At 29.5% G+C, this 115,343-nt stretch carries 109 protein-coding genes, 1 tRNA gene and 1 pseudogene (2 of these 111 running past the window's edge); 37 read left to right on the forward strand and 74 right to left on the reverse strand.

The features are described from left to right. From thiF to ileS, 14 genes are all read right to left on the reverse strand, one after another. Positions 1-172: the start of a thiamine biosynthesis protein ThiF gene (thiF, locus tag CLLT_RS05780; protein ID WP_115613995.1), read on the reverse strand. 629 nt of this gene lie to the left of the window's left edge; 172 of the gene's 801 nt are visible here — the first part of the coding sequence; the start codon lies at positions 170-172; its stop codon lies off the left edge, out of view. Beyond that, the gene (gene thiS, locus CLLT_RS05785) at positions 169-360 is read right to left on the reverse strand and encodes a sulfur carrier protein ThiS (protein WP_012661855.1); all 192 of its coding nucleotides are present in this window, start codon (positions 358-360) and stop codon (positions 169-171) included. Before thiS ends, thiF begins: the two co-directional genes overlap by 4 nt. A 33-nt stretch (positions 361-393) precedes the next feature. Further along, positions 394-1,152 (reverse strand): hypothetical protein, encoded by a 759-nt coding sequence (locus tag CLLT_RS05790; RefSeq protein ID WP_012661856.1) that lies wholly within the window; start codon positions 1,150-1,152, stop codon positions 394-396. A 134-nt stretch (positions 1,153-1,286) separates the two neighbouring features. Then, a complete protein-coding gene (dapE, locus tag CLLT_RS05795; RefSeq protein ID WP_012661857.1) occupies positions 1,287-2,387 on the reverse strand; it encodes a succinyl-diaminopimelate desuccinylase in 1,101 nt (366 codons plus the stop codon). A gap of 3 nt (positions 2,388-2,390) precedes the next feature. Then, positions 2,391-2,984: a LysE family transporter gene (locus CLLT_RS05800; protein WP_012661858.1), complete on the reverse strand. Its 594-nt coding sequence runs from the start codon at positions 2,982-2,984 to the stop codon at positions 2,391-2,393. Next, positions 2,978-3,676, reverse strand: coding sequence for an SIR2 family NAD-dependent protein deacylase (locus CLLT_RS05805; protein WP_074692702.1), 699 nt, complete (start codon positions 3,674-3,676; stop codon positions 2,978-2,980). The genes CLLT_RS05800 and CLLT_RS05805 overlap by 7 nt, the downstream gene beginning before the upstream one ends. 8 nt (positions 3,677-3,684) lie before the next feature. Continuing rightward, the gene (locus CLLT_RS05810; protein ID WP_070256552.1) at positions 3,685-5,880 is read right to left on the reverse strand and encodes an endonuclease MutS2; all 2,196 of its coding nucleotides are present in this window, start codon (positions 5,878-5,880) and stop codon (positions 3,685-3,687) included. After that, a complete protein-coding gene (locus tag CLLT_RS05815; protein WP_070256550.1) occupies positions 5,880-6,227 on the reverse strand; it encodes a hypothetical protein in 348 nt (115 codons plus the stop codon). The genes CLLT_RS05810 and CLLT_RS05815 overlap by 1 nt, the downstream gene beginning before the upstream one ends. Beyond that, positions 6,220-7,512 (reverse strand): UDP-N-acetylmuramate--L-alanine ligase, encoded by a 1,293-nt coding sequence (gene murC, locus CLLT_RS05820; RefSeq protein WP_070256548.1) that lies wholly within the window; start codon positions 7,510-7,512, stop codon positions 6,220-6,222. Before murC ends, CLLT_RS05815 begins: the two co-directional genes overlap by 8 nt. Before the next feature lie 8 nt (positions 7,513-7,520). Beyond that, positions 7,521-8,312 carry a carbon-nitrogen hydrolase family protein gene (locus CLLT_RS05825; RefSeq protein WP_074692701.1) on the reverse strand — a complete coding sequence of 264 codons (792 nt, stop codon included), beginning with the start codon at positions 8,310-8,312 and terminating at the stop codon, positions 7,521-7,523. Beyond that, on the reverse strand, positions 8,305-8,478 hold the full coding sequence (locus CLLT_RS05830; protein WP_041570296.1) for an exodeoxyribonuclease VII small subunit: 174 nt from the start codon (positions 8,476-8,478) through the stop codon (positions 8,305-8,307). The genes CLLT_RS05825 and CLLT_RS05830 overlap by 8 nt, the downstream gene beginning before the upstream one ends. Then, entirely contained in the window at positions 8,478-9,929 is a 1,452-nt protein-coding gene (guaB, locus tag CLLT_RS05835; protein WP_074692699.1) for an IMP dehydrogenase, read from the reverse strand. The genes CLLT_RS05830 and guaB overlap by 1 nt, the downstream gene beginning before the upstream one ends. Before the next feature lie 10 nt (positions 9,930-9,939). Continuing rightward, positions 9,940-11,304, reverse strand: a complete 1,365-nt coding sequence (gene gatA, locus CLLT_RS05840; protein ID WP_074692697.1) for an Asp-tRNA(Asn)/Glu-tRNA(Gln) amidotransferase subunit GatA — start codon at positions 11,302-11,304, stop codon at positions 9,940-9,942. A 99-nt stretch (positions 11,305-11,403) separates the two neighbouring features. After that, positions 11,404-14,169: an isoleucine--tRNA ligase gene (gene ileS / locus CLLT_RS05845; protein ID WP_074692696.1), complete on the reverse strand. Its 2,766-nt coding sequence runs from the start codon at positions 14,167-14,169 to the stop codon at positions 11,404-11,406. Positions 14,170-14,269: 100 nt separating this feature from the next. On the opposite strand from ileS, the gene CLLT_RS05850 reads away from it, so the two are divergent. Continuing rightward, a complete protein-coding gene (locus CLLT_RS05850; protein ID WP_012661867.1) occupies positions 14,270-15,361 on the forward strand; it encodes a CinA family protein in 1,092 nt (363 codons plus the stop codon). 46 nt (positions 15,362-15,407) lie between these two features. On the opposite strand, the gene CLLT_RS05855 is transcribed toward CLLT_RS05850, so the two are convergent. The 8 genes from CLLT_RS05855 to CLLT_RS05890 form a co-directional block, all read right to left on the reverse strand. Beyond that, the gene (locus CLLT_RS05855; protein WP_012661868.1) at positions 15,408-15,905 is read right to left on the reverse strand and encodes a TlpA family protein disulfide reductase; all 498 of its coding nucleotides are present in this window, start codon (positions 15,903-15,905) and stop codon (positions 15,408-15,410) included. Beyond that, a complete protein-coding gene (locus CLLT_RS05860) occupies positions 15,866-16,357 on the reverse strand; it encodes a TlpA family protein disulfide reductase (RefSeq protein WP_012661869.1) in 492 nt (163 codons plus the stop codon). Before CLLT_RS05860 ends, CLLT_RS05855 begins: the two co-directional genes overlap by 40 nt. After that, positions 16,347-17,003 (reverse strand): ABC transporter ATP-binding protein, encoded by a 657-nt coding sequence (locus tag CLLT_RS05865; RefSeq protein ID WP_074692694.1) that lies wholly within the window; start codon positions 17,001-17,003, stop codon positions 16,347-16,349. Before CLLT_RS05865 ends, CLLT_RS05860 begins: the two co-directional genes overlap by 11 nt. After that, on the reverse strand, positions 17,003-18,118 hold the full coding sequence (locus CLLT_RS05870) for an ABC transporter permease (protein ID WP_070256540.1): 1,116 nt from the start codon (positions 18,116-18,118) through the stop codon (positions 17,003-17,005). Before CLLT_RS05870 ends, CLLT_RS05865 begins: the two co-directional genes overlap by 1 nt. Then, on the reverse strand, positions 18,108-19,400 hold the full coding sequence (locus tag CLLT_RS05875; protein WP_074692693.1) for an ABC transporter permease: 1,293 nt from the start codon (positions 19,398-19,400) through the stop codon (positions 18,108-18,110). Before CLLT_RS05875 ends, CLLT_RS05870 begins: the two co-directional genes overlap by 11 nt. Continuing rightward, the gene (locus CLLT_RS05880; protein ID WP_012661873.1) at positions 19,390-20,811 is read right to left on the reverse strand and encodes a Fe-S-containing protein; all 1,422 of its coding nucleotides are present in this window, start codon (positions 20,809-20,811) and stop codon (positions 19,390-19,392) included. The genes CLLT_RS05875 and CLLT_RS05880 overlap by 11 nt, the downstream gene beginning before the upstream one ends. A 76-nt stretch (positions 20,812-20,887) precedes the next feature. After that, the gene (locus tag CLLT_RS05885) at positions 20,888-21,409 is read right to left on the reverse strand and encodes a ferrirhodotorulic acid transporter, periplasmic binding protein (RefSeq protein ID WP_012661874.1); all 522 of its coding nucleotides are present in this window, start codon (positions 21,407-21,409) and stop codon (positions 20,888-20,890) included. After that, on the reverse strand, positions 21,406-23,481 hold the full coding sequence (locus CLLT_RS05890; protein ID WP_115613996.1) for an FTR1 family iron permease: 2,076 nt from the start codon (positions 23,479-23,481) through the stop codon (positions 21,406-21,408). Before CLLT_RS05890 ends, CLLT_RS05885 begins: the two co-directional genes overlap by 4 nt. A gap of 273 nt (positions 23,482-23,754) precedes the next feature. Between CLLT_RS05890 and CLLT_RS05895 the strand changes: the two genes are divergently transcribed. Next, the gene (locus tag CLLT_RS05895; RefSeq protein ID WP_159427736.1) at positions 23,755-23,913 is read left to right on the forward strand and encodes a hypothetical protein; all 159 of its coding nucleotides are present in this window, start codon (positions 23,755-23,757) and stop codon (positions 23,911-23,913) included. A gap of 88 nt (positions 23,914-24,001) precedes the next feature. Beyond that, a pseudogene (locus CLLT_RS05900) lies at positions 24,002-24,172 on the forward strand (cation:dicarboxylate symporter family transporter); the annotation flags it as partial. On the opposite strand, the gene CLLT_RS05905 reads toward CLLT_RS05900, so the two are convergent. Together CLLT_RS05905 and CLLT_RS05910 are read right to left on the reverse strand one after the other, a co-directional pair. Beyond that, positions 24,169-25,026, reverse strand: coding sequence for a D-amino acid aminotransferase (locus CLLT_RS05905; RefSeq protein WP_070256531.1), 858 nt, complete (start codon positions 25,024-25,026; stop codon positions 24,169-24,171). The pseudogene CLLT_RS05900 and the gene CLLT_RS05905 sit on opposite strands and share 4 nt — an antisense overlap. Before the next feature lie 11 nt (positions 25,027-25,037). Continuing rightward, positions 25,038-26,015 (reverse strand): glycosyl transferase family 90, encoded by a 978-nt coding sequence (locus CLLT_RS05910; protein ID WP_070256526.1) that lies wholly within the window; start codon positions 26,013-26,015, stop codon positions 25,038-25,040. A gap of 129 nt (positions 26,016-26,144) precedes the next feature. Here CLLT_RS05910 and CLLT_RS05915 point away from each other — a divergent pair, with 129 nt between their 5' ends. Then, positions 26,145-26,636, forward strand: a complete 492-nt coding sequence (locus tag CLLT_RS05915) for a hypothetical protein (protein WP_070256522.1) — start codon at positions 26,145-26,147, stop codon at positions 26,634-26,636. On the opposite strand, the gene CLLT_RS05920 is transcribed toward CLLT_RS05915, so the two are convergent. Both CLLT_RS05920 and rsmH read right to left on the reverse strand, forming a co-directional pair. Beyond that, positions 26,633-27,547, reverse strand: a complete 915-nt coding sequence (locus tag CLLT_RS05920) for a hypothetical protein (protein WP_070256520.1) — start codon at positions 27,545-27,547, stop codon at positions 26,633-26,635. The genes CLLT_RS05915 and CLLT_RS05920 overlap by 4 nt on opposite strands. Positions 27,548-27,550: 3 nt before the next feature. Beyond that, complete coding sequence (gene rsmH / locus CLLT_RS05925) at positions 27,551-28,468, reverse strand: 16S rRNA (cytosine(1402)-N(4))-methyltransferase RsmH (RefSeq protein ID WP_070256518.1); 918 nt, start codon at positions 28,466-28,468, stop codon at positions 27,551-27,553. Between the two features lie 61 nt (positions 28,469-28,529). On the opposite strand from rsmH, the gene CLLT_RS05930 reads away from it, so the two are divergent. The 5 genes from CLLT_RS05930 (at position 28,530) to CLLT_RS05950 (ending at position 34,557) form a co-directional block, all read left to right on the forward strand. Next, positions 28,530-29,108: a class II aldolase and adducin N-terminal domain-containing protein gene (locus CLLT_RS05930; RefSeq protein ID WP_012661881.1), complete on the forward strand. Its 579-nt coding sequence runs from the start codon at positions 28,530-28,532 to the stop codon at positions 29,106-29,108. A 79-nt stretch (positions 29,109-29,187) separates the two neighbouring features. Next, the gene (locus CLLT_RS05935; protein WP_070256516.1) at positions 29,188-30,666 is read left to right on the forward strand and encodes a peptidylprolyl isomerase; all 1,479 of its coding nucleotides are present in this window, start codon (positions 29,188-29,190) and stop codon (positions 30,664-30,666) included. Continuing rightward, on the forward strand, positions 30,663-32,042 hold the full coding sequence (gene ftsA, locus CLLT_RS05940) for a cell division protein FtsA (RefSeq protein ID WP_012661883.1): 1,380 nt from the start codon (positions 30,663-30,665) through the stop codon (positions 32,040-32,042). The genes CLLT_RS05935 and ftsA overlap by 4 nt, the downstream gene beginning before the upstream one ends. An 11-nt stretch (positions 32,043-32,053) precedes the next feature. Then, positions 32,054-33,160, forward strand: a complete 1,107-nt coding sequence (ftsZ, locus tag CLLT_RS05945; RefSeq protein WP_070256510.1) for a cell division protein FtsZ — start codon at positions 32,054-32,056, stop codon at positions 33,158-33,160. Positions 33,161-33,180: 20 nt separating this feature from the next. Then, complete coding sequence (locus tag CLLT_RS05950; RefSeq protein ID WP_012661885.1) at positions 33,181-34,557, forward strand: nicotinate phosphoribosyltransferase; 1,377 nt, start codon at positions 33,181-33,183, stop codon at positions 34,555-34,557. Here CLLT_RS05950 and ispG read toward each other — a convergent pair. From ispG to CLLT_RS05975, 5 genes are read right to left on the reverse strand one after another with little or no spacing between them, the layout of a single operon-like run. Beyond that, positions 34,541-35,611 (reverse strand): flavodoxin-dependent (E)-4-hydroxy-3-methylbut-2-enyl-diphosphate synthase, encoded by a 1,071-nt coding sequence (ispG, locus tag CLLT_RS05955; RefSeq protein ID WP_012661886.1) that lies wholly within the window; start codon positions 35,609-35,611, stop codon positions 34,541-34,543. The two genes, CLLT_RS05950 and ispG, sit on opposite strands and share 17 nt — an antisense overlap. 56 nt (positions 35,612-35,667) lie before the next feature. Continuing rightward, positions 35,668-37,512, reverse strand: coding sequence for a primosomal protein N' (locus CLLT_RS05960; protein ID WP_074692691.1), 1,845 nt, complete (start codon positions 37,510-37,512; stop codon positions 35,668-35,670). Then, positions 37,509-37,979, reverse strand: coding sequence for a type II secretion system protein (locus CLLT_RS05965; protein ID WP_070256507.1), 471 nt, complete (start codon positions 37,977-37,979; stop codon positions 37,509-37,511). Before CLLT_RS05965 ends, CLLT_RS05960 begins: the two co-directional genes overlap by 4 nt. Beyond that, positions 37,980-38,219, reverse strand: coding sequence for a hypothetical protein (locus tag CLLT_RS05970; RefSeq protein ID WP_012661889.1), 240 nt, complete (start codon positions 38,217-38,219; stop codon positions 37,980-37,982). Then, positions 38,206-38,439 carry a hypothetical protein gene (locus CLLT_RS05975; RefSeq protein ID WP_012661890.1) on the reverse strand — a complete coding sequence of 78 codons (234 nt, stop codon included), beginning with the start codon at positions 38,437-38,439 and terminating at the stop codon, positions 38,206-38,208. Before CLLT_RS05975 ends, CLLT_RS05970 begins: the two co-directional genes overlap by 14 nt. Before the next feature lie 154 nt (positions 38,440-38,593). Between CLLT_RS05975 and uvrB the strand changes: the two genes are divergently transcribed. Further along, entirely contained in the window at positions 38,594-40,567 is a 1,974-nt protein-coding gene (uvrB, locus tag CLLT_RS05980) for an excinuclease ABC subunit UvrB (protein ID WP_074692688.1), read from the forward strand. A gap of 17 nt (positions 40,568-40,584) precedes the next feature. Here the strand turns inward: uvrB and efp are convergent, their stop codons facing one another. Genes efp through pheS form a run of 8 tightly spaced genes read right to left on the reverse strand, consistent with a single transcriptional unit; the run spans position 40,585 to position 50,429 of the window. Continuing rightward, complete coding sequence (gene efp / locus CLLT_RS05985) at positions 40,585-41,154, reverse strand: elongation factor P (RefSeq protein WP_039618934.1); 570 nt, start codon at positions 41,152-41,154, stop codon at positions 40,585-40,587. Between the two features lie 60 nt (positions 41,155-41,214). Next, positions 41,215-42,795 carry a phosphoglycerate dehydrogenase gene (serA, locus tag CLLT_RS05990; RefSeq protein WP_070256503.1) on the reverse strand — a complete coding sequence of 527 codons (1,581 nt, stop codon included), beginning with the start codon at positions 42,793-42,795 and terminating at the stop codon, positions 41,215-41,217. Continuing rightward, the gene (locus CLLT_RS05995) at positions 42,792-43,271 is read right to left on the reverse strand and encodes a hypothetical protein (protein WP_012661894.1); all 480 of its coding nucleotides are present in this window, start codon (positions 43,269-43,271) and stop codon (positions 42,792-42,794) included. The genes serA and CLLT_RS05995 overlap by 4 nt, the downstream gene beginning before the upstream one ends. A gap of 6 nt (positions 43,272-43,277) precedes the next feature. Continuing rightward, positions 43,278-44,945: a 30S ribosomal protein S1 gene (locus CLLT_RS06000; protein WP_070256501.1), complete on the reverse strand. Its 1,668-nt coding sequence runs from the start codon at positions 44,943-44,945 to the stop codon at positions 43,278-43,280. A 55-nt stretch (positions 44,946-45,000) separates the two neighbouring features. Then, positions 45,001-45,837, reverse strand: a complete 837-nt coding sequence (locus CLLT_RS06005; RefSeq protein WP_012661896.1) for a 4-hydroxy-3-methylbut-2-enyl diphosphate reductase — start codon at positions 45,835-45,837, stop codon at positions 45,001-45,003. Then, positions 45,827-47,113: a 3-phosphoshikimate 1-carboxyvinyltransferase gene (gene aroA, locus CLLT_RS06010; RefSeq protein ID WP_012661897.1), complete on the reverse strand. Its 1,287-nt coding sequence runs from the start codon at positions 47,111-47,113 to the stop codon at positions 45,827-45,829. Before aroA ends, CLLT_RS06005 begins: the two co-directional genes overlap by 11 nt. Then, a complete protein-coding gene (gene pheT / locus CLLT_RS06015) occupies positions 47,110-49,440 on the reverse strand; it encodes a phenylalanine--tRNA ligase subunit beta (RefSeq protein WP_070256499.1) in 2,331 nt (776 codons plus the stop codon). The genes aroA and pheT overlap by 4 nt, the downstream gene beginning before the upstream one ends. Continuing rightward, positions 49,437-50,429, reverse strand: coding sequence for a phenylalanine--tRNA ligase subunit alpha (gene pheS / locus CLLT_RS06020; RefSeq protein WP_012661899.1), 993 nt, complete (start codon positions 50,427-50,429; stop codon positions 49,437-49,439). The genes pheT and pheS overlap by 4 nt, the downstream gene beginning before the upstream one ends. Positions 50,430-50,513: 84 nt before the next feature. Between pheS and CLLT_RS06025 the strand changes: the two genes are divergently transcribed. After that, complete coding sequence (locus CLLT_RS06025) at positions 50,514-50,879, forward strand: histidine triad nucleotide-binding protein (RefSeq protein ID WP_012661900.1); 366 nt, start codon at positions 50,514-50,516, stop codon at positions 50,877-50,879. Positions 50,880-50,896: 17 nt separating this feature from the next. Here the strand turns inward: CLLT_RS06025 and pckA are convergent, their stop codons facing one another. Genes pckA through CLLT_RS06050 form a run of 5 tightly spaced genes read right to left on the reverse strand, consistent with a single transcriptional unit; the run spans position 50,897 to position 58,368 of the window. Then, positions 50,897-52,471 carry a phosphoenolpyruvate carboxykinase (ATP) gene (gene pckA, locus CLLT_RS06030; RefSeq protein ID WP_074692686.1) on the reverse strand — a complete coding sequence of 525 codons (1,575 nt, stop codon included), beginning with the start codon at positions 52,469-52,471 and terminating at the stop codon, positions 50,897-50,899. 10 nt (positions 52,472-52,481) lie between these two features. Continuing rightward, a complete protein-coding gene (locus tag CLLT_RS06035) occupies positions 52,482-54,266 on the reverse strand; it encodes a biotin/lipoyl-containing protein (RefSeq protein WP_070256494.1) in 1,785 nt (594 codons plus the stop codon). Positions 54,267-54,324: 58 nt separating this feature from the next. After that, entirely contained in the window at positions 54,325-55,659 is a 1,335-nt protein-coding gene (locus CLLT_RS06040) for a sodium-dependent transporter (protein ID WP_070256492.1), read from the reverse strand. Between the two features lie 9 nt (positions 55,660-55,668). Beyond that, entirely contained in the window at positions 55,669-57,006 is a 1,338-nt protein-coding gene (locus CLLT_RS06045) for a sodium-dependent transporter (protein ID WP_070256490.1), read from the reverse strand. Between the two features lie 9 nt (positions 57,007-57,015). Next, a complete protein-coding gene (locus CLLT_RS06050) occupies positions 57,016-58,368 on the reverse strand; it encodes a sodium-dependent transporter (RefSeq protein WP_012661905.1) in 1,353 nt (450 codons plus the stop codon). Between the two features lie 195 nt (positions 58,369-58,563). On the opposite strand from CLLT_RS06050, the gene CLLT_RS06055 reads away from it, so the two are divergent. From CLLT_RS06055 to cetZ, 4 genes are all read left to right on the forward strand, one after another. Further along, positions 58,564-58,887 (forward strand): F0F1 ATP synthase subunit C, encoded by a 324-nt coding sequence (locus CLLT_RS06055; protein ID WP_012661906.1) that lies wholly within the window; start codon positions 58,564-58,566, stop codon positions 58,885-58,887. A gap of 30 nt (positions 58,888-58,917) precedes the next feature. Continuing rightward, a tRNA-Leu gene (locus CLLT_RS06060) sits at positions 58,918-59,003 on the forward strand. Positions 59,004-59,023: 20 nt separating this feature from the next. After that, positions 59,024-59,458 carry a hypothetical protein gene (locus CLLT_RS06065; protein WP_070256488.1) on the forward strand — a complete coding sequence of 145 codons (435 nt, stop codon included), beginning with the start codon at positions 59,024-59,026 and terminating at the stop codon, positions 59,456-59,458. A gap of 65 nt (positions 59,459-59,523) precedes the next feature. Next, positions 59,524-60,819 carry an energy taxis response protein CetZ gene (gene cetZ, locus CLLT_RS06070; protein ID WP_070256486.1) on the forward strand — a complete coding sequence of 432 codons (1,296 nt, stop codon included), beginning with the start codon at positions 59,524-59,526 and terminating at the stop codon, positions 60,817-60,819. An 18-nt stretch (positions 60,820-60,837) separates the two neighbouring features. Here the strand turns inward: cetZ and CLLT_RS06075 are convergent, their stop codons facing one another. The 8 genes from CLLT_RS06075 to CLLT_RS06110 all read right to left on the reverse strand — a co-directional run bounded on the left by CLLT_RS06075 (position 60,838) and on the right by CLLT_RS06110 (position 70,087). Continuing rightward, on the reverse strand, positions 60,838-61,995 hold the full coding sequence (locus CLLT_RS06075) for a metal-dependent hydrolase (protein ID WP_070256484.1): 1,158 nt from the start codon (positions 61,993-61,995) through the stop codon (positions 60,838-60,840). After that, on the reverse strand, positions 61,992-62,894 hold the full coding sequence (locus CLLT_RS06080; protein WP_074692684.1) for an NAD(P)H-dependent glycerol-3-phosphate dehydrogenase: 903 nt from the start codon (positions 62,892-62,894) through the stop codon (positions 61,992-61,994). Before CLLT_RS06080 ends, CLLT_RS06075 begins: the two co-directional genes overlap by 4 nt. A 2-nt stretch (positions 62,895-62,896) precedes the next feature. Next, positions 62,897-64,315: an Asp-tRNA(Asn)/Glu-tRNA(Gln) amidotransferase subunit GatB gene (gene gatB, locus CLLT_RS06085; protein ID WP_074692683.1), complete on the reverse strand. Its 1,419-nt coding sequence runs from the start codon at positions 64,313-64,315 to the stop codon at positions 62,897-62,899. A 124-nt stretch (positions 64,316-64,439) separates the two neighbouring features. After that, on the reverse strand, positions 64,440-65,120 hold the full coding sequence (locus CLLT_RS06090; RefSeq protein WP_012661912.1) for a F0F1 ATP synthase subunit A: 681 nt from the start codon (positions 65,118-65,120) through the stop codon (positions 64,440-64,442). Between the two features lie 295 nt (positions 65,121-65,415). Continuing rightward, positions 65,416-66,756, reverse strand: coding sequence for a DNA repair protein RadA (gene radA / locus CLLT_RS06095; RefSeq protein ID WP_074692681.1), 1,341 nt, complete (start codon positions 66,754-66,756; stop codon positions 65,416-65,418). A gap of 30 nt (positions 66,757-66,786) precedes the next feature. Continuing rightward, positions 66,787-68,679, reverse strand: a complete 1,893-nt coding sequence (locus CLLT_RS06100) for a motility associated factor glycosyltransferase family protein (RefSeq protein WP_074692680.1) — start codon at positions 68,677-68,679, stop codon at positions 66,787-66,789. Beyond that, on the reverse strand, positions 68,676-69,542 hold the full coding sequence (gene ftsY / locus CLLT_RS06105) for a signal recognition particle-docking protein FtsY (RefSeq protein WP_074692678.1): 867 nt from the start codon (positions 69,540-69,542) through the stop codon (positions 68,676-68,678). The genes CLLT_RS06100 and ftsY overlap by 4 nt, the downstream gene beginning before the upstream one ends. Then, the gene (locus CLLT_RS06110; RefSeq protein ID WP_074692677.1) at positions 69,542-70,087 is read right to left on the reverse strand and encodes a TlpA family protein disulfide reductase; all 546 of its coding nucleotides are present in this window, start codon (positions 70,085-70,087) and stop codon (positions 69,542-69,544) included. Before CLLT_RS06110 ends, ftsY begins: the two co-directional genes overlap by 1 nt. Before the next feature lie 67 nt (positions 70,088-70,154). Here CLLT_RS06110 and CLLT_RS06115 point away from each other — a divergent pair, with 67 nt between their 5' ends. The 4 genes from CLLT_RS06115 to CLLT_RS06130 are packed head-to-tail and all read left to right on the forward strand — an operon-like array spanning position 70,155 to position 74,086. After that, the gene (locus tag CLLT_RS06115) at positions 70,155-70,784 is read left to right on the forward strand and encodes a 5-formyltetrahydrofolate cyclo-ligase (protein WP_074692675.1); all 630 of its coding nucleotides are present in this window, start codon (positions 70,155-70,157) and stop codon (positions 70,782-70,784) included. After that, on the forward strand, positions 70,708-72,261 hold the full coding sequence (gene rny, locus CLLT_RS06120) for a ribonuclease Y (RefSeq protein ID WP_070256465.1): 1,554 nt from the start codon (positions 70,708-70,710) through the stop codon (positions 72,259-72,261). Before CLLT_RS06115 ends, rny begins: the two co-directional genes overlap by 77 nt. An 8-nt stretch (positions 72,262-72,269) precedes the next feature. After that, positions 72,270-72,833: a DedA family protein gene (locus CLLT_RS06125; RefSeq protein WP_074692674.1), complete on the forward strand. Its 564-nt coding sequence runs from the start codon at positions 72,270-72,272 to the stop codon at positions 72,831-72,833. After that, positions 72,830-74,086, forward strand: a complete 1,257-nt coding sequence (locus CLLT_RS06130) for a ComEC/Rec2 family competence protein (RefSeq protein WP_074692672.1) — start codon at positions 72,830-72,832, stop codon at positions 74,084-74,086. The genes CLLT_RS06125 and CLLT_RS06130 overlap by 4 nt, the downstream gene beginning before the upstream one ends. On the opposite strand, the gene CLLT_RS06135 is transcribed toward CLLT_RS06130, so the two are convergent. The 3 genes from CLLT_RS06135 to CLLT_RS06145 are packed head-to-tail and all read right to left on the reverse strand — an operon-like array spanning position 74,033 to position 76,937. Beyond that, positions 74,033-74,845: a YihY/virulence factor BrkB family protein gene (locus tag CLLT_RS06135; protein WP_074692671.1), complete on the reverse strand. Its 813-nt coding sequence runs from the start codon at positions 74,843-74,845 to the stop codon at positions 74,033-74,035. The genes CLLT_RS06130 and CLLT_RS06135 overlap by 54 nt on opposite strands. Beyond that, complete coding sequence (locus CLLT_RS06140) at positions 74,845-76,227, reverse strand: FAD-linked oxidase C-terminal domain-containing protein (protein ID WP_074692668.1); 1,383 nt, start codon at positions 76,225-76,227, stop codon at positions 74,845-74,847. Before CLLT_RS06140 ends, CLLT_RS06135 begins: the two co-directional genes overlap by 1 nt. Continuing rightward, positions 76,227-76,937 carry a plasminogen-binding N-terminal domain-containing protein gene (locus CLLT_RS06145; RefSeq protein ID WP_081352037.1) on the reverse strand — a complete coding sequence of 237 codons (711 nt, stop codon included), beginning with the start codon at positions 76,935-76,937 and terminating at the stop codon, positions 76,227-76,229. Before CLLT_RS06145 ends, CLLT_RS06140 begins: the two co-directional genes overlap by 1 nt. A gap of 127 nt (positions 76,938-77,064) precedes the next feature. On the opposite strand from CLLT_RS06145, the gene CLLT_RS06150 reads away from it, so the two are divergent. The 3 genes from CLLT_RS06150 to tpx are packed head-to-tail and all read left to right on the forward strand — an operon-like array spanning position 77,065 to position 80,097. Then, positions 77,065-78,222 (forward strand): peptidoglycan DD-metalloendopeptidase family protein, encoded by a 1,158-nt coding sequence (locus CLLT_RS06150; RefSeq protein WP_070256459.1) that lies wholly within the window; start codon positions 77,065-77,067, stop codon positions 78,220-78,222. Position 78,223: 1 nt separating this feature from the next. Further along, positions 78,224-79,567, forward strand: coding sequence for a magnesium transporter (gene mgtE / locus CLLT_RS06155; protein WP_070256456.1), 1,344 nt, complete (start codon positions 78,224-78,226; stop codon positions 79,565-79,567). An 11-nt stretch (positions 79,568-79,578) separates the two neighbouring features. Then, entirely contained in the window at positions 79,579-80,097 is a 519-nt protein-coding gene (gene tpx, locus CLLT_RS06160; RefSeq protein ID WP_074692664.1) for a thiol peroxidase, read from the forward strand. Here the strand turns inward: tpx and CLLT_RS06165 are convergent. The 7 genes from CLLT_RS06165 to waaF all read right to left on the reverse strand — a co-directional run bounded on the left by CLLT_RS06165 (position 80,094) and on the right by waaF (position 86,472). Then, complete coding sequence (locus CLLT_RS06165) at positions 80,094-81,479, reverse strand: replicative DNA helicase (protein ID WP_074692663.1); 1,386 nt, start codon at positions 81,477-81,479, stop codon at positions 80,094-80,096. The two genes, tpx and CLLT_RS06165, sit on opposite strands and share 4 nt — an antisense overlap. A 12-nt stretch (positions 81,480-81,491) precedes the next feature. Then, on the reverse strand, positions 81,492-82,394 hold the full coding sequence (gene cysK, locus CLLT_RS06170; RefSeq protein WP_074692661.1) for a cysteine synthase A: 903 nt from the start codon (positions 82,392-82,394) through the stop codon (positions 81,492-81,494). Positions 82,395-82,489: 95 nt separating this feature from the next. Continuing rightward, positions 82,490-82,792, reverse strand: coding sequence for an HU family DNA-binding protein (locus tag CLLT_RS06175; protein ID WP_012661929.1), 303 nt, complete (start codon positions 82,790-82,792; stop codon positions 82,490-82,492). 91 nt (positions 82,793-82,883) lie between these two features. Continuing rightward, positions 82,884-83,828, reverse strand: coding sequence for a hypothetical protein (locus CLLT_RS06180; RefSeq protein WP_081352035.1), 945 nt, complete (start codon positions 83,826-83,828; stop codon positions 82,884-82,886). Between the two features lie 62 nt (positions 83,829-83,890). Further along, entirely contained in the window at positions 83,891-84,040 is a 150-nt protein-coding gene (locus CLLT_RS06185) for a hypothetical protein (protein WP_159427735.1), read from the reverse strand. A gap of 8 nt (positions 84,041-84,048) precedes the next feature. Further along, a complete protein-coding gene (locus CLLT_RS06190) occupies positions 84,049-85,551 on the reverse strand; it encodes an MBOAT family O-acyltransferase (protein ID WP_074692660.1) in 1,503 nt (500 codons plus the stop codon). Then, positions 85,552-86,472 carry a lipopolysaccharide heptosyltransferase II gene (gene waaF / locus CLLT_RS06195; RefSeq protein WP_074692658.1) on the reverse strand — a complete coding sequence of 307 codons (921 nt, stop codon included), beginning with the start codon at positions 86,470-86,472 and terminating at the stop codon, positions 85,552-85,554. A gap of 52 nt (positions 86,473-86,524) precedes the next feature. On the opposite strand from waaF, the gene CLLT_RS06200 reads away from it, so the two are divergent. After that, positions 86,525-87,331 carry a glycosyltransferase family 2 protein gene (locus tag CLLT_RS06200; RefSeq protein ID WP_115613998.1) on the forward strand — a complete coding sequence of 269 codons (807 nt, stop codon included), beginning with the start codon at positions 86,525-86,527 and terminating at the stop codon, positions 87,329-87,331. On the opposite strand, the gene CLLT_RS06205 is transcribed toward CLLT_RS06200, so the two are convergent. The 8 genes from CLLT_RS06205 to CLLT_RS06240 are packed head-to-tail and all read right to left on the reverse strand — an operon-like array spanning position 87,328 to position 94,773. After that, positions 87,328-88,044, reverse strand: coding sequence for an acylneuraminate cytidylyltransferase family protein (locus CLLT_RS06205; RefSeq protein ID WP_074693089.1), 717 nt, complete (start codon positions 88,042-88,044; stop codon positions 87,328-87,330). The genes CLLT_RS06200 and CLLT_RS06205 overlap by 4 nt on opposite strands. After that, on the reverse strand, positions 88,031-89,062 hold the full coding sequence (locus CLLT_RS06210) for a nucleotidyltransferase family protein (protein WP_074693088.1): 1,032 nt from the start codon (positions 89,060-89,062) through the stop codon (positions 88,031-88,033). The genes CLLT_RS06205 and CLLT_RS06210 overlap by 14 nt, the downstream gene beginning before the upstream one ends. Then, positions 89,059-90,219: a UDP-N-acetylglucosamine 2-epimerase gene (gene neuC / locus CLLT_RS06215; protein WP_115613999.1), complete on the reverse strand. Its 1,161-nt coding sequence runs from the start codon at positions 90,217-90,219 to the stop codon at positions 89,059-89,061. Before neuC ends, CLLT_RS06210 begins: the two co-directional genes overlap by 4 nt. Further along, positions 90,209-91,219 carry an N-acetylneuraminate synthase gene (neuB, locus tag CLLT_RS06220; protein WP_074693085.1) on the reverse strand — a complete coding sequence of 337 codons (1,011 nt, stop codon included), beginning with the start codon at positions 91,217-91,219 and terminating at the stop codon, positions 90,209-90,211. Before neuB ends, neuC begins: the two co-directional genes overlap by 11 nt. Further along, positions 91,206-92,327 carry an N-acetyl sugar amidotransferase gene (locus tag CLLT_RS06225; protein ID WP_074693091.1) on the reverse strand — a complete coding sequence of 374 codons (1,122 nt, stop codon included), beginning with the start codon at positions 92,325-92,327 and terminating at the stop codon, positions 91,206-91,208. The genes neuB and CLLT_RS06225 overlap by 14 nt, the downstream gene beginning before the upstream one ends. 2 nt (positions 92,328-92,329) lie before the next feature. Next, positions 92,330-92,893 carry a NeuD/PglB/VioB family sugar acetyltransferase gene (locus CLLT_RS06230; RefSeq protein WP_074693083.1) on the reverse strand — a complete coding sequence of 188 codons (564 nt, stop codon included), beginning with the start codon at positions 92,891-92,893 and terminating at the stop codon, positions 92,330-92,332. A 7-nt stretch (positions 92,894-92,900) separates the two neighbouring features. Next, positions 92,901-93,911, reverse strand: a complete 1,011-nt coding sequence (locus CLLT_RS06235) for an NAD-dependent 4,6-dehydratase LegB (protein WP_074693082.1) — start codon at positions 93,909-93,911, stop codon at positions 92,901-92,903. 10 nt (positions 93,912-93,921) lie between these two features. Next, entirely contained in the window at positions 93,922-94,773 is an 852-nt protein-coding gene (locus tag CLLT_RS06240; RefSeq protein WP_172461672.1) for an alpha-2,3-sialyltransferase, read from the reverse strand. A gap of 73 nt (positions 94,774-94,846) precedes the next feature. Here CLLT_RS06240 and CLLT_RS06245 point away from each other — a divergent pair, with 73 nt between their 5' ends. Genes CLLT_RS06245 through CLLT_RS06255 form a run of 3 tightly spaced genes read left to right on the forward strand, consistent with a single transcriptional unit; the run spans position 94,847 to position 97,890 of the window. After that, on the forward strand, positions 94,847-95,743 hold the full coding sequence (locus tag CLLT_RS06245; RefSeq protein ID WP_074693079.1) for a polysaccharide pyruvyl transferase family protein: 897 nt from the start codon (positions 94,847-94,849) through the stop codon (positions 95,741-95,743). A 1-nt stretch (position 95,744) separates the two neighbouring features. Continuing rightward, positions 95,745-96,704 (forward strand): glycosyltransferase family 2 protein, encoded by a 960-nt coding sequence (locus CLLT_RS07975; protein ID WP_074692804.1) that lies wholly within the window; start codon positions 95,745-95,747, stop codon positions 96,702-96,704. Beyond that, positions 96,685-97,890, forward strand: a complete 1,206-nt coding sequence (locus tag CLLT_RS06255; RefSeq protein WP_074692805.1) for a glycosyltransferase family 8 protein — start codon at positions 96,685-96,687, stop codon at positions 97,888-97,890. Before CLLT_RS07975 ends, CLLT_RS06255 begins: the two co-directional genes overlap by 20 nt. Here the strand turns inward: CLLT_RS06255 and CLLT_RS06260 are convergent. The 4 genes from CLLT_RS06260 to waaC are packed head-to-tail and all read right to left on the reverse strand — an operon-like array spanning position 97,879 to position 102,375. Beyond that, a complete protein-coding gene (locus tag CLLT_RS06260; RefSeq protein WP_074692807.1) occupies positions 97,879-98,934 on the reverse strand; it encodes a glycosyltransferase family 4 protein in 1,056 nt (351 codons plus the stop codon). The genes CLLT_RS06255 and CLLT_RS06260 overlap by 12 nt on opposite strands. Further along, complete coding sequence (locus CLLT_RS06265) at positions 98,931-100,478, reverse strand: glycosyltransferase family 2 protein (RefSeq protein WP_074692808.1); 1,548 nt, start codon at positions 100,476-100,478, stop codon at positions 98,931-98,933. Before CLLT_RS06265 ends, CLLT_RS06260 begins: the two co-directional genes overlap by 4 nt. An 8-nt stretch (positions 100,479-100,486) precedes the next feature. Continuing rightward, positions 100,487-101,359 carry a lipid A biosynthesis lauroyl acyltransferase gene (locus CLLT_RS06270; protein WP_074692810.1) on the reverse strand — a complete coding sequence of 291 codons (873 nt, stop codon included), beginning with the start codon at positions 101,357-101,359 and terminating at the stop codon, positions 100,487-100,489. Next, positions 101,356-102,375 (reverse strand): lipopolysaccharide heptosyltransferase I, encoded by a 1,020-nt coding sequence (gene waaC, locus CLLT_RS06275; RefSeq protein ID WP_074692812.1) that lies wholly within the window; start codon positions 102,373-102,375, stop codon positions 101,356-101,358. Before waaC ends, CLLT_RS06270 begins: the two co-directional genes overlap by 4 nt. Before the next feature lie 66 nt (positions 102,376-102,441). Here waaC and CLLT_RS06280 point away from each other — a divergent pair, with 66 nt between their 5' ends. The 11 genes in view from CLLT_RS06280 to pglF are tightly spaced (at most 58 nt apart) and all read left to right on the forward strand, a layout consistent with a single transcriptional unit that may run on beyond the window. Beyond that, positions 102,442-103,221: a 3'-5' exonuclease gene (locus tag CLLT_RS06280; RefSeq protein ID WP_074692813.1), complete on the forward strand. Its 780-nt coding sequence runs from the start codon at positions 102,442-102,444 to the stop codon at positions 103,219-103,221. A 58-nt stretch (positions 103,222-103,279) separates the two neighbouring features. Then, entirely contained in the window at positions 103,280-104,266 is a 987-nt protein-coding gene (gene galE / locus CLLT_RS06285; RefSeq protein ID WP_039626879.1) for a UDP-glucose 4-epimerase GalE, read from the forward strand. After that, positions 104,260-105,954 (forward strand): BC-type lipopolysaccharide transporter PglK, encoded by a 1,695-nt coding sequence (gene pglK / locus CLLT_RS06290; protein ID WP_074692904.1) that lies wholly within the window; start codon positions 104,260-104,262, stop codon positions 105,952-105,954. The genes galE and pglK overlap by 7 nt, the downstream gene beginning before the upstream one ends. Continuing rightward, positions 105,951-107,015, forward strand: a complete 1,065-nt coding sequence (gene pglH / locus CLLT_RS06295) for a GalNAc-alpha-(1->4)-GalNAc-alpha-(1->3)-diNAcBac-PP-undecaprenol alpha-1,4-N-acetyl-D-galactosaminyltransferase (RefSeq protein WP_074692815.1) — start codon at positions 105,951-105,953, stop codon at positions 107,013-107,015. The genes pglK and pglH overlap by 4 nt, the downstream gene beginning before the upstream one ends. A gap of 1 nt (position 107,016) precedes the next feature. Further along, a complete protein-coding gene (pglJ, locus tag CLLT_RS06300) occupies positions 107,017-108,117 on the forward strand; it encodes an N-acetylgalactosamine-N,N'-diacetylbacillosaminyl-diphospho-undecaprenol 4-alpha-N-acetylgalactosaminyltransferase (RefSeq protein WP_074692822.1) in 1,101 nt (366 codons plus the stop codon). A gap of 1 nt (position 108,118) precedes the next feature. After that, positions 108,119-110,257 (forward strand): undecaprenyl-diphosphooligosaccharide--protein glycotransferase, encoded by a 2,139-nt coding sequence (gene pglB, locus CLLT_RS06305; RefSeq protein ID WP_074692824.1) that lies wholly within the window; start codon positions 108,119-108,121, stop codon positions 110,255-110,257. Next, positions 110,254-111,381, forward strand: a complete 1,128-nt coding sequence (pglA, locus tag CLLT_RS06310) for a N,N'-diacetylbacillosaminyl-diphospho-undecaprenol alpha-1,3-N-acetylgalactosaminyltransferase (protein ID WP_012661957.1) — start codon at positions 110,254-110,256, stop codon at positions 111,379-111,381. The genes pglB and pglA overlap by 4 nt, the downstream gene beginning before the upstream one ends. Beyond that, positions 111,374-111,976: an undecaprenyl phosphate N,N'-diacetylbacillosamine 1-phosphate transferase gene (gene pglC / locus CLLT_RS06315; RefSeq protein WP_012661958.1), complete on the forward strand. Its 603-nt coding sequence runs from the start codon at positions 111,374-111,376 to the stop codon at positions 111,974-111,976. Before pglA ends, pglC begins: the two co-directional genes overlap by 8 nt. Further along, positions 111,963-112,556: a UDP-N-acetylbacillosamine N-acetyltransferase gene (gene pglD / locus CLLT_RS06320; RefSeq protein WP_041570298.1), complete on the forward strand. Its 594-nt coding sequence runs from the start codon at positions 111,963-111,965 to the stop codon at positions 112,554-112,556. The genes pglC and pglD overlap by 14 nt, the downstream gene beginning before the upstream one ends. Next, the gene (pglE, locus tag CLLT_RS06325) at positions 112,556-113,716 is read left to right on the forward strand and encodes a UDP-N-acetylbacillosamine transaminase (protein ID WP_074692826.1); all 1,161 of its coding nucleotides are present in this window, start codon (positions 112,556-112,558) and stop codon (positions 113,714-113,716) included. The genes pglD and pglE overlap by 1 nt, the downstream gene beginning before the upstream one ends. Position 113,717: 1 nt before the next feature. Further along, positions 113,718-115,343 carry the 5' portion of a UDP-N-acetylglucosamine 4,6-dehydratase (configuration-retaining) gene (gene pglF / locus CLLT_RS06330; RefSeq protein WP_074692827.1) on the forward strand. It continues 138 nt past the right edge of the window, so 1,626 of the gene's 1,764 nt are visible here — the first part of the coding sequence; its start codon is at positions 113,718-113,720; its stop codon lies off the right edge, out of view.

Below are 115,343 nucleotides of genomic sequence, written 5' to 3' on the forward strand. Positions count from 1 at the left end.
TTTTTTCTATACAAAAAAGCTCATCATTTTCTTTTAGTTCCAAATTATCTTTTGTTGCAAAACCATTGACTATCCATACATCATTTTCATTTTTACTCACACTTTGAAAAAAATCCAAAGTATTTTTAAAATGCGTATCTATCACACTTCCATTAAATTTAATTTTCATCAACCACCACCTACAAAAGTAACAATCTCTACTTTATCATTTTCTTTTAAGATTAAATCTTCAAATTGATCCCTTGGGATAATTTCTCCGTTTAATTCTAGGGCAATAAATTTTATTTTTAATTGTTTTTCTCGAACATAGTCCATGAATTTAAGCTCTTTTAACTCAAGCTTTTGTCCATTGATAATCATTTAAAAACCTTTATTTATTTTACTTAAAAATACTTACTCGCTTGCACTATTATAATTAAATCTTAAAACAATAGCTTCTTTTATCTCTCCAATATCAATAGCATTTTCTAAATTATAACCAAGTCTCAAAAGTAAAATTTCCAAATCTTTTTTAAATTTTATTTTTGTAGGTTTATTATGGTAGGTTTCGTTTCTAGCTTTTCTTATTTGACTTAGTTTTGTCTTAAGATGTTCTTTAGTGCCAAAACTTGGTAAGACTTGATTTTTATATATTTTTTTATCTTTAAATATATAAGCAAATTCACTCCAATGTTCTATCAATATTTCTTCTAAATCAATCAGACAAAAATCATCAAAAATTTGCCAAGTACTATTATATTCATCTATTTTTTGACATCTCTTTTTAACTTTTTTTAAAAGATTTTTTAAAGCGGGATTAGAAACTTCTTCACTAGACTTAAACCAATCATCATCTAATTTATTATACAAATTTGCTATTTTTACTGCTAAAGTACTTCTTAGAGCATTTTCATAACATTGTAAAAGTAAAAAATTTGCTTGATGGTTTTTGCATCTTTTAGAATAAATTTTCATAATTAGCTCAAACAAATCTTCGCATTTTTGATTTTTTTCTAAAATCTTTTGTGCTTCTTTGCAAGCTCCCCACAAATATCCAAAATGCAAAACACTGATCCCTTTTATCATTCTAAATTTAAAATCACATTTTAATTTAAAACTGATAAATAGCTTTTCTATTTTTTCATAGCTACTTACATCAAGCTCAAAAGACATTTTATTTCCTATTAATTCCATTTTAAAAAATTAATGATATAATTTTAGAAGTTTAGAGGGCTAACTTGCCGGTAGCTGCAAGGTACTCTTAAATGAGAGGCTACTCTAAATTCCTATTACATCTATGTTTTATCCTAGTTAAAATTCTCTAATAAATCTTTAAAAACTAAATACAATTTTTCAAGCTCTTCTATACTCACTCTTTCATCAATGGCATGAATTCTATCATTACACACGCCAAATTCTACTACCTTCACACCAAACTCAGCAAAATATCTCGCATCGCTAGTGCCACCTTTGGTATTAAGCTCTGGCACTACTTGGGTGATTTTTTGTACGCTCTCGTTTAACTTTTGTACGATTTTAGAATCACTTTGTGTTAAAAAAGGCTTTGAGCTTTGATTTATGCTTAATTCATAATCAAGCCCTTCACAAGTCTTTTCTACATAAGCTTTTACATCTTCTAAACTAGTTTGTGGAGAATTTCTCACATTAAACATCAATTTTAAATCATTTGGGGTTACATTGCACACTTCCATACCACCGCGTATATCAGTAATAACAATTTTAGATGGTGCAAAAGCCTCATCACCTGGATCAAGATCAAATCCTGCTAAAAATTTCAAAGCCGAAGCAAAATTATGCACAGGATTAATGCATTTTTGCGGGTATGCCACATGACCTTGCTTACCTTTTATAAGTAATTTTGCATTGATAGAGCCACGACGCCCTACTTTAATGCTATCTCCAAATTTTTTATCACAAGTTGGCTCAGCAACCACAGCAAAATCAGGCAATATATCTTTTTCTTTCATAAATTTAAGCACTTCTAATGTGCCAAATTTAGCCTCACCTTCTTCATCACTTGTTAAAATCAGTGAAATTCTTCCTTTAAAATTTTCTACTTCTTTAACCGCACACATAAAAGCAGCCACACCACTTTTCATATCTTGTGCGCCTCTTGCGTAGATAAACCCATCTTTATCTAAAGGCTCAAAAGGATCATTGCTCCAACCCTCTCCCGCAGGCACCACATCCACATGCCCACCAAAAGCCAAATGTTCCCCATCATCACTAAATTTTTTAGTAAGCAAAAGATTTTTCACACCTTCTTTTTCTATAAAAAACGCCTCAAACTCGCTAAGTTCCACTGCGATATAATTTAATGCCCCATCATCATCTGGTGTTATTGATTTAAACTTACATAATTCTTTAAAAATTTCAACTACTTGCATGTTTTATCCTATAAAAGCTTTATACAGCATAGAAAGAGCAAAATACTCTAAAATAAATGCTGAAAAAAGGTTGATGTAAAATATATGTTTATCTTTCACAAGGGCTTTAAATTTAGACACAAAAAACGATAAAGTAAAAATCCAAAACACAATAAAACCCACCAAACCAAAAAGTAAAGCAAAAGAGTTTTTACTCTGCATGCTAAGCCCTGCTACACTCACCCAAAATCCTATAACATAAGGATTTGTAACATTTAAGAAAAATCCTTTACTAAAACCTTTTAAAGGATGAGTTTTATTTACCTTGTTAAGATCGACTTTTCTTGTTTTTCTTAGCATTAAAAACACCATAAAACTCAAAAAGAAAAAGCCAAAAACTGCTAGTATTTTATAAAAAAATTCATTATTTGCAAAACTTAAAAGCCCAAGATTAATCAAAATCAAAAAAAGTATATCAGCGCTTAATGCCCCAAGTCCTATAAAAAAAGCATTTTTAAAAGAAGATAAAGCAGTGTTTAAGATCAAAATATTCACAGGACCAAAAGGTACAGCAACCCCCATACCTAAAATAATACCTTGTAAAATTACTTCTAACATTTTTCTTCCAAAAATTTTTCTATATCAATTTTTATTTTATCAATAGCACTTATTACATCTTCTATATAAACTTTAGTAAAATTACTTTCTAAATATTTATCCTCATCAAAATTGTTTAATATACTTTCTTTACATACTCTTGCATATTCTCCCACAGGCAAAACCTGCCCGCTTGTTCCTATGCATACAAACAAATCACAATTTTGTAATTTCTCATATAAAATTTTATAATTTGGCGCCATTTCTTCAAACATAACGATATTATGTCTTACATTTTTACTTTGACATTTTGGACAAATTTTATCATCACTACTATCATAAGCTATATTAAAAATATTTTCACACTCTAAACATCTAAGTTCAGGTAAAAAGCCATGCAAATGCACCACATCTTCACATCCTGCGCGCTCTAATAAATCATCTACATTTTGAGTTAAAATGCTAATTTGTTTTGGAAATTTTTGTTTTAATAAAGCGATGATTTTATGTGCGTGATTTGGTTTAACACTAGCTAATTCTTTTCTTCTTTTATTATAAAATTCTAAAACTTTTTTAGGATTTTTTCTAAAACCAGTTGCAGAGCAAACTTCCATCACATCATGTTCTTCCCAAAGCCCACCACTAGCTCTAAAAGTTTTTATACCACTTGGCGCACTAAGCCCTGCTCCACTTAAAATCATCACTTGCTTCATTTTTTTCCTTAAAGTTTTACAATCTTAGCTCCAAATCCACCTTGATTATAAGGAGCATCATTAAAGCTTTTTACACTTTTGTGAGCTTTTAAAAATTCTTTCACCGCAAAAGCAAGCTTTCCTGTGCCTATACCATGATAAACTTTAACCTCATCAAAACCAGCTATTAGAGCATCTGATATAAATTTATCAAGTCTATCAAGTGCTTCATCACTTCTTAAACCATGCAAATCCAAAGTCATACTTAAAGTATTTGGCCTTGTAATGCTTATGCTTGATTTTGTTTTTTGGGTATGTGTGTGATTGGTTTTTTTAAGCAATTTTAATGGCACACGCAAGCTAAGTCCATCGCTTTGAATCATCGCATCATTTTTTGAAATAGCAGTGATTTTGCCTTTGATTTTTTCATATTTTACAAAATCCCCCACTCTAAGCTCATCATTTTGCTTCATACTTGGTAAAACAATGCTTTTTTTAAGCTCATTGGCTTTATTTAAACTTCTTTGTTTTTCTTTAATATCTTTTAAATTTATAGTTTTTTTAGCCTCTTCTATGGCTTTGTGATATTTAAATTCCAAATTAGAAATGATTGTTTTAAATTCTTGTTCATTTTTTTCTTTTTGATCTTTAAGTGAAAGTAAAATTTCATCTACCTTTGCTTCTTTTTTTTCAAGCTCTTCATTTTTTTTGCGTAAAGAAAGCTCAAGATTGATATTTTTACTTACCATTTCTTCTAAATTTTCTTTATCTTCTCCATAAATTTTTTTGGCATTTTGCACTAAATTTGCACTTATGCCATATCTTAAAGCCGTTTCAAAAGCATAAGATTTACCTATGGTTCCTTTTAAAAATTCATATTTTGGACAAGATAATTCTTCATCATACAAAGCAGCGATGAGTTCTACTTGTGAATTTTTAGCCAAAAGCATAGCAAGTCGTTTGTGGTGAGTTGTGATGATGATTTTATTATCTTGTTCTAAAAGTTTTATGATTAATTCATTATATAAACACGCAGCTTCTTCAAAATCTGTCCCAAGCTCTATCTCATCTATACCCAACAATAAATGTTTTTTACCTAAAAGTTTAGAAAAATGCAACATTCTTCCTGCAAAAGTAGAAATATCATTTTTTACATTTTGCGGATCTTCTAAAATCACATCAAATTCTTTAAAATGCCCGATTTGACTTTTTTGTGCGTTAATTTTCATAGGAAGTAAGTATTTGGCAAGTAAAGCAGCGCTTAAAATTCCTTTTAAAAGCATAGATTTTCCACCTGCATTAACCCCTGTGATGATCAAAACTTTTTTGTTAAATTCTATATTTACACTTTTTGCATTTTTTAATGCAGGATGAGCAAAATCATATAAATTTAAATTATTAGAATTATCTGTTAAAATAAACTCATAATCATGCTTTTTAGCCATCAAAACCCTAGTACTATAATGATCAAACAAATCAAAAGCATTGTTTATAAATTTTAAAAACATCAAATTTTTACTAAAAATCAAACTAATTTTTTTAGCATATTCATAAAAAATTTCTTCTTTGGCATCTTTAATCTCATCAATTTGACTTTGAATTTTTTCCACACTCAAAGGCACCACATAAAATCCACCGCCACTGCTTCTACCTATGATTTTTGCTTTTAAAGCATGGTTAAAACCACCTCTTAAAAGCAAAGCTTCCATGCCATTTATAAGATGAATTTGCGTATCTATTAAATATGGACTAAGATTTTTTGTATAAGTTAGTTTTTTAAACTCAGCTATTAAACTTTCTTTTTTCATTTTTAATGCTAAGTTTAAATTCACAAGTCTTTCATCTATGCTTTCTTTTATCTCGCCCTTTTCATCAAAATATTCAAAAAGTTCTAAAATAGCTTGTGGAATTTCTATTTTCAAAAGCCATTCTTTTAAGCTTTCTTCAAATTTTAAGCTCTTTAAATACTTAAAATACATACAAATTTTAATAAATTCAAAACTTTGCTCTAAGTGTAAAATCCCTTGTTTGTTAAGGTGCATTAAGCTAGAGTTTAAATCTTTTATCACAGGAGGTGGGTTAAATTCTATCAAAGAAAGTTCATTAAGTCTTTTAAAATGAAGTTTGCTATCACCTTGTAAAAATATCTCTTTATCTCTAGCAAACAATTCTTTAAATTCTGTCACATAAACATCAAGATCTAATTTTTTTAAAAAATTTTGCATTATTTTGCCATTTTACATTCTTTAATATCAAAAACAAAAGCTTTAAAATTTTTATTTTTGCCATTTGAAATAAAACTTTGAGTTCCATATTCAAAGTTAAAAAATTCTTTACTCACATTAATATCTTTGCAAATTAAAATTTGCCCTTGTAAAAATGCATTAAGCATATCATTTTTCAAAGCATTATCTTTCATGCTGCTTAATTCAAATTTAACAATAAAAACTATAGCTAAAATTACAACTAAAATAAAAAGATAATTGCTAGCTTTTCCTATTATCTTACGCAAAAATGCGAAAAAAAGTATCAATGCAAAAAAAGCTAAAATGTATAAAAAAAATTTAAACATATATTCCTCGAAGTTTTGCGCTAATATCCCCTGCACCAAAACCAATCACCAAACCATCATTTATCAAAATATCATCAAGATAAATAGCATTTTGCTCTCGCTTAATATCTTGTATAAATTTAGCTTTTGGAAAATATTTTTGCATGTTTATATCTATCTTTGCTTCCCCTGCTGCATATACAGGTAAAATATATAAATCATCAACGCAAGAAAATACCTTAGCAAAATACTCTATATTTGCACTCAAGCGCGTATAACGATGTGGCTCAAAAATCGCTGTGATTTTTTTATATCCAGCTAATTTTGCATACTCACTAGCTGCTTTTAATGTGGTTTTAATTTCTGTTGGATGATGACCATAATCATCAATTAAAGCCATATTTTCATTAGCAAATAAAATATCAAATCTTTTTTTAATACCTTGATAGTTTTGTAAATTTGCTCTAATTTGTTCTATATTTAAAAATTCACTAGCAGCCAAAATAGCCAAAGATGCATCAAGTGCTACATGCTCTCCCATACCACAAACACTAAATTTTCCATAATTTTTTAATTCAAAATTTATCTTTGGTTTGAAATTTTCTACACTCATGCAAATATTTTTTATATCTTTATCAGGATAAAGCTTTTTGGCATTATTTAAATTTAAACTTGCCAAAAATTCATCTTGAGTATTGATTACTTGAATTTTAGATAAATTTAAAAAATCCTCATAAGCTTTGTGTAATTTTGCAAGATCGTTTCCATAATGATCTAAATGCTCAGCTTCAACATTAGTAACTATAGCTAAATAAGGATTTGAATTTAAAAAAGAACTATCACTCTCATCAGCTTCAAAGATAAGATTTTCACTTTCTTTATAAAGCATATTAGTTCCACTTTCTTTTAAAACCGCACCAATGATAACAGAAGCTTCTATCAAACTTGCTAAAATGCTTGAAGTGGTGCTTTTTCCATGAGCTCCTGCAACTGCAAAAACTCTTTTATCTTTTAAAATCATAGGCAAGGCTTCTTTTCTTGAAAGAGTAGAAATGTTTTGTTCTTTTGCGCTTAATAATTCTTCGTTATCTTCTTTAATAGCTGCTGAATACACCACTAAATCCACATTTTTAACATTATCTTTATGATGTGGAATTTTTATGTTGATTCCTTCTTTTTCTAATTCTTTTGTGATTTTGCTTTCTTTTATATCAGAACCGCTAATTTCATAGCCTTGTTCTTTTAAAAATCTAGCCAAAGCTGAAATTCCTATACCACCTATACCTATAAAATGAATTTTTTTCAAATTTTTCCTTAGTTAATTTCTTTATCTTTAATTATCTTTTCAAAGCCCCATAAATTTCTAGCTTCATTTGCTTTAGATACCTCTACTACAAGCATTTCTTCTTGATCGCCAAGTTGTTCTTGCACTTCTCCAAAAGCGTCTATAAAAAAGCTATCTCCATAAAATTTCCACTCATTTTCTTGTTTTAAATTTCCTATGCGATTTACTCTTAAAATATTAGTAGAATTTAAAAAAGCTCTTGTTTTTAGTAATTCTAACCATCTTTGATTACTATCAAAAGTGCTAGCTGTAGGAATGATGACTAAATCTATCTTTTTTTTCATGATCATTTGCCAAAAGATATCAAAATGCGCTTCAAAACCAAAAAGCAAAGCACATTTTAAGCCCTCATGCGTAAAAGTAAAAAGTTTAAGCTTATCAGTTTTTTTATTGTTAAAAAATTTTTCTTCATTCCAATGTGCATAAGGCATTAGAATTTGTTGCTCGTAATTTTTAATGCCTTGAGGATTTACCTTAATGCATATTTTTTTAAAACCATCATTTTCAGCACTTATTAAAGGCGCTATAATGGTTAAATCATATTTTTTAGAAAGCTTGATCAAACTTTCTTTTTTACTCTCACTTTGTTCTTTTATCATGCTTTTTGGCATGGTTTTTAATTCACTAAAAAAACTATTTAAAACATACTCACCCAAAACCACCAAATTCGCACCACTTTCCTTAGCTGCTTTTAGATAATAATCAAGCCTTGATTCACTTAAAGCTAAAGTGGGAAATTGCAAAGCTACAATGCTACTCATCAATTTGCTCTATTTCTAATTTAGCTTTTTCTAAAAGCTCTCTTGCTGCTTGGATATTCTTTAAACCATCTTTATAAATTTCCACGCAAGTTTGAAGTTTTAAATCTTTATCGTTTAATTTTTCCAAAGATTCCTCAGCTTGTTTTACATAATCTTCAAATTCCATTAATTACTCACTTTATAATTTGGAGCTTCAGCAGTTATAGTAACATCATGTACATGACTTTCTTTTAAACCAGCTGCGGTAATTTCTACAAATTCAGCCCTTTCTTGAAAATCTTTTATACTAGGAGCACCCACATAACCCATAGAAGATCTAAGTCCGCCTAGTAATTGATGTACTACATTTTTTATACTTCCTACATAAGGCACCCTACCTTCAATGCCCTCAGGCACTAATTTATCTTGGGCAGTGCCTTCTTGAAAATATCTATCAGAACTTCCTTTTTGCATAGCACCCAAGCTTCCCATGCCACGATAAGATTTATATTGTCTTCCTTGATAGGTAAAAAGTTCCCCTGGGCTTTCATCAGTTCCTGCTAGAAGCGATCCTATCATCACACTGCTTGCACCTGCTGCGATAGCTTTTGCAATATCGCCTGAATATTTTATACCACCATCAGCGATAACTGGCACGCCGTATTTACTTGCTTCTATAGCACATTCATCTATGGCTGAAATTTGAGGCACACCTACACCTGAAACAATGCGTGTAGTGCAAATACTACCTGGCCCTATGCCTATTTTAATAGCATCAGCTCCTGCTTCACATAAATCTTTTACAGCCTTAGCACTTGCAACATTTCCTACTATAACATCAACACTAAATTCAGCCTTAATAGCTTTTAATGTATCAATAATCCCTTTAGAATGCCCATGCGCACTATCCATCACTATAACATCTACTTCAGCATCTACCAAAGCTCTTACACGATCAAGCTGTCCTACACCAACTGCTGCAGCCACTCTTAATCTTCCATAAGAATCTTTATTTGAATTTGGATATTCTTTGCGTTTTTTAAGATCTTTTATGGTGATTAAACCCTCTAAATGATTATTTTCATCAACAATTGGAAGCTTTTCGACTTTATTAGTAGAAAAAATTCTTTCAGCATCATCTAAAGTAGAGCCTTTTTTAGCTGTAATTAAAGGCATTTTTGTCATTACATTTTCAACTAAATTATCAAAATTTGTTTCAAATCTTAAATCACGATTGGTTAAAATTCCTATTAGAGTTTTATTCTCATCTACTACAGGAACGCCTGAAATTCTATATTCTGCCATGAGTTCTAATGCTTCTTTTACACTTGCTTTAGCCCCTATATAAATAGGATCAATGATCACCCCACTTTCACTTTTTTTAACTCTTTTTATCTCTCTAACTTGTGAGGCTATATCCATATTTTTATGGATAACTCCTATACCACCAAGCCTTGCCATCATGATAGCAGCTCTGTGTTCAGTTACTGTATCCATAGCAGCTGAAATTAAAGGCATGTTTAAAGTAATATTTTTAGTAAGTTTTGTTTTTATATCTACTTCTTTAGGTAAAACCTCAGAATATTGAGGAACTAGCAAAACATCCTCAAAAGTCAAAGCGCGTTTGATGATTTTCATAATTTTTCCTTTATTTGTTTTTGATAATTTCTTCCAAGCTCAAAGCACCATCTAATAAAGTTTGCTCATCATAAGCTTTACATATAAGCTGAGCAGAAATATTAAGCCCATTTTCGTTTTTTCCTACTGGCACGCTAATACCGCCAAGTCCTGCTAAATTCACTGAAATAGTAAATACATCTTCTAAATACATTTGAATAGGAGTTTTAACATCATTAAGCCCAAAAGCAACACTTGGAGCAACTGGCATAAAAATCAAATCACAATCATTTAAAATCTCTTCATATTTTTGTTTAATAAATCTTCTAGCCTTTTGTGCTTTAATGTAATATGCATCATAATAGCCACTACTTAAAACAAAGGTTCCTAATAAAATTCTTCTTTTTACTTCTTCTCCAAAACCTTCACTTCTGCTATTTATATACATTTGGCTAAGATTGTCACATTTTTCGCTTCTTCTACCATATCTTACACCATCATAACGGCTTAAATTTGCGCTTGCTTCAGCTGCTGCTATGATATAATAAGCTGCAACATCAAATGTAGAATCCATCAAATCTTTATAAACAATCTCATACCCATTTGCTTTTAACATATCTATGGTTTTTAATAAAGCTTGTTTTACATCATCATTAGTCTGATCTATATAATTTTTAATTACAGCTATTTTTAGCTTTTTATTTGCATTTAGTTTTGGCGCAGTTGGCTCAAAAGCTATGTTTGCACTTGTGCTATCTTTTTCATCATATCCAGCTATAACATCATATAAAATAGCCGCGTCTTTAACATTTTGCGTTAAAACCCCTATTTGATCAAGGCTTGAAGAATATGCAGCCAAACCATATCTACTAACTCTTCCATAACTTGGCTTAAACCCAACACATCCACAAAAAGCAGCAGGTTGTCTAACTGAACCACCAGTATCAGAACCCAAACTTGCAATCGCCAAACCACTAGCAACAGCTGCTGCACTTCCCCCGCTACTTCCACCTGGAACTTTTGTGTTATCATGTGGATTTAAGGTTTTACCATAAAATGAAGTCGCACTAGTGCTTCCCATGGCAAATTCATCCATATTACATCTTCCAAAAGGAGAAAGGTTGTTTTTGCGTAAATTGGTTATAACGCTTGCATCATATGGAGCTACATAACCTTGCAAAATCTTAGAAGCACAAGTTAATTCCCAATCTTTTACACTAATATTATCTTTTATAGCAACAGGCACTCCATCGCCACTTTCACTTAGATCTTTATCTAAAAATTGCTCAACATAAGCACCAAGATGTTTTTGCTCTTTTGCTTTTTGATTTAATTCTTTTTTTAAATTTATTATCTCTTCTTTTGAAAATTTCAAAGCTTCTTCTAAAGTTACCATTATTTATCCTTTAATTTTCTAACCACATAAAGTAAAGTCAAACCTACAACCAAAAAACATGCTAAGGTTATTATTATCACACTAGTAGGTAATTCTTGCTCAAACATTTTTTGCTTTTTCAACCCCATTACATCTTGGACACAAACATCCATCTTCTTTTGCTAAAAATTTCCAACATCTTGGACATTTGTTTAAAGAAGATTTTACGATTTTAAAGCCAATATTATCTATCTTAAATTCAGCCAAAGCTTTTTGCTCATCTATGCTTTCTACAACACTTACCATAAACCAATCAGCTATTTCTTCTAAATCTTCACTTAAAAGCTCATTTGCACTAGTTTGTAAAGATAGCTCTAAGGTAGATTTTATAATTTTATCTTTTTTTAATCCATCAATAATTTCAAAAAATTTCTCTCTTGATTTGATAAACAATTCATCTTCGATTTTATACTCATACTCAAAGCCTTGTTTATTTAGCAAGTCAAACACATCTTTGGCATTTTCTTTTATAGCTACATTTGCATGCTCTAAGGCTTCATCTATAGTATAAGTCAAACTTGGAGCCAAAAGTGCAAAAAGCTTTCTAGCAATTAACACCATTGCACTTTGTGCGCTTACTCTTTTGCTATCATCTTTTGCATTACAATACAATCTATCCTTACAAATATCAAGATAAATTCCACTTAAATCAGCACTTAAAAAATTTAAAAGCACGCTAAAGCCTTTTGAAAATTCGTATTTTTCAAAAGCATTTTCACAAATTTCAAAAGCCATTTTAGCACGCATTAAGATCCACTTGTCTAAAAGTGTGAAATTTTTAGTTTCTACAAATTCTATATCATTGGTATTTGCAAGTAAAAATCTTATGGTATTTCTTATCTTTCTATACTGCTCGCTTACTTGTTTTAAGATATTATCTGAAATTTTTAAATCCGTTGAATAATCACTAAGCATTATCCAAAGTCTTAAAATTTCTACCCCATAATTTTTAGCAACATTTTGAGGCAAGATCACATTGCCTTTTGATTTACTCATTTTTTGACCCTTTTCATCAACGGTAAATCCATGAGTAAGTATGTTTTTATATGGGGTTTTGTGATTGATTGCTGTAGAAATTAAAAGCGAGCTTTGAAACCATCCGCGGTGCTGATCACTTCCTTCAAGATACATAGAAGCTTGATACTCCCCTGCGTCATATCTTTTTGAATTTAGCACCGCTTCCCAAGTGCTTCCACTATCAAACCAAACATCTAAGATATCATAAACTTTTTCTAAATTATTTGGGTCATATTTGCTATTTGGCGGCAATAAATCTTTTATTTCTAAATCCCACCAAGCATCAGCTCCATTTGCTTCAAAAATTTCCACCAAATGATCTAAAACATCATCATCAAAAACCACCTCTTGTGATTTTTTATCTCTAAAAAATGCTATAGGCACACCCCAATCTCTTTGTCTTGATATACACCAATCAGGGCGATTTTCTATCATAGAACTAAGTCTTTTTACCCCACTTTCTGGGTAAAATTTCACGCTATTTAGTTGCTCTAACGCTAGCTCTCTTAAAGATTTTCCATCTAATTTTTTCTCATCCATTAAGATAAACCATTGCTTTGTAGCTCTATAAATAACAGGTTTATGAGTTCTCCAACAAAATGGATAAGAATGTGTAAATTTAGAACTTTCAAGCAAATTTTTTCCAAGTAATTCTAAAATTCGCTCATTTGCTTTAAAAATATGAAGTCCTATAAATTCATTTAGCAAATGCTCAGGCAAAAGTCCTTTAGCTCTTAGCGTTTCATCATAACACCCACCATCATCCACAGGCATAATCACTTCGATATTATATTTCAAACACACATAATAATCATCTTCCCCATGCCCAGGTGCAGTATGCACAAGCCCTGTTCCACCATCCATTAATACATGCTCGCCTAAAATAAGAGTGGATTTTCTTTGATTTAGCGGATTAATAGCACTTAAATTTTCAAACTCAGAGCCTAAAAGCTCTTTTTGAATTTCACCTTGAGTGAAATTTTTATTGATCATATTTTCAAGTAAAGCCTTAGCAAAGATATAACCTTCTTTAGTGATGATATATTTTTCATTTGGATTTAAAGATATAGCTTGATTTGCCGGTAAAGTCCAAGGCGTAGTAGTCCAAATAACAGCTTTTGCATTTTCAACGCCAAGTTTTTTACAAGATGCCTCATCTAAATTAAAAGCTACATATATAGAATAATCTTCTTTTTCTTCATACTCTACTTCAGCTTCTGCTAATGCACTTTTAGCAGCCCAGCTCCAAAAAACAGGTTTACTTCTTTCAAGCAAAAGTCCTTTTTTAGCGATTTTACATAAAGCTTTGTAAATATCTGCTTCAAAAGCATTTTTCATAGTCAAGTATGGCTCATCCCAATCAGCAATCACACCTAAGGATTTAAATTCATCTCTTTGGATATTTACAAATTCTCTTGCATGCTCTCTACAAAGCTCGCGAATTTGCTTTTTGCTTAAATTTTGTTTTTTATCTTTTAATTTTACTTCAACTTGCTGTTCTATTGGCAAACCATGACAATCCCAACCTGGAGTAAAACGCACTTTTTTACCTTGAAAATAATGCATTTTTATGATGATATCTTTTAAAATTTTATTTAAAGCATGGCCAATATGCAAATGCCCATTAGCATAAGGAGGGCCATCATGCAGAGTAAAACTCTCACTTACTCCTTGTCTTTTTTGTTTCATTTTCTCATAAGCATAGTTATTTTCAAACCATTTATCAAAACGCTTAGGCTCAAGCTCTGCTAAATTTGCACGCATTGCAAAAGTCGTATTTGGAAGCAATAGCGTATCTTTATAATCCATATAATCCACCTTGAAAAATTTAAAAATAGTAAATTCTACTTAAAATACTTTTAATTTGCACTTATTTTTTTGTTATAATCGCAATAAAAAAAGGAAAATCATGAAACATCTTATCATCATTATAGGTAGTGAAATCATCATTAATGAAAATTATATGCATTATATACAAGAAGAATACAAAAAGCAGTTTTTAGAACTTCATGAGATCAAATTTATAAACAAACCTGATAAAGAACTTCCTTTTTTACTTGAAAAACTTTCTAAAGAATATGATTATATAACCATTTTTAGCATTAGCGAATACTATGCGACCATAGCTAAAATCATAGCAACCTTAAATGATGATGTTTTAATCTTAGAAAATGATACTCTAGTACCTTCAAAAGCTTTGCGTGATAAAAATTCCTTTTTAAGCTCTTTTGAGCAATGCCATATTAATTTATTAAACATAAACATAGAACAAAAATTACCTTCGATTTTGCAAAACCCTGAACTTGATTATGCTTATTTTTGTCTTTTAGATATCGATGAAATGAGTGCAAATATCCTACTTAGTACACTTACTGCGTCTTTTGAAATTCAAACTAGCTCAAGTGCATTATTAGATAATCTCATTTGCATTAGAGCAAGCGCTAGTCAGTATGGAAAGCTGGAAGGCTTTTTAAAGGGAGTTTTTAAACTTTTTACAGGCAAAGTATTTTTAGGAAATGATCCTATTAAATTTATAGCCAAAAAACTTTTAGAAAAAAACTTAAAAATTTCCTTTGCAGAAAGCTGTACAGCTGGACTTTGCGCCTCAAAATTTGCTGAAAATTCAGGAATTTCTAGTGTATTTGAGGGTTCTTTGATTACTTATTCTAATCGTTTGAAAAATTCATGGCTTGGGGTGAGCAATGATACTTTAGAGAGTGTTGGAGAATATTCTGATCGTTGTATATATTTTATGCTAAAGGGTGTGTTTAAAACCACAAATTGTGATTTTGCCTTAGCACTTAGCGGGGTAGCTGGAGAAGAAAATGATAAAAACACCAAAGCAGGCACCATCTATATAGGAGCTATGTATAAAGATGGAACCTTTTTACAAGAATGTATTCACATACAAGGCAATAGAAATTACACAAGAGAGCAAGCTAGTTTGGCAGCATATTGTTTAATGCTTAAATTAAAACCTGAAATTTTCTTTGGTGTTTAAATGAACCTTGTGCGCTAAAATTCGTACATTTTTAAAAATTTAAACATTATTGCAAAAATTTAATTTTATTTTCTAAAATACCTTTTGGGATAAGTCCGATAAATTTTTCATTTATTTTACCTTTTTCATCATAAAAAACTATCACAGGCACACCATAAATTCCACCCACAGCTTTAGACAAAAATGAACTTGCCTTAGCTTCATATAAAAGTGGCAAATCTAGCTTTTTTTCCAAAAGAATTTTTTGGGCTTCCTCTTTTGATTTAGCTCCATTTAACACCGCTAAAATAGAAAAATTTCTTTCTTTGTAAAGTTCATTTAACATCGGAATTTGCGCATTACATGCACCACAATCTTGTGTGAAAAAAAATAAAGCATAAGCTTGATTTGCATTTTGTGTTTTTAAGGTTTTTTCAAAACCATCATATTTGAAAATATAGTTTTGATTTGAATTTAGTGTTTGAAATTCGTTATTTGAGCATGCACTAAAGAAAAAAATGCTTATTAAAGCCAAGAAGCAATAGAAGCTTTTAGTTGCGACCATGGCTTTTCTCCTATGATTTTATCTTGTACAACTCCTTCTTTAATGACAAAAGTAGTTGGCACCGCAAAAACGCTAAATCTTTGCCATGAGATGTCTAAATCATCTTGTAAAAATGTGATATTTTTGTAATCATATTTTGTAGCAAATTCTTCAAAATCCCTACCCTTGTCTATAGAATCAAGCGCTAAAATAGTGATTTTTTTAGGATATTCATTAGCTAGTTTTTCTAAAAGTGGTAAGTCTTTTAAACAAGATGCACAGCCTTGCTCCACAAAGGTTAAAACGATAAGATTATCAAAATCAGCTAGCTTGATTTTCTCACCTTGTAAATTTTTAGCTGCGATTTCTGGTGCTTTTAGGCCTATTTTGCCACCATTTTTATTGTTGTTTTCAAAACATGCACTTAAAAAAACTAAACATAAACAAGCTAAAATTATATTTTTAATTTTCACTTTTCATCACTCCATGGCTTAAAATGATAGTTCTATCAGCAAAGGTAGCTAGATCTGGATTATGAGTGATTAAAACTATGGTTTTGCCATCTTGTTTTAATTTACAAAAAAGCTCTAAAATGTTTTTTTCATTTGCCTCATCTAAATTTCCAGTTGGCTCATCTGCTAATAAAATTTCAGGATCATTCACTAAAGCTCTTGCTATACATAGCCTTTGTTGCTCCCCGCCACTTAATTGGCTTGGTAAATGCGTAAGTCTGTGTGAAAGTCCTACTTTTTCTAGTGCCATTATAGCGTCTTTTTGTTCTGTGCTTGAGTGATAAAACTGAGCTAGCATAACATTTTCTAGAGCATTTAAATAAGGTATTAAATGAAATTGCTGAAAAATCAAACCTATTTTTTCTCTTCTAATCACGCTTTTTTCTTCTTCGCTTAAATTTCCAACTTCTTTATCATCTAAAAAATACTCCCCACTACTTTGAGTATCCATCAAAGAAAGTATATTTAAAAGTGTTGATTTACCTGAACCCGATGGACCCATGATGGCTAGCCATTCACCTTGCTTTACTTCTAGGTTGATATTTTGCAAAGCTTTAACTTCATTAAAATTACGATTTAAATTTGAAATTTTTATAATATTTTTCATCACTCACCCTTTAAATTTTCACAAACATTGATTTTTAAGGCTTTTTTTAGCGGTAAAATACTTGCAAAAAAAGCAAATACTAAAGAGATAAGCACCGCAAAAAACACTGAAAGCAATCTAAAATCTATACTTGCATTAAAAATCAAATACCCAAAAATATTTGCCAAAAAATATCCACAAAAAGCACCAAGCAAACTCGCACTTAAGCTTAAAATAAATACTTCAGCTCCAAAAAGTTTGATGACTTCTCTATGCTTAGCTCCTAGTGCAAGATGCAGGGCTATTTCTTTTTTTCTTGAAAAAATTACCGCACTAAGAGTGGTATTTACACTCAAAGAACTAATGAGTAAAATCGTTAAGCTAATCAAAGCCATTAAAGCTTTGATTTTTTCTAAAATCACACCCTCGCTAATGGATACTGATGCTATAACTTTGGCTTCTATATTAGCCTTGCTAAGCTCTTTTGCTTTTTGATCCAAGCTTTCATAATCGCCCAGTAAAATAGCTTGAGCGTAATTTATCACTTCTTTGGCTGCTAATTCTTGAGCTTTTTTTAAAGAGATAATTAAAACCCCATCTTGCTCATCGTTGCTTCTTAAAATAGCTTTGATTTTTACTTTGACTATTTTAGATATACTTGGGTTATAAATTTGTAATTCTTGTCCTATTTTAAGCTCTAATTGTTTAGCTAAATCAACCCCCACAAAAGCACTATCTTCACTAAAATCACTCAAAGAAAAGCTTCCTTTTAAAACCTCCATAAAAGGCTTGGTAAGCTTTAAATTTGCAAAATCAACCCCAACAACTACCGCACTTGAACTTTCAAGATTATAAAAACCATATAAAAATGGGGTTAAGGCTTTTGCTTTCAAGTTTTCTTTGGCTTGATTAAATTCATCCATACCTAAAAACTCACCATCTTTTGGCGTGATGATAAAATTAGCCCCATAAGCTTTTAATTCTTTAGATAATTTTGTATCAATATCAAAATAAATATTAAAAAATGAGGCACTAACCATAGCACCTATAAACACAGCTATAAAAATAATACAAACTCTTTTATAAGAAAAAATAAGAGATTTAAAAACCTCTTGCATAAAAAAATTATTTGCCATATAAAACCTCTGAAGTAGAAAGTTTAGAAATTCCTTTGATAGAAAACAAACATCCTAGAAATACTATAAGCACTGCAAAAAATAAACAAATTGGTAAAATAATCCAAGATATAGCAATAGCATGATCAAATATACTTAGAGCAATAGCTTCTGAAACTCCCACGCCAAAAACAAAACCAAAAACAGCCCCAATTAAAGCTACCACAACCCCTTCTAGCGCAAAAATCATATAAATTTGCAAAGTGCTAGCACCCAAGGCTTTTAAAAGCCCTATTTCGCTTTTTCTTCTAAAAATATCTGCACTCATTAAAGATGATATGGCTATGGAAGCTACGATTAAACATATAATGCTAACTACTGCCATTAAAGATTGAATTTTAGATACTATCAAACTTTCTGCATCAGAAATCGCACTCACTACTTTTGTGCTAGCACCTTTAAAATCTTCTGCGATTTGATATGCAATAGAACTTACATAAGCAGTGCAATACCACTGATCATACTCAAGCTGATCAAGGCTATCTACATCGCGTCTTGCTTTTTGCGCTAAATCATTTTCAGGTATAGTCAAAGCTGAAACTTCTGCTTTAGCAAATAAACCTTCTTTTTTAGAAAGCTTTTGTGCTAAAAGTAAAGAAGTAATGATTTTATTTGAAAAGGCTTGAGTTAGATCTATAATGCCAATGATTTTTACTTTAAAAATTTGATCATTTTGCGTCAGGGAGATTTCATCATTAATTTTTAAATCATACTTTTGTGCCAAATCCTTTCCTAGCATTATTTCATCTAAGCTATCATCTTTTGGGTAATTTCCTTTGATTTGACTATATTTATATAATTCTTTAATACCTGCATAAAAATCATCATCATCTTGAACTTTTATAGCCTTATCAAAATAAGTTCCCACTAAAGAGATATTTTCATAATTTGCATTTGGGGTTTGAATTTTTACTTGGATATCTAAAAATGGTGCAAAGGCATTGATATTATTTCTCCAAAAAATTTCTTTTATAGTATGGAGTTTGTTTTCTTCTAAAAAATTTTGATTTTTTAAAGGCTCGTAGATTTTACTACCCACTTCTACACTTAAACTTGCACCTTTAGGTAAAACTAAAATGTTTGATCCATAACTTCTTAATTCTTTTGTGATTTCATTACCTATACCCAAAGTAAGATTTAACATAGTAGCCATAAGTAAAGTAGCTAAAAAAATCGTTAGCAAAGCTAGGGATTTTTGAATTTTATTTTGAAAAATGGAATTTTTTACAATCTTAACTTGCATAGTCATTTCCTAATAAATTATGAATTCTATATTTTGAAGTCTTATTCATATCGATGTATTTTAAAGGATCATTTTTAAACTCTTCATAATTTTTTTCATTCGCAAAAAAATATGTTCTACCTTTATAAACATAAGATCTTGGTGCTTTCAAATTAATTAATTCAGTATGATCAATAGGGTCATAAACTTTCTTTTCTACTACTTGAGTGAAAAAATTTACCCCATCTAAAATTTCTGAAAAAGGTATAATAACTTTACCATTTTCAAATTTATACTTCATAGGGATAGGATTACACCCACCTGCTTTACCTACACTTGGTAAGAAAATTCTAACATTACATGAGATGCAAATTAATTCTCCACCTTTTTTAACATACCCCATATCCCCACATATACTACAAGCATCAAAAACTGCTACTGGAGAGTCTTTATCTTCTCTTTTATTAATTAAGAAAAATCTCACCACTTTACCCTCATCGCTAATATAAGCAAAGCGATGTAAGTTGTTATCTCTTAAAATCGCTACATCAAAGACAAATTCATCATTTTCATTTGGCTCTACATAGGTTGGTTCATCTATGGTTACCGGTCTTGAAGCATGCAAGTCATAAAAAAGAAAAATACAAAGACTTAAAATCATAGCACTAAAAATACTTGCACTAAAACTAGTTATAGTTGAATTTTTTGCTTGATTTTTTCTAAATTCTATATCAAAATCTTTTTTCTTGGTGTTTTCTCCTACTCTTTGTTTTAGAGCTAAAACGACACAAAGTCCTAACAACACAAACCATACATAAGTATAAAATTTAGCATAATATACACTTTTTGCCACATAGCTTAAATACAAGCTTTCTGTTTCTACCACGCCTTCTCTCATAAGGTGTAATAAAATTTGTGCTAAAGCTTCATTTAGATAAAAAATCACGATAACAAATAAAAATAAATTTAAAAACTTAAATTTAAATTCTCTTAGCCACCTCATAAAAAGATAAACCCCAAAACACATAATAAAAGCAAGCAAAATAAGCCCAAAAGAACTAATCGCTAAAGAATCTAAAAAATTAGTGCTTAATATAGGAAAATCAATAGAAATATGTAAATATTTTATACCAAAAGCAAAAGATAATAAAAAAAGCAATATTGCTTGAATTTTTTCTTTTAAAAAATTATTTTTTATAAAAGAAAAAATGATAACTCCCAAAAACAATAAAACAAATAAAATATCATTAGAAAAATATAACAAATCATAACTTAGTGTTTTAGCACTAATAAAAAAAGCAAAATAAGAAAAAACAAAACCCACAAAAGCAAGTTTAAACACTAAAGAATTTTTTAGATTATAAAAAAATAAAGCACTCAAAAGCGCATAAGAAAAAAATGCTCCAAAAAAATGTACAAAATAAATCGACATAGGCTCTTCTTTGATAGAATTTATTTATAAAATCGATAATTTCATAAATAAACCCTAGCAAAAGCTAGGGTAAAAATCACTTCGGTTTTCCTGTGTATTTGAAATTATATTTAACTGAAAATGGCTCAAACCACTTACCAACACCTGTTTCTTTATCAACATGACGTCCAAAACCTTGTTTTTCTGGACTTTCTATTAAAAATACTAACTCATAATTTCCTATGCCTGTATCCATTTTTAAATTCGCACCATAGTGAGGGCCATCATCTGCTACCATAGGCATAAGGGTTCCTGTTTTTACTTTACCATTATCAAGATTAGTTAGCTTATAAGCTATAGTTAAATAAGGAATCCAAAAGCCTTCTGGAAAGCCATTTTTATTACCCTTTAATGCATGAATATCTGCCTCAAGGTGAATATCTGCTAAACTTGCCGCAAGATCAATCCCTCTTGGCTCCATTTCGATTGGCTGTAAATAAACCGCTGCTATTTCCATACCATTTAATTCATAAGGATCGCCAATTGGCACCTCTGCTGCAAAAACTGAACTAGCTAAAATACTAGCTGCTGCGCCTAAACTTAATAAAGTTTTTTTCATATTTTTTCCCTTTTATTTGAAATTTGCTTTGTTATAAAAATACCCATAATGAGTAAGATTAAAACCATAAACTGAGGTATGATGCTCTCATAATAAGGATAAATTCCAAGCCATAAAATTCCTTCAAAATCAAAAGGAAGTAGGCTTGGTGTAATAAGCTTAGCCTCTATGAGCTCACCAATGCCTTTGCCTGTAAAGACAAAGACCATGTAAAAAATAATGTATGAAGTTATATAGAAAAATTGTTTTACTGGTATTTTCAAAGCACCAGCTTTTAATAAATAATAAAGTATGATAAGTATAATTAATCCGCTAGCTAATCCTATAAATATAAAACTATAATCTGTGCTTGTTTTTGCATCAAACAATAAAGCTTGATAAAAAAGAATAGTTTCAGCACCTTCTCTATATACAGCTAAAAATACACTAAACCATAAGGTTTTTGCTGAATTATTTGATATAGCTTCAACCGCTTGAGTTTTTATGTGATTTGCCCATTTTTTATTTTGCGCATTTGATAAAAGCCAAAAACCCACATAAAATAATAATGCAACAGCCACAAGCATAGTAATGCCTTCTAGCAACTCTCTGCTTTGCCCTGCTTGTTCTTTAAAAATCCATGAAATAAAAAATGCTGTTACAAAACTTAAAAACACACCACTCCAAAGTGCTGAATATACTATATTTAAACGCTTTTTATTGCCACTTTGAACTAGATATGAAACTATAGCCACAATGATAATTAAAGCTTCCAAACCTTCTCTTAAAATAATACCCAAAGCCCATATAAATAAAGACATAGGTGAGGATTCTTGAATTTTATCTAAAGAGCTTTCCACTAAGGCACTAAGCTCATCAAAATTTTGTTTTAATTCTTCTTTGGAAGCACTTGCTTTAATAAGCGCAACGCCTTTTGAAAAATAACTTTCTATTTTCAATTTTAAAGCACTATCAATAGCACCAATTTTACTTTCCATACCACTTGCTTCAAAAATATCCAAATACACATTTTGTAAAGCATCTATACTATTTAAACTAAATCCCTCGTAATTTTGCAAAATATTATTAAGAGCAATTTTCATATCATCATATACTTTAGTATAGTTTTTAGTACTCATAGCACTCTCATCAAAGCCTTTAACTTGAAGTAAAGCTAATTCTTCTTTAGGTAAAGCTAAAAACGCTTCATATAATAAATCTGATATGTTTGAAATTTCATCTCTAATAGTTTTTTCATCTAAAGTATTGGCATTGATTTTTCTTATAATAGTTCTAAGTTTAGTTTGAATTTTTTTATCCACTCCTGCCTTAGTATATCTTGCCACTAAAACTTCTACTTTTGAGTTTCTATAGTCTTCAAACAATGATGATTGAATCAAATCTTTAGCTTTTTGATAATCTTTATTTACAAAAGCTAACGCAGCTTGATCAAGCTTTGAAACCATCGAATCCATTAAAAATTGCAATCTTGCATCCAAAGCCGAAGCTTCTTGTAAAGCTAGCAATGCCTCATCTTTTTGAGTGCTTTGTTCTTGAGCAATCAAACTTTGAGCTGAATTTTGTGAAGTTTGCTCTTTAACATTCTCTCCAAGCAAAGCCGCAAACATCGCTTCAGCTTGTGCTTGGCGCTCTTTTTCTGCTTTTAAAGATGAGTTTTCAGCTGCCTTTTTATCATAATTTACATCACTAGCTTCGGCTTTAAGCTGAAAGCCTTTTTCTAAAACAGGAATGATTTCATCTAAATCAAAATACAAACTACTAATCAAAGCTTCTATTTTAGAAAAATCCTCTTTATCTTTATACAACTTTCTTAAATTAACAAATTTACGCTCCATAACAATGGCTTTTCTACCAACATTACGCCCAATAGAGCCTTCCATGGTTTCAAAATGCTGAAAATATGCATCTTCTGCTTTTTTCTTTGCTTCTAAATTTTTATTTTCTTTATATAAAATCATACTTTCATTTAAAATTTGTTTGATTGCTTGGGCTTCTTTTTGATAATCAATCTCTCTAGCATAAACAATAGTACAAAATAAAAAAATTATCAACAAGCTTATTTTTTTAAACACTATTTTACTCCGAAATGATATTCATTTTTAAAATCATAGTCGCAAGTATAGTACTAGCTTTCTTAAATTTAGATAAACATTATCATTATTTATTTCATAATAATTTAGATAAAAATACTACAAAATACTACTTTTATCTACAATATAAGCTAAAAAATTATTATTTTTAAGAGTATTGTTTATTTTTATTTATTTTAATCATAAAAATAAGTTTTCTTTGCTAATATTTAGTGGTTTTAAAAATTCAAGGAGCTTTTGTGTTAGTAATTGGCCTTGAAAAACCAAGCAAACTCAAAAAATGTTAAAATTTTAGGTTTTTGGGTGATTATAGGAATAATAGCTGATATTAGCCTTGGTTTATTAGATAAAGAACTTGCACTAGCTAATAAAATCGGAGTGGATTATTTTATACAAACTTTAAAAATTCTCTAAAAACTATTATATTTTTAACTATTGTTTTAGTAATTATTAGCCTTAAGAGTCTAAAGCAAACTGAAAGTATAGACACTAAAGCTTTATTATACTTTTGGGCGTGGATAATTTTATATCCTAAATTCATGCGGTAGGAAATTTATGCGGTAATAGCGTAGCAGCTTTAATCGTAGCTATTTGGGATAAACAAATAGACTGGGAAAAGTTTCGCTACGCTCTTGATAATCCTAAAGAATTTACTAATGCGGGTTTTGATTAAAAAACCTCTTTTTGTATTTTTTCTACATATTTTTCTCTTAGTTTTTGGGTATAAAAGCCTACTTTACCATCATTAATCACCTTGCTATCTGCTTTTATAACACCTAAAATCAAAAAAGTAGCCGCAGAAATAAATACCTCATCAGCCTCATATACTTCTTTCATACTAAAAGCTCTTTGATCTACTTTAAGATCAAGTTCTTTGGCAAATTTCAAGATATTTTTACGGCGAATTCCTGGTAAGATTTCATTAGAAAATGGCTTAGTAATTAAAGTTTTATCTTTTATAATAAAAGCTGAACTACTAGAAGCTTCCGTTACTAAAGCATTTTCTACCATAAAAGCTTCAAAAACCTTAGCCTTTATAGCTTCTTCTTTTGCAAGACATTGAGCCAATAAAGAAATTGATTTTATATCCCTTCTTTTCCATCTTAAATCAGCTGTTGAAATAACACTTACCCCATTTTTAGCATACTCATGCTCAATCACCTTGCATTCAAAAGCAAAAGCCATAATAGTAGGTTTTAATCCCTTCAAAAGAGCAAAATTTCTACTAGCAACCCCTCTAGTAACTTGCATATAAAGCCCACCTTCTTTAAGAGAGTTTTTAATGATTAATTGCTCTAAAATATTTTCAAATTCTTCTTTTGTATAAGGAATTTGTAGATCAATTTGGGCTAAACTACGCTCAAAACGCTCCCAAAATTCTTCTTTATCAGCTATTTTTGCATTTACCACAGGAACTACTTCATAAATTCCATCTCCAAAGATAAAACCTCTATCAAAAATACTCACTTTAGCTTCGCTAGCTTTTACAAACTCATCATTTAAAAATACTACTTCCATCTCTTGCATAAACTCTCCTTTTAATTAAATAAATCAACAATATCTTTTGGCAAATCAAGCTGATTAGAATAATAAAAATACTTAGCTAAAACTAAAATTCCTATATAAAATTCTATCTTTTCATCTAAAAATTGCTCTATATAAGCATGGGCATTTTGAATGATTTCTTTTGCTCTATGTGGATTAGCTAAATAATAATCAAGCAAAGCTTCTACATTTTCATAATCATCATTAATTAAGGCAAAATGCTCATTTGGAACTAACTTTCCCTCCATAAACCAAGTTTCATAGCGCATTTTTGGGGCTAAAACTAAAGAATTTGTTTTCATTGCCCACTTTAAGTTGCTTGCTACATCATTACCTTCTAATGAAAGTAAAAATTTAAACTGCATTTGATAGGCTCTGCTGATTTTAAAATTTAAATTTTTAATCCATTTTTCGGCTTGAATTTTTCTACCACCAACATGAGCAATATCACAACGAGGATTATCAAAATATTTTTCAAAAAATTTAATACGATGAGGCTGATAAATCGCACCTCTAAAAAAAAGCAAGTCTTTTTTATCTTCAAATTGATTTTTATCCTGTATAAAATCAAAATGTCTGTTTTTATCTAATTTTAAAATGATATTATTAAAACCATTTTCAACCGGTCTTGATTTAGCTATACTTGGATATTTAAGATTATAACTAATATCTCCAAAGCCTTTAATCCATAAAAAATCATCATTAAAATATTTACTAATTGCATAAGCATCATAAGCATAGGAAGTTTTTTTAAAGGGAAATTTTCCTATTTTTTCATAATTTTCAAATTTTTTTATATCAAAAAAATCATTTTGCAGATTATAATAATTTAAGCGAGTAATAATATTATCTATATTTTTTAGTTTTAAAATTGCTTTTAAAATATTTTGTAATTGATTTTGATAAATTTTTCTAGGTATAAAACTTTTAGCTATGCCTTTTACATTCATCATAAATCTAGAATCTGCCATTTTTCTTCCATTTTGATATTAAAATAATATAAATTTTAACACAAGAATTCATTTACAAGACTTAAAATTTAGTTTAATTAAAAACAAAAATGTTAAAATCACAAAAATCACATACTAATTGGGTAAAAAATGAAAATACAAGAATTTATTTTAAACTTTATTTTTAAAGTTTCAAATCAACCTGTTAATTTAAAAGATTTACTAGAAGCAAATGCCTTGCTTAATGAAGGTATGATGGTAGATCCTGCAAAATTAAATTTTAAATTTAAGGTGTTTAATTCCTATCTTATTTATGCATTTTTTTGCATAACTATTTTAGTTCCTATGCTTATCATTAGCCATTATTTTCTAACAATTATTGATTTTCATATTAGTATTTTAAGTGCTGTTTTTGTAACCGCTTGTGTTTTTATTGGCTATGATATTTTTAAAATTTACACTAGAAAAATAATAAGCAAAAGATTATTAAAAAAAGCTTGGGCTTTGCATTTTCCATATTTTGCTTATGAAAAATACTCAAAAATAGCAGAAAATATTTACAACCAAGCCATTAAAGAAGAAATTCCAAAAAATCAACTTGAGCAATATGTTTTGGAAAAAATCATTCAAACACAAGATTAATCTAAAAAGTCTAAAACTTGATTTTGAAAATATAGCGCCTCAAGCTGTCTTTGAAGTTCTTTATTTTCTTCATCTAAAACAAGTTCTTGCGATCTTAAGTCTGCTATATCTCTACTTACATAATAAATTTGATTTCTAATATAAATTTGTGGGAAAAATATCAATAAAGCAAATGCTATCATCAAACCTGCATATATTAAATTTTTAGGACTTAAATTTTTATTTTCCTCACTTACTATGCTATCTAAAAGTTCATATTTATCTTCTTGATTATACTCTTGGTTTTCTTCAAGCCTTACTTTTTCTTCTAAAATTTTTTGTTCTTGCTTAGCTAATTTTTCTTTTTCTTTTAATTCTTCTTGAGCTTTTTTTAATTTTTCTTGTTCGATTTTTTTTTGCTCTTTGAGTTCTTGTTTGAGTTTAGCTTTTTCTTTTCTTTTTTCTTTTAAATCTTGAAATTTTGAAGTGACAAAAACATTGCTTTGAGTAAGAATTTTAGATATTCGAATAGAATCTTTATTTTCTTGTTTTTTTTCTATTTTTTTTATTTCTTGTGTTGATTTACTATTTTTAAGCATTTTAGAATTTGCAATATTTTTTTTATCGAATTTTTCTTTTTGCTTTTTGAAAAAATTAAGTTGTAATTTAAAAGGCTTTTTTTCTTCTAATTTAACATTTATCAAATCTTCTTTTAAATAAATAGCAGATTGCTTTTTGGGCTTTTCTTCGTATTCTTCATCAAAATCTGTAAATTTAGGTCTTTTTTTACGCTGTATTCTATTTTTTAGTATACGATCGCTTTCATTAAAAATTTGCTCTTCATAAGGCCTACCTTCTTTAATAGCCCTAGAATATTTCAACATTTTTTCACGTATATTTTGCTTTTCTTTTAAAAAATCATCTTCAACCATTATTTACCTAAAATAAAAAATTCTCATTTTTGCACAACTTGATCTGCTATTATAGCTTATTTCTTCTTTGGAGGCACTTATGGCTTTTTTACTTAAAATTTTACCAAGACTATGTCCTTTGCCACATTCGCATTTTATGGCTCTTTCATCGCAAATACAATCTTTTTCCCATCTTTTAAAAGTATTTTTTACTATCCTATCTTCCAAAGAATGAAAACTAATAATAGCTAATTTACAATCTTTTAATTTTGCTTTTTCTATGTTTTCAAGCAAGTATTTTAATTCGCCAAGTTCATTATTTACTTCTATACGCAAAGCTTGAAATACGAGCAAGGCTAAAGATACATTGCGCCCTTTTAACTTAGCATTTCCTATAATTTGACTTAATTCTTTTGCACTTGTAATCTCTTTTTGACTTCTTGCATTGATGATTTTTTGAGTAAGCATTGAAGCAACCGGCGCTAAATCTCCGTAGTCTTTAAAAATTTGCTCCAAAGCTTCCTTGCTGTAAGAATTTACCACTTCTTTAGCATTTAAAAGGTTATTTTGATCCATTCTCATATCTAAAAAATCAGAATTTAGTGAAAAACCTCTATCATTTTTATCAAGCTGCAAAGAAGATACACCAATATCAGCTAAAATTCCTCTTAAGTTTTGCGTTGGAATTTGAGTTAAAATATCTTTAAAGCCTATATGATTAAAACTTATCCTATCTTGAAATTTTTTTAAAAATTCTTTAGAAAAATTTAAAGCTTCTAAATCTTTATCGCAAGCAATTAATCTTAGTTTCTCATGAGCTTGCAATAATGCCTTAGAATGCCCTCCATAACCCAAAGTGCAATCTAAAAAATCTCCACTATCAAAATCATCAAAAGCATCTAAAACTTCTTGCAGTAAAACAGGAATATGTGGACTTTGCAAAATAAACCTTTAAAATATTTTTTAGTATAATATCTTAGCAAAGTTTAAAACAAGGTTTTTAATGAATAAAGAAAATATCATTTCTCAAATCAAAATACTTTCTACTTCAATGTTTAAAAAAAATTTTTTTGGAATTTGTCATGGATCAGTTTCAGCAAAACTATCTCAAAGTTCTTTTATTATAAACAAAAACGACACTTTTTTAAATCAACTAGATGAAAAAAGTTTAAGTATTTTAAAATTTGCAAAAGATTATAGCTGGGATGAAGCAAGCAGCGATAGTGAAATCCATAAAAGTATATATGAAAATATACCTGAAGCTAAATTTATATGTTTTGCCTGCCCAACTTATACCTTATCTATGAGTTTAAACCATGATTTTATAACACCTCAAGATTATTTTGGTGAAATTTTTCTAGAAGAAATTCGAGTTTACAATCCTAAAAATTATGAAGATTGGGAGGATAGATCACAAACTGAAATTTATCGTTATATGTTAGAACAAAAACAAAATTTTGTTGTTGTAAAGGGTTATGGTATATTTGCCTATGGTAGAACAAGTTATGAATTAGGTAAGATTGTAGATTTAATTGAAAATTCTTGTAAAATTATCCATTTAGCGGAGACAAATTTATCATAATAATTTAAAATTAATCTTTTATTAATCACAAATTATTTATAATTTATAGTTTAATTTATTTAATCAGATTGGGGTAAAAATGCTCACTTGGATGCAGCATCATAAAAAATACTTAGTTGTAACTATTTGGATTAGCGTTATTGCTTTTGTTGGAGCAGGTTTTGTTGGTTGGGGGAGTTATGATTTTAACACCGATAGGTCAAATTCTGTTGCAAAAGTAGGCGATGAAAAAATAAGTTATGATGAGTTTAATCTTAAATATTCTCAATTATTTGGCTATTATTCTCAGCTAAACAATGGCAATTACACACAAGAACAAGCACAAAAAGATGGCTTAGATACCCAAGCTATTAATGAACTTATACAAGAAAAACTACTACTTTCTTATGCTAAAACTTTAGGTTTAAATGTGAGTGAGGAAGAAATTGCTTATGATTTAGCACATCAAAAAATCTTTCATAATGCTTCAGGTGTTTTTGATAAAAATTTATACTATAATCTGCTTGCAAGAAACAACTATACACCAAAAACTTATGAAAAAATTATTCACGATGAGTTATTGCTTAAAAAAATCAATGCTATTTTAAATTTACAAATCAAACCAAATGAGCTTGATATGTTTGGTGCAAGTTTTTTAATGCAAGATAGTTTAAAAGTTCAAGCTATAAAACTTGATAATAAAAACATAACAATGGATGAAAAAGAGTTAAAACAAACTTGGGAGAAAAATAAAGAGCTTTACAAGACGCAAAAAAGTTATGAACTTGCAACTTATTTTTTAAACCCTGATATAATCAAAATTGACGATAAAGAAATCCAAGCTTACTATGAAGAAAATAAAAATGACTATAAAGATTTTACGGGGAAAATTCTAAGTCTAGAGCAAAGCAAAGATAAAGTTATAAAGGATTTAAAACTTTCTAAACTTAAACTTAAAGCCAATGAAAGCTATGTGGCGTTGAGAAAAAACGAGCTTAATTTTGATAAAAATATCACAATCAGCGATGCTGATATTTACTATCCTTTAGAAAATATACAAAAAGCTAAAGAAAATGATTTTATTAAGCCTTTTAAATTTGAAAACGGCTATATGATTGCAAAAGTTATAAAAATAAATCCTATACAAACTATGACTTTTGAGCAAGCTAAAAACGAAGTAAGTAAACTTTACATTAAAGAAAAAACTAAAGCCTTATTAGAAGAAAAAGCAAAAATCGCCCTAGATAATTTCCAAGGTATAGACATAGGTACTTATAGCCGTGACTCAAGCAAAAATGCAAAAGTGGGTGAAATGATGAGTGATACTGAATTTAGCGAGTTTTTGATGCATGTATTTGACTCAAATAAAGCTAAATCTTATGTATTATTTGATGATAAAGCAATAGTTTATGAGATCACAAAACAAACTTTAGAAAATAAAAACAAAGAAGAAATTTACAAATTTATCATAGAGCAAAGTGCTAAACAAACCAAACAAGCTTTACTTAAGGAAGAATTATTAAAAAAACTTATAGAATTATATCCAATTCAACGCTATTATAAAGGAAATACAAATTGAATATTTTAGGAATTGATTTAGGCTCAATACAAACTTGCGCCATATTAGCGCAAAAAAGCGAAGAAGGACTAAAAGTCATTGGTTTTGGAAAATCAAAATCAAATGGTATAAAAAAAGGAGCAATTACTAATATAGAACTTGCTTCAAAATCCATAGAAGAAGCAGTAGCTGATGCACAAATGATGTCAGGCGTGCATTATGATAAAGTAATTGTATCTATTTCAGGTGCTTATGCAAAAAGCGTAGATAGTATAGGTGTGGTTAATATACCAAATCACGAAATAGGCATTAAAGAAATTCACAGAGCAGTAAGTACAGCAAAACATACTGCAAATATACCTAGTGGATATGAAATCATTCATGTATTACCTTATAATTTTAAAGTAAATGATCTTGAGCATGTAGAAGACCCTTTGGGAATGAGTGGAAATCGTCTTGAAGTTTCTACGCATATTGTAATTTCACAAGAAGTGCATATTAAAAATCTAAAAAAAGCCGTGGAACTAGCTGATCTTAGAGTAGATAACATCGTTCTTTCAGGCTATGCTTCTTCTATTGCTTGCTTTGATGATAGCGAAAAAGAATTAGGTGCCATTTTAATCGATATGGGTGGAGCAGTTTGCGATATGGTCATTCATGCGGGCAATTCTATACGCTATAATGAATGCTTACAAATTGGATCAGTAAATATCACCAATGATTTATCCATAGCTTTACATACTCCACCAAAAGAAGCAGAAAAATTAAAACTAAATTACGCATCTTTAGCGCAAAATGAAAACTCAATTATACAAATTCCATACATGGGTGATGAAAAAAGAAAAAATGAAGTTTCGGTAGAAGTTATATCTAATGTAATTTATGCAAGAATTGAAGAAACTATTATTATTTTAGCTAAAATGCTAAGCGATAATGCTTGTGCAAATCAAGCAGGAGCAGGTATAGTATTAACAGGTGGAATGACAAAATTTGCAGGACTTGACAAGCTTGCTTCAGCTTATTTTGATAATAAAGCTGTTAGAATAGCGACTGCAAAAAAAGATACTATGGATGGTTTTAAAGAAATTTTTGAAGATGCAGAAAATAGCTGCGCTATAGGTCTTTGTTTATATGGTGGTGGACATTTTACTCCTTATGAATTAGATTCTAATGAGAAACTAAGATACAAAGGAGAGCCTGAATTTATCAATAAACAGATCAAACAAAATCTTACCATAGATGAACATGAAGAAGAAAATAAAGATTTTGAAGAAATTTTTCAAGATCAAAAAGAATTTGAAGACGAAAAAGCAGAATTAACAAAAATAGAAACAAAGAAAGATAAAAAGACGAATTTAATGCATAAATTTTGGAATAAACTAATAAACCAGTTCTAATAGGAGACACAATGAGCGAATATCTAGTGGAAGAAATGCAACACACAAAAGGTGCAAAAATAAAAGTCATAGGCTGCGGTGGTGGTGGTGGTAATATGATAGATCATATGGTAAATATGGGTTTACATGATCTTGATCTTATTTCAGCTAATACTGATGCACAAGCCATAGCTAAATCTTTAGCAAAAACTAGAATTCAACTAGGTGAGAAAAAAACCAAAGGCTTGGGTGCTGGAATGCAACCAGAAATTGGAGCAGAAAGCGCAAGAGAAAGTTTTGAAGAAGTAAAAGCGGCTTTAAGTCAGAGTGATATAGTATTTATTTCAGCAGGGCTTGGTGGTGGAACGGGTACAGGTGCAGCTCCTGTTGTAGCACAAGCTGCAAAAGAAGTAGGTGCACTAACCGTTTCAGTGGTGACTATGCCTTTTGCTTTTGAAGGAAAACAAAGAAAAAAATTAGCAGAAGCTGGTTTAGCTGAATTAAAAAAAGAAAGTGATTCTATCATTGTAATCCAAAACGAAAAGCTTCTTAGTATACTTCCAAAAAAAGCAGGTATAAAAGAAGCATTTAAACTAGTTGATGATATTTTAGCTAGAGCTGTTAGAGGTATGGTGTCTATCCTTTTAGAAGATGGTGATATTAATGTTGACTTTGCTGATGTTAGAACTGTTATGAGTCACAGAGGTTTAGCTTTAATGGGTGTGGGTCATGGAGAAGGTGAAAATGCCATTATGGATGCATTATCAAATGCTATAGAATCTCCATTATTAGACGGTATGACTATGAAAGGCGTTAAAGGCGTAATCATCCACTATAAAATTGGACCTGAATGCTCATTGATAGAAATTTCACAAGCTACTCAAAGCATTAGCGATATAGCAGATGAAAACGCAAAAGTAATCTTTGGTGCAACTACTGATGAGAGTATGGGTGATCGTGTTGAGGTTACTATCATTGCTACAGGTTTTGAAGATAAAGCCGAAATAGAAAGTGCCAAAGAACAAGAAGAAAGTAAAAAAAATAGTTATATGAATTTACGTAAAGCTAGCGGTGGATTTGATGAAGAAGTGATTTCTCAGCTTGATGTTCCTGCTTTCTTGCGTCGCCAAATGGATTAATTTTTAGTAAAAATCCTTATATGAATTCTTCATTATTATGTGATTTTTACGAACTAAGTATGGCTTATGCTTATTTTAAACAAAATATGCATAAGCAGATTGTTTATTTTGAAGTTTTTTTTAGAAAAGCTCCTGATAATGCTTCTTATGCTGTTTTTTGTGGATTAGAACAAATCATAAATCATATTAATCATTTTTCTTTCTCTAAAGATGACATAGATTTTTTGAAAAATACTCAAAAATTTGATGATGATTTTTTAAACTACCTTTCAACTTTAAATTTTAGTGGAGATATACTAAGCGTTAAAGAAGGTGAATGTGCTTTTGCCAACACACCACTAATGATTATCAAAGCACCTATAGTAGAGGCTTTATTATTAGAAACTTTCATACTTTTAACTCTAAATCATCAATGCTTGATTGCTACTAAAGCTAGTAGAATTACTCAAATTGCAAAAGAAAAATTACTCTTAGAATTTGGCTCTCGCAGAGCTCATGGAGAAAGTGCAGCTTTAAATGGTGCTAGAGCTGCTTTTATAGGTGGTTTTCATGCAAGTGCTTGTACTTTAGCTGGGAAAAATTTTAATATTCCTATTAGTGGAACCATGTCTCATGCTTGGGTGCAAATGTTTGATGATGAGCTAAGTGCTTTTAGAGCATATTGTCAAATTTACAAAGATAATATAAGTCTTTTAATTGACACTTATGATTATAAAAAAGGTATTGAAAATGCTATTTTAGTTTTTAATGAATTAGACTCTGAAAACACTATGAAAAATTATTCCATTCGTATTGACTCAGGAGATTTACTTAAAATCTCTAAATATATTAGAAAAAAACTAGATCTTGCTGGCTTAAGAAAATGCAAAATCATAGCTAGCAATGCCTTAGATGAGTTCATCATAGAAAAATTGCTAAAAAATAAAGCTCCAATCGATGCTTTTGGTATTGGAGAAAAGCTTATTACTTCGGCAAGTTCACCTATTTTTGGAGCTGTTTATAAGCTTGTTGCATTAGAAAAAAATAATCAAATCATCCCTAAAATAAAAATCAGCGCAAGCACAAGCAAAACAACCTTACCGCATTTTAAAAAACTTATAAGGTATTATAAAAACAATAAAGCAAGTTTTGATATTTTATATACACATGATGAGGGTATCAAAACTTATCAAGGCTATACATATAAAAACTTACATGAGCTTATTTTTAAAGATGGGAAATTAATCTATAGACTTCCTAATTTGAAAAATATTCAAGAATATCATAAAAAAAGTGTTGATAGCTTGGATCTTAAACTAAAAAAACTTCAAAATCCAAGTATTTATAAAGTAAAAATTTCTAAAAAATTACAAAATATGCAAAAAACTTACTTAGAAAAAATTAATCTTTTTCTCTAAGTTTTACCTCATCTTCTACTTCAAGTAAAAATCTATCCACAAGCTCATCTTCTTTTAATTTTGCTACCACTTCACCATGTCTTATAACTAAACCTTGATTTTTTCCAAAAGCAATCGCCACATCAGCACCCTTAGCCTCACCCAAGGCATTTACAACACAACCCATAACACTTATATTTAGCGGCTCTTTTATATGCTTAGTTTTTTCTTCTACTATTTTAATCGCTTTAATCAAATCACTTTGAATTCTTCCACAAGTTGGACATGAGATGATATTTACTCCACTTTTTTGCACTCCACTATCTTGCAAAATAGCCCTTGCTACACGAATTTCTTCTTCAAGTTCCCCTGTCATAGACACTCTCATTGTATCGCCTATACCTTTTAAAAGCAAATTTCCTAAGGCAATCGAGCTTTTAACCGTGCTATGAAATTTAGTCCCTGCCTCAGTAACCCCTAAATGAAACGGATAATCACAAAGTGGTCTTAGAGCCTCATAAGCTTTTATGGTATTTTGCACATCTGAAGTTTTCATAGAAATTTTAATATCAAAAAAATCTAAATCTTCGAGTAATTTTATATTATACAAAGCACTCCCAAGCATAGCTTCTATATTATAGCCATATTTATCGCTAAATTGCTTTTCTATAGAGCCATGATTTACCCCTATTCTAATAGGAATTTTTCTTTGTTTACAAGCTTGCACCACTTCTTTGATATTTTCTTTTGAGCCTATATTTCCTGGATTAATTCTTACCCCATCGATAAATTCAGCACAAAAAACTGCTAGCTTATGATTAAAATGTATATCCACTATTAAAGGTAAGGGGCTTTTTGCTTTAATTTCTTTTAAAGCTCTTGCATCTGCCATATCCAAACAGGCTAAACGCACTATATTTGCACCAGCAAAATAAAGTCTGTTAAGCTGTTCTAAACAACCTTCAACATCCCTTGTTTTAGTAAAAAGCATGGATTGCACAGAAATAGGAGCATCTCCGCCTATTAAAACATCACCTACTTTTATTTGTCTTGTTTTGTATCTTTGATATTCCATTTTTTCTCACTTTTTTACGCATATTGTATACTTTTTTGTCTTTGTAGAAATTAAAATCAACTAAAATCAACCGGATCTATATCGCAAGTAATATTTTTAAAATTTAAGGCAAAATGCTCAAATTTTACAAGTTCTTGATGAGTATTAGCACGCAATAATACATAAAAACGCCATTTCTTATTTAACATTTCAATACCACAAGCACCATGGCCTACTAATTGCACTTGTTTTAATTCTTGTGCTTTACTTGCTATAAATTCACACAAATTTAAAGCTTTGTTTTTATCCTCATCTTCAATAATTAGCCTTAAAAGTCTTTTAAATGGAGGGTAAAGTTCATTTCTAGCATTTAATTCATCTTTTAAAAAGCTATCATAATCTTGTATATATTTTTCAAAAAAAGATCTATTCTTAGTTTGTAAAAGCACCCTACCCTCGCCCTTTCGACCTGCACGACCTGCTACTTGCATAGCAAGAGCCAAAGTCTCTTCCAAAGCTTTAAAATTAGGTCTAAATAAATACTCATCAAGACCCAAAATCACACTCAAATCCACATTATGATAATCATGTCCTTTAGCAAGCATAGAAGTACCCACTAAGATATCAATTTTTTCTTGATTAAAATCTTTTAAAATCATATCAAGCTTTTTTACACTGCTAACCTCATCGCTATCGAATCTTTTTATGATAGGATTAAACTCGGCTAATTCTTTTTCTAAAAGTTCACAAAGCTCTGCTGTACCCATTTTTTTAGCTTCGAGCATAGCTCTATTACATGTTGGACAAGTTTGATCAATTTCTTTAGTGAAATTACAATAATGGCATTTTAATGCATTTTTGTTTTTGTGTAAACTCAAAGCAATAGAACAAAAAGGGCATTTAATAGTATTAGCACATTCTTTGCATAAAATTTGTCTAAAATTTGCCCTTGTAGGTAAAAACACCACGACTTGCTTTTTATTTCTTAAGCTAATTTTTAATTCTAAAAGCAATTTTGATGAAACACTAAGCTCACTCTCATCGTACAAAAACTGCTTTTTACTTTCAAAGAAAGTTCCTTTAAGCCTAAAACAAGGATGCTTATAAAAACTCACAACACTTGGAGTAGCCGAGCCTAAAAGAACTTTTATATGCATTTTTTTTGCTACAAATAAAGCCAAATCTCTTGCATTGATTTTTGGATTATTAGAAGCTTTATAAGAATTATCATGCTCTTCATCAATAATAATCAAACCTAAATTCTTAAAAGGTAAAAACAAAGCCGACCTAGCTCCCACCACTAAAAGAGCTTTTGAATTTATCAAATCTTGCAAATATTCTTGCTTTTTTTTCTTAGTAATTTTAGAATGCCACAAAAAAAAATACTCACCAAAATACACTTTTAATCTTTTTTGCATTTGCGGAGTTAGAGCGATTTCTGGCATTAAAAGCAAAACCTGCTTTCCTTGCTCTAGATATTCTTTTATCAAGCTAATATAAATTTCAGTTTTACCACTTCCTGTATCACCAAATAGCAAACTAGTTTGTTTGGTTTTTATAAATTCCAAAGCCTCTTGTTGATTTTTACTTAAGCTAGGTACTTTTTCTATATGAATCTTTTCATTTTTATACTCTTTAATGCTTTCAAACATACCCAAAACAAAAGCTATTTTACTAGCATAATAATAAGCAATAAACCTAGCAAGTTCATATTGGTATTGCGTTAGTTTAAAACCTGTTTTTTTCTTTATAGATTGAGTTTTAAAATCAGGTTTTAAACATTTTTGTAAAATTATAGCTTTGAGATTTTTTTTCCTTGCAAGATCAACTACCACCTCATCTAAAATTTCAAATTCTTCCTCACTTTCATAAGTTAAGATATCTAAATAATATCCTTTAATAGCAAGTTGATAAAAATTCAAAACCCATAATCCTTACAATTTAAACTCACACATTCTAAAAAAACTTTTTCACTATTATAAGAAAAATCTATGTAATTTTTAGTATTTATGAAAAATCTATATTGAGTATTTGCTATTTTCATCCACGATTTTTTAGATGAAATGATTGGTTTTTCTAAAGCACTATAGGTACATTGTTCTGTATTTTTATGATTTTGAGAATGAGGACATACAAATAATTTTTGATTTTCACTATTTATTAAAGCCTCATCTAAAATAGTCGGAAAATCTTTACTTTCTTTAAATAAAAACTGATTTCTAAGTAAAGACAAAGAAGCATTGATAAGTTCCACCTCACTTTTTACTTGAATGAGTTTAGCATCGTTTTTTCCAAAAGAAAAATACGGATAAGCAATTACGCTAAGAATAGCAATAATCATCATACAAAAAACAAGCTCTATCAAAGTAAAAGCTTTTTTTATTTGCATTTATTTTATTTCTTCATCGATAGTATTGATAAGTTTATTGAGTTCTTTTTTTAAGATATAGTTTTCGTAGCTAAGTTTTACAAAAGCATTAATGAAATTTGCAAGCTCTATCTTGCCTGTACCTCCAGAAATTAAAGCAATTTCATCTTCAAGATGATTTGCAAATTCATTGCTGCATGTTACAACAAAATCTTTTGCATAGACATTAATTGTAACTTTTCTTTGGTTATTGTTTGCCAAGAACTGCCTCTATTTTTTTGATCACATCTTCGCTTTCAATATTTTTATTTTTAAGTTCTTCTTCTAAACGTGCGATTTGATTATTTTTAGCTTCATTTTGTGCTTTTACACTCACTAATTCATTTCTTAAATTTTCATTTATTTCACATACTTCATTATATTTAGCCAAAAGCTCATTTACTTTATCTGTCATTGTGTTGATTATTCTTTCATCATACATATTTTCTTGCCTTTATTGATTTTATATTTAGAATATTTTAAACACATAATTGTAACAAAAAAAAATTTAATTTTGCATAGCTTTTTATTTTAAAATTTAAATTTTTACAAAAAATTTTGTGTAAAATTAACAAAAATACAAGTTAGGAAAATTTATGTTTGAACTTACTAGTGATTTTAAGCCAAGTCCTGATCAAAAACAAGCCATTGATGGTATAGTAAAAAGCATTCAAGCAGGCAATAAATACCAAACCTTGCTAGGTGTTACAGGCAGTGGAAAAACTTTCACTATGGCAAATATCATTAAAAACTTAAACATACCCACTCTTATCATGAGTCACAATAAAAGCTTATGTGCACAACTTTATAGTGAATTTAAAGGCTTTTTTGCAAATAATCATGTAGAGTATTTTATAAGCTATTATGATTATTATCAACCAGAAGCTTATATACCAAGAACGGATGTTTTTATAGAAAAAGATAGTTCTACTAATGAAGATTTAGAAAGATTAAGACTAAGCGCAAGTGCTTCGCTTTTAAGTTATGATGATGTTATTTGTATAGCTAGTGTTTCAGCAAATTATGGTTTAGGAAATCCAAGTGAGTATGTGGGTATGGTTTTAATTTTAGAACTAAATATGCAAATTTCACAAAAAGAACTTTTAAAAAAACTTGTAGATATGGGCTATAAACGCAATGATAATTTCTTTGACAGAGCTGATTTTAGAGTCAATGGAGATATAGTAGATATATATCCAGCTTATTATGAGGATGAAGCTATTAGGCTTGAGTTTTTTGGCGATGAACTTGAGGCGATGTATCATTATAATGTTTTAGAAAATAAAAAAGGCAAAGATTTAAACAAATTTATACTTTATCCAACTAGCCAATTTAGCGTTGGTGAAACAAGATTAAAAAAAGCTATTGAGGGGATTAAAACTGAACTTAATGAGCGTTTGGCTTATTTTGAAAATGAAAATAAACTCGTAGAAGCGCAAAGGTTAAAACAAAGAGTAGAATTTGACCTTGAAATGCTTCAAAGCACTGGCATGTGCAAAGGAGTAGAAAACTACGCACTGCATTTAACAGGACTTAAAAGCGGTGATACACCTTATACTCTTTTTGATTATTTTGCCATTAAAAACCAAGACTTTTTAGTTATCATTGATGAATCCCATGTATCTTTACCGCAATTTCGTGGGATGTTTGCAGGGGATAGAAGCAGAAAGCAAACTTTAGTTGATTATGGTTTTCGCTTGCCAAGTGCCTTAGATAATAGACCTTTGATGTTTGATGAATTTATTAATAAAAATTGTAAATTTTTATTTGTTTCAGCCACGCCTGCACCTTTAGAACTAGAATTAAGCAAAGAAAATATTTTTTATCAAATCATGCGTCCAACAGGGCTTTTAGATCCTAAAATAGAAATCAAAGATAGTGAAAATCAAGTAGAAATTTTATACGATGAAGCTAAAAAAGTTATAGAGCGCAATGAAAGAGTTTTGATAACCGTTTTAACTAAAAAAATGGCTGAAGAGCTTAGTAAATACTACTTAGAACTTGGCTTAAAAGTAAAATACATGCACTCAGAAATTGATGCAATAGAGCGTAATGAAATCATCCGTGGTTTAAGAAGTGGTGCTTTTGATATTTTAATCGGGATTAATCTTTTAAGAGAAGGACTTGACTTGCCTGAAGTTTCACTTGTTGCCATAATGGATGCAGATAAAGAAGGCTTTTTAAGAAGCACCACCGCACTCATTCAAACCATGGGGCGTGCTGCTAGGAATGTCAATGGAAAAGTATTGCTTTTTGCCAAAAAAGTCACAAAATCCATGCAAGAAGCTATCGATACTACTAATGAAAGAAGAACTTTGCAAGAAGCTTATAATAAAAAACACAACATCACACCAACCTCAGTAAAAAGAAATATAGAAGAAAGTTTAAAACATGAACTTGAGCAAGGAGAAATTTATCGCAAAGGCAAAGAACTTGAAAAAATGCCCGCAAAAGAACGCGCCAAAATAGTAAAAGAATTAAGAAAACAAATGCTAGAAGCTGCTAAAAATCTTGAATTTGAAAAAGCAGCAATGCTTAGAGATGAGATTAATAAATTAAGAACTTTATAATCCCTTAAAATAAGGGATTATTTATTTGCTCTTTCTATGTATTCCCCGCGTACAGTATCAACGCGAATCACTTCCCCTTCTAACACATGAAAAGGAATTTGTACTACTGCACCTGTTTCTAAAGTAGCTGGTTTTTTATTTGAGCCTTGAGTGTCACCTTTGAAATTTGGTGCTGTTTCGATAATTTTAAGCTCCATTACTTGAGGCACTTCCACACCAATTGCTTTTCCATTGTGAAATAAAACATCTACCATGGTTCCATCAAGCATCCATTTTTTAGCTTCACCCACATCTTCATCGCTAATTGCAACTTGCTCATAAGTTTGAGTATCCATAAATTGACAATTTTCACCATCATCGTATAGATATTGCATTTGTTTTTCTTCTAAATTTGGAGATTCACATTTATCCCCTGCATGGAAAGTTTTTTCTAAAACCTTACCATCGATAAAAGATTTAATTTTAATACGAACAAAAGCAGGACCTTTTCCTGGTTTTACGTGTTGATATTCTACGATTTTAAATGGAATTCCATCTATTTCTATTTTTAAACCTTTTTTTAAATCTCCCATTCCATAAGAAGCCATATATTTTCCTTAATTTTAAAATTAAAAAATAATTGTAACAATTAAGGCTTATAAAAAGCCTTAAATTTCTGCATATTCTGCAAAAATACAAGCATCAACTGCTCTTAATTCCTCAAGTAAAGCTTTTGAAATTTTTGCATCAAGCAAAATCACAGCTAAAGCTTTTCCAAAGCCATTTCTACCAAGTCTAAAATCAGCTATATTGACATTATTTTTAGCTAAAATTCCGCTAACATTAGCAATAACTCCTGGTATATCATTATTATTTAAAATTATCATTTTCCCTTTTGGTTTAAAATCTACATCAAAACCATTTAACTCTACTATCCTTTGTTCATTTTCACCAAAAATAGTCCCTGAGATAGAAAGGTTAGAATTATCTGTAATTACCTTTATGGTAATTTTATTACTATAACCACTACTTGGTAAAATACAAGAAGAAAGTTCCACACCCTTATCTTTAGCTACAAAATGTGCGTTAATATAATTAATATTTTCACCTAAAATTCCTCTTAAAACACTCACTGTCGCAAAAGTTAGCAAAGACTCATTATATTCACTAATTTGTCCTTCACTTTCAAGTTTAATAGCCTTAATAGGAGTTTTATCAAGCTGAGCAGCCAAAAAGCCCATTTTTGAAATAAGCTCAATATAAGGCGCTACAAAACTTGGTAAATCTTCAGTTTTAATTGGTAAATTTAAAGCATTAGGATAAGAAATTCCTCTTGCAGCATTTAAAGCTTGCTCACATGCTTGGATAGCTATATTTTCTTGACTTTCTAAGGTATTTGCACCAAGATGAGAAGTAACAGAAACATTTTCAAATTCTAAAAATGGATGATTAGTTGCAGGTTCTTTATTAAACACATCTATACCAAGCCAAGCTATTTTGCCACTTTTTAAACCTTCACACAATGCATCTTCATTATAAAGACCACCTCTGGCACAATTTATCAATCTTACACCATCTTTCATTTTAGAAATTTCTTCAAAAGAAATCATATCTGTTGTTTCTTTTGTTTTTGGTGTATGTATGGTAATAAAATCACTTTGAGTTAAAATTACATCTAAAGAATTCACACACTCAATACCCAAATCAGTCATTTTAGAAGCTACCACATAAGGATCATAAGCTATAACTTTCATACCAAAAGCTTTTGCGCGTACAGCTACTCTTGAACCTATATTACCAAAACCTATAACCCCTAAAGTTTTGTTCATAAGTTCAACACCATACCACTTTTCTCTTTCCCATCTTCTTTGTATTTTTAAAAAATTATGTGCATTGACAAAAGATCTTGCAGAGCACAATAAGTGATTCATAGTAAGTTCAACTGCTGCTATGGTATTAGCCGTTGGCACATTCATAACTATAATGCCTTTTTTAGAGCATTCATCTATATCAACATTATCAACCCCAACACCTGCTCTAACTAAAGCTTTTAAATTAGAACATGCATTGATAAATTTCAAATCCACATCTGTTGAACTTCTGGTAATAGCCACATCTACATCACTTAATTTTGTTAAAAGTTCATCTTTAGGTAAATGCGCTGCTTCAATAAGTTCTACATCATCAGCTTTTCTTAAAAGCTCCACACCTTTATCTAATATTGCATCACATACAATAATTTTTTTCATAACCAAACCTCCTTTAATTTTGCATTTATGTTGTAAATTTTTAATTTGTCGATCAGTGCGTTTAAAACTTTTTCATTATTTGTATCTAAATAAATTGCCACTTCATCTTTGCTTTGTGTTAAAGTGTATTTGATAAAAAAAGAATGCAAGGTTTGCTTCAAACAAAACATAGAATAAACATCGTTTTTATTTACATCGAGCATATAAAATTTTTGCTTTGGTTTTACTACAGAATCATCCATATTAAAACTCATATAAAATTCATTTACTGCTGGAGAAAAATCATTAATTTTAAGATTTGAGAGTTTATCTTGCCAAGTTTGTGGTAATTCTTTTTTTATATCATCAAAAGAATATTTAACATTTTGTGAGATAGGTAAATTTCCAACACTTACATATCTCACCATAAAAACAAAAGCAACAATCAAAACTAGGCTTAACAAGCCTAAAATACCATAAAGGGTATATTTTTTCATTTGTGATTATGAAAGTTGATCTTTAATAATATCACCTAAAGTTACTTTATCATTATCATTGATTTCGTTTAACGCTTCTCTTTCTTTCATTTTTGCAAGACTTTTTACGCTTAAACGAATTCTATTTTTCTTTTCATCAATGAAAACAATTAAAGCTTCTATTGCATCGCCTACTTTTAAACTTGAAAAATCGATATTACCTAAATCTTCTTTGTGAATTAGCGCATCAACACCCTCTTCAAGCTCTACAAAAACTCCAAAATCCTTAATATCTCTAATTTTTCCTGAGATAATATCATTTACTTGATGTTTTTGTGCATAAACTTGTACAGGACTTTTTTGCAATTCTTTAGTGCTTAAAGAAATTTTTTGATTTTCTTTATCAAGTTTGATGATTTTAACTTCTATAACATCGCCAACTTTATACATATCTTTGCATTTATCGTTTCTATTCCATGAAGCATCTTCATTATGCAACAAACCTTCTAAGTTTGCAATTTTTACAAAGGCACCAAAATTAGTCACAGAAGTAACACTACCTTTTACCACATCACCTACTTTATGTGATTTTAAAAACTCATCAAAAGGTTTTGCTAATAAATTTTTTAAAGAAACTCTAAGTCTTCTTTCTTTAGCATTAATCTCAATCACTTCCACATCAAGCTCTTGACCTTCGCTAATATAATCTTTTGGATTTTTAGCATTTTTATCCCAAGAAATTTCGCTTATATGTAAAAATCCTTCTATATCATTTCCTAAATCCACAAAAGCACCATATGGCTCTATATTTGAAACTGTAACCTTAATAGTGTCACCAACCTCTAAACCATCTTTAATCTCATCCCAAGGATCAGGCATAGCAAGCTTTATAGACAAGGAAAGATGTTTTTTATCTTTATCATATTTAATCACTTTTACAGGAACCTTATCACCCTCATTATACAGTGAACTAGGATTTACTGGCCCTTTATAAGAAATTTCACTATAATGAACCAAACCATCAACACCGCCTACATCAACAAACATGCCATAAGTTGTGATTTTTTTAACAATACCTTCTATGATTTCTTCTTGATTTAACACATTTGAGATAATTTCTTTGCGTTTTTTTCTTTCTTCATCTACTATTTTTTTTCTTGAAACTACTATACTTTGAGCTTCTTTATCAATTTTGATGATTTTAACTTTGAAAGTTTTATTGATGATGTTGTTTGAATCTTTAAAGCTACTTTGTGATTTTGGCAAGAAAAATTCTACTCCATTTTCATCCACAGCTACAAAACCGCCTCTATTTTTACCAATGATTTTTACATCAAACATACTTTCATCATCTTTATAATTATCAATAAATTCTTTAACTTTTTGCTTTCTTAAAGCTTTTTTATGAGAAAGTAAAGATCTGCCACCGCGAGAACCCACTATAGCAACTTCTAATGTATCGCCTTCTTTGAAGATAAATTCGCCTTTATCATTTTGAATTTCTTCTATTGCTAAAATACCTTCTGATTTTTGCCCTACATTTACAAACACCTCATCGCCTTTAATCGCGACAATTATCCCTTGTGTAGTTGCCTCCTCATCAGACTTGAAAGATTCCTCAAGCATTTGCTCAAAATCTTCTTCTATGATAATATCCTCTAGTCTGTTTTGAACTTTTTTGTTCACCTCGCTCATCGTGGTCCTTTGTTTTAAATTTTAATTCTTGATTATAGTATTGTTTTCTTTAAACTTAGTTAATTTTGGTATATTCTTTGATTTTTTCTAAAACCAAATCAATCACCCAATCAGGTGTAGAGGCACCCGCACTAACACCACATTTTTCTTTACCGCTAAACCATTCTTTTTGAATTTCTTTTTCATTTTCGATTAAGTAGCTATCCTCGCAGTAATTTTTTGCTATTAAAAAAAGCTGCTTAGTATTAGCTGAATTTTTTCCGCCAACTATCACCATTACATCACTTTTTTTGGCAAGCTCATTGATAGCTTCTTGATTTTTAAAAGTCGCATCACATATGGTATTAAAAACGCGAACTTCCTTAACCTTAAGCATTAAAAAATTTACAATTTCCATAAATTTTTCTATCTTTTTTGTAGTTTGTGATACCACTGCAATCTTAGAAGGCAATTTAATATCAAATAATTCTTTTTCATCAAGAACCACATAAGCTTTAGTGCTTACATAACTTCTAACCCCTTTTACTTCAGGATGATTTTCATCTCCAAAAATCACAACCTCATAGCCTTCTTTGCTCATTTGCTCACAAATTTTTTGAGGTTTAGTCACAAAAGGACAAGTTGCATCAAAAATTTCTATATCTTTTTGTTTTAATTTTTCTAAATCTTGTTTGGTTATACCATGGGTTCTAATGATAGCTTTTTGTTCTGTGCTAAGCTCGCTAATATCATTTAATGTTTTAACATTATAATTTTTCCAAAGTCTTGTGATTTCTTCATTATTATGAATTAAAGGGCCTATGGTAGCTGCATCTTTAATTTGCTCAGCCTTTTTAATAGCTCTTTTTACTCCAAAACAAAAACCATAACTTTTTGCTAGTTCAATCTCCAATTTTAGCTCCTATTTGCTTTAAAATCTCAACAAAATTTGGAAAAGAAGTTTTTATACATTCACTATCATCAACCTCCATTCCACATCTTAAACCTAAAATCAAAAAACTCATCGCGATTCTATGATCTCCAAAGCTTTTTATTTTCGCACTTTTAGCTTCACCACCTTCTACCTCAAAACCATCTTCAAATTCTTTTATTTTTATGCCACATTTTTGCAAATTTAATACAATTGATTTAATTCTATCACTTTCTTTTACACGCAATTCTTTAGCATTTTTTATAATGCTTTTTCCTTGTGCGCAAGCAAAAGCTATAGCTAAAGCTGGAATTTCATCTATTAGCCATGCGATATTTTCGCTCACATTTACTGCCTTTAAAGGCGCACTTTCAACACAAATTTCTCCAATACTTTCAAAATCTTCATTAGTAATATTATAAGAAATTTTTGCACCCATTTTTTCTAAAATTTTAAAAGCTTCAATGCGCGTTTTATTTAATAAAACATTTTTTAAAACAACTTTTGAATTTGGTAAAATACAAGCAGCTAAGGCAAAATAAAAGGCCGATGATGGATCATTTGGTACACATACTTGGAATGCTTTTAATTTTTCTTTTAAAGGATTTATTTTAATAAAAGTTTTATCCTCATTTAAATATTCAATGCAAGCTCCCATTTTATTAAGTATGATCTCGCTATGATCTCTTGAAAGCTCAATTTCTTTAAAATAACTTTCTTTTTTGGCAAATAAAGCTGCTAAGATTAAAGCTGATTTTACCTGAGCTGAAGCAATATTACTTTTATAATTAAAACCATCCAACTTAGCTCCTTGTATACAAATAGGTGCTAAATTTGCATTAGCTCTTCCATAAATCTTAGCTCCTAAACTCATCAAAGGCTCACTCACCCTCTTCATCGGTCTAGCATTTAAATAACAATCTCCACTGAGTACAAAAAATTCATCTTCAATAGCACTTAAAAGACCTATTAAAAGCCTCATAGCTGTACCTGAATTTCCACAATCTAAAACACAATTTGGAGATTTTATATGTTTTGGAGCTTTAATGTAAACTAATCCATCAATCTCTTCAACCTCAGCTCCCAAAGCTTGAATGATTGCTAAGGTATGCAAGGTATCTTGTGCTTTTAGGTAATTTTTAATCTTACAAGTTCCTTGGGTAAGCAAAGAAAAGATAGCAAAGCGATGGGATATAGACTTATCAGAAGCTATATCTTCAAGCTCTGCTGTAAAAGAACCAATAGGACTGATTTTCATCGAAGTTTTAAACCATACTCATCATCTAAAACCTTGATGATTTTATCAATATATTCAAGAATAATATTATCTTCTAAGGTTTTTTCAAAATCTCTAAATACTAAATTAATAGTCAAGCTATAAAAATCACCTAAATTCTCATCTGTATATAAATCTACCACTCTAAAGCTTTCCAATCTTTCAATATCTAATTTAGTAATAGTGTGTTTGATTTTTTCATATTCAAAACCCTTAGGTATAACTATACTTAAATCCCTGCTCATAGATGGAAATTTAGAATAAGCTTTAGCGGTTTTAAAGTCTTGTTTTAAGCCTTCTAAATCAAGCTCACAAATATAAGTTTTAGCCAAATCTCTTTTATTTTCTATACCTAAATGCATCCTACCTATAAACCCTATACGCTTACCGTTTTTATATACATTTGCTTGCTCATATGGGCTTAAAAATGCATATTCTGATTTTTGCAAACTAAACTCACCTATAATGCTTTTTAATTCTGCTAAAAAAGTGTAAAAATCTACCAAAACAGGCTTGGCCTTATTTGTGATTTTAGCTTCTTCTTTGTAACCACTAAAGATCATCGCAAATTTAGCATGCTCGTTTGAAAACTCATCAAAAACACTGCCACATTCAAAAAGTTTGATTTTCTTTTTTGAATTTCTTAGATTAAAGCTTGCTGCATTTAAAAGATGATTTATCAAAGTGCTTCTTAAAGTATTAAGCTCATTGGTGATAGGATTAATAAGCTTATTTTTAATGCATTTAAATCCTAATTGACTTAATTGTTCTTCATTATCTAAAACATAATGCACACTTTCAAAATACCCATTGCTACTTGCTTTTAATCTTAAATTTTTAAGCTCTTGATAATCAAAATACACTTTATTTAAGCGATTTTTTTCTTTAAATTCTAAAGCTTTTGATGGGATATTATCAATACCAATAATTCTTACTATCTCTTCACTAATATCAGCTATATTTGCTATATCACTGCGATGAAGTGGGATTTTGATATTAAATTGTTCATCATTTACTACACTTATTTCAAAGCCTAGTTTTTTAAGAATTTTTACTAAATTATTTTTATCTATAGGCATACCAATGATTTTATCAATCTCTGCGCCAAAAATACCAATAATATTTGCTTCATTTTCCTTAAAAACTTGTTGGCTTCCTGAAAAAACACTCATCGCGCTAATTTTTAAGCATTCATTAAATAAATACTCCATTCCCAAAGAAAGTTTAGGCTCGCTACCTCTTAAAGAGCGATATATAGTGTCATTTTTCTTTTTATAAAAGGCTATTGCATTTGCTATAGTTTGAGGATGAGTATAACTTGCTTCTATAATGATAATTTTACTCTCATCATTGATTTTAAATTTATCTTCTTGCTCTATACCTGCTAAAGCAATCAACTCATCTTTATAATAAACTCCATATTCTCCATGTTCTTGAGTTTTAATTTCTAAAACAATCTTTTCATCGATTTGACAATCTTGACAAAGTTTATGAAAATCATAAGCACAAAAAATTACTCCACTTGCATGAGTTGCATATGTTAAAAGATTTTCTATGTTATTATTTTTATATGCTTCAATCAAGGCAAGGCGAATTTGTATTGTAATATTTAGTTTAAACTCTTCTTTGATTTCTAATGCCCTATATGCAAAAAAACCTTCAACATCGCTTTGATTTTTAACACTGAGTATTCTTCCTATACCTACACTATTTTCACTTTCTTTTAAAGGATTTAATTCTTTTAAATTTAAATCAAGTGCTGCGCTTAAATCTCTAGCAACACCATATAAACTCAAGCAATCACCGCGATTTGGAGTAAGTTCTATTTCAATTAATTCATCATTAAAAAGTTCATAATCATTTAAAGCTTTTCCTAGAACTAATTCCCCCATACTCTCATCTAAAACCATAATACCTTCATTACTTTTTCCAAAACCAAGCTCGCTAGATGAGCAAATCATACCCATAGATTCAACCCCTCTAAGTTTGGCAGGTTTAATTTCAAGTCCATTTGGAAGCACTGCACCCACTAAAGATACGGCTACAAATTGATCTTTATCAACATTTTTAGCACCGCACACAATTTGTAAAATTTCGCTACCTATATCAACTTTGCAAATATTTAATTTATCTGAATTTTCATGTTTAACTTTTTCTAAAACCTTACCTATTACAACTTTTTGGGGAGCTTTAACACTTTTAAAACTATCAACTTCTAATCCTATGGAATTTAAAGTATTTACTATAGCTTGCGTTGATATTTCACTTAAATCAATCCATTCGTTTAACCAATTTCTACTAATAATCATCTAAATTGCTCCAATAATCTTAAATCACCTTCAAACATAGAACGCAAATCAGGAATTTTATGTAAAAGCATAGCAAAACGCTCCACACCCAAACCAAAAGCATAACCACTCACATTTTTATAACCAACAAATTTATAAACATTAGGATCAACTACCCCACATCCTAAAACCTCAAGCCATCCTGTGTGCTTACAAACTCTACACCCACAACCTTTACAAAAAACACAAGAAATATCTACTTCAGCTGATGGTTCTGTAAAAGGAAAAAAGCTTGGTCTAAAACGCACCTTTACATCGCCAAACATATATTTTAAAAAATTCTCAAGCATATCTTTTAAATTTGCAAAATTTATCTTATCACCCTCTTCTACCACAAGTCCTTCAACTTGATGAAACATAGGTGTATGGGTAATATCAAAATCTCTTCTAAAAACTGCACCTGGCGCTATCATCCTAATAGGTGGTTTTTGAGATAGCATGGTTCTAATTTGCACTGGAGAAGTTTGAGATCTAAGCAAGGTTTTATCTTCAAAATAAAAAGTATCTTGCATATCTCTTGCAGGATGATTTTGTGGTAAATTTAATGCTTCAAAATTATGAAAATCATCCTCAATCAAAGGTCCTTTTTCTATGCTGAAATTTAAAGCTGTGAAATATTCTATGATTTTATCCATAGTTTGCATGATTGGATGCAGCGCTCCTGCGTTTGAAGTTTCATCAAAAAAGCTAAAATCTTGTACATCTTGTTTCATTTTTTCATTTAAAGCTTTTTCTTCTAATTCTTTTAATTTTACTTGATAAGCTTCATTAAATTCATCTCTTGTTTTATTTAAACCATTGGCAAATTCTTTTTTTTCTTCACCTTGCAAATCTTTTAACTTTGCAAATTCCAAAGTCAAAATACCTTTTTTTCCTAAGACGCTTACTTTTATATTTTCAAGTTCTGCTAAAGTACTTGCAGAGCTAATTTGAGATATCAAATCTTGCAATTTTTTCTCCAACTAAATTTTTTTTAAACATTCTAATGTAAAATTATTTAAAATTAGCAAAAATAATAAAAAAAGGACTATTAAATGAGAGAAAAAACCGTATTTGAACTAATCATAGAAGGAAAAATCCCTGCTAATAAAGTTTTAGAAAGTGAAAAATTTTTAGCCTTTCATGATATTAATCCTAAAGCACCTATTCATATTTTAATCATTCCAAAAGAGCATTTTGAAAACTTTCAAGAATTAAGACCTGAATTAATGAGCGAAATGACACAATTCATCCAAGAATTAGCCACTCTTTTAGGACTTGATAAAAGTGGGTATAGACTAATTACAAATTGTGGGAAAAATAGCGGACAAGAAGTTTTTCATTTGCATTTTCATATGTTAGGTGGATTTGAGCTTCCAAAAAATAAAGAAACCCAAGTCAATCCCGAATCACTATTCTAAAAAGAGCTTAACTCTTTTTAGATAGCAGGACCAGCTAATTTAAATTCTGCTCCTTCTTTTACATCTTCATAGCGTTTGAAATTTTCTATAAACATTTTCGCAAGCTTTAATTTGGTTTCTTCATAAGCTTTTTTATCCTCCCAAGTATTAATAGGATTTAATAACTTACTTTCTACACCCGCTAATTCTTTTGGCACAGCAAGATTAAATAAATCATAGTTTTCAAACTCACAATTTTGTATACTACCATCTAAAATTGCATTAATGCAAGCTCTAGTAGCTTTAATACTCATTCTTTTACCTACACCATAAGCTCCACCACTCCAACCGGTATTTACCAGATAAACATTCACATTATGCTTACTGATTTTTTCACCTAAAAGTTTTGCATAAACAGTTGGGTGTAATGGTAAAAATACTTCTCCAAAACAAGCTGAAAAAGTCGCAACAGGCTCAGTAATACCTCTTTCAGTTCCTGCTACTTTAGCAGTATAACCACTTAGAAAATAATACATTGCTTGCTCTTTGCTAAGTTTACTAACCGGAGGTAAAACACCAAAAGCATCAGCTGAGAGAAAAATAATATTGCTAGGATGACCCGCACTAAGACTTGGCTCGTGATTTAAAATATGTTCTATCGGATAAGAAACTCTAGTATTTTCAGTTTTAGAACCATCATTAAAATCAACATTTAAATCATCTTTTAAAACTACATTTTCTAAAAGTGCATTTTGCTTTATAGCTCCATAAATTTCTGGCTCACTTTGAGGATCAAGGTTAATGCATTTTGCATAACAACCTCCTTCAAAATTAAACACACCCTCATCATCCCAACCATGCTCATCATCACCTATTAATCTTCTTTTTGGATCAGTTGAAAGAGTGGTTTTACCTGTACCGCTAAGTCCAAAGAAAAGCGCTACATCGCCTTTTTCTCCAACATTAGCACTACAATGCATAGGAAGTTTATTTTCTAGTGGTAACCAGTAATTCATCATAGAAAAAATTCCTTTTTTCATCTCTCCACCATACCAAGTCCCACCAATTACTGCAATATTTTTTTCTATGTTAAAAATGACAAATACTTCTGAATTTAAACCATCTTTTTCATAGTCTTCATTCACACATTTGCAAGCATTATACACCACAAAATCAGGTTTAAACCCACTAAGCTCTTCTTCTTTTGGACGAATAAACATATTTTTTACAAAATGCGCTTGCCATACAATTTGCGTTACAAAACGCACAGCTTTGCGACTTTTTAACGAAGCACCACAATATGCATCTTGGATATAAATATCACTATTACTAAGCTGTTTTTTAGCTTTTACTAAAAGTTTTTCGAATAATTCCTCGCTAATAGCTTGGTTAATCTTACCCCAAGCAATATATTTTTGCGAAGGATCTTGCTTTACAAAGTATTTATCCTTAGGACTTCTTCCAGTAAAAATTCCAGTATCCACACTAAAGGTACCATTTTTAGTACATACACCTTCATTATTATTTTTTTCATGTTTTAAAAGCTCATCATAACTAAGATTATGAAAAACTTGCCCGATATTTTCTAAACCTAAATTTTCTAAACCTATCATTTTTACCTCCTTATTTATAAGTCATTAAAACCTGGCCTTCATTGACGCTATCGCCAGCATTTACTAAAAGTTCTGCAATTTCTCCATCTTTACTTGCGTTAACTTCAATCTCCATTTTCATAGCTTCAAGTACAGCTACAACTTGACCTGCTTTAACGCTATCATTTTCTTTTACTAAAATTTTAAATACATTTGCATTCATACTTGCAATGATTGCTTTATCATCATTTATTTGAGGTTTTCTTGCCTCTACATTATCATTATTTGTTTTTACAATACTTTTAATATTAACATCTTTATCAAAGCCTGCATTTACTTCCACATGATATTTATTACCATTTACACTTACTGTGAATTTATTTTCTTGGCTTAAATTATTTGTTTTTACATCTTCATTTTTTCTTATACTAACCTTAGCTTCGCCTTTTAAGAAAGCTATGCCTTTTTCTTTACAAGCTGCAACGATAAAAATATTTTCTTCGCTTGTGTTTAAATTTTCTTTTTCCAATAAGCTTTTAATATAAGCTATACTTTTGCTCTCATCTGCATCAGCGATATCTGTGGCTAATTTTGTAGTTGGTTCTAATTTTAATTGCTCACTTGCAAGCTTTATCACTTGAGGATCTGGGGCAACAGGGGTTTTTCCAAAATATCCTAAAACCATTTTTCCATAACCTTCGGCGATTTTTTTCCAAGACCCAAACATAACATTGTTAAAAGCTTGTTGAAAATAAAATTGCGATACAGGAGTAACAGAAGTACCATACCCTCCCTTTTCTACTACTTCTTGCATAGCTTTTATAACTTGAGGAAATTTATCTAAAATATTATTATCTCTCATCATTTGAGTATTTGCAGTTAAAGCTCCCCCAGGCATAGGTGAAAAAGGTATTAAAGGATTTACAGCCATGGCTTCAGGTGGTAAAAAATAATCTTTCAAGCAATCTTTTAACACATCTTCATATTTTAAAATTTTTTCTTCATCCAAACCAAGATCAAAATTACTTCCTTTTAGAGCGTGAAGCATTGTTAAAATATCAGGCTGAGAAGTACCACCACTAACAGGAGCTGCAGCTAAATCTATACCATCAACACCAGCTTCTAAAGCAGCTAAATAACAAGCCACACTAACACCAGCTGTTTCGTGAGTGTGTAATCTTATATGTGTATTTTCAGGCAAGTTTTTTCTAGCCATTTTAATAACTTCATAAATTTTATTTGGGTTAGAAGTTCCACTTGCATCTTTAAAACAAATACTATCAAAAGGAATTTGAGCTTGCAAAATTTCTTTTAAAATTCTCTCATAAAAAGGCACATCATGAGCGCCTTTGCATTTTGGAGGCAAATCCATCAAAGTAATGGTTATTTCGTGTTTTAAACCATGCTTAATTATACATTCTCCACTAAATTTTAAATTATTTACATCATTTAGTGCATCAAAATTTCTTATAGTGGTTGTGCCATGTTTTGCAAACATTTTTGCATGTAAATCAATAATTTCTTTACTGCCTGTATCAAGTGCTACGGTATTAACCCCTCTTGCAAGGGTTTGTAAATTTGCTTCTTTTCCGACGATGGCTCTAAATTTATCCATCATTTCAAAGGCATTTTCATTTAAATAAAAAAATAAGCTTTGAAACCTAGCTCCACCACCAAATTCAAAATGTCCAATATCTGCTTCTTTGGCTGCTTCTAGGGCAGGAAAAAAGTCATTCATTAAAACTCTAGCGCCATAAACAGATTGAAAACCATCTCTAAATGTGGTATCCATCACATCAATTAATTTTTTAGCCATAATTTTTCCTTATTTTTGCATCTTTGCAATTATAACCTTACTTTCTTAAAAAATAAATTTATAAAATTTGGTTTAACATAATGATAATAATCGCAATAGGCGCAACAAATCTGAGTAAAAAATACCATATTTCAAAAATACTTTTACTCATAAATTTAGAAAACAAATTATAGATTTTCATTTTATCTACAAAAAATCCTACAAAAATAGCACTAGCAATAGCTCCAAGCGGGAGCATAAAATTAGAAGTTAATTTATCCAAAATATCAAAAAAGCTTAAACCAAAAAAGCTAAAACTAGCCCCATAACTGGCACTAAAAGATAAAATACAACTCATCCCTAAAAGAAAAACCACAAACCCTATAAAAACCAAAGCTTTTTTTCTTGAAATTTTATATTCGTTCACAAGATAAAAAGTAAAAGGTTCTATCATAGAAACCGCCGAAGTAATTCCTGCGAAAAATAAAGCCAAGAAAAAATAAAAGGCTAAAAAATGCCCAAAGACAGCACCTAAATTAGAAAATAAAGTTGTTAAAGATATAAATACAAGTCCAGCTCCTTCTGCTGGGTTGGCGTTAAATTTAAATATAAAAGTAAATACAATAAGCCCCATCATTAAGCCTATGCTGATATTTAAAAGCACAATTATGGCTGAACTTGTAATTAAATTTGTGTCATCTTTTAATGAAGCTGCATAAGTAGTAATACAACCTATACCTAAACATAAGGTAAAAAAAGCAAGGCCTAAGGCTGTTAAAACCGAGTTTAGATTAAGTTTAGTAAAATCAGGATAAAACAAATAAACAAAAGCTTCTTTAAAACCATCTTGAAAAAAACAATACACTAACATTAATACAAGCATGATAAACAAACTTGGCATAATCCAAACATTGAGTTTTTCTATACCACTTTTAACCCCTCTTGAAACAACAAACAAGGTAAGAAAAAAAGCAATTAAAAAATACAAACTACTTTCTAAAATACTATTTTGGATTAAATTTCCAAACAAAGCTCCTGCCTCTTGAGTATTGCTAGGTAGATAGTAAATCGAAGTTATCATGTATTTTAAAACCCAACCCATAATAACAAGATAAAAAGATAATACAAAAATTCCACCAAGCATAAAAAATCCAGCAAATTTCCATTTTTGAGCATACTTGGTTGCTAAACTTTTATAAGCATTTACAGGATCACTTTGACTTAATCTTCCCATGGCAATTTCAGCCAAAAATACACAAAATCCCACGCTAATAGTCAAAAGCAAATACAAAAGCACAAAAGCAAAACCACCATTTTGCCCTACTAAGGTTGGAAATTTCCAAGCATTTCCAAGCCCTATAGCACCGCCTGCAACGGCTAATACAAAGCCTATTTTAGAAAATTTATCATTCATTTTAATGCCTTAGAAAAAAAGCTGTCTAGCCATGATTAAAATAACTGCTAATGGAGAAATATATCTTAAAAAGATATACCAAATTTCAAAATACACCCCGCGCATAAAGGGACGAAATAAAATTTGCAAAGCTTCTTTTTTAAGTACAAAACCCACAAAAAATGCTGTAATTAAAGCAGAAATTGGCATTAATAAATTTTGTATAAAAAAATCTAAAATATCAAAAAAACTTTTTCCAAAGAAATTTAAATTTGGCGCGCTTACATGATAAAAAGAAAGTATAGATAAACTTCCAAGAAAATAAACAATCACACCTACAAAAACCAAAGCTTTTTTTCTTGAAATTTGATAACGATTTATAAGATAAAAAGTAAAAGGCTCTATCATGGAAATAGCTGAAGTAATCCCTGCAAAAAATAAAGCTATAAAAAAAGCTATAGCTAGGATATTTCCTAAAAGATCTAATTTTGCAAAAAGTGTTGTTAATGATATAAATATAAGCCCTGGACCTTGTTGGGTAGGATCAGCTCCAAATTCAAATATAAAAGTAAACACAATAAGTCCCATCATTAAGCCAATGATAGTGTTAATGATGATAATATTTAAAGCACTACTTATAAAATTTGTTTTATCAGGCAAGCTTGCTGCATAGGTTAAAATCACACACACGCCCAAAGACATACTAAAAAACGCAAGACCTAGCGCATCTAATATAGAATTAACACTTAATTTTGAAAAATCAGGTACAAACAAAAACTCACTTGCCTTAGAAAAACCATCCATGCTAAAAGAATATCCAAGCATTAAAATAAGCAATATAAATAAACTTGGCATCATCCAAACATTAAGTTTTTCTATACCACTTTTAACTCCTTTTGAAACTACATAAAAAATAACTATAAATACAAAAGTAAAACATACAAATTGAGATAAAACATCATTAGAGAGTAAATTTCCAAAAATAGCACCTGCTTCATTTGTATCTTTAGGTAGTTCAAAAAATCCAAAATAAGCATATTTTGCTATCCAACCTATAACAACACTATAAAAAGACACTAAAATAATAGCACCAAGCATAAAAAACCCCGCTAGTGACCATGCCTTTTTATTTTTTGGTGCTAAAGCATGATAAGCATTTACAGGATCTTTTTCGCTTAATTTTCCTATACTAAGCTCTGCTAAAAATATCACAAAAGCCACACCCAAGGTTAAAAGTAAATACACCACTACAAAAGCTGATCCCCCATTATTACCCACTAAAGTTGGAAATTTCCAAGCATTTCCAAGCCCAACAGCCGAACCTGCTACTGCTAATACAAAACCTATCTTAGAAAATTTTTCATTCATCTTTTAACCTTAAAAAAATAATTGTTTTACCATGATTAAAATCACCGCTAAAGGTGAGATATATCTTACAAAAAAATACCAACACTCAAAGTATTTACCCCTCATATAAGGATAAAATAAAGTTTGCAAAGCTTCTTTTTTAAGCACAAAACCTACAAAAATTGCACCAAATAACCCACCCAAAGGCATCATTAAATTTGAAGCAATAAAATCTAATATATCAAAAAAACTTTTTCCAAAAAATTCCAAAGAATCCTTACTCCATTCAATTCCTGATAAAATACACAAACTTCCCAAAAAATACACAATAAAAGCTATAAAAATCAAAGCTTTTTTTCTTGTAAAATTAAAAGAATTGATTAAATAAAATGTCAAAGGTTCTATCATGGAAACTGCTGAAGTAATTCCTGCAAAAAATAAAGCTATAAAAAAAGCTATGGCTAGGATATTTCCCAAAGGTAAAAAACCAATTGGATCAATATTTGAAAATAAATTCATTAAAGAAACAAAGATTAAACCGGGTCCTTGCTGACTAGGATCAGCTCCAAATTCAAATATAAAAGTAAACACAATAAGCCCCATCATAATGCCTATGATAATATTAATAATAATAATATTAATAGTGCTTGTAATAAAATTTGTTTTATCAGGTAAACTTGCAGAATAAGTAATAATCGAACCCACTCCAATAGACAAAGAAAAACAAGCTAGTCCTAAAGCACTTAAAAATGCCCCAACTCCAAGCTTTGAAAAATCAGGTGAAAATAAAAACTCACTAGCCTTAGAAAAACCATCCATACTAAAAGAATATCCAAGCATTAAAATAAGCAATATAAATAAGCTTGGCATCATCCAAACATTGAGTTTTTCTATACCACTTTTAACTCCTTTTGAAACTACATAAAAAATAACTATAAATACAAAAGTAAAACATACAAATTGAGATAAAGCATCATTAGAGAGTAAATTTGAAAAAGTAGCGCCACTTTCTTCTATGCTCTTTGGCAATGAAAAAAAGCCCAAATACGCATATTTGACAATCCAACCTATAATCACACTATAAAAAGAAACAATTAAAATTGCACCTATTAAAGAAAAACCGACTATAGACCAAGCTCTTTTGTGTTTAGGTGCTAAAGTATAATAAGCATTTACAGGATCTTTTTCACTTAATTTTCCTATACTAAGCTCAGCTAAAAAAATTACAAATCCAACTCCTAAAGTTAGCAATAAATACAACAAAACAAAAGCTGATCCTCCATTTTGTCCTACTAAAGTTGGAAATTTCCAAGCATTTCCAAGCCCAACAGCTGAACCTGCCACTGCTAATACAAAACCTATTTTAGAAAATTTATCATTCATAAAAATAACCTTAAATTTTATAAACACATGAAAAATATTTAATGTAGCTAAAAAAAACTTTAATTTATTTTAAAATACGCTTATTAATTTAAATTTCAATAATTTTAAAGCTATATTAATATACAATTTCGCTTTCATAAATCACGAGTAGGGATACGCAAGCCGAAAGGATTTAAATTTTTACAAGGAAAAACTATGAAAAAAATCGTATTTTTAATGCTAGCTTTAAGTGGTTTTGCATTCGCAGCAGAAGGCTCTATGAATCAATGGTTAGCGTCATTTTCAATTTTAGCAGCAGGTTTAGGACTTGGTGTCGCAGCTTTAGGTGGTGCTATTGGTATGGGTAATACTGCAGCAGCAACTATCGCAGGAACAGCAAGAAATCCAGGACTTGGTGGTAAATTAATGACTACTATGTTTATTGCTTTAGCGATGATTGAAGCTCAAGTTATTTATGCGCTTGTTATTGCTCTTATCGCTCTTTATGCTAATCCATTCCAAGCATTAGTAGCAGCTTAAAAATTTTCAAAGCCCTCTTGTGGGGCTTATGCGGTTATGGTGGAATTGGTAGACACGCCATCTTGAGGGGGTGGTACGCTCAGCGTGTGCGAGTTCAAATCTCGCTAACCGCACCATATTTAAGGAATCTTCACAAATGACCTTTTATCTTTTAATTAGTGCAATAGCTTTTTTAATTCTTTTTTTTGCTATTAAAAAATATACATTAAATTTAGATGAGCAAACCTTACTTGAACCCATTAAAAGTGATATCTATCCTGAGTTTTGCGATCTTATTAATGAAGAAATAAGAAATATCAAAAACAATCTTTTACAAAATACCTTTACGCTTCAAAATGAAAATAATAAAGATGAATTTTTGGAAAATTTAAGCGATATGAGTAGAAAGCTTAACCATATTCAAACTATGAATTTAAGTAAAAAAAGCAACGCTTTATGGGAAAAAGCTCTTTTTGGGTTTTTAAAAGAGCTCGAAAAACTTAATGAGCAATACTTAAAGAATAGTGACGAGATTAATGATTCAATCAGAACTTCTTTACAAGAAAAATTTTCTAATTTAACAAAAAACTAACATAAACAAATTATTTATTTCAAAAAATACTTTATAATTTTAAGCTATTTTTACAAAGGAAATTTATGTTTGTCAATAAGAAAAAAATCAATGAGCAAATTACTCAATTAGAACAATCTAACCAAGCTTTTCAAGATATACTTAATGCTATAAGTAAAACTATGGCGATGATAGAATTTCAAACAGATGGAACCATCATTAGTGCTAATGAAAATTTTCTAAAAACTATGAATTACTCTCTAGATGAAATTAAAGGAAAACACCATAGTATGTTTTGCTTGCCTGAAGTAGTAAAGTCTCAACGCTATGGTGATTTTTGGAAAGATTTAAAAAGCGGTAAATCAAGAAATGGTCTTTTTAGACGCATCGCAAAGGGTGGAAAAGACATTTATCTTGAAGCTAATTATCTTCCTATTTTAGATCAAAATAACAAAGCATATAAGGTTATTAAATTTGCCAATGACATTACTCAAAGACACTATGAGATGCTTGATTTAAAAAATACCATAGATGCAGCTAATCGTTCTATGGCAATTATTGAATTTAATCCTTATGGAGAAATTCTAAATGCCAATGAAAACTTCACTCAAACAATGGGTTATTCACTAGGTGAAATCAAAGGAAAACACCATAGTATGTTCTGCGAGGAAAAATTTAGAAATTCCAAAGAATATACAATTTTTTGGGAAGAGCTAAGAAGTGGTAAATTTCAATCAGGAAAATTCATACGCCTTGGTAAAAACAACAAACTAATCCATTTAGAAGCAAGTTATAATCCTATCAAAAATGATGATGGAGAAATTTACAAAGTTATCAAATTTGCAACAGATATTACCGAGCAAGTTGTAAGAGATGAGGAGAAATTGAAGCTCATTAGTGAATTAGCTGAGCAAAATGATAATTTAACTCAAGAAGGTGATAGCGTTATAGAAAATACGGTTCAAAATATTCAAAGCATTGCTGATATGATGAATAATAGTAGCAATCTCGTATCATCATTAAATGAGCAATCAGAAGAAATTAAAAATATCATTCAAACTATTAGCGATATAGCTGATCAAACCAATCTTTTAGCTTTAAATGCAGCTATTGAGGCAGCGCGCGCAGGTGAACATGGTAGAGGTTTTGCCGTGGTTGCTGATGAAGTTAGAAATCTTGCCGAAAGAACTGGACACTCAGTAAATGAAATCACTACTACTATTAATTCTATTAGAAATGTAACAGCTGAAGTGGTGCAAAGTATAAAAGATGGCTTGAGTGGTGTAAATCAAAGCGTGGATTTAGCCAAAGAAGCTAGAGAGTGTATGGAAAAAATTAGAAATAGCTCAGCTCAAGTAGCGCAAGCTATGCAGGATAAATAAAAGTTTTTAGCTTAAAAGCTAAAAACTTTTTCCTGCTATAAAGCTTTTTTCTACCTTACCCTGCAAGATATCATTTGCATATAAACCTTCTCCTTCAAAAGAAAGATTTTCTTCAAACACAACTAAATCAGCATCAAAACCAAGTTCTATTTTACCTTTGTTTAATCCTAAAAATTGTGCTTGATTATAACTTGTAAAATCACATAATTCTCTCCAAGTTAAAATACCTTCTTTTACTAAATATGTAAAGCATAAACTCATATACATAGCTATAGCATTAATTCCAAAATCTGCTTCATCAAAAGCCAAATCTTTTTTAGTGCTAGGAGTATGCAAAGAACTTAAAAAAGTAATTTTTCTATCTTGAAGTAATTTTTTAAGACTTATTAATTCATTTTTTGCTCTTAATGGAGGTAAAATTTTTGCTTGAGTATTAAAATTTTCACAAGCGCTTTCATCTTTGATTAAATGATGGATTGAAATTTCACTATATTGATCATGTAACAATTCAAACGATCTTGCAATTGCTAAAGAGTTAAAACAAGCTTTGTTTTTATAAAACTCCACTAATTCTTTCATTTTTGCTACTTCACTAATTTCAGCTATATTGCTAATTCCTATAAGTCCTAATTCAAAGCTTGTTTGTCCATCATTCATCACCCCATGATCATCAAAATTCTCATCAAAACACTTTAAAAACACAGGAGTTGATTTCATATTGGCATATTGCATGCACTGTCTTAAATAATTTGCGCCTAAAGTGCTTGAAAGCTCTAAGCCTTTTGCACCCATATCAATTAAGGTAGCAATATTTTTTAATTTTTCTGTTTTATCTAATACATTAATAGTGGGTAAAATATTAACATCTAAAGATTTTAGTTTATCAAAATAAAGCGCATAACCTTGAGTGTTAGCTTCTAAACTATCTTTTAAAACAATAGTCCCTACTCCGCCTTTTAAGCATGCTTTTTCTAGATTATATAATTTATCTATACTAAATTCATTATCAAGCAAACTAACATTTAAATCAATAAACGAAGGAAGTAAAGTTTTACCTTTTATATCAACAATATACTCATCATCATTTAAATCATTAGCAATTTGAGTGATTTTTCCATCTTCTATTTTAAGATCAAGTACTTGTTCACCATAAATTTTTGCATTTTTGATAATCATGATATTTCCTCCTTTGATGACATCAAATCTTTCAAAGATTCCCAAGCATTTTTACCCTCTAACATTAAAACTACCTCATTGACAATCGGAGTATAAATTTGAAATTGTTTTGATAAGGCATGTATAGCATAAGCAGTTTGCACTCCTTCGGCTACCTCTCCAAGTTCTATTAAAATATCTTTTATATTTTTACCACTAGCCAAGCTCGAACCTACCCTATAATTTCTTGATAGATTACTAGAAGCTGTTAAAAATAAATCTCCAGCCCCACTAAGCCCTAAAAATGTTTCTTCTTTAGCATTAAAAAATTGTCCAAAGCGGTGCATTTCCACTAAACCTCTTGAGACTAAAGAAGCTCTTGCATTATTGCCTAAATTTAAGCCATCGCAAACTCCGCTTGCAATCGCTAAAACATTCTTATATGCACCACAAATTTCAGCACCTTTAACATCAGAACTTGTATAGGTTTTAATATAGTTTGGAAAAAAACTTGCAAATTGATTACAAAGTGCTTGATTTTTACCACTAATAACCAAAGCGCAAGGTTTTTTTTCTAGCACTTCGCTTGCAAAAGAAGGTCCACTTAAAAAACAAAGTCTATCGCTGCTTATAAACTCGCTAAAAACCTCATCCATAAATTTTAAACTTTTACAGTCAATACCCTTAGAAGCTACAAGAATTTTTTGATTTAAATCTTTAAAATTATTTGCAAGCCACTCATGTATTCCTTGAGCATATAAAGCAAAAACTAAATATTCATACCCTAAAGCTTCTTTGGTGCTAACAAAATAAGAAAGATCTTTTTCATGAAAAGAAGTTATCACACATTCATTTTTAACACTCAATGCATCATATAAAGCACTTCCCCATTTTCCCGCACCAATAATTGCTATTTTCATATTTAACCAAGTTTTGCTTTTAAAATTTCATTAACTTTTGTTGGGTTAAATGCCCCTTTGCCCTCTTTCATCGTCTGTCCTACAAAAAATCCAAATAATTTATCTTTTCCGTTTTTGTATTCATTCACTTTATCTTGATTGTTCGCTAAAATTTCATCAATAATCTTTTCAATAGCACCATCATCACTGACCTGTTTTAAACCAAGTTTTTCAATAGCATCATCGATTTGAACTTGGGTATTTTCAAACACATAAGCTAAAATATCCTTAGCTGCTTTAGCACTAATAACACCTTCTTCTATGCGTTTGATTAAAATAGCTAGTTTTTCTTGTTTTATAGGTGAGTTTTCTATAGTTAACTCACCTTTTAAAAGTCCCATTAACTCAGTTGTAAGCCAAGTAACACAAAGTTTTGGGTTTAATTTTTGATCAATTAAATACTCAAAATATCTACAAAGCTCTAATGAAGAAACAATCACTTCACTATCACTTTCTTTAATACCTAACTCACTAACAAATCTAGCTTTTTTCTCATCAGGAAGTTCAGGTATATCTTGACTTAGCATTTCATCATCTAACATTACAGGTAAAAGATCAGGATCAGGAAAATATCTATATTCGGCAGAATCTTCCTTGCCTCTCATACTTCTAGTAACCAAATTAACCGTATCAAATAATCTTGTTTCTTGCACAACTTCTTGATCGTATTTTCCATCTTCCCAAGCTTCACTTTGGCGTTTTACTTCATACTCAATCGCCTTTTGGATAAAACGGAATGAATTTAAGTTTTTAATCTCTACTCTGGTATAAAGCTTATCATCACCCTTTGGGCGAATACTTACATTAGCATCGCATCTAAAACTACCTTCTTGCATATTTGCATCTGAAATATCTAAAAATCTTATAATAGAATGAAGCTTTTTTAAATAAGCCACTGCTTCATCAGAACTTCTAAGTTCAGGCTCGCTAACGATTTCAAGCAAAGGTGTGCCTGCTCTATTTAAATCTACTTTTGAAAAATTACTCTCGTGTATATTTTTCCCTGCATCTTCTTCTAAGTGAGCTCTAGTAATACCTATACGTTTATTTTCTCCATTTATATTAATAAACAATTCTCCATTTTCTACTATGGGAATATCAAATTGCGAAATTTGATAAGCTTTTGGCAAATCAGGATAAAAATAATTTTTTCTATTAAAAATACTTTTTTTATTTATAGTTGCATTAACTGCTTTTCCAAATGCTATAGCTTTTTTCACTGCTTCTTGGTTTAATACAGGCAAAGCACCTGGCAAAGCTAAACATGTTGGACATACATTAGTATTTGATTTTTCTCCAAAAGAAGTTGCACATGAGCAAAAGATTTTTGTTTTTGTATTTAATTGTGCATGAACTTCAAGTCCTATAACAACTTCAAACATTAAAATTTTCCTTAGAATTTTTTGTTTATTCTAGCGTTTTTTATTTCAAAAAGAGTTTAAAAAAGAAAAAAAGAGAAATATTAAAAAAGAAAAAAAGCAAAAAATATTTTTTGCTTTTTAAAAATTAATGTTGTTCATCAACTACAGTTGCACCTGCTAAATAAACATAAGTTAAAATCATAAAAATAAATGATTGTAAAAATGCCATAAAAGTTAAAAGTATATAAGCAGGTAGTGGTGCAACCCAAGGCACAAGAGCTAAAATAACTGCTAAGAATAAATCATCTCCCTTGATATTGCCAAATAAACGGAAAGATAAAGAAATAACTCTTGAAAAATGAGAAACCACTTCTATAGGAAACATTAAAGGTGCTAGAATTTTCACAGGTCCCATAAAATGCGCAAAATATTTAAAAAATCCTTGAGTTTTAATGCCTTCAAAATGATAGTATACAAATACTATAATTGCTAAAGTTGCACTAAAATTTAAACTAGCACTTGGAGCTTCAAAACCTGGGATGATTCCTATGATATTACTAAAAAACACTATAAAACCTATAGTTGCTACTAAAGGCAAATATTTTCTTGCTGCTTCTTCGCTTCCCATGGTATCTTTACCCATGCTTAAAATGCCTTCCATATAAGCTTCAGCTAAATTCTGACTACCTCTTGGAACAATTTGCATGGATCTTGTAGCAAGTTTTGCTAAAATTAAAGAAATTACAACCACTATACCCAAATGAAAAAAGTAAGCAAAAGTGTGACTAGAATCTATAAAAGAACTAAATAAAAATAAATCCTTCATTAAAAATCCTTAGCAGAATAATTATTTCAAAACTAATATTATAAAAAAAATTTGCTTATATTTTAATGAAAATTCATTTTATTCACACAAAAATATCCACCCAAAATAGTAGGTTTAACTTAAGTTTTTAAATAAATTTTTATACATAAACAAAAGATCACAATTTACAATAATATTTTATACTTAGATATCTTTTTGATTATTTTAAATGTATTTCATCCCATAAACTTTTTATTCTATAGAAACAAAATCTAAATTTTTGTTGAATTTTTTAAAAATCAAAATATTTCATATTTTACATCCATTCTAAAACCTCACGTAATTCTTTAGCTATAAAACATTTTAAACCTGGTTCTTCCATAGGCTTAACTGGTACTATGGCGTTTTTAAATTTTTGCATTTTTGCTTCTTTTAAACGCGCATCAAGTGAAAATACTTCTTTGATTTCACCATTTAAGCTAAGCTCTCCTATAAAAACACTATCTTTACTTAAAGGACGGTTTTTAAAACTAGAAATAATCGCTGCAACTACCGCTAGATCAGCTGCAGTTTCGCTGATTTTTACCCCACCACTTACATTAATAAAAACATCATAATGTCCTAAAGGAATTTCAAGCTTTCTCTCAAGCAAAGCTATAAGCATATCCAAACGATTTTTTTCATAGCCTGTTGCACTACGTTTTGGGTAAGCACTTTCACAAACTAAGGCCTGAATTTCCAACACCAAAGCTCTACTGCCCTCCATTACCACACTTAAAGCACTACCACTTACTGCCTTACCACGAGTAAAAAATCGATTAGCTATATCTTTAGCGCTAATTAAACCCTTTGAGGTCATTTCAAAAATACCAACTTCAGCAATATTCCCAAAACGATTTTTAAAACCTCTTAAAATTCTTATTTCTTTATTAGCATCACCTTCAAAATAAAGCACCACATCTACCATGTGTTCTAAAATTCTAGGTCCTGCTATCGCCCCATCTTTGGTAATATGCCCTATGATAAAAGTACTAATATTATTTGCCTTAGAATAACGCATTAATTCAAAAGTAATCTCTCTCACCTGAGTAATGCTACCCGCAGCTGAAGTGATTTTGTTAGAATATAAAGTTTGTATAGAATCAATAATCAAAATTTCATAGTCTTTTTTAGAAAGCTCACTCAAAATATCATCCAAACAAAGCTCTGTGAGCAAAAATAAATTTTCACAATTTGCATTCAAGCGATCTGCACGTAATTTAATTTGCGACTTACTCTCTTCACCACTTACATAAAGTACTTTTTTACCACCTTTAGCTAGATTTGAAGCAATTTTTAACAAAAGCGTAGATTTTCCAACTCCTGGGGAACCTCCTATCAATACCAAAGAGCCCACAACAAGCCCACCGCCTAAAACTAAATCAAGCTCATTATCATCAGTACTTATACGCGTAAAATTTTCTACCACAACATCGCTAATACACACAGCAGAACTTGGAGTGTTTGAAAGCGAGTTTAGCTCTTTTAAAACTTTAATTTGCTCTTGTTTTAATTCAACAAAACTATCCCATGATCCACACTCAGGACATTTTCCAAGCCATTTATTTTGTTGATTTCCACAAGCTTGGCATTCAAATAAAATTTGTTTTTTAGCCATTTAATCACCTAATTTTTAAAAAATTATATATTAATTAGCTTTTAAATTTCTTTTTACAAGCTCTTCTTTTAAAGGATTTATATTGCTTTTAATCTCTTCTTTTAATAATTTAATATTTGCTATTAAAACTTCAAATAAAAACGTATGATCTTTAATCCATATTATATTTTTACCAAGCCATTCTTCTTCATTTTTAGGATTTAATACATAAATTCTTGCTAAATTAAATTCAAATTGCTGCAAAAAAGGTCTAATAAATTCGTATAAAAAACTTTTACAATACTCATCAAGCTTTGTTTTATAAATATCTAAATCATTTATACTTTTAATTATTAATTCTTTTTTATCTTTAAATGCTGTTAAATTTTGAATTTTACTTTCTGCTTGAATCAAATTTTCAAAATAGCACTCAAATTCTTTAATAAATCGATTGCAAAACTCTAAGTTATCATTAATTATCTTATAACTTTGCAATAGTAAATCATCTTGAGCATTCTTATCTAATGCCGATGGTTTTTCAAAAGGCTTTGTTAAATTTTCATCTAAAAACTCTTCGCAGCATTCTTTAAATGGTTTTTCTATAGTTCCTTCTATCCTAGCACCACCTTCTGTAGCATTATAAAATTTAAAACCTTTTTTCTTAGCTATATAATTTTGTATAGTGAGTCTAAATGTATTCCACATAAATCTAGTTTTAATTTGTTTTTTTCCACCATAAGATACAACATAAAGTTCAGTATTTTCTTTAACAAATTTTTCACCATAAAAATAATCTTTAGCATGCGAACTACCATCTTCGCCATATGCTAAATCTTGACCTATCAAAATGATATTTTCATGATTAAAATCACACGCTAATTGCAAAGCATTGTAAGCAACAGTTCCACCTGATGGAGATTTTCCAAAATCAAACAAATTCAATTTATCAAAAAATATAGTAGGATATGGGATTAACAAAAATTTTCTATCAGTGTTTTCTAAATATTCAATTGCCAAAGGATGGACTAAAGTCAATAAAACAAATACTATATTATCATCTATATTTTTATAGTTTTGTTGTATTAGATTTGAAGCCAACTTGGTTCTTTCACTTGCTAATACAAAATCAGGTTTAATGTCGTTTTTTGCTAAAATAGAATAAGCACTATCAACGCAAAATATACTAAATTTATCTTGATATTGTTTAAGTAAAGGGAGTTGTTTACTTAAAGATGGGCCCGCAGCAACAACAATAGCCGATTTTACTTTTTTATTTTGTTTTAACCATAAATTTTTTAAAGGTGGATTTTGTATCATTTTAGGCAAATTATAAATAAATTGTGTTAAACCTTGTAAAGCATCTTTTATATCATTACCCTGATAAAAAATTACATTTCTTATAATATTGATAATTTTTTCATTTAAATTCAATATATTTTCATGGTATATTTCATAATATTCATTATGTAAATGCAAATCATAAAGTCTTAAAAAATTAAAAAATGGGGGAGTTTGAAAAAAATTCATTAAATCTAACTCAGAAATATCACTATTTAAAATTATAAGTCTTTGTTCTTTTAATTCTTGAGAAAAATCTATAAAATTAAAGGCTAAATATAAAATTTCAAGTTCATCTTCAAAAACAACTATATGCTTTAAGTGATGATTTTGCAATAAACTTTTATATAAAATTCCATTGCCAAAACCATAAAAATACAAAATAGGATATAAAAGATATTTATCATTATAAAAAGAAATTTTTTCTTGCAAATGCAAATTTGGATTTTGATAAATTGGGGTATTGGTTTGTATATTTAAAAAATTTAACTCTATATACCCCCCCCCATTTTCTATTTTTTGAAATTGATTTATTTTTATATCTTTTAATTTATTATATAAATAAGGATTATTGAATGCGGCTAAATTTTTTGATAAAAAACTCATTTAAAAATAGGCTCCAATATAGCGTCCAAATAATCTTTAACGCTAAACTCACACAAATCTTGCATTTTCTCCCCTACTCCTACATACAAAATAGGAAGCTCAAGCTCTCTTGCTATGCTAAATAAAGCCCCACCTTTTGCGGTTCCATCAAGCTTTGTAATTACCACACCATCTAGCTTTACAAGTTCATTAAAAGCCTTAGCTTGTAAAATTCCAGCCACCCCTTGGGTTCCATCAAGAACAAGAATTTTTCTATGAGGAGCTCCTTGCATGGCTTTGTTGCTTATACGGACAATTTTTTCAAGTTCATTAGCAAGATTTTTTTGATTTTGCAAGCGTCCTGCTGTATCTAAAATAACTCTGTCATAGTTTTTTGCCAAAGCTTTAGAAATAACATCATATGCAACTGCTGAAGGATCATGCCCTTGCGAAGTAGCTATGATATCCATGTCTAACTTTTGCGCCCATAATTTCAGCTGTTCGATTGCCCCTGCTCTAAAGGTATCGCAAGCTCCCAATATAACTTTTTCGCCATTTTCCTTATGCAAATGTGCCATTTTGGCAATACTTGTAGTTTTACCTACACCATTTACGCCTAAAACTAAATCCACAAAAGGCTTAGCATTAGCAAGTTCTGGCTTATCATAGATAAAATAAGTCCCCATAACGCGTTCTAAGTCAGCTTTTTTAACCTCATCACTTGGAGGAAGGTAATAAATAATTTCTTCAACTATCTCATATGCCACATCAGCTTCTAAAAGCATTTCTTCTAACAAGTCTTTAGTAACAAGCTTATTAGAGGCCTTAACTAAATGAATACTTTCTAAGGTTTTTTTTAAACCATTTTTTAAAAATCCCAACATTACATTATCGCTTTTTGTATATCTATATCTAACATTTCTTCAGGAATTAACCCTAAATACTCTTTAATCTTCTCGCCTTTTGCATTAAACAAAACCATTGTTGGCACAGCACTAACACTTAGTATCTTAGAAAAAGCAAAATTGCTCTCTCCTATAGCTACTGGAAATTTCATTTTTTCATCTTCTATAAAAGTTAATATTTCTTGCTCCTTATTCTCTTCCAAAAAAAGCGCTATTACTTCAAACCTATCTTGATATTTTTTATTTAGATTGTTTAAATGTGGAATTTGAGCCTTACAAGGTGCACACCAAGTCGTAAAAAAAACAAACAACTTAGCTTTAGCTGTATCATCAAAACTAAATTCTTGTTCATGATATTTCACATACATTTTTCTACCATCTAAAAATTTCAAAGTAAAATCAATATTTTCACTTTGAGTTAAACTTGCATTGTCTGTATTTTCAGTACTAGAATTTTCTTTATCACTAGAGCACGAAGTAAAAAATATCATAATAAAAATTACTAAAAAAATTTTAAATTTCAAGTCTTATCCTTATGATTTTTTAAGCTTAAAAGTATAACATAAAAAGTTAAAAACTTTAAGGAAAGCCTTGATAAAAAACAATTTTAGAATAAAACAAAAATCCAAAATGCATTTAAAATTAAAATATCAATACAAAAGGGATTTTTTGGTTTTTCAAGAAATAAAGAAAATTTTAAATTTATACAAAAATTGTAAAAATATCCTTATATATATCCCTTTAAAATATGAAATCAATCTTTATAAATTCAGGCATTTTCTAACAAAAAAATATCAAATTTTCGTTCCATTTATGCAAGATAAAAGTTTAAAGGTAGTAAAATTAAGATTAGCTCTTGAAAAAAAGAGCTTTGGGGTATATGAGCCAAAAGATTCTTTTTTGCAAACTCGCATTGATGTTGCGATTATCCCTGTAATAGGCGTAGATGCAAAGTTAGGAAGAATCGGTCATGGTCAGGGTTTTTACGATAGGTTTTTTGAAAGCATTTCTTATAAAAAACCTTTGGTTATTTTTACGCAGATGATAGATGCAAAATCTGATCAATTTTTTAGCCAAGATCATGATATAAAAGGAAATTTTTATATAAACCCTTATAAAAAATATTTTAGGAAAGTTAAAAACAATGATAGAAATATTAGTCGCATTAATAGCCGTTTTTATAGGCGGAGGGATTGGGTATGTAGTCGCCAAAAAGATTAATGATGCAAATTTCAATATCTTTTTAGAGCAAGCAAAAGCAAAAGCAAAAGCCATTGAATACGAAGCTGAACTAACACTTAAAGATGCTAAAAATTCAGTTGCTGAAGCTGAATTTACAGCAAAGAAAAAATTTGATGACAAAATTCAAAAACTGCAAAAAGAGCATTCTATTAAGCTAGAAGAGCTTAATAAAAAAGAACAAAACCTTCATTATCAAGAAAAACTTCATGAGGAAAACAAAAACAAATTAGCAAAAGAGCAACAAACTATAAAAGCCTTACATGAGGAAAATGAAAATTTAAAACAAAATTATGAAACAAAGCTTAGTGAGGTGTTAAAAATTCTTGAACATTCAGCTGGTCTTACACAAGAAGAAGCAAAAAATATAGTTTTACAAAAAGTAGAAGAAAACTCAAGAGCTGAGATTGCTCATATTGTTAGAAAATACGAAGAAGAAGCTAGAAATGAAGCCAAAAGAAAGGCTAATTTTATCTTAGCGCAAGCTACTTCAAGATTTGCAGGGGAATTTGCTGCTGAGAGATTAATCAATGTAGTAAATATCAAAAATGATGAACTAAAAGGTCGTATTATAGGCAAAGAGGGAAGAAATGTTAAAACCTTAGAAATGGTTTTGGGTGTTGATATTATCATCGATGATACACCTGGAGCAATTATAGTGAGTTGTTTTAATCTTTATAGGCGTGCCATTGCTACAAAGGTAATAGAACTTTTGGTTGAAGATGGAAGAATCCAACCTGCAAAAATAGAAGAAATTCATGAAAAAGTTTGTAAAGAATTTGAAGATAATATCTTAGAAGAAGGTCAAACTATAGTAATGGATTTAGGACTTAATAATATCCATCCTGAAATTGTAAAATTAATAGGAAAATTAAGATATAGAGCAAGTTATGGCCAGAATGCATTAGCGCATTCTTTAGAAGTGGCACATTTAGCTGGAATCATAGCAGCTGAGTGCGGCGGGGATGAAAAATTAGCAAGAAGAGCTGGAATTTTACACGATATAGGCAAGGCTTTAACGCATGAATTTGAAGGATCGCATGTAGATTTAGGAGCCGAACTTTGCAAAAGATATAAAGAACATCCTGTTGTGATTAATGCTATTTATGCTCATCATGGGCATGAAGAAGCATTTAGCATAGAATCAGCCGCAGTTTGTACAGCAGATACGCTAAGTGCAGCCAGACCTGGTGCAAGACGCGAAGTTTTAGAAGCCTTCTTAAAAAGAGTGAGTGAACTTGAAGATATAGCAAAAAGCAAAGAAGGGGTTAAAAAAGCATATGCAATTAATGCTGGTAGAGAAATTAGAGTTATTGTTAATGCAAAATTAGTTAATGATGATGAATCAGTGCTTTTGGCTAAAGAAATAGCTGAGGAAATTCAAGAAAAAGTTCAATACCCTGGCGAAATAAAAGTCAATGTCATCAGAGAGCTTAGAGCTATTGATTTTGCAAGATAAGGTTTTTCATGCAAGAAATGATAGATAATCTAAGTACTTATGGGTATTTGATTTTATTTTTTTATTCTTTTGGTGGTGGTATGGTTGCTATACTTGCTGCAGGAGTGCTTTGTGCAAGTTCTACTAAACTTGATTTACATTTATGTATATTTTTAGCCTTTTTGGCTAATACTATAGGTTCAACCTTGTTGTTTATCTTGGGAAAATACTATAAAAAAGACATAATGCCTTATTTTAAAAATCATAGAAGAAAAATCGCTCTTGCTATGATGAAAATCAAAAAATATGGTGATTTGCTTTTAGTGGTGCAAAAATTTATTTATGGAGTAAAAACTATAGTACCTATAGCAGCAGGTCTTTGTAAATTTAGCTTTGTAAGATTTTTTATCATCAATACCTTAGCTAGTTTGATTTGGGCTGTTGTTTTAGGTTATGCTGGTTTTATTTTTGGAAATACCCTAAAAGAAGCTTTTGAAGTATTTACCAATTATCCTTACATAGCTCCTGTTTTTATAATCACTTTAATTTTTATTATATGGTTATATTTATCACGCTTTTCTAAGAAAAAATGAATTTAAAATTCTCTATAAAAGAAACCTATAGAGAATTTTTTATTTTATTTTTATGTTTTTTAGCAATTTTTACTTTAAATATCATTTATGAATATAAAAAATATCAAAATTTTAAACTTACTAAGCATTTATTACTTAAAGATAACATCGTTTTATCTTCTTATGAAAAAACTAATAAAAAAGGTAAAAAATATCAAGTTTTAAAACTCAAAAATTCTGATTTTATTTTTTACACCACTAGCTTTAAAGATCTAAATTTAAGTAAAAATGATGTGATAAATCTTAGAATTATCACTAAAAATATTAACTTTAAAGATTATCTTAGTAAAAGCTTTTATGCGCCAAGTTATGATTTTAACAAAACCAAAACACAAAAAGAAAATACCTTAATAAAATATTTTTTAAATCAACATCATAATGAAAAAGTCAAAGAATTTTATGGGGCTTTATTTTTTGCAAAAAATGTATCAAGTGAACTTAGAAATGATGTAAATTTTTACAATATTGCACATTTAATTGCTATTAGCGGATATCATTTAGGCTTGTTGTTTAGCTTTTGCTTTTTGATTTTTGCTCCTTTATACGCTTTTTTTCATAAACGATATTTTCCTTATAGAAGTTTAAAATTTGATATTAGTATTTTTGCTTTCTTGCTTTTAATTTTTTATATATTTTTAATAGATTTTAGCCCTTCTTATACAAGAGCTTTATTAATGAGTCTTTTTGCTTTTTATTTATTTAGTAAAAATATTAAAATACTCAGTTTTAAATTTTTATTTTTAAGTATAGCATTTTGCATTAGCATTTTTCCAAAACTTCTTTTTAGTGTTGGGTTTTTATTTTCTATTTTGGGAGTTTTTTATATTTATTTATATCTTCATCATTTTAAAGATCAATTTTCAAATTTTACTCATGTTTTTTTGCTAAATATCTGGACTTTTTTAGCAATGATCATCCCTGTCTTATACTTTTTTCCTCTACTTAGCTTTCAGCAATTTTTAGCTATACCTTTAAGCTTAGCCTTTGTGATATTTTATCCTTTGGTTTTAATCTTGCATATTTTTTCTTATGGAAATTTATTAGATTTATATTTAATGCATTTTTTTGAGTTTAAAATGCATGCAATTAATCTATCAATACCTTTTGTGTTTTATTGTATTTATTTAATTTTATCCTTAATCGCTATATTTAATAAATACTTAGCTCTTTTTGTAGTTTCTCTTGGGCTTATTCCCTTTATTTTCTTGATTTAAAAGCAAATAAGCCTTTAATCCCAAAAGATAAATAATCCAAGAAATATAAATCCACAAAAAGAAAAATAATATTACAGAAAAAGAACCATATACATTTAAATAAGTTTTATTATATACAGCATAATACACAAAAATCATCTTAGAAATATACCAAATTACAGAAGCACCAAAAGAACTAATAAGTAAGGCTTTTAAATCACCTTTTTTGCTTACTGAACTTGAATAAGATACAAAAAACAATGCCCATATAATCACATAAGGTAAAATTTCAAAAAAATTTAAAGCAATATTAAAATCATCTAAGGTTTTTTGTATAAAACCTGAAATATAAAAACTCACACCAAGTCCAAGTGGAGTTAAAGTTGCTAGCGTCCAATAAGAACTTATACTATGCCAAAGATTTTTAGAATCTTCTTCTAAAAGCTTATTAATCACATAATCATAACCTGAAAAAAAAGCCAAAGAAGTCAAGGCCATAGCTAAAAGTCCTATAAGTCCTAAATTTACGCTGTTTTTTAAAAAGGTATTGATGTATTGTATGATTAATTCTTGTTGAGTTGGGATTAAAAAAGTAAAAATTAAATTTTTAATTCTTTCTTGATACATTTCAAAACTTGGAATTTGAGTAAAAACCCAAAAACACAAAAACAAAAGTGGTATTAAAGATAAGATAGTATAAAAACTCAAAGCCGCAGCATAATTTAAAATTTCTTTATCTCTTAAAGCTAAAAGAATTTTAAATAAGTTTTTAAAACTCATCAAAGTCCCATTTTGAAAGGATTGAGTATATTATTTGGATCAAATGCTTTTTTGATATTTCTCATTAAGTCCATTTCAGCTTCGCTAAAAGCAAGTTTCATAAAAGGAGCTTTTGAAATGCCTATGCCATGCTCTCCGCTTAAAGTCCCACCTAAAGAGACTGTAAGCTTAAACACCTCTTCCACAGCCTCGTAACCCTTTTTAACTAATTCAGGATTGTTTTTATCACTGACCATTACATTAGTATGCACATTCCCATCACCAGTATGACCAAAACAAGGGATTTTAAAACCATATTTCTTAGAAATTTCAGCTATGCCTTTTAAAAGCTCAGGCAGTTTTGAACGCGGTACTGTAATATCTTCATTAAGTTTTAAATTTCCATACATTGCTATACTTTGAGAACAATTTCTTCTAGCAAACCAAATATCAGCTGCTTCTTGTTCATCTTTTGCTATTTTAAACTCTCTTACACCAGATTCATAAAAACTCTCTTGCAAGATTTTTAAATCTGCTTCAATAGCTTCTTCTACATTACCATCTACATCAGCGATTAAAATCGCACCCGCGTCTATAGGTAAGCCTTTTTGGAATTTTTGCTCTAATGCTTGTATGCTTAATTGATCTAAAAATTCCATAGATACAGGGGTTACACCTTTAGCTAAAGTTTTATAAACTGCATTCATCGCCTCATCAATGCTGTTAAAAATCCCCATAGCTGTCTTTTTAAACTTTGGTAAAGCAACTAGTTTTAAAGTAATCTCACTAAGTACAGCCAAAGATCCCTCGCTTGCTATTAAAATTCCAGCTAGGTTATAACCCGCTACATCTTTTATGGTTTTTTTACCCGCTCTAATGATTTCTCCATTAGGCAAAACAGCTCTTAGAGCCATTACATAATCTTTAGTAATGCCATATTTTGCAGCCCTCATGCCCCCTGCATTTTCACTTACATTTCCCCCCAAAGAAGAATACTCCATACTAGCAGGATCAGGCGGATAAAATAAGCCATATTCTTTTACTTTTTCTTGTAAAGCCACATTTATCACACCAGGCTGCACTACTGCGACTAAATTTTCAAGATCAATTTCTAAAATTTTATTCATATGTTTTTCAAAGCTTAGCACCACTCCGCCATTAATAGCTAAGCTTCCACCAGTAAATCCACTACCTGAGCCCCTAGGAATGACGATGATTTTATTTTCATTGCAGTATTTTAGAATTTGACTAATATCATTTTCATCTCTTGGAAAAAGCACTCCATCAGGCAAATAATGCTTTTTAGTAGCATCATAACTATATGCTCTTTTGTGAATGGGATCAAAATGCGCATTTTCAACCCCTAAAAGATCTTGAAAAAATTTTTGATGAATTTCTTGCATTATTTTTCTCTAGTTAAGCTAATTAATTTTTCATAATATACATAATAATTTCCAATAGCCTCATCATTTAAGCTAAAAATATCACTTTTATAACCTGTAATTCTTGAATAAAATGGAACCTGTAAACTTTGAGCTTGCGGTATGTTAAATTCTTTTATCTTGCCAAAGTCTTGACAATCAACTATCTCAGCTTTATTTTCTAAAGCTACTACTAAAAGCCCAACGGCATTTTTTGAACAAAAAGATCTAAAATCTGATCTTCTTGGGGTTTGGCGGTATTCTTGTATCATATGTGCGCCAAATAAATCAGGATGTAAAAAATAAAGTCCATTTAATTTTTGTGCTATAAAATCATACACATTTTTATCAGGAGCTATAATCAAAGCTCTATCGTATAAATAATTTAAAACTATTTTATCCCCTACTTGTGGTAATACATTTGGTAAAGGCATGGCATCTTGAGCTAGCATATCAAAAACTTTAAATTGTAATTTAACTAAACCATCTTCACGCCCTATCACACTAGCTCTTGCAATGATAGATTTTTGTGTATCAATTTCATGTACAACTATACCACTTGAGTGCAATAAAATCCTAGGATCATCTTTTATATAACCATAAATATCATCTACTTTTTCAAGTTTTGTTTGTATTAAATCAAAATTTTTAGCTTGCAAAAATGCTAAAAAACAACAAAGTATTAAGATAATTCTTGACAATTTATACTCCTTAAAAAAGTGTAAAAAATAAATTATATTGTTTTTTCCTTACAAAATTGTAAGAAAAATTAAGTAAAATACAAATTTATGTTTAAATTTTAGAAGGCTTTGGGTTATCATGAAAAAAATTTTCATATCTTTACTTATATCCATAAAACTTTTTGCTATTTCAAGCGTTGAAGAACTTTCTTGGGAAAATGGCAAAACTTTACTTGATTTTTTGCAAGATCATTCTATACCACTTAATTTATATTACAATCTTGATGGAGAAGATAAAGAACTAAGCGCAGAAATTGCAAGTGGCATTAAATACCAAATGCTAAAAGATGAGCAAGGAGAACTTGAGCAAGTTTTAATCCCAATTAGCGATGATTTACAAATTCATATTTACAAAAATATAGAAAATAAATTCGTATTGAGTTTTACCCCTATTTCTTATACTAAAGAAAAAAGAACTATCCGTGTAGCTATTAACAACTCAGCTTATCAAGATGTTTATGATGAAAGTGGCAGTGTAACCTTAGCAAGAGCCATGGTAAGAGCTTTTAAAAATAGTGTTAATTTTAAAAATGTCAGAAAAGGCGATAGTGTAGTATTAATTTATGAGCAAAAAAGAAGACTAGGAAGACTTTTTGGCGATATTAGTATCCAAGCAGCTTTAGCTAATATTAGAGGTAAAGAATATTCTGTATTTTTATATAAAGATTCTTATTATAATGCCCAAGGAAAAGAACTTGAAAATTTCTTTTTAACCAAACCTGTTAAATACACAAGAATTTCAGATCGCTTTACTAGAGCAAGATATCATCCTATATTAAAACGATATAGAGCGCATTTGGGTATTGACTATGCTGCTCCAACGGGCACTCCGGTTAAAAGTGCAGGAGATGGAACAATTAGCTTTGTTGGAACAAAAGGTGGTTATGGTAAGGTTGTGCAAGTAAAACATGTATCAGGCTATATGACTTTATATGCTCATCTTAGTCGTTTTGCTAAAATCAAACGCGGACAAAAAGTTAAACAAGGCCAAGTGATTGCTTATGTAGGCTCTACTGGTATGAGTACTGGACCGCATTTGCATTTTGGACTTTATCTAAATAACAAAGCAATTAATCCTGAAACCATAGTGAAAATTCCAAAATCAAGCCTAAGCGGTAAAAATAAAGAGGAATTTTTAAAAATGGCAAAAGAGTATGAAAATCGCTTGCAAAGCATTGATGAAAACTATAAAAATCCACCAAAAGAACAAAATATAGAAAATTCTATGGAGCTTTGAGATGATGAATGATTTTTTAGAAGCACAAGAACTTTTAAAAAATATTTCCAAAGATCAAAGCACCTATGAAACCAATGAAGCCCTAAAGACTATCAAAAGATACAATGAAGAGCTTTATTTGCAAACTCTTAAATCTTTTGATACTTACACACTTGCAAATATAGCTACTATAACACCCGAACATATCTTAGAAGATATTTTAGAACACTTAAGCATTATAAAGATTGCAAAAGCAGTAGAAGAGCTTGAAAGTGATGATGCAACAGACTTAATTAAGCGTTTTGAAGAACTAAATCCGCAAAAAACTTTAGCTATTTTAAACCGCTTAAGTTCCGAAGATAAGGAAGAAATTTTACGCCTTAAAAATTATGATGAAAATACTGCTGGTGCTTATATGCAAACAGAAATTTTCACAGCTTCTATTGATGAGAGTATAGAAAAGGCTATAAAAAGATATAGAATTTTAAAACACTCAGGGCAAGTAGATCAAATTTTTCAAGTTTATATCATAGATAACCAAGGAAAGCTTTGTAATGCTATCAATCTAAGCGATCTTTTACTTTGGGATTTTAAACTAAGTTTTGCAGATATTATTAAAAATAATAGCGAAAAATATAAAAGCTATAGCATAAAAGATCATGAAGATATACAAAAGGCTATTGATATAGTAGAAGATTATGATTTAAGTGTTTTGGCTGTTATAAATGATGATGGAGTGCTTTTGGGTAGAATTACTTATGATGATATCCATGATTTAATCCAAGAAAATGCAACAGAACAAATTTATAACTTAGCTGGAGTTGATGCAGATGTTGAAGAAGAAAGTGCTTTTAAAGCAGCTAAAGCTAGAGCTTTTTGGCTTATGATTAATCTTACCACCTCATTAATATCAGCTAATATCATTAGTCTTTTTTCAGGTGAAATAGAAAAACTTGTAGCTTTAGCGATTTTAATGCCTATAGTAGCTTCTATGGGAGGAAATACTGGCTCACAAGCTTTAGCAGTAACAGTTAGAAAACTCTCACTCAATGAAGTAGAATTTAAAGATGCAAAAAAAGTTATATTAAGAGAGAGTGGTATATCTTTACTAAATGGCTTTATTTTTGCAATTATTATGAGTATAATAGCTTTCATATGGTTTAAAACAGCTCTTTTAGGACTTGTTATAGCCTTATCAATGCTAATTAATCTAGCCTTAGCTGGCTTTGTAGGTTCTTTTGTGCCATTAACATTAAAAAAATTTAAAATCGATCCTGCGGTAGGATCAAGCGTAGTGATCACTGCAATTACTGATGGTTTGGGATTTTTTAGCTTTTTACTTTTAGCAAAAATGATTTTATTATAAAAAGGAAAACTATGTCAAGCATTACATACAAAGATCAAAATATAGAACTTGCAGGAGTTGAACTAGAAGTTGGCGATAATGCTCCAAGGGTGGTTCTAAGAACCAAAAACCTTGCCCCAGTAGAAATAGCACCACCTGGGAAAACTCAAATTTTATTAACCATGCCCAGCTTAGATACGCCAGTATGCTCAAAACAAGCCAAAGAAACTAATAAAAGACTAGCTTCTATGAAAAATATTGAAGTTATTATTATTAGCATGGATTTACCTTTTGCTATGGATCGTTTTTGTGCCACTGAAGGGGTTGATAACATTATAACTGCAAGTGATTTTGCATTTAAAGATTTTGGCATAAACTATGGGGTATTAATAAATAATAGTATATTTGCAGGGTTATTAGCAAGAGCAGCTTTTGTAGTTAAAGATGGAAAAATAGTGTATAAACAACTCGTGGAAGAATTAATGGGAAAAATTGATTTTAGGGATTTAGAACTTTTTATGCATAGAAATTATGGTTATCCTTTGAATTAACCTTCAAAGTTTGTAACCACAAAATCTTCTTTTGGAGCTTCAATAAAGCACGATTTTTCTTTCAAAAAAAGCAAATCCACATGCCCTACAGGACCATTTCTATTTTTACCTATAATAAGCTCAGCCTTTTCTTGCACAGGATTTGGCATAAATTTTCTCTCATAGGTTTTACCTTCATTTTTGGCTTTATTTTCTCTTTCTTTTTCTTCTTGCTCTCTATAAACCTCATCTCTATATACAAACAAAATCGTATCTGCATCTTGTTCTATAGCGCCACTTTCTCTTAAATCACTAAGCATAGGACGCTTATTTGCCCTGCTTTCTAATGAACGATTAAGTTGGGAAAGTGCTACAACTGGCATATTTAATTCTCTTGCTAAAAGTTTTAAGCCTCTTGAAATTTCGCTTACTTGCAAATGCCTATCATTAAAAGCTGAATTACTCATCATAAGCCCTATATAATCAACCACACAAAGCTCAATGCTTTCATCTTGAGCTTTAATTTTTCTTAAAATTGAGCGAATATCAGCTATGCTAGCATAACCACTATCATAAATATAAAGATTTTTTTGCGCATATTCATTACAGGCATCACCCACCCTACTCCACTCATCATCATTTAAATCAGCAATTAGAATTTTTTGCAAAGCAATGGAAGTTTTTGCACTGATTAATCTTTGCATGATTTGCGTAGCAGGCATTTCTAGCGAAAACATCACAACGCCTTTATTTTGTCTTAGTGTTTTTTCTATAAAATTTAAACAAATTGTAGTTTTTCCCATACCAGGGCGTGCAGCGATGATTACAAGATCGCCAGGTTTAAAACCCTTTGTCATTTTATTAAGCTCACTAAAGCCTGTATCAAGTCCCAAAATATCTTTATTTTCAGCCTCTTTTTGCTTTTTAAACTCATCCATAAGCTCAGACATCACCATAGTCATATCTTTAATACTATTAGAATTTACTCGGTTAGTAAGATTAAAAATTTCTTTACCTATTTCGTCTGAAATTTGAGAAATACTTTTATCTTCATTTACCCTTGTAGGTATAGTATAAGCAAAATTTAAAAGCTGGCGTCTAATGGACTTTTCTCTTAGCTCATAAGCGTATTTGCTCACATCTGCTATAGAAGTAGTGGCTAAAACTTCTGCTAAAATTTGCTCATCTATTTTTTTGTGTTTTCTTATAAAACTTGCACTTATAGGCTCGCCAGCATTTACGCAAGCTAAAATAGCTTTATAAATATCTTGATGAGCTTTGAGCGAAAAATCATTAATCTCAATATCAGAAGATATACTAAAAAAAGAATCTTCGCTGTAAATACAAGAACTAAGTATAGCTCTTTCTAAATCTAAATCAAAATGTTCATTATTTTGACTCATACATACTCCAAATTATAAATTTGCAAATAAATCAGTTGATAAATATCGCTCAGCTGTATCATTTAACATAGTTAAAACTTTTTTATCAGGGTTTTCTAAAGCAATTTTTCTAGCCATATAAACATTTGCACCACTTGAAATTCCTGCCATTATGCCATTTTTACCAAGTTCTAAAGTTGTATTTATAGCATCTTCATTGCTTACACAAACTATCTCATCTATGATTTTTTGATTTAAAATTTTTGGGATAAAATTTGCGCCTATACCTTGAATTTTATGGCTTGCAGCAGTATTTTGACTTAAAAGTGGCGAAGCTGCAGGCTCTAAAGCTATGATTTTAATATTAGGATTGTGTTCTTTTAAAATTTCTCCTACCCCGCTAATAGTCCCACCTGTGCCAAAACCTGCTAAAAAAATATCAAGATCAGGCAAAGCTTTTAAAATTTCTAAGGCAGTATTTTTTCTATGTGCGTTTTTGTTGTTGATATTTTCAAACTGACTTACCATAAATGAATTTGGAATTTCACTCAAAAGCTCATTGGCTCTATCAAGCGCTCCTTGCATGCCTTTGCTTGCTTGAGTAAGCTCTAACTTTGCACCAAAAAAACTCATCATTTTTCTACGCTCTATGCTCATAGACTCAGGCATTGCGATAATAAGCTTTAATTTTAAGCTTGCACAAATCATTGCTAAAGCTATGCCAGTATTTCCACTTGTGGCTTCTATAATGGTTGTTTCTTGATTGATTTTACCTTCACCTAAAGCTTGTTTTATCATCTCTACAGCTGCCCTATCTTTTATAGAATGACTTGGATTTAAATATTCACATTTTGCATAAAGATTTGGAGCAAATTCTGTTAAAGAAATAATCGGGGTATTACCTATACAATCTAAAATATTATTATAAACTGACATTGTTTTCCTTGTAATTTTTTAAAACAATATCAAAAGAAAATTAATACTTAATCTATGAAGAAAAACGCAAAAGTTAGAAACTTTTGCGCAAAAAATTATTTTTTAGCTTTTTTAGCAGTTTTAGCAGCAGCAACTGCATCTTTAAGGTTTTTACCTACTTTAAATTTAGCAACTTTAGTAGCAGGTACTTTGATAGTAGCGCCAGTACTTGGTACTCTAGCTTCTCTAGCAGCTCTTTCAGCTACAGAAAATGTACCAAAACCGATAAAGCTAATGCTATCACCTTTAGCTAATACATCAGTGATAGTAGCAATTACTGCATCAGTAGCTGCACCTGCGTCTTTTTTAGTTAGCCCAGCAGTTTGAGCAACTTGAGAAATAAAATCTGCTTTAGTCATAAAAAGCTCCTTGATTAAAAATGATTGTTAAGTTTAACACATTTATCAAGCTTTTGCAAGAGGTTTTCATGCAAAAAAGCTTTTCTTAGCACTATTTATCTAAAATACCGCTTGCTTTTATTTGTTCAATTAAAGGATTTAAATCATAATTTTTGATTTTTTCTTCCATGATTTTAAAATACTCATCCATATTTTCAGGCGTTAAAATATTTGTTTGGTTTTTAATAGCATCAAGTTGCATTGAATTCATATCTATATCATAATGAACTGGATCATTATAATTAGACAAATTATCCGCATAATCCAGATTATCAAATCCATAAATTTTTACATTTGGGTATTTATGCGTCGTTGCTATAAACCATTTTATTGTATTTATATAATTATACAAATACAATTTAGAATTCTGTTTAAAGTAATTAGAATATCCTCTCATCTTATAAAAGGCTCTAGAATATGTTGGAATTATAAAATTAAATTCCACATTTGGATATACTCTAACAACATCAACCAAATTATCATGGAAATATCTAAAATTATAAGATAAAGTCACATGATCTTTTTTATAAAACACTGTTTTATCAAAATCACTCTTTATTATACCAACCAAAGCCTCTCGTATATGACGATGTTGTATTCCATTAAACCACTTATGTAACCCGCCAAACAATTCTCTTTGATCATTTTTATAGCCCCACTTAACAAAATTTTCCATGTCTGATGATTTTCCTATACACTTACTTTTCAATGAGAATGTAAGCGCGCAAAGTATAAATCTAGTATTAATATAAATTTTAAAATCATTTAAATTTGAATTATCATATAAAAAATTAAAGTCATTAGTCATTCTACTTTGCATTTTTAGATTAATATTATATCCATCAAGAGAGTAAATAATACGTTTAATTTGTTTATTTTTTAATATATAATCTAAAATAATTTTTCTTTGATTAAAAGTACTTCCACCTATTGATAAATTAATAAATTGCCCTCCAAGTTTAGAAGATGCTTCAGAGGAAGATGTATTTTGCAGCATGGAACTACCTAAAATCAGAGAGTCAAATAAATTGTAATCTACAATACCCTTAGCACTAATAGTTAAATTATCATGATATGTTTTTTTCTAAACCAAGGTTCATGATAAAGTTGCAATGGATCATATACATAAAGTAAAACTCCTAAAAACAATATAAAAGGCAAAGGTATTAATAAAGAATAAATTACAAATTTTTTATACGATTTAAACATTTTTATCCTTAGAAATTAAAATAAATAAATTCAGTATAAGGAACTGCTCCTAAAGTTATCAAAGCTATATATAAAAAAAGCATGACTAATAAAGAATTTATATAACTAGCTTTAAAATTTTCAAGTTTTTCAATACTATTTTTAAACCCAATACATAAAATCATACAAATGATAATATAAATTAAAGTTTCATTACTACCACTAATTTGCACTAAAGATTCTTTCATTCTATGCCATTTTATAGGTAGTTCCACCCAAGTTAAACCAAACATAGCTTTTAAAAGATTTATAGCGCCTTGAAGATTTTCACTTCTAAAAAATATCCACGCAAGGTTAATAAAATTAAAAGTTACAAACCATGCAAATATCTTATATACATTATTTTCTTTAAATTTAGCATTTGGGATTATAAATGTATATATTCTATGAAGCACCATAGCAAGGCCATGTAAAATACCCCATATCACAAAGCCCCAACCAGCTCCATGCCATACTCCACTTACAAAAGCTACTATAAAAAGATTTCTCAAATTTATAATCTTAGAAACCCTATTACCACCTAAAGGTATATATAAATAATCTTTTAAAAATTTACCTAATGTTATATGCCATCTTCTCCAAAAATCACTTATATTTAATGCTTTATAAGGAGAATTAAAATTAATAGGGAGTTTTATACTAAAAAATAAAGCTATGCCTATAGCCATATCACAATATCCACTAAAATCAAAATAAAGTTGAAAAGTATAAGATAAAGAAGTTGCCCAAGCTTCAAAAATATTTAAAGTACCTCCATTTTCAACTATCTTAAACCCTGCATTAGCCCAAAGCGCAAAAGAATCAGCAATATATACTTTCTTAAATAAACCCATAGAAAATATAAATAATCCTTTAGCTATATTTTCCCAATTAATAAGAATAGAATTATTCCAAAGCATACTCTTAAATTGAGGCATCATTTCTTTATGATGTACTATTGGACCTGCTATAAGTTGAGGAAAAAATGTTATAAACAAAGCATAATCTAAAATATTTATTTTATATGTATTTTCACTTTTTAAACTTTCTATATTTGTTCTTTTATAACAATCTACTAAAAAAGCAATTTGTTGAAAAGTAAAAAAAGATATAGCTAAAGGTAGTAATATATGCGGCAAAGGAATATTAAAATCTAGTTGGACTATTTGAAAAAATACATTAAAATTTTCTAAAAGAAAATCAGTGTATTTAAAAAAAGCAAGTAAAGCTAAATTAAAAAACACACCACTATAAAATAACAATTTTACTTTTTTTCTATTAAGTAAAATTAAATTTGCAAGATAAAAATTCACACCCATAGAAAGCAATAAAATCAAAACATATTCAACCTTCCAAAAAGCATAAAAAAATAAACTTGCTAAGACTAAAAATAATTTTGCGCTTTGAATATAATTAAATTTTTTAAGCATATAAAATATAATTAAAACTATAGGTAAAAATATAAATATAAATTCATAAGAACTAAAAACCATTTATACTCCTGAAAAATTTCTTGCTAAATTTACTACCACTTCAGGCTTTAAATCTTTCATGCATTTGTGGTGTTTTAAAGGGCAGACCTTTTGCATACAAGGCATACAAGCTAAATTTAAATGTGCTATTTTAGCATTTTCTTGCCAAGGCGAGGTTTGACTAAATTTAGTAGAACCAAAAACAGCCACTGTTTTTACCCCATAAACTGCACCTATATGCATAGGACCACTATCGTTTGTGATGAGTAAATCAAGCATAGATATATTTTTACAAAGAGTAAAAATACTAGTTTTTCCACATAAATTCTTAGCTTTTATACCATCATTTAATAATAAATTTTCTATTTCATCGCAAATTTTTTTTTCACTTTCTACGCCAAAAATTAAAATTTTATGGGTATGGCTAAATTCTTTTGCAACCCTTGCAAAATAGCTTGCCTCCCATCTTTTCGCACTTCCAAAATGCGCACCTGGATTTATACCTAAAATTTTTTGAGTTGATTTTGCTTTTATAGGGAGTTTTAAAGAATTTGAAGCTACTTTAAAATTTAAAGCTTCTTCTATGAAATTTAAGTATTTTAAGACTTGGTGTTCTTCTTTTAGAATATTTTTATCAAAATAAAATCTTTTTTTTGCTTTGATTAGATTTAAAATAATCTTGCTTGAAAATGCCGAGCGAAACGAAAAAGCTAGATCAAATTTACCAAGGTTTTTTCTAGCTTTTAAAATTTGTTTATATCTTTGCTTTTTATTTTCTACTAAAATTTGAGCATTTTCAAAACGTTTAAAAAGCTCTGTGCTCACAAAAGAACCATAAAAAGTAAATTTAGCTTGGGGATATTTTTCTTTTATAGCATAAATAGCCGCACTAGCCATTACTGCATCGCCAAGCCAAGTGGGAAGGTTGATAAAAATATTCATGATTTTCCTTAAAAATAAAAGCTATAATTATATCAAAAAATAAAGAGCTAATATGAGTCAAATTTCCATCATACTACCAACTTATAATGTAGAAAAATATATTGCTAGAGCATTAGAAAGTTGTATAAATCAAACTTTTAAAGATATAGAAATCATTGTAGTAGATGATTGTGGCAATGATAAAAGTATAGATATAGCTAAAGAATATGCTAGCAAAGATAATAGAATAAAAATCATACATAATGAAGAGAATTTAGGAACCTTTGCTAGTAGAAATATAGGTGTATTAAATTCAAGTTCACCCTATATAATGTTTTTAGATCCTGATGATTATTTAGAGCTTAATGCTTGTGAGCTTGGGTTTGAAAAAATCAAAAATGTAGATATGGTAGTGTTTGATGCGTATGTACATAGGGTGAAATTTAAGAAATTTTATAGGTTTAAACAAGATGAGTTTTTTAGTAAAGATGATTTTTTGAAATTTTTACTTAAGCAAAAACATTTTTGTTGGAGTGTTTGGGCAAAAGTATATAGGAAAAATTTGATTTTAAAAAGTTTTGAATATGTTGATTTCAAAGAAAGGCTTTGCTATGGGGAGGATGTGCTTTTTAACTATATAAATTTTATGTTGAGTGAAAGTTTTTTTATATCAAAAGAATGTATATACCGCTATGAATTTAATGAAAATGGTAGATATGAAAACAAAAATAAAGAAATTTTATGGCAAAATTACGAGCATAAAAAGCAAAGTTTAAAACACATTAGAAAATTAGCTAATATTTTTTCATATAAGCATTTTAATGAAAAAATATTAGAAGTTTTAGAGAAAGAAATTTTAGGGTTAGAGAGTAGAATTTAAATATACTCACTTTTTAACAACAAACTAGCCATTTTAAAATCATAATCCGTATCAATATCTATAGAATAAATAGACTCCATTTTATAAGCAAAACTATTTGGCATAAAAAAACCTTTATACTGCATAAATTCTTTTATTTTTGCTATATAAATAGCACCATTAAGTCTGTAATATTTCTCTAAATCTTGCGAGCGTAAATTTTTAATCTCTGAAGGTAAAAATAAATCCATAGCACCATTTTCTGGTATGGTGTTGCTCCAAAGAGGAGAATGTTCACACTCACAAACACTAATTACAGAATTAGCTTTTTTCTTAAAAAATAAATCCAATGCCTCATCAATATGTTTATTATTTCTCAAAGGACTTGTAGGTTGCAACAAAACAATATGTTTAAAACTGATATTTTTATTAGCATAAAAATCAATAATATTTTTTATAACATCAAAAGAAGATGATGTATCATCTGATAAAGATCTATCTCTTAAATAAGGCACTTGCGCTCCATATTGCATTGCTATTCTTGCATATTCTTGAGAATCTGTGCTAACTATAACATTTTTTATATATTTAGACTTTAAAGCAGCTTCAATACTCCATGCAATTAAAGGCTTGTTTTTTAAAATTTTAATGTTTTTGTGAACAAGACGCTTACTTCCACTACGTGCAGGAATGATAGCCAAAATATTATTTAAACTATTCTTAATTGTTTGCATCAATAATCGCCTTTTCGTATTCTTCAAGCCTTCCTATATCAATCCAATAATCTTGCAATATATAAGAATTTATTTTTAATTTTTTATCCAACAATCGCTTAATCAAATTAGGCATATCCAAATACATATCTTTTTTAATATACTTTAAAACTTCTGGTTCTAGCACATAAATTCCAGCACTAACTAAAAATTTCTGCACAGGTTTTTCTTCTATATCTTTTATGTTTTTATTAGAAATTTTTACAACACCATAAGGAATTTGATGCTCAAATTCTCTAAGTACCACACTCATCACTGCTTTACTTTTTTTATGTTCTTGAACAAGTTGATCAAAATCAAGCTTAGTTAAAATATCTCCATTCATAACAATAAATGAATTTTTCATATCTTTTATCAAAGACAAAGCTCCAGCGGTACCAAGCTTTTGTTCTTCTTTAATATAAGAAATTTCAACACCCCAGCTTTTGCCTTCTTGAAAATAATCACAAATAACTTCTTTTTTATAATTTACACAAAATATAAATTTTTTGAAACCTTGCTCTTTGAAATTTAAAACAATATTTTCAAGTATGGGCTTTTTACCTATTTTTAACATAGGTTTTGGAGTATTTTTAGTAAGTTCACCCAATCTACTTCCAAGACCTCCAACCATTAGTACTACTTCATTTTCAAAACTTTTTTCTTTAAGAATTGAAGCGATGGATTTTATAGCTATGACTTCATTTTCACTATTTAAGACAGGAAAATCATAAATATCAGTTTGACTAGCTAATTTTAAAAGCTCTTCTTTGCTTGTATTTTCTTTAATAGTTAGCGAATTCTTAGTATAAATTGTTTCTATGCTATCTTCAAGCTTTTTGCCATTTAACAAAGCCCTTCTAATATTAGAATCACTAATTACACCTAAAAATTTATCATTTTCTACCACCAAAGCTATTCTAACACGCTCACTACCTATAATCTTTAAAGCTTCTTGTATGCTTGCATTTTTAGCAAGTTTTAATTTTTCAATACTCATTGCATATCCACAAATTTTTTATATAAAATTTTTTCCAAAGAAATATTTTTTAAAATATCCTTTATCATTAGACTTGTATTTTTACCTTCACACTCAAAAGGATTAATGAAATTTTCTAGCTTATCTTGATATTCTTTGGTATTAGCATACAAAAACGCTTGTTTTAAATGATAAATATCACAATTTATAATATTATCAGCAAAAATTCTTCCTTCTTGTCTGTTGCCTATATTAATACAAGGAATTCTTAAAAAAGGGCTTTCGCAAATTCCACTAGAGCTATTTCCTATAAGCATATTTACTATTTTCATTAAACTTAAGTATCTTTTAGAGCCCAAATTATCAAATAACTTTGCCTTATGAGATTGTTTTATACAATACTCATTTAAAAGCTCATTAATATATAAACCATTCTCATCAGCATTTGCTTTCGTAAAAATTAAAGTAGAATTTTCCAAACTATCTAAAAATTCAAGTAATAATTTTATTTCTTTTTTAACACTTGATTTTTGTATCGTTTGAGGATGATAAGTTATTAAATATATATTTTCATCAAATATCAAGTTCAATTCTTTTTGCAAATCTTCCTTGCTTAAAAAAATCATATTCTTGATATTTTCTCCACCTAAAGAACCTACTTTAAAAACTCTATCTTCACTTTCTCCAAGTTGTAAAATCCTATTTGCATAAGTTTGAGTGCTAACAAAATGCAAATGCGCCATTTTACTAATAGCATGCCTAATGCTATCATCAATAGCTCCCAAAGTAAGCTCTCCTCCGCAAAGATGTGCTAAGGGAATTTGCATAAGCAAACAAGTACTAGCACAAGAGAGCATTTCATATCTATCGCCCAATATCACTACAACATCAGGTTTTAATTCTTCAAAAGCTTCACAAAGTGAAATTTGCAAAAGCCCCATACTTTTACAAATACCTACACTATTATTACTATTAAGCAAAATGGGAATTTTTTTATCTATTTTAAATTCCTTTTCAATTTCTTGATAAGTAAAACCAAAATCTTGACTTAAATGAGCTGCTGTAACAATAAGCTGCAAAGTTAATTCATTATCTTGTTCAATGTATTTGCATAAATTTCTTAACAAATACCACTCAGCCCTAGTACCACTAATAACACAAATTTTTCTACTCATCAATTAACTCATCTTCAATATAATCTCTACTAGCAATTTTACCTAAATATTTATCATATTTCATAGCACAAATTCCATCCCCTGGTCGCTTTGTGGTAAGATTTTCTTCACTAAAACATTCGCCCTTTTTTATAACTTTTTTAGCTACAAGAGATTTTCTAGCAATGGCTTTGTTTTTACTTTCACTTTTGCTTGGAATTTTAACACCATCTCCAAAAGCTTGTTCTAACCCTCTTATAGCTTTCACCATAGCTTTTAATTCTTCAGGTTCTAAGGATGCTTGATGATCAGGCCCTTGCATACTTTTATCTAAAGTAAAGTGTTTTTCTATCACGCAAGCTCCCATAGCTACAGCTGCTATAGGTATAGTTATACCCAAAGTGTGATCAGAATATCCTACGGGCAAGCAAAAGGCTTTTTTTAAAGTTTGCATAGCCCTTAAATTTACATCTTCAAAAGGTGTGGGGTATTCAGTGTTACAATGTAAAATGATGATTTTATCTCTTTGAGTGCCATTTTGCACCAAAATATTTAAAGCTTTTTCAATCTCACCTAAAGTGGCCATTCCTGTCGATAAGATGATATTTTTATTAAAACTAGCAATTTTTTTCAAGTAAGGAAGGTTAGTTAATTCTCCACTTGGAATTTTAAAAATTTCTATATCAAATTTTATAAGTAAATCAATACTTTCTAAATCAAAAGCAGTGGAAAGAAATTTAATATTAAATTTTTTACAATGTTCTATTAAAATTTCATGATCTTGTTTGGAAAGTTCTAGTTTTTTAACCATATCAAGCTGGCTTTGATTTTCATCGGTAGCTTGGAGTTGATACTCTGCTTTTTTGGCATTTTTACTTATACAATTTTCAGCTACAAAAGTTTGAAATTTTACAAAATCAGCCCCAGCTTCACTAGCTACTTCTATAAGCTTTTTAGCTAAATTTATATCACCATTATGATTAACTCCAGCTTCTGCTATGATTAAGGTTTTATTGTATTTCATTTTTTAATTTATATTCTCCAAATTCATTCTTATAAAATAGCTCTTTATTATAATGCCTTTCTACTATACTCCAAAATTTAGATTTTGAAATACCTAAAAAATTACAAAAATCTTCTATACATTTATTATCCAAATTATGATCTTTTTGTTTTACTATTTTTACGGCTTCATCTCTGCTTAAAAGTCCATATCTTACAAATCTAGCCGCATAATCACTAGCCATAGCATGGCCAAATTTTGGGTATTTCATCCATGGATGAATTAAATAAGCAATACTATCAACTTGATCAAAATTTTCAGCACAATGCTTCCTGTCCCATTCTCCATTTAAATCACTAAACCCTCTATTTTTAGCAAAAACATAATTAGAATAAGAATTCCACTTAACAAAATAACTCAAGTATATAGGATGAAGATTACCTATATCGTCTTTTTGTGGTTCAAAAAACAATTGCAAATTCTCTTCCTTTATTTCATCATCTATAAATTCATTAATATCCAAATCACTCGCTACCCCATTTAAAAAAATACCACTTGCATCAGGAGTTTCGATGTTGTCATTCCCGCCATATTCATATGAAATATTTTCCCCATAGACAAGCAGAGGTGTGTTAAACTTCAAAGCCATAGCAAAAGGGTAAGAGTAGATTAATCTATCTATAAACCAGGTGGGTTTTCCATACTTTTCAAAGGTTTTCAGCATAACTTTTTTTTGAGTTTTTATATCAGGTTTTAAACTAATAAGATGACAACCAAATTCTTCAGAAATATTTTTTAAATTTTTCTTCCCAGCTTCAGTCATAGTAAAATTATCTTCTACACTAAATAAAATAGGATTCATTCCTAGTTTTTCTTTCATAATATGTACTTGAAAATGAGAATCTTTGCCCCCACTTACCGCAATAGCACAATCATACTCATACTTACCATTCATTCTTCTATATTTATCACAAAGTTTTTCTAATTCTTTAAACCTAGCTTCATAATCAATATTTTCTTTATTTTTATGATTTACACAAGCTGAACAAATATTTTTGCCATTTTTATCTTTACTAAATTTTATCCCTGGTCTCGTATCTGGCATTACGCAATAATCACAATATTTCATCATTATACTCCTTTCATATATACTATACTATCTTCGCCTAAAATACTACCATGTTTTAAATGAGTATTTGACCCTAAAAAACTATGCTGCTTTATCAAACAACCCCCATTAACAACACTAGCTGTACTAATATGACAAAAATTTTCAATTACGGTATCATGTTCAACCAATGCCTTTGAATTTATTATACAACCTTTACCTATCTTGACATTTGTATTTACCAAGGCATGATGCATTATTATACTTGCCTCATCAATAAAAGATCTTTTTGACACATGAGCAAGCGGCGAAATAATAGTTGGCAATCTAAAACCTATAGTTTTTAACTTATCATAAATTTGCACTCTCGGCAATGAAGTTTTAATTTGTCCAATACCAATTAAGGCATATTTATATTCTTTAAATAATTTTTTTAAATCATCATCATTCCCAAGCAATGGATAATACGCACTTTCTATATCATTATCCACAAAACCAGCAATTTCAAATTTACCTTCAAGCTCTATAACATCCATACATGCTCTTGCATGTCCTCCAGCTCCAATAATGATTATTTTTTCTTTCACAAAAATCCTAAATATTATAAATATCGCTTTTATATTTTTTTAAATTTAAAGGATTGCTAAACCATTCTATAGTTTGACTTAAGCCTTTTTCTATATCATATTGTGGTGAAAAGTTAGTAAGGCTTTTAATCTTGCTATTGTCACACCATAGCCTAAATACTTCACTATTTTCAGGCCTTATGCGTTCATTTTCTGTGATAAATTCTACATTTGATTTCATAAGTTTTTTAATGAGTTCTAAAGTATCTTTTATGCTTATTTCATAATTTGATCCTATATTTACCACTTCACCTATAGCCTTTTGACATTTAGCTAACTCTAAAAACCCTAAACAAGTATCTTTTACATAATTAAAATCTCTAGTAGGACTTACATCTCCAAGCTTTATTTGCTTAGCTCCATTTGCAATTTGAGTGATGATAGTTGGAATCACCGCTCTTGCACTTTGCCTTGGGCCATAGGTATTAAAAGGTCTTGCTATGGTCAGCGGGAGATTGAAAGCATTATAAAAACTCATTGCCATAGCATCAGCACCTATTTTACTTGCTGAATATGGACTTTGTGCTTGTAAAGGATGTTTTTCATCAATAGGTATATACAAAGCCGTGCCATAAACCTCACTTGTACTTGTGTGAATAATACGATTTACATTATTTTCTAATGCACTTTGGCAGATATTTAAAGTACCTTTTATATTAACATCTACATAACTATCTGGAGCAACGTAAGAAAAAGGTATGGCTATTAAAGCTGCTAAATGAAAGATAATTTCTACATCTTTAGTGATGTTTTTGCAAAAATGTGGATCTCTAATATCTCCACAAACTACTTCAATATCATTTAAACACTCTATATCTTCAAGCCAACCCCAATAATTAAAAGAATTATACTGACTCAAAGCTTTAATTTTATAGCCATAGAACAAGGAATCTTTGTCTTTACTTTGCGTATAAAGCATTTCAACTAAATGCGAACCTATAAAACCATCTGCACCTGTGACTAGTATATTTTTTTTCATAAATTAAATCTCATCTATAAAATTTACTTGATAAATAATGTTTTAATGCCCTAGGTGTTCTTAAAAATCCGTAAAAAAGATTTACAAAAGGATTTGCTTCTAAATATATTCTTTTATAACGTTTTCTTACACTTAAATTTGGAAGCAATGGTTTTTTAATAGCACCTTCTATACGTTCTGTAATATTATAAATAATTTTATTATTCAACTCAGATAGCATAATATATTTATTAATAGTGCTATTTGGACATACAGAAAATATTTTAGCATTGTACTCATTTTTTAGATAATTCAAAATCTGTATATCAAAGTTATAATTATGGATAAACTCGTTGTTAGGATCAATAACTTCTTGCCCATTTGAATACAAATACTTCTTATCACAAAAATCCATTCCAGCTAAATAAATTTCCTTATATCCACAAGCAACAGCACATGCTATAGCATAAGTGCCTGTTAACATTTCAATCCTATTTCCCAGGTAACACGAATCATAATCCAACTTTGCACTTAATTTTACAAGTCTACTAAAATATTCATCATAACCATTACTTGCCAAAGGAAAAAAATATTTAAAGTTTTCTCTAAATATCTTTTCTTTCCTATCTGCAAAATTATACATTTTGCAGATGATATTTTCTATATTGTACTCGTTAGAAAAAACCAATTGCTGCATTGTATGATATTCATCAAAAAAATGATGTGGTATATGAAATACAGCCTTTATATTTTTACCAAGATAATATTTTTCTTCATGATAAAACCTGTTTACCCTAAACACATCATACTCTATAGGTAATTTTGTATAATCAATATTTTTTAAACTAGGTCCATTACCAGCTACAACTACAGCATCTTTCATTATAAATATTCCTTTGGATATATTATTTTGATATAATTATAGCAAAAAATAAAAATTAAGGAAAAATGGGATTATGCCAAAAAACATTAAATTATTCTACTATACAAAGGAAGCAAATCTTGGAGACTTACTCAATGCACACTTTAATAATTTATTTTCAAATGTCATTATACAAGAAGAACAAAACATATATACTTGTGAATCTGTTTTTATTGGAAGCCTTATGCAATGTTTTTTTAGTAAAAAAACATTGCGTTTAAAAATAAAATATTTTTTAACTAGTTTATTTTACAAACCACTAATTATATGGGGTTCAGGCTTTCTAAAAGAAATTCCAAAACAATACATTGCAAAAAGAAGATTTGATATTAGAGCATTAAGAGGAAAAAAAACGCAACAATTATTAGAAACCCTATCGGGTAAAAAAATGCATAATGTTACACTGGGAGATCCTGGAATTCTTGCAGAACTACTTGTTGATAAAAAATATACAAAAATATATAAAGTAGGGATTGTACCACACTACGCCGAATTAACGCAAGATATATTTCAAAAGCTCGCTAATGCTATTCCAAAATCCATATTAATCAATCCACAAGATAATTGCCTGGATAATTTGAAAAAAATTTATCAATGTGAATGCATTCTTTCTTCAGCACTACACGGTCTAATTGTGGCCGATGAGATGAATATCCCTAATATAAGACTTATTGCTTCCGACCTTATAGCTGATACACAATTTAAATTTGAAGATTATTATTCTGCATATAATATCAATAGCCATTATTTTATTGATATCAGAAAAAAAAGCTTGCAAGAAATTCTAAATTTACTTACCAACAACAGAAAAAATGATATTTTTACTACAATCAACGAAAACAGATCGGTTTCTTACGAAAAAGTGCAAACAGTAAAATCAAATCTGTTAAAATCTTTTCCATATAAATCAGAACAAAAAATAAAGAGCTAATATGAGTCAAATTTCCATCATACTACCAACTTATAATGTAGAAAAATATATTGCTAGAGCATTAGAAAGTTGTATAAATCAAACTTTTAAAGATATAGAAATCATTGTAGTAGATGATTGTGGCAATGATAAAAGTATAGATATAGCTAAAGAATATGCTAGCAAAGATAATAGAATAAAAATCATACATAATGAAGAGAATTTAGGAACCTTTGCTAGTAGAAATATAGGTGTATTAAATTCAAGTTCACCCTATATAATGTTTTTAGATCCTGATGATTATTTAGAGCTTAATGCTTGTGAGCTTGGGTTTGAAAAAATCAAAAATGTAGATATAGTAGTGTTTAACTACAAAATAGAGCAAGAAAATAACACTTTGATAAATACCAATATTAAATTTAATAAACCGTTGATGGAAATTGATATTTTTTTATTACACTACTGTATATATAGCACAAAACACGAAATCATGCATTCTATGGTTAATAAAGTTTATAAGAAAAATCTTTATATTAATTCAATAAGTAATTATATATCAGTAAAAAAAAGAATACTCATGGGGGAAGATGTATTTACAAATTTCTTATATTTATTAAACTCTAAAAGCATTTATATAGAAAATCAAATTTTATACTGTTATTGTTTTAATCCAAATTCAGCTACAAAAGAAAATAAAAATAAAAATAAAATTTTAAACTTTATTGAAGATTTAACCTTTATAATATCTCAATTAAAAATCTTATTAAGAAGTTCAAAAAAAGAATTTAAAATTGCATTAAAAATTGCTATATATAATTTAGGTATCCATAAAATAGATTTAGCGTATAAATACACAAATAAAAATTTTTTCGAGAAATTTTTCCTTAAAATACAAAGAAAAAAAATTAAAATTAAAAAAAATATCCAAATAAAAAATGCTAAAAATATCCTAAAGGAAGCAAATGTATCACATTGTTTTTAGTGCAGATGAAAACTATATCAAATACACAGCTGTTTTGATTACAAGCATTATTAAAAATACAGATAAAAATAAATTTTATCAAGAAAACGAAATATATTATTTTCATATTTTAAGTAATGATATTAGCAATCATACTAAAAATAAACTTCAAAAATTAGAACAAGAACTTAATTTAACTTTCCCATGCAAAATACAAATTCACATTCAAGATGATGAAGATTTTAAACATTATCCCATCAGCGGAGCTGCTCATAGTAATTTCCTTACATACTATAGATTTAAAATAAGTTCTATATTAGATAGTAAGATAAACACTTGTTTATATTTAGATTCTGATATGCTATGTTTATGTGATATAAGAGAAATTTTTACTATTAACTTAGAAGGAAAAATAGCCGGTGTTGTAGGCGATCCTGGCTCCAAACGTGCAAAAATAAAATTTAAAGAAAATAATCAAAAACACACTTTGCATTTTGATGAAAATTATTTCAATGCAGGTTTTTTACTTATCAATCTAAAAGAGTGGAAAAAACACAATATAGAACAAAAATGTGAGGATTTAGCTAGCAAATGCTACTACATAAAAGCTGCTGATCAAGATTTACTTAACGCCACTATAAAACCGCAATATCAGTTAAAGCTTGATTTTTCGTATAATTTCAATATCATTACTCTTTTTTATGCTATATGTAAAGATGAGCAAGTAAATAGACTTAACTATACAAGAGATGAATTTACCAAAAGTGCAAAAACGCCTAAAATTTTACATTATGGAGAAAAACCTTGGAAATTTTTAAAATCATACACAGATTTGCGAGGTAAAAATATAAATGATTATTGGTGGCAAATAGCAGAAAAAACACCTATTTTTAATGAAGAATTGCTCGAACAAAAAGCAAACATTAAAGATCATTTGCTTTATAGTGCTTTGGGATTTGAGCTTTTAAAAGCTATAAAAAGTTTTAATTTTGCAAAAATATCATCTTTGATTCATAATACTAAAAAAGATGAGTATTTTTTAAAAGAACCACAAAAGATTAATGATGGTATTTTTGGACTTTGTTGTATGCTTGGAGAAAGTATTTTATATGCAAGAAAAAATCAAAAAAACACCTTCAGTGTTTTTTTAAAAGCTATCAAAATGCTCAAAAATTTTAAAAAATACGCAAACAAATCAAGAGTTTAATAACTCTTGCCATTTTTGTATAACTTTTTCTTTAGAGAAATTATGAGAAATATTTTCTTTTGCTCTTTGTCCCATTTGTTTTCTTAAATTTTCATCATCCATAAGCAAACAAAGCTTATTTGCAAATTCTTGCAAATCACCATCCTCGATTAAATATCCACTTTTACCATTTTCTATAATATCGCTAGGACCTGTATTAATATCAAAAGAAATCAAAGGAATTTTATAAGAACTAGCTTCAACTAAAACCATAGGAAATCCCTCCCATTTGCTTGTCATAACATAAATACTAGTGTTTAAATATTCTTTTTCTATATCTTTTGTAAAAGATTTTAATATGATTGAATTTTCAAGCTTATATTCTTTTATTTTATTTTCTATAGTATTTTTAAACTCACCTTCTCCAACTATAGTTAAAGTCCATTCTTTGTATTTTATATTTTCTTGCACAAGCTTCCAGATTTCAATAAGTCTTAAAAAACCTTTTTCATCATTTGCTGTCATACGACCTATACTTAAAATATTTTTTTGACTTAAAGTAGAATTTATATCAGACAAATAAGGTAAAAAATTTGGTATAACCCAAACATTTTTATGATATTTTCTCCACTGATCAATTTGCTTGGCCGATAACACCACTAAAGTATCAAAATAATTATTTTTAAATCGATATTTTTTAAAATGATTATGAATAAAATTAATATATTTTGTATTCTTATTTTTAAAGAAAGGAAAATGAGGACAATTATTAAAAATCATCACATCAATATCTTTATATCTTTGTTTTAACAAAAAACTCTCATAATGCTTATAATATAACTTATAAAATAATCTTTCTTTTTTTACATCAGCTCTTGATTTGCTATGCAAGTAATCTATTTTAATATTATCATTTAATTCATAAGCTACATCAACTCCTTGTTTATAAAAACTAAAAATTTTTACATCATATCCAAGCTCAAAAAGCGCATTTGCTAAATTTACGACAACCCTTTCAGCACCACCTCCTATAGTAATATCCCCAATAAGTAATAAAATTTTCATTTCCAAATCACTTTTTTATTTTTTATAGTTTCAAGATAAATTTGATGATTAATCTCAAGCATATTTTTGCTGTTTTCTTCATGGTAAATATGATAAGCTAGAGCATTAAATTTAAGCCTTTTAAATGCTCCGTCATTAAATAAAAATCTAGCTACAAACTCGCTATCTTCCCTGCCCCAGCCTATAAATTTTTCATTAAAACCTTCAATGGCTTCAAAATCACTTTTATAAAAGCTCATATTACAACCTCTTATGCCTTTAACAAGTTGTGATTTTTTAAAAAATTTCTTAGTTAATTTTGAAAATTTATATACACATTTAGCTAAAAAAATATTTCTTTGATTTTTAAAACCTTTTTTATCAAATGCCAAACTAAAATCATTTTTGCTTAAAAGTTCTTTACTTTCATTTTCATTTAAAATCACCCTAGAGCCTTGCAAAAACACTTTTCTTTGCGCAAATTTCAAATGATCATTAATGAAGTTTTTCTCTAAAATCATATCTCCATCTATAACGATTATATATTCGCTTTTAGAAGTTTTAATAGCTTTATTTCTAATCTCACTTAGTCTAAATCCCTCATCTTCTTGCCAAATATGCTCTAATTTACAAGGAAAATCTTTTTGATAAGCTTGTATAAGCTTAGCTGTATCTTCCCTGCTTCCATCATCAGCTATTAAAACCTCATCTGGTAAAGGCTCTAAGTTTTTAACGCTATCAAGCACCAAAGCAAGCCTTTCTTTTTGATTATAAGTCGTGATGATTAAAGCGCAAGTTTTTGGCTTTTGCTTTTTTAACTCATACAATTTCATATATTTAAAAAAAGCTCCAAGGCCATTGCAAGTACTTATGATAAAGCCTTTATAACCATAAAAAATTCCCTTTTTTAAAATATAATTTCTAAAAAAAGTCCAAGTTCCTCTTAGCAAAGCCTTGTAAATACTGCTTTCTTTATGTAAATTTTGTAAAGCCCAAAGTTTGGAGTATTTTTGAAGTTTATCTAGCAAACCATCTATATCATCAAATGCAAAATGCCTTAAACCATTTTGTAGCTTAATCTTTTTACTATCTTCATATAAAATCAAACTCTCATGCACTAAATTTTCATTAAAATTAGTATGGGTTTTATTAAACACCCGCATTACATGATCAGGCCACCATCCACAAGCTTTAATCCACTCTCCATTATATAAATTTTCTCTTGGTAAGGCTATAATATCTTCTTTATTAGGCTCAATTTGCCCTAATTCTTGTAAAAATTCTTTCTTAGCAAGCTCATCTGCGTCAATATTAAAAATCCAATCATTGCTAGCATAACTTATGGCTAAATTTTTCAAAGGTCCAAAACCTATAAATTTATGCTGATAAATCTTGATATTTTTATAATTTTTACTAAACTCATAAGCAATTTTTAAAGTATCATCATTGCTATCATTTTCTATCAAAACTATCTCGCCAAATTCTTGCAAAGATTCCAAGCAAGCTTTTAAAGTTTTTTGAGCATTTTTAACAATCATTATCACACTAATTTGCTTTAAATCCATTTTATGTCCTATAAATATAATTCATGATTATATCTTTTAAATCTCTTATGAAAGAAAAAATACTCATCAGGTTTAAATTTAATCATCTCTTCACAACACTTTGCTTGATACTTAGTAAGCTCTTCTATACTTGCCTTACTTGCATCTAAAGCCTTAAAAGTTTTTACAAAAAATTTCTCATCTTTTTGATACACAAAACAAGGTAAAATCATCGCTTGTGCTTTTTTAGCAAGCACACTCGCACCTGCTATGAAATTTACCTCTTGGTTAAAATATTGTATTTTTATACTTTCACTATCCACTGCATCTTGATCGGTTAAAATTCCAAGCGATCTACCTTCTTTTAAGGCTTTTAGCATTTTTCTAAGCCCGCCCTTTTTTTCTATAAGCTCTATATTAAATTGCGTGCGATTTTTACTTAAAATTTTATCCATTATCACGCTATCAAGTGCTCTTCCAACTATGGAAATTCCTTGAAATTTAGCTCCAAAAGACAAAGCCAAAAGCTCCCAGTTACCATAATGAGCCGTAGTTACAATCAAGGGTCTTTTACTTTGCATTATATTTAAAATTTGCTCCTCATCATCAAAGCAAATTTTATCGATAATTTCTTCTTTGCTTGCATTTTGATTTTTGATAAAATCAATCCCAAATTTAGCAAAATTTTTATAGATATTAAGACTAGTTTCATCACGCCATTTTTGATCTTTTTCAGGAAAGCAAATTTTTAAGTTTATGTCAATGATTTTGCGGTGTTTGTGATTTAACTTATAAGTGATTAAAGCAACCAAATTTGCAAAAGAATTTAAAAGTTTTACAGGTAAAATCTTCACAAGGGCTTTTAATATATAAAAAAGGCTTAGATATACATAATTTATCATTTTTCTAAAAGCTCACAAGCTAGTTTAAAAATATCTTTTTCATCGATATTTTGTATGCAAAAATCACTTTTATCTATATGTTTTGAATGCAGTATTTTTTTACCTGCATTGATTGTTTTGTTGATATTTGTTTCATAAGTATTTCTTTGGCTAGGAGTAGCACCAAAAATCGTTATAGAAGGCTTGTTTAATGCAAAGGCTAAATGAGTAGGCCCGCTATCATTTCCGATAATTAAATCACTTGTCTTAGTTAAAGCACAAAGCTCACTTAAGCTTAATTTTGGCGCAAGTTCTATTTTTAAATGTTTTAAATTTAAAACTATATCTTTAGCAAAATTAAACTCATTAACATTGCCCCAACCAAGCATGATTTTTGCACTAGTAAAATACTCCAAAAGCATTCTACAAAGTAGTATCAAACGCTCTTTTGGGTAAATTTTATTAGGCATAGATGAGCCTACATGTATGAGTATATTTGGCGCACTTTCACTTAAAGAAAGTCTTTGTTCTAAGCTTTCTTTTAACTCATCATCTACACTAAAACAACTTTGTTTTAACTCTATATCACTATGATCAAAATGCTCATTTAACACATAAGCCACCAAAGAAAGATTACGCACGATAATATTTTCTTCATAATTACACGCAAATTTATGCGTATAAAAATTGCTCGCAAAACCCTCTTTGATACTTTCTTGATCAAAACCAAAAGTATTAGCACATAAAAATTTACTCACTAAAGCAGATTTAATCAAACCTTGCAAGTCAATCACAACATCATATTTATTTTGCCTAGCTTCAAAAAGCATAGCAAAAACTTCTTTGAATTTTCTATCTTTTAAAGGCAGGGCATATACTTCATTAATCATTGGATGATCTTGCAATAATCCTGCAAATCTTGCATCTACAAACCAATCAATACTCGCCTTAGGATAATGCTTTTTAATAAATTGCAAAACAATCACCGCATGGATGATATCTCCAAGTGCGGATAACTTAACCAAACCTATTTTCATATGCTACTTTATTTTTAAATTTTCTGTTATGATTTTAACAAAGATTTTTTTAAAAAAAGGTTTATCATGCAAGAATATATTTGCGTTTTTGATTGTGAGAGCATTCCTGATGTAGAATTGATAAAACATCTTTATGATTTTAATGGCGATGATTTAAGCATTAGCAAGCAAGCTTTAGAAAGACAAAAAGAAGAAAGCGGAAGTGAATTTTTACCCTTGCCTTTTCATAAAGTTGTAAGTATTTGTGCAGTGATTGCAGATAAATTTGGAAATTTCATCAAAGTCAATAAAATCAAAGGCGAAAATGAAAAACAAATGTTAGAAGAATTTTTTAACTTCATAGATAAACACCAACCCCGCCTTGTAAGTTTTAATGGCAAAAGCTATGACATGCCTTTGCTTGTTATAAGAGCATTAAAATACAATATCAACGCAAGTGCTTATTTAGATGCAAGCGATAAATGGAATAACTACAAAAGCAAATATGCAGAAAATAAACATTGTGATTTATTAGAATCTTTAGGAAGTTTTGGTCAAAAAGGCTTAAAACTTGACACACTTTGTGTTATGGCAGGACTTCCTGGAAAATATGATGTGCATGGAAATGAAGTATTAGAACTTTTTTATCAAAACAAGCTAGAAAAAATTCACGAATACTGCGAAAGTGATGTGTTAAACACCTATATGCTATTTTTAAAATACGAACTCATCAAAGCTAATTTAACCCAAGAAGATTATCTTAATATTTTAGAAAATTTCAAAGAAGAGCTTTTGCAAAAACATGGTGATAAAAGCTATCAAAAGCCATTTTTAGAGGCCATAGAAAAAGAAAAGAGTAAGTTTTAAATTAATTAAGAAAAGTATATTAAAATAACTATTATTAAATATCACAAAAAGGATAAAAATGAAAATTTTAATCACCGGTGGCGCAGGATACATAGGCTCTCATACTTTAAAACAATTTTTAGAAACAAATCATGAAATTTGTGTATTAGATAATCTTTCAAAAGGTAGCAAAAAAAGTTTAGATGAACTTTCTAAAATCAGACCTTTTAAGTTTTTTGAGCAAGATTTAAGCGATTATGCTGGGATTAAAAAACTTTTCAAAGAAGAAAAATTTGATGCAATTGTGCATTTTGCAGCTAGCATTGAAGTTCCTGAAAGTATGGAAAATCCTTTAAAATACTATATGAACAATACCGCAAACACAAGTAATCTAATCCAAACTTGTTTAGAAACAGGTGTGAAAAAATTCATTTTTTCTTCAACCGCAGCGACTTATGGAGAACCACAAACTCCTATCGTAGATGAACAAAGTCCATTAGCACCGATTAATCCTTATGGACAAAGCAAGCTTATGAGTGAAAAAGTCCTACAAGATGCTAATATGGCAAATCCTGAATTTAAATACTGCATTTTAAGATACTTCAATGTAGCAGGTGCTTGCATGAGTTATCCTATAGGTCAACGCTATCCAAAAGCTACTTTACTTATCAAGGTTGCTGCTGAAGTAGCCACAGGAAAAAGAGAAAAGCTTTATATTTTTGGCGATGATTATAATACTAAAGATGGCACTTGTATTAGAGATTTTATCCATGTTGATGATATTTCAAGTGCGCATTTAGCTGCTTTAGAATACTTAGAAAACAATGAAAGCAATATTTTCAATGTAGGCTATGGACATGGCTTTAGCGTAAAAGAAGTTATTGAAACCATGAAAAAAGTAAGCGGGGTGGATTTCACAGTAGAACTTGCACCAAAAAGAGCTGGGGATCCTTCTGTGCTTATTTCAAATGCTGATAAAATCAAAACTCTAACTAATTGGAAACCAAAATATGATGATTTAGAATTAATCTGCAAAAGTGCTTATGAGTGGGAAAAACAGTGTTAAAAAAACTTTTTTTTATACTCAATGCTCATGATAAGAAATTTTTATTTGCTTTGCTAGTTTTTTCTATTTTCATAGGATTTATAGAAAGCTTTGCTATTTCTTTAATCATGCCTTTTGTATCGGTAGCGAGTAATTTTGAGCTTTTAGAAAAAAGCTCCTATTTTCAACCTATATATGAGTATTTAAATTTACCAAGTTATAAGATTATTGCTTATTTTGGCTGTATATTAATCGCCTTTTATATTTTTAGAGCCTTTTTAAATGCCTTTTATTTTCATTTGCTTGCGCGTTTTTCTAAAGGGCGCTATCACAGCCTTGCTTGTCGTATTTTTGATAAATACTTACATCTTGAATATGAAAATTTTACTAATAAAAATCAATCAGAACTTTTAAAAACTATCACGCAAGAAGTATTTCACTTAAGTACTTTAATTAGTGCGTTTTTACTTATGCTAAGTGAAAGCTTTGTGGTGTTTTTGCTTTATACTTTATTGCTAATTATCAACTATAAAATCACCCTAGCTTTAAGTGCTTTTTTACTTTTAAATGCTTTTATTTTGATCAAAATTCTCTCACCCTTGGTAAAAAAAGCTTCCATAGCTAGAGAAGAGGCGATGAAAAATTATTTTGAAATTTTAAATGCAAATTTAAACAATCTTAAAATCATCAAACTCAAAACCAAAGAACAAAGTACACAAAAACTTTATGAAATCCAAAGTGGGCTTTTTGCCAAAGCAAACATTAGTAATGAAAGCATGTCAAGCATTCCTAGAATTTACCTTGAAGGTATAGGTTTTTGTATGCTTTGTTTTATTGTAGTGTATTTAGTTTTAAGATATGAAAGTGATATTTCATCTATCTTAGCAACTATTACTATTTTTGTGGTGGCTCTTTATAGGCTTATGCCAAGTGCTAATCGTATCATCACAAGTTATAATGAGATCACCTACTATAAAAATTCTTTAGATATTATTTATAATATGCTTAATGAAAAAGAAGAAAAACTAGGCGATGAAAACATTGAATTTAAAGAAAAAATCGTTTTGAAAAATCTTTTCTTTGCTTATAAGGGTAAGAAAAACTTATTTAAAAATTTAAGTTTTGAACTTAAGAAAAATGAAAAAATCGCTTTTATAGGTAAAAGTGGAAGTGGTAAAAGTACTTTAGTTGATCTTATCATAGGGCTTTTAAAACCAAGTGATGGAGCTATTTTTGTAGATGGAATTAAGCTTGATAAGAGCAATATAAAAAGTTTTAGAAGTAAAATTGGCTATATACCTCAACAAATTTATCTTTTTAATGATTCTATTGCTAAAAATATTAGCTTTGGAGAAGAAGTAGATGAAGCGCTTTTACATAAGGTAATCAAGCAGGCTAATCTTGAAAGCTTTGTAAATTCACTTGAAGATGGAGTGCATACTAAAGTGGGTGATTCAGGTTCGTTTTTAAGTGGAGGCCAAAGACAAAGAATAGCCATAGCAAGAGCGCTTTATCAACAACCTGAAATTTTAGTTTTAGATGAAGCAACTAGTGCTCTTGATCAAGAAAGTGAAGCAAAAATCATGGAAGAAATCTATAAAATTTCAAAAGATAAAACCCTCATCATCATAGCTCATAGACTCTCAACTATACAAGGTTGTGATAGAGTATTTGAAGTAAAACATGGGCATTTAAAGGAACAAGTATGAAAATCACTTTCATCATAGCTACTTTAAATTCAGGTGGTGCTGAAAGGGTGCTAGTAACTTTAGCTAATGAACTTTGCAAAAATCATGAAATAAATATTATCAAATTTCATAAAGAAGACTCATTTTATAAGCTTGATCCAAAAATCAAACTTTTTACCTTAGAGCAATTTGACTTTTCCACTCTTTATAATAAAATAGCCTCACGCATTAAAAAATTCAAAGCTTTAAAAAAAGCACTCAAAGACCATGAAAGCGATGTTTTTATCTCATTTTTAGATACAACAAATATCGCTTGTATTTGGGCAAATAAAGGCTCAAATACACCTTTAATCATCAGCGAGCATAGCTCTTATACTTATTTAAAATCTAAAATTTGGAAATTTTTACGCCGTATAAGTTTTCCTCATGCAAATGCTCTAACCGTGCTTAGCAATGATGATAAAAAATATTATGAAAACTTTGTTAAAAAAGTTGTCAATATGCCAAATCCTTGTCATTTTAGCCTCGTTAAAGAAAATTTAGAAAAAGAAAACAATGTCATTTTTGTAGGAAGACTTGATCACAATAAAAATGCTTCCATGTTTTTAAAAGCCATCGCAAGATTAGATACAAATTTACAAAATCAATATAATTTTTTCATAGCAGGCGATGGAGAATTAAGACAAGATTTAGAACAAGAAGCTAAGAATTTAAATATCAAGGTTAATTTTTTAGGTAAAGTCGAAAATATACAAGAACTTTATAAAAAAGCAAAAATACTTTGTCTTTGCTCTTTCATAGAAGGCTTGCCAACGGTTTTGCTTGAAAGTTTATATTATCAAGTAGCGCGCATTAGCACTAAATACACAAGCGGTCATAAAGATTTAATTGATGATGGAAAAGATGGCTTTTTAGTGGATTTAGATGATGAAAAGGCTTTAAGCGAAAAACTCACCCTTTTAATGCAAGATGAAAATTTAAGAAAAACACTAGCACTTAATGCACAGCAACGATGTAAAGATTATGAAGTGGCCAATGTAGCACAAAAATGGCTTGATTTGATCAAAGAAGTAAGGGTTTAACATGAAAAAACTAGCAATTTTTATTTATTCTTTAGGCAGTGGTGGCGCTGAAAGGGTTGTTTCTACTTTACTTCCTATGCTAAATTTAAAATATGAAGTGCATTTGATTTTAATGAATGATAAAATATCATATGATATTCCTGAAGTGAATATCCACTATCTTGAAAAATCAAGCCCAAGTGAGAGCAATTTAGCTAAATTTTTAAAATTACCTTTGCTTGCTTTAAAATACAAAAAACTATGTGAAAATTTAGGCATTAATTTGCAATTTGTATTATTAAATAGACCTAATTATATAGCTTTAATGGCTAAAATACTTGGCTTAAAATCTACTTTGATTATCAATGAATGTACAACACCAAGTGTTATTTATAAGCATAATAATTTAAATTCTTTCATCAATAAATTTTTGATTAAAAACTTATACAATAAAGCAGATTTAATCTTAGCAAATTCTATAGGAAACAAAGAAGATTTAATACAAAATTTCAACATAGAAGCCAATAAATGCGATATCTTATATAATGCCATAGATTTAGAAAGTATTAGTGAAAAATCTAAAGAAGAAATATCTTTTAAAGATCCTTTTATACTAAGTGTTGGTAGGCTTGATCATGGGAAAAATCATATCATGCTTATAAAAGCTTATGCAAAAGTTAAAACTGATTTAAAATTAGTCATTTTAGGAGAAGGTATTTTAAAAAATGAGCTTTTAAATTTGATTGAAGAATTAAATTTAAAAAATAAAGTTTTCTTACTTGGATTTGATAATAATCCTTACAAATACATGAGCAAATGTGATTTTTTTGCTTTTGCTTCGAGTTTTGAAGGCTTTTCAAATGTTTTAATTGAATGCTTAGCTTGTAAAACAGCTGTGCTTTGCACTGATCATAAAAGTGGTGCAAGGGAATTATTTTTAGATGATGAGTTTGGACTTTTAGTAAAAGTAGATGATGAAAAAGCCATGCAAGAAGGCTTAGAAAAAATGTGCAATGATGAGTCTTTAAAAGCTACATATAGACAAAAGGCTTTTTTGCGCGCAAAAGAATTTGATAAAATTAGCATAGCAAAGCAATTATTTGAATTTTTCAACAAGGCATAAAATGAAACTACAACAAAATTTCACGGATAATAATTCTATAAAATATACCTGTATTTTAATCCTTATAGCCTTTGCTTTTAGTATTTTATGTAGGTTATACTGGGTAGCTTGGGCAAGTGAGTTTTATGAGTTTTTCTTTAATGATCAACTTATGATTACTACTAATGATGGCTATGCTTTTGCAGAAGGTGCAAGGGATATGATAGCAGGTTTTCATCAGCCTAATGACTTATCTTATTTTGGAAGCTCACTTTCTACTTTGACTTATTGGCTTTATAGTATTTTACCTTTTAGCTTTGAAAGTATTATAGTTTATATGAGTACTTTTTTTGCTTCTTTGATTGTTGTGCCTATTATATTAATCGCTAGAGAATATAAATTCACTACCTATGGCTTTATAGCAGCCTTACTTGGAAGCATTGCAAATAGTTATTATAACCGTACTATGAGTGGGTATTATGATACAGATATGCTAGTGTTAGTTTTACCAATGCTTATTTTACTTACTTTTATACGCTTAACTATTAATAAAGACATTTTCACCCTACTTTTAAGTCCGGTTTTTATCATGATTTATTTGTGGTGGTATCCATCAAGTTATTCTTTAAATTTTGCTATGATAGGACTTTTTGGTCTTTATACTTTAATATTTCATAGAAAAGAAAAGATTTTTTATCTAGCTATTGCTTTAATGATCATAGCTTTAAGTATGCTAGCATGGCAATATAAACTTGCTTTGATTGTATTATTATTTGCTATTTTTGCTTTTAAAGAAGAAAAAATTAATTTTTATATGATTTGGGCTTTGATTTTTATTAGCATTTCGATTTTACATTTAAGTGGTGGCTTAGATCCTGTTTTATATCAACTTAAATTTTATGTTTTCAAAGCTTCTGATGTACAAAATTTAAAAGATGCTGCCTTTATATATTTTAATGTCAATGAAACCATTATGGAAGTAAATACTATCGATCCTGAAGTATTTATGCAAAGAATTAGCTCTAGTGTTTTAGTATTTATCCTTTCTTTTATGGGTTTTATCTTACTTTGTAAAGATCACAAAAGCATGCTTTTAGCTCTACCTATGCTTGCGCTAGGGTTTATGGCTTTAAGAGCTGGACTTAGATTTACTATTTATGCAGTTCCTGTGATGGCTTTGGGTTTTGGATATTTTGTATATACTTTTTTTAATTTTTTAGAAAAAAAACAAATCAAACTTAGTCTAAGAAATAAAAATATCTTACTCATACTCATTACATTTTTTAGTATAAGTCCTGCCCTAATGCATATTTATTATTATAAATCATCAACCGTTTTTACTTCTTATGAAGCTAGTATTTTAAATGATTTAAAAAATAAAACTCAAAGAGAAGATTATGTCGTTGCTTGGTGGGATTATGGTTATCCAATACGCTATTATAGCGATGTAAAAACCTTAATCGATGGTGGAAAACACCTAGGAAAAGATAATTTTTTCTCATCTTTTGTCTTAAGCAAAGAACAAATTCCAGCAGCCAATATGGCAAGACTTAGCGTAGAATACACTGAAAAATCTTTCAAAGAAAACTATCCTGATGTTTTAAAAGCTATGGTTAAAGATTATAATAAAACAAGTGCTAAAGATTTTTTAGAAAGTTTAAATGATAAAGATTTTAAATTTGATACCAATAAAACTAGAGATGTATACATTTATATGCCTTATAGAATGTTGCGTATCATGCCTGTGGTGGCACAATTTGCAAATACAAATCCTGATAATGGAGAGCAAGAAAAAAGTTTATTTTTCTCCCAAGCTAATGCCATAGCTCAAGATAAAACCACAGGTTCTGTTATGCTTGATAATGGAGTAGAAATTATTAATGATTTTAGAGCCTTAAAAGTAGAAGGTGCAAGCATACCTTTAAAAGCTTTTGTGGATATAGAATCCATTACTAATGGCAAATTTTATTACAATGAAATTGATTCAAAAGCTCAAATTTATTTGCTCTTTTTAAGAGAATATAAAAGCTTTGTGATTTTAGATGAAAGTCTTTATAATAGTTCTTATATACAAATGTTTTTGTTAAATCAATACGATCAAGATTTATTTGAACAAATTACTAATGATACAAGAGCAAAAATTTATAGGCTAAAAAGATGAAAATAGGAATTTTAACCCATAGTGCAATGAGTGTGTATTATTTTCGTCTTGCACTCATTAGGGCTTTAGAAAAAAATAATCATGAAGTTATTATCATCACTCCAAAAGATGATTTTGCCATTAAACTACAAGAGTTAGGATATAAGGTTTGCTTTTATGATTTAGCCAGATCAAGCGTTAGCCCTTTAGTCGTTTTTAAAAATCTTCTTAGTTTAAAAAATACGCTCAAAAGTTTAAATTTAGACCTTTTACAAGCTAGCGCACATAAGAGTAATACAACAGGCATCATAGCAGCTAAAATGGCGGGCATTAAATATACTTTTGGTTTGGTTGAGGGTTTGGGAAGTTTTTATATAGATGATGATTTTAAAAGTAAATTAGTAAGAATGAGTATAAATTTACTTTATAAAATCTCTTTTAAACTTGCTAATGGCTTTATTTTTGTCAACGAAAGCAATGCTTTATTTATGAAAAATTTAGGCTTAAAAGAAGAAAAAATCAAAATCATTAAATCAGTTGGAGTAAATTTAAAACAATTTTTACCTTTAAAAATTAGCACAGAGGTAAGACAAGCTTTTTTAAATGAGTTTAATATGCCTAACAAACCCATAATTTTAATGGTATCAAGAGCCTTATGGCATAAAGGTATTAAAGAATTTTACGAAGCTGCTTTAATCTTAAAAGATAAGGCCAATTTTGTTTTAGTTGGTGGAGCTGATGATAATAAATCATGTGCTTCACTTGAGTATTTAAATTCAGGTGATGTTTTTTATTTGGGCGCTAGAAAAGATATAGCAAGATTGTTAAATTTATGCGATATTTTTGTCTTGCCAAGCTATAAAGAAGGCTATCCAAGAACGATTTTAGAAGCACAAGCTTGTAAAAAAGCTTGTGTGGTAAGTGATGCTGAGGGTTGCATTGAAGCAGTGGATAATGCCATAGATGGTTTAATTTGTAAAAGCAAAGATAGTAAGGATTTAGCCGAAAAAATTGCTATTTTATTAGAAGATGAAAAATTTAAAAACACTTTAGCACAAAATGCTTTTCTTAGGGCGCAAAATTATGATGAGGATATCATAGCTTTGAAATATCTTGACTTTTATAGGGGTTTTGTGAATGTATAAAAACGGTTTAAAGCGTGTTTTTGACTTTTTTTTGGCTTTGATTTTATTGATTATTTTTTTACCATTTATAGTGTTTATTGGCATTGTTTTAAAAATTGTTCAAGGAAGTGTGCTTTTTAAACAAGCAAGGCCAGGATTAAATGAAAAAATTTTTTATATTTATAAATTTAAAACTATGAGCGATGAAAAAGATGAAAATGGGGAATTGCTTCCTGATGAATTACGCTTAAAGCCTTTTGGTAAATTAATTAGAAGTTTAAGTTTAGATGAATTGCCGCAACTTTTTAATGTATTAAAAGGCGATATGAGTTTTATAGGCCCAAGGCCTTTGCTTGTAGAGTATTTACCCTTATATAGCCAAGAGCAAAAAAAACGCCACGAAGTAAGACCGGGCATTACAGGATGGGCACAAATTAATGGACGCAATGCTATTTCTTGGGAGCAAAAATTTAAATATGATGTAGAATATGTGCAAAATTGCTCATTTTCATTTGATCTTAAAATCTTTTTTATGACGATTATTAAAGTTTTAAAAAGAAGCGGGGTTAATAAAGAAGGTGTTGCAACAACGGATAAATTCAATGGACACAACTAAAAGTATTTATATATACGGCACAGGTGGGCATGGTTTAGTTTGTGCTGATGTAGCTAGAAATTTAGGATATGAAAAAATCATTTTTTTAGATGATAATAAAGGTTTAAAATATCATCCTGATTTAGAAAAATATGATGTTTTTATCGCTATTGGTGCAAATTCTATTAGAGAAAAACTTTTTAAAAAAATCAAAAATGATGGATTTAAATTAGTAAATTTGATACATAAAAGTGCTATTATTAGTCCAAGTGCATCTTTAGAAGATGAGGGAATTTTAATCATGCCAAATGTAGTAATTAATGCTAAAGCTAGCATTAAAAAAGGCGTGATTTTAAATACTGCTTGTGTAATTGAGCATGAGTGTTTTGTAGATGAGTTTAGCCATGTTAGTGTTGGAGCTAAATTAACAGGCAATGTTAAAATAGGCAAACGCTGTTTTTTAGGGGTTAATTCAAGCATAATTCCTTGTATAAATTTATGTGATGATGTAGTTTTAGGTGCTGGCGGGGTTATAACAAAAAATATATCCTCAAAAGGCATATATGCTGGAGTTCCTGCAAAAAAAATCAAGGAGGTTTAATGAGATTTTTTTTATCAGCACCGCATATGAGCGGAAAAGAATTAGAATACATACACAAAGCTTTTGAAAGTAATTACATAGCACCTTTGGGTGAGTTTGTAAATGCTTTAGAACAAAGTATAAAAGATTACACAAAAAGCTCTAATGCACTTGCGCTAAATGCAGCTACTGCAGCCATTCATCTAGCTTTAAGAGTTTTAGGTATTAAAGAAGGTGATGTGGTATTAGCTTCAAGTTTTACTTTTATAGCTTCAGTTGCACCAATTTCTTATATGAATGCTACGCCTGTTTTTATTGATTGTGATGAAACTTATAATTTAGATGTAAATTTATTAAAAAAAGCTATCAAAGAAAGCCCTAAAAAGCCTAAAGCTTTAATCCTTACTCATCTTTATGGCAATGCTTCTAAAATGGATGAGATTGTCCAAATTTGCAAAGAAAATGAAATTTATTTAATTGAAGATGCAGCAGAAGCGTTGGGAAGTTTTTATAAAAACAAAGCTTTAGGCACTTTTGGAGATTTTGGAGTGTATTCATTTAATGGCAATAAAATCATCACTACAGGTGGTGGTGGAATGCTTGTGAGCGAAAATCATGCTAATCTTGAAAAAGCAAGATTTTATAGCACTCAAGCTAGAGAAAATTGCCTTCATTATGAGCATAAAGAATATGGCTATAATTATAGAATGAGCAATATCTTAGGTGCAATCGGCACTGCTCAAATGGAGGTTTTAGATCAAAGAGTAGAAAAAAAGCGTCAAATTTATGATTGGTATAAAGAGTTTTTAAGTAAAAGTTTTACCTTTTTAGATGAGCTTGAAAATACCAAGTCAAATCGCTGGTTAAGCACTGCTTTGCTTGATTTTACGCCAAATAAATTAAACACTTATGAAAAACATTGTATTTGTGAAAATAAAAATGTTCAAATTCAAGATAAAATTTTAAAAATAATCCAAACATTAAAAGATAATAAAATCGAAAGTCGTCCTCTTTGGAAACCTATGCATTTACAAGAACTTTACAAAGGATGTGATGCATATTTAAATGGCAATAGTGAGTTTTTCTTTAGCAATGGAATTTGTCTTCCAAGCGCAACTACTATGAGTAAAGCTGATGTAGAGGAAGTTTCTACTTTAATCTTAAACACCTTAAAGGACTAAGATGGATTATAAAAGCAAACGCTTAGGTTTTTTCCTAGGCGCTGATATATTACTTTTTGTTATAAGTATTTATTTGTCTTTTTCTTTACGCTTTAGTGCGGACATCCCGAGTGAATTTTATGAGGGGATGTTTAAAAGTGCTGTGGTATTAATAGCATTAAAAATAATTTTTTTAGCTATTTTTAGAATTTATCAAGTTGCTTGGAGATTTTTCTCACTTAATGAAGCGCGTAAACTAGTCATTGCTTTAGCTTTAGCTGAACTTGTATTTTTAGCAATTTATTATTTTTATGATGATTTTTTTAATCCTTTTCCAAGAAGTGTTATAGGAATAGACTTTGTTTTATCTTGCATGCTCATTGGAAGTTTGCGTATAAGCAAAAGAATGGTGGTTGATTTTAGAAAGCCAAAATACAATGAAGAACATCCTTGTATAGTAGTTGGCGCTACTTCAAAGGCTTTGCATTTATTAAAAGGTGCTAAAGAAGGGAGTTTAGGGCTTTTTCCTGTGGCCGTAGTAGATGAGCGTAAAAATTTAATAGGTACTTATTGTGATAAATTTATCGTTGAAGAAAAAGAAGCTATTAAAAAATACACTCAAGAGGGAATTCATACAGCTATTATCGCTTTAAAACTTGAGCAAGAAGAACTTAAAAAACTTTTTGATGAGCTTATTTCTTATGGAATTAACGATATTAAGCTTTTTTCTTTCACACAAAATGAGGCAAGAGATATCAGCATTGAAGATTTACTTGCTAGGAAACCAAAAGATTTAGATAATGCTTGTGTGATTGATTTTATCAAAGATAAAGTTGTTTTAGTAAGTGGGGCTGGTGGAACCATAGGAAGTGAGCTTTGCAAACAATGCATTAAATTTGGTGCAAAACATTTAATTATGCTTGATCATAGCGAATATAATCTTTATAAAATTAGCGAAGATTTAAATCAACACAAAGAAAAAATCGAAGCTATTATGATGAGTATTTTAGATAAAGAAGCACTAGAAAAATTATTAAGTTCTAAAAAAATTGATTTAATCTTACACGCAGCAGCTTATAAACATGTGCCTTTATGCGAGCAAAATCCACATTCAGCTATTTTAAACAATATCATAGGTACTAAAAATTTAATCGATCTTGCAAAAACTTACAAGGTTGCTAAATTTGTTATGATAAGCACTGATAAAGCTGTAAGACCAACTAATATCATGGGTTGTACAAAAAGAATTTGCGAGCTTTATGCACTAAGTTCAAGTTGTGAAAATTTTGAAGTAGCTTGTGTACGCTTTGGTAATGTTTTAGGCTCAAGTGGAAGTGTTATACCTAAATTTAAAGCTCAAATTGCTGCTAATGAGCCTTTGACACTAACCCACCCTGATATAGTGCGTTATTTTATGCTTGTAGATGAGGCTGTTCAACTTGTATTGCAAGCTGCGGCTATTGCAAAAGGTGGAGAATTATTTGTACTTGATATGGGCGAACCTGTTAAAATCATGGATTTAGCTAAAAAAATGCTTTTACTTTCTAATAAAAAATTAGAAATTAAAATCACAGGACTTAGAAAAGGTGAAAAATTATACGAAGAACTTTTAATTCACGAAGATGATTTAAAAACTCAATATGAAAGT

This window comes from Campylobacter lari subsp. lari (genome assembly GCF_013372185.1).
In the GTDB taxonomy this organism is placed as follows: Bacteria; Campylobacterota; Campylobacteria; order Campylobacterales; family Campylobacteraceae; genus Campylobacter_D; species Campylobacter_D lari.

What these genes read in the sequence shown, in the direction of transcription:
- thiS (WP_012661855.1), bottom strand. Translation starts at nt 360, where the DNA reads ATGATTATCAATGGACAAAAGCTTGAGTTAAAAGAGCTTAAATTCATG.
- CLLT_RS05790 (WP_012661856.1), bottom strand. Translation starts at nt 1,152, where the DNA reads ATGTCTTTTGAGCTTGATGTAAGTAGCTATGAAAAAATAGAAAAGCTA.
- dapE (WP_012661857.1), bottom strand. Translation starts at nt 2,387, where the DNA reads ATGCAAGTAGTTGAAATTTTTAAAGAATTATGTAAGTTTAAATCAATA.
- CLLT_RS05800 (WP_012661858.1), bottom strand. Translation starts at nt 2,984, where the DNA reads ATGTTAGAAGTAATTTTACAAGGTATTATTTTAGGTATGGGGGTTGCT.
- CLLT_RS05805 (WP_074692702.1), bottom strand. Translation starts at nt 3,676, where the DNA reads ATGAAGCAAGTGATGATTTTAAGTGGAGCAGGGCTTAGTGCGCCAAGT.
- CLLT_RS05810 (WP_070256552.1), bottom strand. Translation starts at nt 5,880, where the DNA reads ATGCAAAATTTTTTAAAAAAATTAGATCTTGATGTTTATGTGACAGAA.
- CLLT_RS05815 (WP_070256550.1), bottom strand. Translation starts at nt 6,227, where the DNA reads ATGTTTAAATTTTTTTTATACATTTTAGCTTTTTTTGCATTGATACTT.
- CLLT_RS05825 (WP_074692701.1), bottom strand. Translation starts at nt 8,312, where the DNA reads ATGAGTAGCATTGTAGCTTTGCAATTTCCCACTTTAGCTTTAAGTGAA.
- CLLT_RS05830 (WP_041570296.1), bottom strand. Translation starts at nt 8,478, where the DNA reads ATGGAATTTGAAGATTATGTAAAACAAGCTGAGGAATCTTTGGAAAAA.
- guaB (WP_074692699.1), bottom strand. Translation starts at nt 9,929, where the DNA reads ATGAAAATCATCAAACGCGCTTTGACTTTTGAGGATGTTTTGCTAGTT.
- gatA (WP_074692697.1), bottom strand. Translation starts at nt 11,304, where the DNA reads ATGGTAACTTTAGAAGAAGCTTTGAAATTTTCAAAAGAAGAGATAATA.
- ileS (WP_074692696.1), bottom strand. Translation starts at nt 14,169, where the DNA reads ATGGATTATAAAGATACGCTATTGCTTCCAAATACGACTTTTGCAATG.
- CLLT_RS05850 (WP_012661867.1), top strand. Translation starts at nt 14,270, where the DNA reads ATGAAACATCTTATCATCATTATAGGTAGTGAAATCATCATTAATGAA.
- CLLT_RS05855 (WP_012661868.1), bottom strand. Translation starts at nt 15,905, where the DNA reads ATGGTCGCAACTAAAAGCTTCTATTGCTTCTTGGCTTTAATAAGCATT.
- CLLT_RS05865 (WP_074692694.1), bottom strand. Translation starts at nt 17,003, where the DNA reads ATGAAAAATATTATAAAAATTTCAAATTTAAATCGTAATTTTAATGAA.
- CLLT_RS05870 (WP_070256540.1), bottom strand. Translation starts at nt 18,118, where the DNA reads ATGGCAAATAATTTTTTTATGCAAGAGGTTTTTAAATCTCTTATTTTT.
- CLLT_RS05875 (WP_074692693.1), bottom strand. Translation starts at nt 19,400, where the DNA reads ATGCAAGTTAAGATTGTAAAAAATTCCATTTTTCAAAATAAAATTCAA.
- CLLT_RS05880 (WP_012661873.1), bottom strand. Translation starts at nt 20,811, where the DNA reads ATGTCGATTTATTTTGTACATTTTTTTGGAGCATTTTTTTCTTATGCG.
- CLLT_RS05885 (WP_012661874.1), bottom strand. Translation starts at nt 21,409, where the DNA reads ATGAAAAAAACTTTATTAAGTTTAGGCGCAGCAGCTAGTATTTTAGCT.
- CLLT_RS05905 (WP_070256531.1), bottom strand. Translation starts at nt 25,026, where the DNA reads ATGCAAGAGATGGAAGTAGTATTTTTAAATGATGAGTTTGTAAAAGCT.
- CLLT_RS05910 (WP_070256526.1), bottom strand. Translation starts at nt 26,015, where the DNA reads ATGGCAGATTCTAGATTTATGATGAATGTAAAAGGCATAGCTAAAAGT.
- CLLT_RS05915 (WP_070256522.1), top strand. Translation starts at nt 26,145, where the DNA reads ATGAAAATACAAGAATTTATTTTAAACTTTATTTTTAAAGTTTCAAAT.
- CLLT_RS05920 (WP_070256520.1), bottom strand. Translation starts at nt 27,547, where the DNA reads ATGGTTGAAGATGATTTTTTAAAAGAAAAGCAAAATATACGTGAAAAA.
- CLLT_RS05930 (WP_012661881.1), top strand. Translation starts at nt 28,530, where the DNA reads ATGAATAAAGAAAATATCATTTCTCAAATCAAAATACTTTCTACTTCA.
- CLLT_RS05935 (WP_070256516.1), top strand. Translation starts at nt 29,188, where the DNA reads ATGCTCACTTGGATGCAGCATCATAAAAAATACTTAGTTGTAACTATT.
- ftsZ (WP_070256510.1), top strand. Translation starts at nt 32,054, where the DNA reads ATGAGCGAATATCTAGTGGAAGAAATGCAACACACAAAAGGTGCAAAA.
- CLLT_RS05950 (WP_012661885.1), top strand. Translation starts at nt 33,181, where the DNA reads ATGAATTCTTCATTATTATGTGATTTTTACGAACTAAGTATGGCTTAT.
- ispG (WP_012661886.1), bottom strand. Translation starts at nt 35,611, where the DNA reads ATGGAATATCAAAGATACAAAACAAGACAAATAAAAGTAGGTGATGTT.
- CLLT_RS05965 (WP_070256507.1), bottom strand. Translation starts at nt 37,979, where the DNA reads ATGCAAATAAAAAAAGCTTTTACTTTGATAGAGCTTGTTTTTTGTATG.
- CLLT_RS05975 (WP_012661890.1), bottom strand. Translation starts at nt 38,439, where the DNA reads ATGTATGATGAAAGAATAATCAACACAATGACAGATAAAGTAAATGAG.
- uvrB (WP_074692688.1), top strand. Translation starts at nt 38,594, where the DNA reads ATGTTTGAACTTACTAGTGATTTTAAGCCAAGTCCTGATCAAAAACAA.
- efp (WP_039618934.1), bottom strand. Translation starts at nt 41,154, where the DNA reads ATGGCTTCTTATGGAATGGGAGATTTAAAAAAAGGTTTAAAAATAGAA.
- serA (WP_070256503.1), bottom strand. Translation starts at nt 42,795, where the DNA reads ATGAAAAAAATTATTGTATGTGATGCAATATTAGATAAAGGTGTGGAG.
- CLLT_RS05995 (WP_012661894.1), bottom strand. Translation starts at nt 43,271, where the DNA reads ATGAAAAAATATACCCTTTATGGTATTTTAGGCTTGTTAAGCCTAGTT.
- CLLT_RS06000 (WP_070256501.1), bottom strand. Translation starts at nt 44,945, where the DNA reads ATGAGCGAGGTGAACAAAAAAGTTCAAAACAGACTAGAGGATATTATC.
- aroA (WP_012661897.1), bottom strand. Translation starts at nt 47,113, where the DNA reads ATGAAAATCAGTCCTATTGGTTCTTTTACAGCAGAGCTTGAAGATATA.
- pheT (WP_070256499.1), bottom strand. Translation starts at nt 49,440, where the DNA reads ATGATTATTAGTAGAAATTGGTTAAACGAATGGATTGATTTAAGTGAA.
- CLLT_RS06025 (WP_012661900.1), top strand. Translation starts at nt 50,514, where the DNA reads ATGAGAGAAAAAACCGTATTTGAACTAATCATAGAAGGAAAAATCCCT.
- pckA (WP_074692686.1), bottom strand. Translation starts at nt 52,471, where the DNA reads ATGATAGGTTTAGAAAATTTAGGTTTAGAAAATATCGGGCAAGTTTTT.
- CLLT_RS06035 (WP_070256494.1), bottom strand. Translation starts at nt 54,266, where the DNA reads ATGGCTAAAAAATTAATTGATGTGATGGATACCACATTTAGAGATGGT.
- CLLT_RS06040 (WP_070256492.1), bottom strand. Translation starts at nt 55,659, where the DNA reads ATGAATGATAAATTTTCTAAAATAGGCTTTGTATTAGCCGTTGCAGGC.
- CLLT_RS06045 (WP_070256490.1), bottom strand. Translation starts at nt 57,006, where the DNA reads ATGAATGAAAAATTTTCTAAGATAGGTTTTGTATTAGCAGTAGCAGGT.
- CLLT_RS06050 (WP_012661905.1), bottom strand. Translation starts at nt 58,368, where the DNA reads ATGAATGATAAATTTTCTAAAATAGGTTTTGTATTAGCAGTGGCAGGT.
- CLLT_RS06055 (WP_012661906.1), top strand. Translation starts at nt 58,564, where the DNA reads ATGAAAAAAATCGTATTTTTAATGCTAGCTTTAAGTGGTTTTGCATTC.
- CLLT_RS06065 (WP_070256488.1), top strand. Translation starts at nt 59,024, where the DNA reads ATGACCTTTTATCTTTTAATTAGTGCAATAGCTTTTTTAATTCTTTTT.
- cetZ (WP_070256486.1), top strand. Translation starts at nt 59,524, where the DNA reads ATGTTTGTCAATAAGAAAAAAATCAATGAGCAAATTACTCAATTAGAA.
- CLLT_RS06075 (WP_070256484.1), bottom strand. Translation starts at nt 61,995, where the DNA reads ATGATTATCAAAAATGCAAAAATTTATGGTGAACAAGTACTTGATCTT.
- CLLT_RS06080 (WP_074692684.1), bottom strand. Translation starts at nt 62,894, where the DNA reads ATGAAAATAGCAATTATTGGTGCGGGAAAATGGGGAAGTGCTTTATAT.
- gatB (WP_074692683.1), bottom strand. Translation starts at nt 64,315, where the DNA reads ATGTTTGAAGTTGTTATAGGACTTGAAGTTCATGCACAATTAAATACA.
- CLLT_RS06090 (WP_012661912.1), bottom strand. Translation starts at nt 65,120, where the DNA reads ATGAAGGATTTATTTTTATTTAGTTCTTTTATAGATTCTAGTCACACT.
- radA (WP_074692681.1), bottom strand. Translation starts at nt 66,756, where the DNA reads ATGGCTAAAAAACAAATTTTATTTGAATGCCAAGCTTGTGGAAATCAA.
- CLLT_RS06100 (WP_074692680.1), bottom strand. Translation starts at nt 68,679, where the DNA reads ATGAGTTTTTTATCAAAAAATTTAGCCGCATTCAATAATCCTTATTTA.
- ftsY (WP_074692678.1), bottom strand. Translation starts at nt 69,542, where the DNA reads ATGTTGGGATTTTTAAAAAATGGTTTAAAAAAAACCTTAGAAAGTATT.
- rny (WP_070256465.1), top strand. Translation starts at nt 70,708, where the DNA reads ATGATAGAAATATTAGTCGCATTAATAGCCGTTTTTATAGGCGGAGGG.
- CLLT_RS06125 (WP_074692674.1), top strand. Translation starts at nt 72,270, where the DNA reads ATGCAAGAAATGATAGATAATCTAAGTACTTATGGGTATTTGATTTTA.
- CLLT_RS06130 (WP_074692672.1), top strand. Translation starts at nt 72,830, where the DNA reads ATGAATTTAAAATTCTCTATAAAAGAAACCTATAGAGAATTTTTTATT.
- CLLT_RS06135 (WP_074692671.1), bottom strand. Translation starts at nt 74,845, where the DNA reads ATGAGTTTTAAAAACTTATTTAAAATTCTTTTAGCTTTAAGAGATAAA.
- CLLT_RS06140 (WP_074692668.1), bottom strand. Translation starts at nt 76,227, where the DNA reads ATGCAAGAAATTCATCAAAAATTTTTTCAAGATCTTTTAGGGGTTGAA.
- CLLT_RS06150 (WP_070256459.1), top strand. Translation starts at nt 77,065, where the DNA reads ATGAAAAAAATTTTCATATCTTTACTTATATCCATAAAACTTTTTGCT.
- mgtE (WP_070256456.1), top strand. Translation starts at nt 78,224, where the DNA reads ATGATGAATGATTTTTTAGAAGCACAAGAACTTTTAAAAAATATTTCC.
- tpx (WP_074692664.1), top strand. Translation starts at nt 79,579, where the DNA reads ATGTCAAGCATTACATACAAAGATCAAAATATAGAACTTGCAGGAGTT.
- CLLT_RS06165 (WP_074692663.1), bottom strand. Translation starts at nt 81,479, where the DNA reads ATGAGTCAAAATAATGAACATTTTGATTTAGATTTAGAAAGAGCTATA.
- cysK (WP_074692661.1), bottom strand. Translation starts at nt 82,394, where the DNA reads ATGTCAGTTTATAATAATATTTTAGATTGTATAGGTAATACCCCGATT.
- CLLT_RS06175 (WP_012661929.1), bottom strand. Translation starts at nt 82,792, where the DNA reads ATGACTAAAGCAGATTTTATTTCTCAAGTTGCTCAAACTGCTGGGCTA.
- CLLT_RS06180 (WP_081352035.1), bottom strand. Translation starts at nt 83,828, where the DNA reads ATGCTGCAAAATACATCTTCCTCTGAAGCATCTTCTAAACTTGGAGGG.
- CLLT_RS06185 (WP_159427735.1), bottom strand. Translation starts at nt 84,040, where the DNA reads ATGTTTAAATCGTATAAAAAATTTGTAATTTATTCTTTATTAATACCT.
- CLLT_RS06190 (WP_074692660.1), bottom strand. Translation starts at nt 85,551, where the DNA reads ATGGTTTTTAGTTCTTATGAATTTATATTTATATTTTTACCTATAGTT.
- waaF (WP_074692658.1), bottom strand. Translation starts at nt 86,472, where the DNA reads ATGAATATTTTTATCAACCTTCCCACTTGGCTTGGCGATGCAGTAATG.
- CLLT_RS06200 (WP_115613998.1), top strand. Translation starts at nt 86,525, where the DNA reads ATGAGTCAAATTTCCATCATACTACCAACTTATAATGTAGAAAAATAT.
- CLLT_RS06205 (WP_074693089.1), bottom strand. Translation starts at nt 88,044, where the DNA reads ATGCAAACAATTAAGAATAGTTTAAATAATATTTTGGCTATCATTCCT.
- CLLT_RS06210 (WP_074693088.1), bottom strand. Translation starts at nt 89,062, where the DNA reads ATGAGTATTGAAAAATTAAAACTTGCTAAAAATGCAAGCATACAAGAA.
- neuB (WP_074693085.1), bottom strand. Translation starts at nt 91,219, where the DNA reads ATGAAATACAATAAAACCTTAATCATAGCAGAAGCTGGAGTTAATCAT.
- CLLT_RS06225 (WP_074693091.1), bottom strand. Translation starts at nt 92,327, where the DNA reads ATGAAATATTGTGATTATTGCGTAATGCCAGATACGAGACCAGGGATA.
- CLLT_RS06235 (WP_074693082.1), bottom strand. Translation starts at nt 93,911, where the DNA reads ATGAAAAAAAATATACTAGTCACAGGTGCAGATGGTTTTATAGGTTCG.
- CLLT_RS06240 (WP_172461672.1), bottom strand. Translation starts at nt 94,773, where the DNA reads ATGAAAGATGCTGTAGTTGTAGCTGGTAATGGACCTAGTTTAAAAAAT.
- CLLT_RS06245 (WP_074693079.1), top strand. Translation starts at nt 94,847, where the DNA reads ATGCCAAAAAACATTAAATTATTCTACTATACAAAGGAAGCAAATCTT.
- CLLT_RS07975 (WP_074692804.1), top strand. Translation starts at nt 95,745, where the DNA reads ATGAGTCAAATTTCCATCATACTACCAACTTATAATGTAGAAAAATAT.
- CLLT_RS06255 (WP_074692805.1), top strand. Translation starts at nt 96,685, where the DNA reads ATGTATCACATTGTTTTTAGTGCAGATGAAAACTATATCAAATACACA.
- CLLT_RS06260 (WP_074692807.1), bottom strand. Translation starts at nt 98,934, where the DNA reads ATGAAAATTTTATTACTTATTGGGGATATTACTATAGGAGGTGGTGCT.
- CLLT_RS06265 (WP_074692808.1), bottom strand. Translation starts at nt 100,478, where the DNA reads ATGGATTTAAAGCAAATTAGTGTGATAATGATTGTTAAAAATGCTCAA.
- CLLT_RS06270 (WP_074692810.1), bottom strand. Translation starts at nt 101,359, where the DNA reads ATGATAAATTATGTATATCTAAGCCTTTTTTATATATTAAAAGCCCTT.
- waaC (WP_074692812.1), bottom strand. Translation starts at nt 102,375, where the DNA reads ATGAAAATAGGTTTGGTTAAGTTATCCGCACTTGGAGATATCATCCAT.
- CLLT_RS06280 (WP_074692813.1), top strand. Translation starts at nt 102,442, where the DNA reads ATGCAAGAATATATTTGCGTTTTTGATTGTGAGAGCATTCCTGATGTA.
- galE (WP_039626879.1), top strand. Translation starts at nt 103,280, where the DNA reads ATGAAAATTTTAATCACCGGTGGCGCAGGATACATAGGCTCTCATACT.
- pglH (WP_074692815.1), top strand. Translation starts at nt 105,951, where the DNA reads ATGAAAATCACTTTCATCATAGCTACTTTAAATTCAGGTGGTGCTGAA.
- pglJ (WP_074692822.1), top strand. Translation starts at nt 107,017, where the DNA reads ATGAAAAAACTAGCAATTTTTATTTATTCTTTAGGCAGTGGTGGCGCT.
- pglB (WP_074692824.1), top strand. Translation starts at nt 108,119, where the DNA reads ATGAAACTACAACAAAATTTCACGGATAATAATTCTATAAAATATACC.
- pglA (WP_012661957.1), top strand. Translation starts at nt 110,254, where the DNA reads ATGAAAATAGGAATTTTAACCCATAGTGCAATGAGTGTGTATTATTTT.
- pglC (WP_012661958.1), top strand. Translation starts at nt 111,374, where the DNA reads ATGTATAAAAACGGTTTAAAGCGTGTTTTTGACTTTTTTTTGGCTTTG.
- pglD (WP_041570298.1), top strand. Translation starts at nt 111,963, where the DNA reads ATGGACACAACTAAAAGTATTTATATATACGGCACAGGTGGGCATGGT.
- pglE (WP_074692826.1), top strand. Translation starts at nt 112,556, where the DNA reads ATGAGATTTTTTTTATCAGCACCGCATATGAGCGGAAAAGAATTAGAA.